The organism is Nocardioides sp. Leaf307 (genome assembly GCF_001423135.1).
Taxonomy (GTDB): Bacteria; Actinomycetota; Actinomycetes; order Propionibacteriales; family Nocardioidaceae; genus Nocardioides; species Nocardioides kribbensis.
Genome location: NZ_LMNY01000001.1, coordinates 342678 through 453886, shown reverse-complemented (window position 1 = coordinate 453886; position 111209 = coordinate 342678). Strand labels below are relative to the sequence as shown.

Below are 111209 nucleotides of genomic sequence, written 5' to 3'. Positions count from 1 at the left end.
AGCCCGCCGAGGTGTCCGTGCACGACGTGGGCCCACTCCGAGCCCGAGAGCTCCTCGCGGGTCTCGCCGAGGAGCACGATCCGCTCACCCGCGCCGGCGAAGCCGCTGGGGGTGCGGGCGGTGACGTCCTCGACCACGCCGAGCACGGCGACGACGGGCGTGGGGAGGATCGCGGTCTCGCCGGTCTGGTTGTAGAGGCTGACGTTGCCGCCGGTGACGGGGATGCCCAGCTCGAGGCAGCCGTCCTTGAGCCCGCGACAGGCCTCCGCGAACTGCCACATCACGTCGGGGTCCTCGGGCGAGCCGAAGTTGAGGCAGTCGGAGATGGCCAGCGGCACGGCGCCACCCGTGGCGACGTTGCGGTAGGACTCCGCCAGCGCGAGGCGGGCGCCGGTGTAGGGGTCGAGCTTGGCGAAGCGGCCGTTGCAGTCGGTGGAGACCGCGACACCGAGGTTGGTCGACTCGTCGACGCGGATCATCCCGGAGTCCGACGGCTGGGCGAGCACGGTGTTGCCGCGCACGTACCGGTCGTACTGGTCGGTGACCCAGGACTTGTCGCAGAGGTTGGGGCTGGCCACGAGCCGCAGCAGCGTGTCGTGCAGCTCCGCACCGCCCGAGGGGCGCGGGAGGGACTCGGCGCCGTCGGCCTGGAGGGCGTCCTGCCACGCCGGGCGGGCGTAGGGACGCTGGTAGGTCGGACCGTCGTGGGCCACCGAGCGCGGCGGCACGTCGACGACGCGCTGGCCGTGCCAGTCGATCTGGAGCCGGCCGGTGTCGGTGACCTCGCCCACGACGACGGCCTCGACGTCCCACTTGGCGCACACGGCCAGGAAGGCGGCGACGTCGTCAGGCTCGACGACGGCCATCATGCGCTCCTGGCTCTCGCTCATGAGGATCTCCTCGGGAGCCAGGGTCGAGTCGCGCAGCGGCACCCGGTCGAGCTCGACGTGCATGCCGCCGTCGCCGGCCGAGGCCAGCTCGGAGGTCGCGCAGGAGAGCCCGGCGCCGCCGAGGTCCTGGATGCCGGCGACCAGGCCCGCGGCGAAGATCTCCAGGGTGCACTCGATGAGCAGCTTCTCCATGAAGGGGTCGCCGACCTGCACGCTGGGCCGCTTGGCGGGCCCGTCGGCGTCGAAGGTCTCGCTGGCGAGCACCGAGACGCCGCCGATCCCGTCGCCGCCGGTGCGCGCGCCGTAGAGGATCACCTGGTTGCCGACGCCGCTGGCCTTGGCCAGGTGGAGGTCCTCGTGGCGCAGCACGCCGACGGAGAGGGCGTTGACGAGCGGGTTGCCGAGGTAGCTCTCGTCGAAGACGACCTCGCCGCCGATGTTGGGCAGCCCCAGGCAGTTGCCGTAGCCGCCGACGCCGGCCACGATCCCGGGCAGCACGCGCTGGGTGTCGGGGGCGTCGAGGGGGCCGAAGCGCAGCGGGTCCATCACCGCGACCGGGCGGGCGCCCATGGCGAGGATGTCGCGCACGATGCCGCCGACGCCGGTGGCCGCGCCCTGGTAGGGCTCGACGTAGGACGGGTGGTTGTGCGACTCGACCTTGAAGGTCACGGCGTAGCCCTGGCCGATGTCGATGACGCCGGCGTTCTCGCCGATCCCGGCGAGCATCGCGCCGACCGGGGTCTCCTGCGGGATCTCGGAGAACTGCTTGAGGTGCACCTTGGAGGACTTGTAGGAGCAGTGCTCGCTCCACATCACGCTGTACATCGCCAGCTCGCTGGAGGTCGGCCGGCGCCCGAGGATCTCGCGGATCCGGGCGTACTCGTCGGCCTTGAGGCCGAGGTCGGACCACGGTTGCTCGCGGGAGGGGTCCCCGCTGGCGACGGCGACGGTGTCGAGGCTGCTGTGGGTCTCTGGCACGGGCGTCAATCTACCGGCGCCCGGACGGGCCCGGGTCGCCGAGGGCGGGGCCGAGACCCGGAGTCCCGCGCGGGGCCGCGGCGGGGCCGGGACCGGCGGGCGGAGCGCACCCCGCGGAGGGTGCGCGCGGGGCGGCGTACAGGCCTGTGACCTGCGGAAACGTCGACCCGAACTACAGCGCTGTAGTTCACGCGAACCGCTGTTACGGGTGTGACTCGTGTGGTTAAGGTGACCCGGATCCAGCCCGCTGGGTCGTACGACGAGCTGTCCTTCCCCCAGCCCTGGAGCACCGCCATGACCCGCCCCGCCCCGCTGTCACCCGCCTCGACCACCGCTGCCGGCCGACCCGCGCGCCGGCGCCGCACCCTGGTCTCGAGCGCCCTCACCGGCGTGCTCGCCCTGGGTGCCCTGGCCGCCGTCACCGGGGTCGCCGGGAGCACCGGCCCGGGCGCCGAGCGCGCTGACGCGGCGGGCCTGACCTCCTCGACCACGGCCGCCGCGGCCCGCCGCGAGGGCGAGGTCGTCGTGCCCGGCGACTTCACCGGCTACGGCTTCGACCAGTGCCTGGCGCCGACGCAGGAGACCATGAACACCTGGTGGCGCACCTCGCCGTTCTCGGCGGTCGGCATCTACATCTCCGGTGACTCCCGCGCCTGCCGCAGCCAGCCGAACCTGACGCCGGCCTGGATCTCCACCCAGGTGCGCAAGGGCTGGCGGCTGCTGCCCATCACGCTCGGGCCGCAGGCCTCGTGCCAGCCGCGCTTCCCGCGCTACTCCGACGACCGGACGATCAACCCCTCCCCCGGCACCCAGGGCACCTACGTGCCCGCGCTCAAGATGGGCCGGCAGGAGGCCACCTCCAGCGTCGCCGACGCCGCCGCGCTCGGCATCGGCGCCGGCTCCACGCTCTGGTACGACCTCGAGGGCTACAACTCCGCCGACACCCACTGCCGCGAGTCGGCGCTGTCCTTCCTCTCGGGGTGGACCCAGCGCCTGCACGCCCTGGGCTACGTCTCGGGCGTCTACTCCTCGGCCGGCTCCGGCATCGCCGACCTCGACAAGGCCCGGATCAACCGCCCCGACCGCTTCACGCTGCCCGACCGGATCTGGATCGCCCGCTGGGACGGGGTGGCCGACACCTCCACCAGCTACATCCGCGAGGACGGCTGGCGCCCCGGCGGGCGGGTCAAGCAGTACCGCGGCGGTCACGACGAGGTCTGGGGCGGCGCCCGGATCAACATCGACAGCAACTGGCTCGACCTCGGCAAGGGCTCGACCGCCGCGCCCGAGGAGCACTGCGACGGCGTGCGGGTGAACTGGCCCGACTACGTGCCGCTCCAGGCGCCGGTCACCAAGAACGGTCGGACCACCACCTCCCCCGCCACCCAGGTCACCGCCCTGCAGTGCCTGCTCAAGGAGGCCGGCGTCTACCCCGGCAGGCTCAACGGCGTCTACAACGACAAGCTCACCGCCGCGGTGCGCACCTGGCAGGGCCGCACCGGCGCCAAGGTCACCGGCAACTGGTACCGCGACAGCTGGATGACGCTCCACGCCGCCGGCTCGCGCCCGGTGCTCAAGACCGGCTCCGCCGGCCCCGCCGTACGCCGGGTGCAGCGCGCCCTCAACGCCGCCAGCCCCGACACCCGCGTCGTCGTCACCGGCGTCTTCGCCGCCCCCACCGAGCGGGCCGTCAAGGCCTGGCAGCAGCGCACCGGCCAGCAGGCCTCCGGCGTCGTCAACGTCGCCACCTGGCGCAAGCTGGCCGCGGGGGCGCGCGGCTGAGGCTGCGGGTTTCACCAGCCGGCTGGTGACACCCGCACCTGTCGGCCCACGCGTCGGCCGACAGGTGCGGGTCCGGGCCGACCGGTGTGACTGCTGGGGCGGGTGGGGCCGACAGGTCCCGGGCTCCGGGCGGGGTACGCCGCTGGCGGGTTTCGCCAGCCGACCGGCGAAACCCGCGCGGTCAGCCGACCGGCGGGCCGGCGACGAGGGCGACGCCGGTGAGGACGACGACGGCCGCGAGGCCGGCGACGAGCCCGCGCAGCGGGTTGCGCAGCAGCCACGCGACGGGGCGCTCGTGGCCGGCCGGGGTCGCGGAGACCAGGCGCCAGGAGGCGCCGAGCTCGCCGCGGCGCTCGGCGGAGCGGTCGAACCACACCGTGAAGAACGGCGGGATCGAGGCCAGCAGGCCCAGCAGCAGCCGCTTGGTCGTCCAGCGTTGGTCGACACCGACGACCACCGCGGTCAGGCAGTAGGCGATGAACACGATGCCGTGGAGCATGCCACCGATGCGCACGCCGAGCTCAGTGGTCTCGGTGACGTACTTGAGGAACATGCCGCTGAGCAGCAGCGCCCAGGTGATCGCCTCGGCGACGGCGACGGTGCGGAAGAGGCGCAGCGGGCTCACGCGAAGGTCGCCCCCGCGAGCGCGGCCAGCGAGGTGAAGAAGCCCAGGCCGTCGGTGCCGGTGCCGGTGAGGGCCTCCACCGAGTGCTCGGGGTGGGGCATGAGGCCGACGACGTTGCCGCGCTCGTTGGTGACCCCGGCGATGTCGCGCATCGAGCCGTTGGGGTTGTGCTCGAGGTAGCGCGCGACCACGAGGCCCTCGCCCTCGAGGCGGTCGAGCGTGGCGGCGTCGGCGACGTAGCCGCCCTCGCCGTTCTTCAGCGCGATGGTGATCTCGGCGCCCTCGTCGTAGGCCGACGTCCAGGCGGTGGAGGCGTTCTCGACGCGCAGCCGCTGGTCGCGGCACACGAACGTGCGGTGGTCGTTGCGGATGAGCGCGCCGGGCAGCAGGTGCGACTCGCAGAGGATCTGGAAGCCGTTGCAGATGCCGAGCACCGGCATGCCGCGCTCGGCGGCCGCGATCACCTCGGTCATCACCGGCGAGAAGCGCGAGATCGCACCGCAGCGCAGGTAGTCGCCGTAGGAGAAGCCGCCGGGGAGCACGACGGCGTCCACGCCGCGCAGGTCGTGGTCGCCGTGCCACAGCGCGACGGCCTCGTGGCCGCCGATGCGCACCGCGCGCTGCGCGTCGACGTCGTCGAGGGAGCCCGGGAAGGTGACGACGCCGACCCTCATGCGGGCTGGCCGTCCTCGACACGCACGGTGAAGCTCTCGATCACCGGGTTGGACAGCAGCGTCTCGGCCATGCGGTGCACGTCGGCGAGCACGGCGTCGCTCACCTCGGCCACCTCCAGCTCGAAGCGCTTGCCCTGGCGGACGTCGAGGACGCCGCTGAAGCCGAGCCGGGGCAGCGCGCCCTGGACGGCCTTGCCCTGCGGGTCGAGGATCTCGGGCTTGGGCATGACGTCGACGACGACTCGAGGCATGGGTCGATCCTACGGGCGCGGGTCGGCGTCCGGCTCGTCGGTGGGCGTGACGTCCACGACCCGGGCATCGCCCCAGGGGCTGCCGACCACCTGCGCCCCGTCGGCGGAGGCCGGGCCCGCGAGCGCCAGGTTGACCGCGATGACGGTGGCCGAGGCGGTCAGCGACGCCGTCGCGAGCACCGTACGCCGCCGCCGCGGCCGCACCGGGGGCCGCGGCCCGGTGGCCCCGGAGTCGAGGGGCCGGTCGTGGGTCGGGTCGTCGGCGGGGTGAGGTGGCTCCATGACCTCCGAGGATCCCGGCCGGTCCCGGCCGGGGCCTGACACCGGGCTGTGGATCGGCTGAGAACTGGACCCAGGAGGCAGCTCTCACCCCTCCGGCCCTGTGCTCGGCGGCCCCGGGGGCACATGATCGACCCATGAGCATGAACTCCCCCGCCGGCCGCCGCGTCGACCCCACGTCCCCGCTCCGCCTGGAGTTCCCGCAGTCGCTGGCCGTCTACGACGACTACGCCGCCGCGCAGCGCACCGTCGACTACCTGTCGGACCAGAAGTTCCCGGTCGAGCAGGTGCTGATCGTCGGCACCGACCTCAAGCGCATCGAGCGCGTCACCGGGCGTCTCACCACCGGCCGGGTCGCGGCGGGCGGCGTGCTGTCGGGGCTGTGGCTCGGCGTCTTCGTCGGGCTGCTCTTCAGCATCTTCTCCGAGGAGCCGCTGCTGACCACCCTGCTCTCCACCGCGCTGGTCGGGGCGCTCTTCGGCGTGATCTGGGCCCTGGTCGGCTACGCCGCCACCCGGGGTCGCCGCGACTTCTCCTCGGTCACCCAGGTGGTCGCCACCCGCTACGAGGTGCTGGTGGAGCACCGGGTGGCCGCCCAGGCCCGCGAGCTGCTGGCCGGGCTGCCCGGGAGCCTGCCCGACCCGTTCGCCTGAGGCCCGCCCCTCCCGGGGTCGGTCGCCCGGGGTCAGTGGCGCTTCTGGAGCACCACGATGGCCAGGGCGACCCCGAAGCCGGCGAGGATCGGGCCCACGATCGCCCAGGTGTCCTCCCCCGACATGGCGCTGCCGCCGAGGTGGCCCAGACCCTGGAGGGTCCAGACCGCCCCGGCGGCGACCATGAGCACCGCGAGCGCGAGCCCGAGGGCCTGGCGAGCGGTCAGGACAGCTCCCGCTTGAGGATCTTGCCGGTCGCGGTCATCGGCAGGTCGCCGACGATCTCGACTTGGCGGGGATACTTGTAGCCCGCCATCTGCTCCTTGCCCCAGGCCACCAGCTCCTCGGAGGTGGTGGTGGCGCCGTCGTTGAGGATGACGTAGGCCTTGATCTCCTCGCCGTGGCTCTCGTGGGGCACACCGATGACCGCGGCCAGCGAGACGTCCTCGTGGGTCATCAGCACCTCCTCGATCTCGCGGGGGTACACGTTGAAGCCACCGCGGATGATCATGTCCTTGGAGCGGTCGACGATGTAGTACCAGCCGTCCTCGTCGCGCCGGCCCAGGTCGCCGGAGCGGAACCAGTCGTCCTGGAGCACCTCGTCGGTGGCGTCGGGGCGGTTGTAGTAGCCCTTCATGATGTTGTGGCCCTTGATGGCGATCTCGCCGACGGCCTCGGGGTCGTCGTCGATCTCCTCCCAGCTCTCGGGCTTGAGCAGCTTCATCTCCACACCGGGGATGGGCAGTCCGATGGAGCCGACGCGCACCGGCTCGCCGTACTTGCTGAAGGACGCGACCGGCGAGGTCTCGGAGAGGCCGTAGCCCTCGAGGATCGTGACGCCGAACTTCTTCTCGAACTTCTTGTGCACCTCCACCGGCAGCGCGGAGCCGCCGGCCGCGGCGACGCGGAGGTTCTGGGCGATCGAGGAGATGTCGACGCCCTCCTCGACGGCGCCCAGCAGGCCCCAGTACATCGTCGGCACGCCGGCGAAGAAGGTGACCTCCTCCTTGAGCATCAGGTCGAGCGCGGCCTTGGCCTCGAAGCGCGGGAGCATCACGACCGTGCCACCGAAGGCGAAGGCGCCGTTCTGGATCACGGTCTGGCCGAAGGAGTGGAAGAGCGGCAGCACGCACAGGTAGGTGTCGGGCTTGTCGGCGTCGGCACCGAAGAGGTCGACGCCGGCGAGGGCGTTGTCGCGCATGTTGCGGTGGCGCAGCTCCGCACCCTTGGGCTGACCGGTGGTGCCCGAGGTGTAGAGGATGACCGCGGTGTCGTCCTCGTCGGTGGCCACCGACTCGAAGGTCGGCGGCTGCTGCGACATCGCGCGGCCCATGGTCTCGGTGCCCTCGATCGGCGACTCGGCCGCCGGGTCGGCGGTGATCATGAAGAACTGCTCACAGCCCTCGGCCTGCTCGAAGCCCGCGTGGCCCTCCTTGCCGATGGCCAGCTCGGGGGTGCCCTGGAAGCAGAAGTAGGCCTTGGCCTCGGAGTCGCCGAGGTGATAGGCCACCTCGCGCGCCTTGAGCAGCACGTTGAGCGGCACGACGGTGCCGCCGGCCTTGAGGATGCCGTAGTAGACGATCGTGAAGTAGGGCAGGTTCGGGCAGCTCAGGGCGACCTTGTCGCCGGGCTGGATGCCGCGGGAGACCAGCAGGTTCGCCACCTGGTTGGCCGCGCCGTCGACCTGGGCGTAGGTGAGCCGGGTGTCGCCGAAGATGATCGCGTCGCGATCGCCGTACTTCTCGGCGCTGGTCTCGAGCAGGCTGGACAGGTTGAACACGTATGGCCTCCGTCACGTCGTGTGGTGGGGGCCAACCTACTGGTGGGTCACGAACGCCGCGACAGGATGTCCGCGGCTCGGCGCAGGTCGGCCCCGACGGCGGGCACGGAGGCCAGCGTGGCGGCCAGCCCGAGGGGGCCGAGGGCGTGGATGCGGAAGCGGTACGCCACCACGCAGGTCTGCGGCGTCGGGGCGGTGAGCTCGAGGGTGAGGTCGGCGCGCACGAAGCGCCAGGTGCCCGACTCGCTCCACCGCTCGGGCCGCGCCAGCTCGGTGGTGCGCATCGCGGGCCGCAGGCCCGGCACCGTGACGTCGGTCCAGGTCTGGCCCACGCGGGGCTCGCCGTCGACGTCGTCGACGCGGCGCAGGCTCGACTGCCACTCCGCGCGGTGGTGGGGGTCGACGAGGTAGTCGAAGACGACCTCGCGGGGGGCGGCGACGTCGACGGTGCCGCCGAAGGTCCTCGCGGTCATCTCAGAACCTCTCGCCCGTGAGCAGCTCGTAGGCCTCGACGTAGCGCGCCCGCGTGCGCTCGACGACTTCGGCGGGCAGCGGGGGCGGCGCCTCGCCGGAGGCGCGGTCCCAGCCCGACTCCGGCGACAGGGCCCAGTTGCGCACGATCTGCTTGTCGTACGACGGCTGGGTGCGGCCGGGCCGCCAGGCGTCGGCGGGCCAGAAGCGGGAGGAGTCGGGGGTGAGCACCTCGTCGCCCAGCACGGTCGTGCCGTCGGCGCGGGCGCCGAACTCCAGCTTGGTGTCGGCCAGCACGATGCCCCGCTCGCGGGCCAGCGCCTCGGCGCGGGCGTAGACGGCCAGGGTGAGGTCGCGCAGCTCCTCCGCGGCCGTGTCGCCGATGGTGGCCGCGACGGCGGCATAGGAGACGTTCTCGTCGTGCTCGCCCAGCTCGGCCTTGGTGGCCGGGGTGAAGATCGGCTCCGGGAGCCGGCTGCCGTCGACCAGGCCGGCCGGGAGCGCGACCCCGCAGACCTCGCCGCTGGCGGCGTAGTCGACCAGGCCGGAGCCGGTGAGGTAGCCCCGCGCGACGCACTCGACCGGCCACATCGCCAGCCGTTCGCAGACCACAGCGCGCCCCGCGACGGCCGCCGGCACGTCGGTGGACAGCACGTGGTGGGGCACGAGGTCGGCGAGCTGGTCGAACCACCACAGCGACATCCGGGTGAGGATCTCGCCCTTGTCGGGGATGGTCGAGTCGAGCACGAAGTCGAAGATCGAGATCCGGTCGCTGGCCACCATGAGCAGCTGACCGGCGTGCTCGCCCTCCTCGATCTCGTAGAGGTCGCGCACCTTGCCCGAGTGCAGCGGGCGCGCACCCGCGATCGGGGGTGCGGTGGGGATGTTGAGGTCGGCGGCGCTCACGGGCTCAGCCTAGAGGGCGGCGCCCCGCCCGGCGGTGGGCGCTCAGCAGCCGCAGGTGTAGTAGGTGACGTCCCAGTGGTTGCCCTCGTCGGCGTACTCGTTGCCCGAGGCGGCGCGGTAGAGCGCGGCGCCGTCGCTGCGCTGGCCGACGTAGGTGTAGGTGCGCTGCACCCACGAGGTGAGGCAGGAGGTGCGGGAGAAGTCGAGCTTGTAGCCCGCGCTGTGGCTGTAGGTGCCGCCGGCGTGACCGGTCTCGGTGCCACCGGTGATGGTCAGCGCGCAGCCGCTGGCCCGCTTCAGGGTGATCGCACCGTCGACGCTGGTCTGGCGCAGGCCGTCGAAGGAGGTGCAGGTCGACACGGTGCGGTCGGTGCAGCCGCCCGAGGAGGTCCAGGTGATGCCGGCGGCGCGGAACTGCGTCTCCGCGCTCGCCTGGGTCACCGCCGAGGCGGGCGCGGCCAGGGCGAGCGACCCGACGAGGCCGGCCAGCGCGGCCGCCGCGGCGGTCGCGGCGCGGCGCGGCGTACGACGGGGGCGTGCGGGGAGGGCGGTGGTCGAGGAGGTCATGCCCCGAGCCTGCGCGAGGTCGTGCCGCGGGGACAACGCCCCAGGCGCAGGTCAAGGGTTATCCCCGACCGGCTCCCCCGTCGGCCGCACGCTCGGCCACCCGGCCGGCCACCCGCTGGGCGAGGTGGTCGGCGGGGCCGGCCACGAGGTCCTCGACGGCCAGGGGCAGCGGGAGGCACCAGTTGGGTCGCTCGGTGGTGCCCGGCACGTTGGGCCGGCGCTCCTCGCCCAGGGCGTCCTCCAGCGAGAGCGACAGCATGTGGCAGGGCGCCTGGGCGAGCCTCTCGTAGGCCGCGGCGACGGCCCGGTCGGGCCCGTCGTCGGGCGCGAGCGCGTCGTGGCGCAGCAGCCGCTCGCGCAGCTCCTCGCGGCCCGCGCGCACGGCGGCGGGGTCCATGTCGCTGCTGGCCAGCTGGTCCTCGACGTCGCTGCCGGTCCACAGCCCGGCCACGGTGGGCAGGTCGTGGGTGGTGACGGTGGCGAGGGCGCTGGCGGGCCAGGTCGCCGGCTCCTCGTCCTCGAACCACAGCACGCGGTAGGTGAGCACGTCGCGCTCGGCCAGCGCCTCGCGGACCCCCGGCTCGACGGTGCCGAGGTCCTCGCCGACCACGACGGCGCGGGCGCGGTGGGACTCCAGCGCCACGATGTCGAGCAGGTCGTCGCTGGGGTAGCGCACGTAGGCGCCCTGCGTGGGCTCGGCGCCCTCGGGGATCCACCACAGCCGGAAGAGGCCCATCACGTGGTCGACGCGCAGCCCGCCGGCGCCGGCGAGCGTGGCGCGCACGGCCTGGACGAAGGGCTCGTAGTCGGCCTCCTGCAGGCGCCAGGGCACCAGCGGCGGGGAGCCCCAGTCCTGGCCGCTGGAGTTGAGCGCGTCGGGCGGAGCGCCGACGGTGACGCCGTCGGCGAGCACGCCCTGCCACGACCAGGCGTCGGACCCCCCGCCGGAGACGCCGATCGGCAGGTCCTGCACGACGGTGAGGTCGCCGGAGGCGGCGCGCAGCTGGGCGTCGAGCAGCCACTGCAGCCAGGCGTGGAAGGTGACGTCGTCGGCGCGCTCGCGGGCCAGGTCGGCGACGGCCGGGCCGTCGGGGTCGCGCAGGGCCTCGGGCCAGGCGTGCCAGTCGGCGCCGTGGTCACCGGCGACCACGCTCCACAGCGCGAAGCGCTCGAGCCCCTCGCCCTCCGCCCGGCGCCACGCGGCGAAGTCGTCCCCGGCCCCCTCGGGTCGCTCGCCCGGGCCGCTGCGGTCGAGCACGGCGCGCAGGGCGCGGGCCTTGAGCGGCCACACGCGGTCCCGGTCGACCAGGTCGGTGGCGCGGGCCGCGGCGAGGTCCTCGGCCAGGTCGAGCTCGGCCAGCAGCGCGTCGTCCCAGCCCGGCACGTCCTCGACGCGCAGGTAGAGCGGGTTGCGGAAGCGGCGGGTGGCCGGCAGGTAGGGGCTGGCCTCCTGCGGCAGCGACGGGCCCACGGCGTGCAGCGGGTTGACCACGAGCAGCCCGCCGCCCAGGCGCTCGGTCCAGCGGCGCAGTGCGGCGAGGTCACCCAGGTCGCCGATGCCCCAGCCGGCGCGCGAGCGCGTGGCGTAGAGCTGCACCGCCCAGCCCCAGGTGGGCTGCTCGGGGGTCCAGCAGCGACCGGGCGAGACCACCAGCCGGCGCTCGACGCCCTCGGCGGTGGTGAGGCGGTGGTAGCCGAGCGGGAAGTCGGCGGGCAGCGGGCCGTCGACGTCGTGCCGGCTCCCGTCCTCGCAGACGACCCGCACGGCCCCCAGGCCGAGGTCGCGCCCGGGCCGGGAGACCAGCGGCCCGCGGGCGGCCAGGTCGTCGGGCGGGGTGCCGATGACCTCGCGCAGCGCGGCGACCGTGGCCTCCGGTGCCTCCCGGGGCTCGTCGTCGGCGTCGAGCCAGGTCAGCTGGAGGCCGCGGTCGTCGACGCGCGGCTCGAAGGGGGTCGCGTCGGGCACGCCCCCGACCCTAGGAGCCGCGCGGTCGCCGCGGACCACCCCTCGTGGGGTGCCGTCCTGGCCCGCGGTCAGCACCTGCCGGGCGTGACGGCGGGCGCGCTGCCGCTCACCGGCGCTGGAGCGTCGTGCTGCGCCAGGGCGCGGGGCGGCCGTGGAGCCACCACTCCATCCGCCGGGTCATCCAGGGCAGGGCGAGGTAGGTCATGATCGGCGTCATCACCAGCACGGTGGCCAGCACGCGCAGCGGGAGCACGAGGTCGGCCACCACGTGGCCCGCGACCCAGTTGGCCAGCACGCTGAGCGGGTAGAACACCATGAAGATCACCGAGGCCTGCTTCCACCGCGGCGGCGCCGGCGGGGTCACCCGCAGGTCGCGCACGTCGCGGCTGGTGGGGTCGTCGAACCACCCCTCGATGCCCGTACGCCGCTCGACGCGGGACTCGGTCACCCCGAGCCCGGCCGAGGAGTCGCGCCACCACTGCCGCTCGTGGGAGGTCTCCCAGTGGGCCAGCGCCTCGGCGTCGGCGAAGCGGTAGAGCATGTGCCAGGTCTCCGAGTCGCGCTCGGGGCGCACCCACCCGGCGCCCAGGAAGCCGGGGAAGCGCTGGGCCAGCGCCGTGCCGGCCTGGAGCCAGCTGGCCATCTCGGCCTCGCGCCCGGGGTCGACGTGACGGGTGATGGAGACGGTCACCGGTGAGCCCATGCGACAAGCGTCGAGCCGCCCGGGCCCCACCGCAAATCTGCTGGCGCCGCCGCCCGCCGCCGCACGCCGCCGCACACTGCCGGGGCGGCCCACCCCTCCGGGTCTTGGGCGGTCGGGGAGGCTGGCCGGTGTGAGCGAGCGCGTGGTCCCGAGGTCGTCGACCGGCGAGGACCACCCCTCCCACCACGACGACGAGGAGCAGTGGGAGCCCGACCCGCGCCGCTGGCGCATCCTCGGGGTGTCGCTGGTGGTCGGCTTCATGTCGCTGCTCGACGTCTCCATCGTCAACGTCGCCGTGCCCTCGATGCAGGCCGGCCTCGACACCTCGGCCGGCACCATCCAGTGGGTCGTGTCCGGCTACGCGCTCACCTTCGGCCTCGTGCTCGTGGCCGGCGGCCGCCTCGGCGACGCCTACGGCCGTCGCCGGCTGATGCTGATCGGGCTCACCGGCTTCGTGCTCTCCAGCGCCGCGGTGGGGCTCGCGCCGACGGCGGAGACCGTGGTCGCGGCGCGGCTCCTCCAGGGCGCCACCGCCGGCCTGCTCACCCCGCAGAACTCCGGGCTGATCCAGCAGCTCTTCCGCGGTCCCGAGCGCGGCCGTGCCTTCGGGCTGTTCGGGTTCACCGTCTCCTCGGCCTCCGCGGCCGGCCCGGTCATCGGCGGGGCGATCATCGCGCTCGCCGGTGAGGAGGACGGCTGGCGCTGGCTCTTCCTCATCAACGTGCCGATCGGCGTCGTCGCGGCGATCGCGGTGGTGCGGATGGTGCCCAAGCGCGTCCGCCGCGAGGACGACGACGACCCACGCATCGACGTGCCCGGCGCGCTGCTGCTCGGCGCCACGGTGCTGTGCCTGCTCTACCCCGTCGTGAGCGTCGAGAGCGGCGCGCGCCTGCCGCTGCTGCTCCTGCTCGGCGTGCCCCTCTTCGCGTGGGGCTTCGTGCGCTGGGAGCGCCGCACCGTGGGCCGCGGGCACCCGCCGCTGCTCGACGTCGCGCTGCTGCGCCGCCTGCCGGGCTACGCCAGCGGCCTCAGCGTCGGCACGCTGTACTTCACCGGCTTCACCGGGCTCCTGCTCGTGCTCTCGGTCCACCTCCAGGAGGGCCTGGGCTGGACCCCCCTGATGGCCGGTCTGCTGCTGGTGCCCTTCGCGCTCGGCTCGGCCACCAGCGCCCCGCTGGTGGGCCGCTGGATCTCGACGGTCGGCCGACGGATCACCGTGGCCGCCCTGGTCACCACCATGGTCGGCGTCGTCGCCGTGGCCCTCGTGGCGCCGGGCCGCGAGGGCACCACGCTGGTCCTGCTCGCGGCGCCCGCCCTGCTGCTGGCCGGCCTCGGCGGCGGCGCGGTCGTCTCCCCCAACATCACCCTCACCCTCGCCGACGTGCCGCCCCGCATGGGTGGCGCGGCCGGTGGGGCACTGCAGACCGGCCAGCGCATCGGCGCCTCGATCGGCGCGGCGCTGCTGATGACCGTCTACCAGGTGGTCGCGGGGTCCTTCTCCCCCGGCGCGGGCCTGCGCGCGGCGCTGCTCACCGGCGTGCTGCTGCTGGGCGTCGCGCTGCTGCTCGCCGTACGCGCGCTGCGCCTGGAGCGGGCCCGCGCCTGAGGCTGGCACCGGCACGGCAGGGGCCCTGCCGTGCCCTGCCCACGGTCGGGCCCGGGGCGAGGCGGGCCTCGGTCAGAGGATGGCGCCGGGCGCGTACGCCGCCGCCGCCGGGTGCCGCTCGACCAGCGCGGCCACCTGCCGGCAGACCTGCTCGACCTGCTCGACCGCGGCGCCGGTGAAGGTGATCGGGTCGGCCACGAGCGCGTCGAGCTGCTCGGTGGTCAGGCCGAGCCGCTCGTCGGCGGCGAGGCGGGCGAAGACGTCGTTGTCGGCCTGGCCGCGGCGCATGTCGAGGGCCACCCCGACCGCGGCCTCCTTGATCGCCTCGTGGGCGCTCTCGCGGCCCACGCCGTTGCGCACGGCGCTCATCAGGACCTTCGTGGTGGCCAGGAAGGGCAGGTAGCGGTCGAGCTCGCGCTGGATCACCGCGGGGAACGCACCGAACTCGTCGAGCACGGTGAGGAAGGTCTGGAAGAGCCCGTCGGCAGCGAAGAAGGCATCGGGCAGGGCCACCCGGCGCACCACCGAGCAGGAGACGTCGCCCTCGTTCCACTGGTCGCCGGCGAGCTCGCCGACCATCGAGAGGTAGCCGCGGGTGACCACCGCGAGGCCGTTGACCCGCTCGCAGGAGCGGGTGTTCATCTTGTGGGGCATGGCCGAGGAGCCGACCTGGCCCTCCTTGAAGCCCTCGGTGACGATCTCGTTGCCGGCCATCAGCCGGATCGTCGTGGCGAGGTTGGACGGTCCGGCGACCAGCTGCACCACGGCGGAGAGCACGTCGAAGTCGAGCGAGCGGGGGTAGACCTGGCCGACGCTGGTCAGCACCCGGTCGAAGCCGAGGTGGGCGGCCACGCGCTGCTCCAGGGCGGCCAGCTTGGTGGCGTCGCCGTCGAGCAGGTCGAGCATGTCCTGCGCGGTGCCCATCGGGCCCTTGATGCCGCGCAGGGGGTAGCGCGCGAGCAGCTCCTCGACGCGCTCGACGCCGATGAGCATCTCGTCGGCGACGGTCGCGAAGCGCTTGCCCAGCGTGGTGGCCTGGGCGGCGACGTTGTGCGAGCGGCCGGCCATCACGGTGCTCTGGTGCTCGGCGGCCAGGCGGGCCAGACGGGCGACGGTGGCCACGGCCCGGTCGCGCAGCAGCTCCAGCGACTGCTTGAGCTGCAGCTGCTCGACGTTCTCGGTCAGGTCGCGCGAGGTCATGCCCTTGTGCACCTGCTCGTGGCCGGCCAGCGCGCAGAACTCCTCGATGCGCGCCTTCACGTCGTGGCGGGTGACCCGCTCGCGGGCGGCGATCGAGGCCAGGTCGACCTGCTCCACGACCGCCTCGTAGTCCTCGACCACGCCGTCGGGCACCGCGATCCCGAGGTCGCGCTGGGCGCGGAGGACAGCGATCCACAGCCGCCGCTCGAGGACGATCTTGTGCTCGGGCGACCAGATCTCGGCGAGGTCGGCGGCGGCGTAGCGGGTGGCGAGGACGTTGGGCACGGTCACGTACCTCATCCTCCCACGGTCGCGCCGCCCGTCCGCTCCCCGACGGCGGGGCCGGACCTCCTCGCGGCCCCTCACCCGGCGCGGGGCGGCCGGACCAGCCGGTTGGCCGACCACCCGGTGCCGAGGAAGACCCAGGAGGGGCCGGGGCCCGCGGGGAGGCGGGTCTCGAGCAGGTCGTTCGCCCACCGCCCGGGCGGCTCGAGCCGGAAGTCGCTGGTGCGGCTCCCGATCCGCACGACGGCGCGGATCTCGGCCGCGACGGCCACGAAGCCGCCGGTGGTGCCGACCAGGGGGAGGAAGCCCTGGCGCCCCACGCGCTCCTTGAGCATCACCGCGCTGAAGGGCGACATGGCCCACTCCCGGCTCAGCCCCGCGACCTGGTCGTCCCAGGACGCGTCGGCCGGCACGACGCGGCGGGCCAGGAAGAGCCCGAGCGGGTACGCCGCTGCCAGCTCCTCGTCGGTGGGCACGCGCCGCCGCGCGAGGGCGAGCACTCGGTGGGCGTCGAAGAGGTGCGCCGAGCCGGCGCGGTCGGGGCGCCCCGCGAGCCCCGAGGCGAGCACCACCCGGGCCTGGCGCTCGGGCAGCCCGGCCCGGCGCAGGGCCGCCGTGGCCTCCCGCCCGGTCATGAGCGGGCAGGCCCGCCGCTGGGACGCACCCGGTGAGTCGCCCTCGGTGCCTCCCGCGGGGCCGCCGGGGGCGTCCCCGGGGGAGCCGCCGTCGGAGTGGGACACGGCAGGACGCTACGACGGCGGCGACCCCCGCCGCACGCCGCGCTGCGCGGCCTGTGGACGACGGGGCGAGGGCGCGGTAGGTCACAGGGTCACGGGGACGACCGGAGGGACCCGAGCAGGAAGAAGTCCCTGAGAGGTGGTGCCGGCGTGCTAGGGGGAGGGGCACGGTCGTGCCCCTCCCCCTAGCACGCGGACGAGGCCTCTCGGGGCGCTTGCGACCCGGCGCCCTCCGCCCGCCTGCCGCAGACCCGCGCACCCCGGGACCTGCAGGTGGCTCGGGGACCCGGGGGCAGCCGGACCCGAGGCAGCCGGGACCCGCGTCAGGGGCCAGACGCCCGGCACGCAGCAGGCGTGCGGCGCCGCGGCGGCCTCGGCGGTCTCGGCGGCGAGGCGGCGAGGGCTCTCACGCCCCGATCGCCGCGAGCCGCCTCGGTCGCGGGCCGGGCGCCACCCCAGGCGCTACCTCAGGCGCTACCTCAGGCGCCGCCTCCCGCCGCGGCACCCGCGGCGATGTCGGTGCGGTGCTGCGCGCCGGGGAAGTCGACGGAGGCGACCCCGTCGTAGGCCGCCCGGCGGGCGGCGGCCAGGTCGGCCCCGGTGGCGACGACCGCGAGCACCCGACCGCCGGCGGTCACCAGGTCGCCGTCGCGCAGGGCCGTGCCGGCCTGGACGACGTGCACGTCGGGCAGGGCCTCGGCCGCGTCGATCCCGACGATCACGTCGCCCGACGACGAGGTCTCCGGGTAGCCGCGACTGGCCATCACGACCCCGACGGCCGCGCCCGGGCGCCACGCCGGCGGGGCGACGTCGGCCAAGGTGCCGGTGGCCGCGCCGACCAGCAGCGGCGAGAGCGGCGAGTCGAGCAGCGCCATCAGCGGCTGGGTCTCCGGGTCGCCGAAGCGGGCGTTGAACTCGACCACGCGGGTGCCGCGCGAGGTGAGGGCGAGCCCGGCGTAGAGCAGCCCGGCGAAGGGGGTGCCGCGGCGGGCCATCTCGTCGACGGTGGGCTGGAGCACCGTGGCCAGCACCTCCTCGACGAGGTCGTCGGGGGCCCACGGCAGCGGGGTGTAGGCCCCCATGCCGCCGGTGTTGGGCCCGACGTCGCCGTCGCCGATGCGCTTGAAGTCCTGGGCCGGCTGGAGCGGGTAGACCGTCGCGCCGTCGGTGAGCGCGAAGAGCGAGACCTCCGGGCCGTCGAGGAACTCCTCGATCACCACGCGTCCGCAGCGTGCGGCGTGCTCGACGGCCTCGTCGCGGTCGAGGGTCACCACGACCCCCTTGCCGGCGGCCAGGCCGTCGTCCTTGACGACGTAGGGCGGGCCGTAGGCGTCGAGGGCGGCCTGCACCTCGACCGCGGAGGTGCACACCCGGGCGGCCGCGGTGGGCACCCCGGCCGCGGCCATGACGTCCTTGGCGAAGGCCTTCGACCCCTCGAGCTCGGCGGCGGCCCGGGTCGGGCCGAAGACCGCGATGCCACGGGCGCGGACGGCGTCGGCGACCCCGGCCACCAGCGGCGCCTCGGGCCCGACGACGACCAGGTCGGCGCCCAGCGACACCGCGAGGTCGGCGACGGCCTCGCCGTCGAGCGCGTCCACGTCGTGCAGCGTGGCGACGGCGGCGATGCCGGGGTTGCCCGGGGCGGCGTGCACCGCGGCGACGCCCGCGTCGTGGGCCAGGGCCCGGGCCAGCGCGTGCTCGCGACCACCGGGGCCCACGACCAGGCAGGTCAGCGGACCGGTCGGCACGGTGCCGGTCACGTGGGGTGCGGGACCGGTCCCGCCGTCGGCGCCGTCGCGAGACGCGGCCTGGGGCGGGGCGTGGGTCGGGTCCTGGGGCGAGGGGTCGGTCACGGTGCACCAGGGTAGTGGCCGCCGCCGGCGCCCCGCGCCGCAGCGACCCCGGTGAGCCGGGTGCTCCCGGCGGGGTTCAGGTCGCCTGCGAGGGGGAAGGACGCCCACCATGGCCTCACTCCCCCGCGTCGGTGATCAGTTCGACCGCTACCGCATCGACCACGAGATCGGCCGGGGCGGCATGGGCGTCGTCCTCGGCGCCACCGACCTGTCGCTGCACCGCCAGGTGGCCCTCAAGGTCGTCTCGGCCGAGCTGGGCGACTCCGAGGAGTTCCTGCGCCGCTTCGACCGCGAGGCCACCCTCCTGGCCCGGCTCGACTCCCCCCACGTCATCGAGATCTACGACCACGGCGAGCACGAGGGCTGCCCCTACATCGCGACGCAGTACATCGCCGGCGGCGACCTCGGCGGCCAGCTGCGCGCCCGCGGCCCCATGCCCCCGCAGCTGGCCGCGACCCTGTGCGCCCAGGTCGCCGACGCCCTCGCCGACGCCCACCGGGCCGGCGTGGTCCACCGCGACATCAAGCCCAGCAACGTGCTGCTGCGCGACGCCACCGCCGCCGACCTCCACGTCTACCTGTGCGACTTCGGCATCGCCCGCGCCGGCGACGAGGCCGACCACCTGACGGCCCCCGGCGCGGTGGCCGGCACCTGGAGCTACCTCTCGCCCGAGTGCGGCGAGGGCCGCGAGGCCACCCCGGCCTCCGACCTCTACTCCCTGGGCTGCCTCTTCTGGGCGGCACTCACCGGCACGGCCCCCTACGTCGGCTCCGACGTCGAGATCGCCATCGCCCACCAGACCTCCCCGGTGCGCCAGCTCACCGGCAGCGACGACTTCACCCGGTGGGCCAACGCCATCCTGGCGCGCAGCATGGCCAAGGACCCCGCCGACCGCTACCCCGACGCCGAGGCCATGCGCCAGGACCTCCTGGCCGCCGCGGCGACCCCGCTCGCTCCCGGCAGCGGCATCACCCCCGTGCCCGTGCCCGCTCCCGCCACGCCCACGGGGGCGTCGGGCCCCTCCGGCTCCGCCGGCTCGGGCTCCAGCGCCGCCGCTGCCGCCGCGGCCGCCGCCGCCGCCACCCCGGGCCGGCGCCGCGCGACGGGGCGGGGCGCCTCGTCGGGCGGGGCCGGCCGGGGCCGGCGTCCGGTCGTGCTGGCCGGCGTCGCCGCCCTCGCCGTGCTCGTCGCCGGCGGCACCGCCCTCGTGGTCACCACGCCGTGGTCCGACGACGGGTCGACCTCCTCCGCCACCGGCGCCGACGGGGACAGCGGCGACAGCGGCGACGGGGCGAGCGGGGCCGAGGCGACCGACCAGGCCAGCGCCGCCCCGGAGCCCCCGGAGGGTCCGATCGCCGGCGACATCGACGCCGACGGCCTGGGCGACGCCGTGTCGATCTACCCCGTCCAGCAGGGCGACATCTACAGCTTCTTCTCCACCAGCCTGCTCTCCGACGGTGAGCAGCTCGAGGCCCAGCCGGAGCGCGACTACGCCGTGGGCGCCCGCACCCTGCGCACCATCACGCTGGCCGACGTCGACGGCAACGGCCTCAGCGAGGTCGTCTCGGTCTACGTGCCGGCCGGGCGGGACCGGCGCATCTACGTCGCCGCCGGGCTCACCGACGGCGGCGAGTTCGGCTTCAACATCGACCGCCCCAGCGACGCCCGCAACGTCACCCCCTGGGCCGGCGACGTGGACGGCGACGGCCTCGACGACCTGCTCCTGCTGGCCTGGGAGCCCGACCGGCCCTACGAGTTCTTCGTCGCCCACGGCCAGGGCGAGGACGGCTTCGGCGAGGCCGAGCCGCTCATGGAGGTCGACGGACCGGGCGAGGACCTCACCCCCACCGTGGAGGCCGGCGACTACGACGGCGACGGCCTGCTCGACGTGGTGGTCTCGACCAGCCCCGACCCGCTGGCCGACGACCCCGAGCAGGTCACCACCCTCTACCTCGGCACCGGCGACGGCTTCGACGAGGGCACGAGCAGCACCGGCGAGGACGGCTTCGACATCGCCACGCTCGCGGGTGACGTCGACGCCGACGGCGACGACGAGCTGGTGAGCGTGTCCGGCACCGGCGAGGACTACTTCGAGGTCTCCGTGCGCGGCCTCGGCGAGGAGGGTCTCGGCGAGCCGGTCGGCGCCGGGGTCATCGACTCCGTCACCGGCGACGGCGGCGACCTCCAGGCCCGCTTCACCCTCAGCGACGTCGACGGCGACGGCCGCGTCGACCTGCTCGCCGTGGGCCCGCAGGACGACCGCACCGCCAAGGTGCTGGTCGTGCGCTCCGACGGCGAGCGCTTCGGCGACACCGAGGAGTGGGCCAGCTGGAGCGCCGACCTCACCTACCGCCTCGAGCAGAGCGTGATGGGACAGACCGTCCCGTGACCGGGCCCGCGGGCGGCGCCGGACCCCTGCGCGTCGGCAGCACCCTGGGCAGCTACCACATCGACGCCGTCGTCGGCGTGGGCGGCATGGGCCAGGTCTTCGCCGCCACCGACACCTCCCTGGGGCGACGCGTCGCGATCAAGGTCGTGCGCGGCGCCCTCGCCGACTCCCCCGCCTTCGCCGCCCGCTTCCAGCGCGAGGCGGCGGTGCTGGCGCGGCTCGACTCCCCGCACGTCATCGCCATCTACGAGCACGGCGAGCACGCCGGGTCGCCGTACCTCGTGACGCGGCTGGCCACCGGCGGCGACCTGGGCCGGCTGCTGGCCGTGCACGGCCCGCTGCGCCCCGAGCTGGCCGCCACCGTCGTCGCGCAGGTCTGCGACGCCCTCGTCGCGGCCCACGCGGTGGGCGTGGTGCACCGCGACGTGAAACCCGCCAACGTGCTCCTGCGCGACGACCGGCTCGACCGGCCCCACGTCTACCTGTGCGACTTCGGTGTCGCGCTCACCGAGTCGAGCGGCCTCACCTCCCCCGGGGCGGTCGCCGGCACCTGGAGCTACCTCGCCCCCGAGCTGACCCGGGGCGCCCCCGCCACCCCCGCCAGCGACGTCTACGCCGTGGGCTGCCTGCTCGTGGAGGCGCTGACCGGACGTCCGCCCTACGCCGGCAGCGACGTGCAGGTCGCGATGGCGCACGTCTCGGCCCCCGTGCCCCAGCTGCCGGAGGGCCACCCGGCCAAGGCCGCCTTCGACCCCGTGCTCGCCCGGGCCCTGGCCAAGGACCCCGCCGACCGCCACCCCGGGGCCGCCGCGCTGCGCGAGGACCTGCGCCGCCTCGGCGGGCACGAGCGCTCGACCGGGTCGGGCGCCGCCCTGCGGCCCCCGCCGCCCGCGGGGCGGTCGCGGCGGGGTCGCCTGGCCGCCGCCGGGCTCGGCCTCGCCGTCGCGGCGGGTGCGGTCGCCGCCGGCCTGCTGCTGTGGCCCGACGACGCGCCGCGCGACACGGCGTCCGGCCCGGCGACCGGTCCCGCCGCAGCCGCGGGCCTGCCGCTCCCCGCGGACCCCGCCCCGGCCCGCGAGGACCCCGCCGCGCGCGGTGACGTCGACGGCGACGGCCTCGGCGACCTGCTGCTGCTCGACCTCGACGGCGGGCAGCTGCAGCGCTCCGACGGCGCGGCCGTCGACGACGCGGAGCGGGTCGCGGAGGTCAACCCCCGCACGGTGCTGGGCGACGTCGACGGCGACGGCGTCCTCGACCGGGTCACCGTCGACGGCGACGGCTCGAGCCTGCGCGTCGCGGTGGCGCCCGGCCCGCTCGACGCGGGTGATCCCGCGCCGCGCCGCAGCTCACTGATGGTCGTGCCTCCCGCCGAGGAGGTCGGCACGTTCGACTACGGCACCGGCACCGCCGCGCTCGGGGACTTCGACGGCGACGGGCGCGACGATCTCGCCGTCGGCACCGCCCTCGACGACACCGCCACCGTCACGGTGATGCTCAGCACCGCCGAGGAGGACTGGCAGCGCGAGGCGACCTGGGCCGAGGTCGAGCGGTCACCGGGCGCGAGCACGACCTGGACCGTCGGCGACCTCGACGGCGACGGTCGCGACGACCTCGTGGAGGTCGACACCCTCGGCCGCACCACCGTGCTGCGCGGCCTCGTGTCGCGCGGCGACTCCTTCGAGCAGGTCGGCGAGACGCTGGTGCTCGACGAGCCCGGCTACGGCACCGGCGTCTTCCGGCAGGCCGACCTCGACGGCGACGGCACCGCCACCCTCGTGCACGTCGGCACCGACCTCGCGGTGAGCGCCTGGTCGTGGGAGGACGGGCTCGGCGGGGCGAGCGCGCTCGCACCGACCGACGACGACGCCGGCTACTCCCCGCACGCCGTGGTCTCCGACGTCGACGGCGACGGCGACGACGAGCTGGTGGCCCTCGTCGGCGTCGAGCGCCCGCGCGCCGTCGTGCTCGACGGCTCCCCCAGCGAGTCCTCCAGCGAGTCCTCCGACGAGTCGTCCCTCACCGCCACGCGGTGGCCCCTGGTCGATCCCGGCGTCGTCCTGGCCGTGGCCGACCGCGTCACCGAGACCGAGCGGCAGTACTAGGCCGCACCGGGCACCGGCACGGGACGGTCGCACCGGGCTCGTCCGGGACCGGTCAGACCAGCGGGTGCACCACGACGGTCGCCTCGCGCGAGGGGCCGACGCCGACGACCGAGATGCGCGCGCCCGACATCTTCTCCACCGCGCGCACGTAGGCCTGGGCGTTGGCGGGCAGGTCCTCGAAGGTGCGGCAGGCGCTGAGGTCCTCCCACCAGCCGGGGAGGTACTCGTAGATCGGCACGGCGTGGTGGAAGTCGGTCTGGTTGACCGGCATCTCGTCGTGGCGGACCCCGCCGACGTCGTAGGCCACGCAGACCGGCACCTGCTCCAGACCGGTCAGCACGTCGAGCTTGGTGAGCACGAAGTCGGTGACGCCGTTGACGCGGGCGGCGTAGCGGGCGATGACGGCGTCGTACCAGCCGCAGCGCCGCGGGCGACCGGTCGTGGTGCCGTACTCGGCGCCGACCTTGCGCAGGTGCTCGCCGGCGTCGTCGAAGAGCTCGGTCGGGAAGGGGCCCTCGCCGACGCGCGTGGTGTAGGCCTTCACGATGCCGATCACCTGGTCCATCCGCATCGGCGGGATGCCCGAGCCGGTGCAGGCGCCCCCGGCGGTCGCCGACGACGACGTAACGAAGGGGTAGGTGCCGTGGTCGACGTCGAGCAGGGTGGCCTGGCCGGCCTCGAGCAGCACGGTCTCGCCGCGGTCGAGGGCCTGGTTGAGCAACAGGCCGGTGTCGCGGACCATCGGGCGCAGCCGGTCGGCGTACTGCAGCAGCTCCTCGAGGGTCTCGTCGACCGAGGGGGCGCGACGGTTGTAGATCTTCGTCAGCACCTGGCCCTTGAGCTCCAGGGCGCCCTCGATCTTCTGGCGCAGGATCTTCTCGTCGAAGATGTCCTGCACCCGGATGCCGATGCGGTTCATCTTGTCGGCGTAGGTCGGGCCGATGCCGCGCCCCGTCGTGCCGAGGCGACGCGAGCCGAGGAAGCGCTCGGTGACCTTGTCGACGGTGCGGTTGTAGTCGGCGATGACGTGCGCGCTGGCGCTGACCACCAGGCCGCTGGTGTCGACGCCGCGGGCCTCGAGGCCCTCGATCTCCTCGAAGAGCACCTTGAGGTCGACGACGACGCCGTTGCCGATCACCGGCGTGCAGCCGGGGGTCAGGATGCCGCTGGGCAGCAGGTGGAGGGCGTACTTCTCCTCGCTGCCGTCGGGCTGGCCGATGACGACGGTGTGGCCGGCGTTGTTGCCGCCGTTGAACTTCACGACGTAGTCGACGCTGGAGCCGAGCAGGTCGGTGGCCTTGCCCTTCCCCTCGTCACCCCACTGGGCACCGATGATGGCGATCGCGGGCATCTGCTCGCTCACTTCCGCTTCTAGGCGTGCTGGACTCCTCCGACCCGGCGCACCTGACGCGCTCGGAGCGGAAACGCGAGAGCCCCGGGCACAAGTGCACCGGAGCTCTTGCGGCCACACGCTACCGCAGGTCGGCGCCCGACCGCCCGCTCCACTACTGTCGCGGTGTGGAGCCCCTTCTCGTCATCACCAACAGCGGCGCCGGCACGTCGGACGAGGAGACCCTCGAGCGGGCCCTCGACATCCTGCGCGCCGAGACCTCCGTCGAGGTGGCCGCCACCGCCGACCCCGGTGAGCTCAACGGTGTCCTGCACCGCGCCGGGTCGCGTCGCATCGTCGTGGCCGGCGGCGACGGCAGCATGCACGCCGTCGTGGCCGCGCTCCACCGCCGCCACGAGCTGGCCGACGCCGTGCTCGGCCTGCTGCCGCTGGGCACCGGCAACGACTTCGCCCGCGGCAACGACATCCCCCTCGACATCGAGGAGGCCGCCCGCGTCCTGCTCACCGGCGAGGTGCGCCGCGTCGACCTCATCGTCGACGAGGTCGGCGAGATCGTCGTCAACAACGTCCACGCCGGCGCCGGCGCGCAGGCCAGCCGCCGCGCCACGCGGTGGAAGGACCGGCTCGGCTCGATCGGCGTCGGCAAGGTCAACCTGGGCAAGCTCGGCTACCCGATCGGTGCGGCGCTCGCGGCGTACAAGCCGCCCTTCGTGCGGCTGCGCGTCGAGGTCGACGGCGAGTGCGTGGTCGACCTCGACCAGCCCGTGCTCATGGTGGCCATCGGCAACGGCTCCGACGTCGGCGGCGGCACCTCGCTCAACCCCGAGGCCGAGACCACCGACGGGCGCCTCGACGTGATGGTCTCGCGCTCGATCGGCCCCCTGGCGCGCTTCGGGTACGCCGCGGGCCTGCTGCTCGGGCGCCACGAGGAGCGCGACGACGTGATCTCCCTGACCGGTCGCACCGTCTCCATCGCCGGGGAGCCCTTCTACTGCTCCGCCGACGGCGAGATCTACGGTCCCGAGCGCCAGCGCACCTGGCACCTCGAGCCCGGCGCCTACTCGATGGTGCTGCCGCACCGCTGAGGCACCGTCAGAGCCACCCGCGCCGGGCCGCCTCGACCCCGGCCTGGAAGCGCGACTCGGCGCCGAGCTCGATCATGAGGTCGGCGACCCGGCGACGCACGGTGCGCAGGCTGACCCCGAGCCGGCGGGCGATCTGCTCGTCCTGGGAGCCGCTGGCCAGCTGCTGCACCAGGAAGCGCTGCATGTCGCTGCGCGGCTCGGCCTCCCCGGTCAGCGCGCTCACCGGCGCCGCGCGGTCCCACAGCGCCTCGAACCAGTAGGTCAGCGCCTTCACCAGGCCCGGCTGGCGGATCAGGGAGCGCGGCTCGTCGACCTGGCCCAGCGGCTCGGGGAGCACGGCGTGGGTCGTGCCGATGATGAACATGCGGGTCGGGACCGTCGGCAGCACCCGGATCACCTCGCCCTTCTCGACGCGGTGATTGAGCGTGGCGCGGGCCTCGGTCAGCGCGCGCACGGGATAGATCGCCCGCGAGCTGCGACCCCCGCTCACCAGGCCTCCGATGAAGTCGCCCATCGCGTCCTCCGAGGGGTGGCGCCACTGGTCGGGGCGCAGCCAGAGCAGGTCGCCGCGGCTCTGCACCATGAGCGCGGTGAGCAGCGGGATCGGGTTGCCGCCGCTGCTGATCTCGCCGTCGAGCGGCTGCACGTCGTGCACCTCGCCCTCGGCGGGCCGGGCCCCGCTGCCGGTGAGGAACGGCAGGGCCGCCGCGACGCTCTCCAGCTCGGCCTGCACGACCGCCGCGCTCGCCGCCTGCGCGGCGAGGATGCGGGCGACCACCTCGGGGGCGCTGGCCACGAAGACCCGCGACTCCTCCACCCGCACCACGCCGGCGTCGCACAGCGGCTCGAGGGCGCTCATCAGCTCCTCGGGCGTCTGGAGCAGCGCGGCCGCGACCGAGACGAGCTCGCGCCCGGAGTGGCCCAGCAGCTGCTGGTGGAGGCGGTCCACGTGCTTGGGGAAGCCGAGGGCGGCCATCAGCGTGGCGGGGGTCCGGGTGGGCATCCGTGGCATGTTAGTGCCGCTCGTCCCCCACCGCCATGGTTCCTCGTGGCCGGGGCGGGCCAGTGGCGCGGCTCCGGTAGCGTTGGGGCGTCCCACCGCGGGCCCGCGAGACGTCCCGACCGGTCCCACCACGCCGTCCGATGCGCCCCTGCGGGCCGTCACGGACGAGAGCAGGAGCAGCACCCCGATGGCACGAGGCACAGCACGAGACGGGGCCCCCCAGGCTCCCGTCGACTGGGTCACCCGCGCGGCCGACGACGCCGTGCGCCACGCCGAGCAGGGCGGCTGGACCCCGGAGTCGGGGCGGCCGATCACCTGCGCCTCGGGGGCGAGCCCGTCGGGGCCGGTGCACCTGGGCAACCTGCGCGAGTTCCTCACCGTGCACTTCGTTGCCGACGAGCTCGCACGCCGCGGGCTGCCCGTGCGCCACCTGCACAGCTGGGACGACTACGACCGCTTCCGCAAGGTCCCCGCCGGGGTGGACCCGTCGTGGGCCGACCACATCGGGCGCCCGCTCTCGGGCGTGCCCGACCCGTGGGAGTGCCACGACTCGTGGGCCGACCACTTCAAGGAGCCGCTCGTGGCCTCGCTGCGCGCCCTCGGCGTGGAGATGGAGGAGGTCTCCCAGACCGAGCGCTACCGCGCGGGGGCCTACCGCGAGCAGATCCTGCACGCCGTGGCCCAGCGCGACCGCATCGAGACCGTGATGGCGCGCTACCGCACCAAGGCCGCCCCGCTCAGCGAGGCCGCCGAGTCGGCCGAGGAGGCCGCGGCGCTGGCCGACTCGGTCGCCAACGACGGCGACGACGGCAACCCGTCGGGCCTCGGCGCCACCAACGACCTCGCGCGCTTCCCCTACAAGCCCTACTGCCGCGACTGCGGGCGCGACACCACGATCATCACGTCCTACGACGACGACTCCGCCGACCTGGCCTACACCTGCACCTCGTGTCCCTTCGAGGGCGTCACCAACCTGCGTACCCAGGACGAGGGCAAGCTGGTCTGGAAGGTCGACTGGCCGATGCGCTGGGCCGTCGAGGGCGTCGACTTCGAGCCCGGCGGCGTCGACCACGCCAGCCCGGGGTCGTCCTACACCGTGGGCAAGGAGCTGGTGAAGCTCTACGACGGCCGCGCCCCGTCGTTCGTCGGCTACTCCTTCGTCGGCGCCGGCGGGCAGGTCAAGATGTCCTCCTCGCGCGGTGGCGTGCCGACCGCGGCCGACGCCCTGCAGATCCTCGAGGCGCCGGTGCTGCGCTGGCTCTACGTGCGCCGCCAGCCCAAGCAGGCCTTCAACGTCGACTTCGGCCCGGAGGTCGTGCGCCTCTACGACGAGTGGGACGCGCTGGGCCGCAAGGCCGCCGACCCCGCCAAGCGCGACGCGCAGGTGCTGGCCTTCGAGCGCGCCAGCGTGACCGCGACGGCCGGCCGCCTGCCGGTGCCCGCGGTCGTGGTGCCCTTCCGCCTGCTCTCGTCGGTGGCCGACGTGACCGCGGGCAGCGCCGACCTCATCAGCCGCATCGTGCGCGAGGTCGGCCACGACCACGACTCCGTCGAGGACCTCGAGCCGCGGCTGGGCCGCGCCATGACCTGGACCGGCGAGTACGTCCCCGAGTCGGAGCGCACCACCGTGCGCACCGAGCCCGACGCCGCCCGGCTGGCCCGGCTCGGCGACGACGAGGAGCTGTGGCTGCGCCACCTCCTCGACCGGCTGCCCGACCGTCTCGACCTCGACGAGACCACCACGCTGGTCTACGGCGTGCCGAAGCTGGGTCGGGGCCTGGGTCTCGACGACGCCCCGACCGACCAGGTCAAGGCCGACCAGAAGGCGTTCTTCAAGCTGCTCTACAACCTGCTCGTCGACGCCGACCGCGGCCCGCGCCTGCCCACGCTCTTCCTGGCCCTGGGCTCCGACACCGTCCGGCGGCTGCTCACCCCGCCGACGTAGGGCGGCCGGCGCCGCGTCTTACTGACCGTTGCGACCACTGGCTGACAGTCATGACTGTCAGCCAGTGGTAGCAACGGTCAGTAAGACCGGGACGCCCCGTCGGCGCGGCCGCCCCGTCGAGGCGGCGTCTCAGGCGGAACGCGTCTGACGCAGGGCGGCCGCGTTTGCTGCGAGACGCGGCGACAGGGTGCGGCCGAACCGGTCGCAGGTGACCGCGAACTCCTGACGCAGACGGGCGTGCGCCTCGGCGCGCGCCGAGCCCCAGAAGTCGGACCAGAAGATGCGGGAGACGCCCAGGCCCTCGGCGGCGATCAGCCGCTCCCGCTGCTTCTCCTCCCAGACGACGTCATGGGCACTTCGGTCGGCGAGGCCGCCGAGGTCGGTGGGCACGTACTTGACCCGTCCGTCGACCTCGAACACGTGGTTGCCGATCCTCAGGTCGCACCAGAAGGTCGCCCGCGGCGTTCGGACGGGGAACTGCGTCTCCACCGTGCCCAGGCCGAGCTCGGCGAGGAGCTCCCGTGCCAGCGTCTCGGCGGGGCTCTGGGCACCGGGGTCACTGCGGTCCACCGCCTCCCGAGCGGCACGCACCCCGGGCCAGTGGTCCATCGGCGACAGTGCCGAGTACAGCTCGTCGAGCGATGTCCCGAGGCGGCGTGCGGAGTCGCAGGCGACGAGCCCGTGCCGGAAGCCGTGCTCCCTGCCGATGTCGACCGCCACCCGAGCCCGGTCGAGCACCCGCACGTCCTCCACCTGGCAGACCTGCCGCGGGGCGAAGCGTGCGTAGTGGTGCTTGACCCCGTACCGCGTCCACGCGCTCGAGTAGCCCGGTCGGGTGACGTGCACGAGCGGCTCGTCCCACCGGAGGAGGGCCATGCCCCACTCGTGAGCCGCGGAGTCGTGGCTGAGCACCCACCCACGGCGCATGGTGCTGACGGCCGCGCGGGTGCGCAGACGCGGACGGCCACGGTCCTCGTCGGCGGCCTCCCACACCGTGGCGTCGACGTACACCCCGCGACGCACGGGCAGCCAGACCCCGGAGCGCAGGAGACCTGTGATCGCGGAGGGGGTCAGGCCGCCGTCGAGCGCGTCCTGACGCGTCACGAGACCGCCCTCGGCACTGAGGAGTGCTCGCAGCTCGGGAGTCATGCGCCCAGCATGGTCGAGCCTGCCGCTGCGCAGCGGTCGCTCTCCACAGCGACCGCCGACGGCCGGTACTTACCGACCGTTGCTCGCACTACATGACCGTCACAACAGTCAGGCAGTGGTCTCAACGGTCAGTAAGTGGCGCCCGCGTCAGTCGCCGAGGAGCGCGGCGTAGCCGGTGGGGCTGGAGTCGCGCAGGAAGTCGCGGCAGCGCTCCCACTCGTCGGTCTCGCCGATGGCGCGGGCCGACTTGGCCAGCAGCGACAGGCAGACCAGGAAGCCGCGGTTGGGCTCGTGCTCCCACGGCACGGGCCCGTGGCCCTTCCAGCCGTTGCGACGCAGCAGGTCGAGGCTGCGGTGGTAGCCGACCCGGGAGTAGGCGTAGACGACCACGGCGTCGGCGTCGGCCGCGGCGGCCTCGGTGGCGAGCGCCGCCCACGCCGACGGCGACGCCGGGTGGTGGCGTACGACGTCGGTCGGCGACTCGCCCGCGGCGAGCGCGGTCGTGGCGGGGTCGGCGGGCAGGTGGGTGGGCGGCGGACCGGCCATCAGGTCCATGCCGGGGGTCACGGGGCTCATGGCTGCATTGTGTCCCCCGGGCGCGACGTGCGTCCCCGGCGGGGGTCCCGACGCGACGACGCCCCGGCCGGTCGGCCGGGGCGTCGTCGGGCGCTGAGTGCGCCAGCGGAGGTCAGCGCGCGGTCAGGAGACGGCCTTGCCGGAGGAACGCAGGTGCTCGCAGGCCTCGACGATGCGGGCGGCCATGCCGGCCTCGGCGGCCTTGCCCCAGGCACGGGGGTCGTAGGCCTTCTTGTTGCCGACCTCGCCGTCGACCTTGAGCACGCCGTCGTAGTTGCTGAACATGTGGGCGGCGACGGGGCGGGTGAAGGCGTACTGGGTGTCGGTGTCGACGTTCATCTTCACCACGCCGTAGTCGACGGCCGCGCCGATCTCCTCGGCCGAGGAGCCGGAGCCGCCGTGGAAGACCAGGTCGAAGGGCTTGGCGTCGGCGGCGAGGCCCAGCTTCTGCGCGACGGCCTCCTGCGCGGCCTTGAGGATCTCGGGGCGCAGCTTGACGTTGCCCGGCTTGTAGACGCCGTGGACGTTGCCGAAGGTCAGGGCGGTCATGTAGCGACCCTTCTCGCCGGCGCCGAGGGCCTCGATCGTGGCGAGGGCGTCCTCGGGCGTGGTGTAGAGCTGCTCGTTGATCTCGTTGGCGACGCCGTCCTCCTCGCCGCCGACGACACCGATCTCGACCTCGAGGATGATGTGGGCCGCGGCGGCCTTGGCGAGCAGCTCCTCGGCGATGACGAGGTTCTCCTCCAGCGGCACGGCGCTGCCGTCCCACATGTGCGACTGGAACAGCGGCAGCTGGCCGCCCTTGACCCGCTCGGCGGAGAGGTCGAGCAGCGGGCGCACGAAGCCGTCGAGCTTGTCCTTCGGGCAGTGGTCGGTGTGCAGCGCGATGTTGACGGGGTAGGCCTTGGCGACCTCGGCGGCGTAGGCCGCGAAGGCGACCGAGCCGGTCACCATGTTCTTCACCGAGGGGCCCGAGAGGTACTCCGCACCGCCGGTCGAGACCTGGATGATGCCGTCGGACCCGGCGTCGGCGAAGCCCTTGAGCGCGGCGTTGAGCGTCTGCGACGACGACACGTTGATCGCCGGGAAGGCGAAGCCCCGCTCCTTGGCGGTGTCGAGCATCTGGGCGTAGATCTCGGGGGTGGCGATGGGCACGGCGGGTCTCCTCGGGCGGGGTCTGGCTGCGACGCCGCCCACCCTAGACCGTGCGGGTCACCCGTAGCCTCGGTCCCATGCACCGACGGAGCACCCTGCGCACCACCACCCGGGCCAGCGACCTGCCGGTCAGCGCCGAGCACGCCTGGCGCGCGGTCACCGCGGCCGGCGCCGCCGAGCGGTGGTACGTCGACGCCGCCCCCTTCGCCGTCCGCGGGGCGATCGACCGGCTCACCCTGGGCCGGGGCCGCCGCTGGCCGGTGCCGGAGCACCCGCAGCTGCGCGCGGGCGACACGGCCGGCTTCTGGCGCGTGGTCGCCGCCGGCCCGCACGGCTCGGGCGGGACCACCGGCCACCGGCTGGTGCTCGACGCCGCGGTGCGCGCACCGGGCCTGGTCACCTGGCGCACCACCGTCACCCCGCTGACGGGCCCCGACGGGTCGGTGTGCCGGGTGGAGAACTCCGTGACCTTCACCCCCGGCTCGTTCCTCGGCGGGCTGCCCGGCCGCGCCTACCTGCTGACCGACCTCCCGGCCCGCGAGCTGCTCACCGAGCTGGTGCACCACCGCGTGGTCCGCGAGGTCACCGCCTGAGCGCTCCTCCTCGACCACGGGCCGCCTAGGCTGGAGCGGTGACCACCACCACCCGCGCGCCCGAAGACGACCCGGTGCGCGAGCTCTTCGCCAGCGGCTCGGTGGCCGAGCACGTCGTGCGCGGTGTGGTGGGGCTGGTGCTGGCCGTCGCCGGGCTGGGCCTTGCGGGCCAGAGCGCGTGGTGGCTGCTGCTCCTGCCGCTGGCCGTGGTGTCGTGGCGCGGGTGCCCGACCTGCTGGACGCTGGGCCTGGCCCAGACGCTGTCGCGCGGACGCGCCGAGCGCGTGTGCGACGACGCGGGCTGTCGGCCCGTGCGGTCCTCGACGCGCTAGCCGCGCCAGGCGTCCTCGGCGGCGAGGTCGGCGTGGGTGCGCACCCACGCGTGCATGGCGATCGCGGCGGCGGCCGAGGCGTTGATGGAGCGGGTGGAGCCGAACTGCGCGATCGAGAACGTGCCGTCGCAGGCCGCCCGCGCACCCTCGGAGAGGCCCGGCCCCTCCTGGCCGAACAGGAAGCAGACCCGACGCGGCACGGCCGTCGTCTCGAGGTGCTGCGAGCCGGGCAGGTTGTCGATGCCCAGCAGTGGCACCGGACCGCCGGGCAGGCCGGCCAGGTGGGCCGCGAGGTCCTTGGCGGTCGGGTGGTGGCGCAGGTGCTGGTAGCGGTCGGTCACCATCGCGCCGCGGCGGTTCCACCGCCGCTGGCCCACGATGTGCACCTCGGCGGCCAGGAACGCGTTGGCGGTGCGCACGACCGCGCCGATGTTGACGTCGTGCTGCCAGTTCTCGATGGCGACGTGGAAGTCGTGGCGGCGGGTGTCGAGGTCGGCGACGATCGCGGCCACCGACCAGTACCGGTAGCGGTCGACGACGTTGCGCCGGTCGCCGGCGGCCAGCAGCTCGGCGTCGTAGACCTCCGACCCGGGGCCCTCGGGCCAGGGCCCCTCCCAGGGGCCGACCCCGACCTCGGCCGGTCCGTGGGGCATGGGGTCGTACGGCGCCCGCCGGTCGGCCTCGTCGGCCCGGTCGGCCCGCTCCCCCGGCTGCTGCTCCACGCGGCGCAGCCTAGGCCCCGCCGTCACCGACCCCGACGCCGCGCCTGAGAGCCCTCCTCACCCGCCGGTCCCACCGGCAGTCCGGCGAGTACGCTCGTCGGGTGACCACCGCCGTGTCGCCGCTGCTCTCGTCGATGCTCTCGTCGGCGCCGTCACCGCTGCTGTCGGCGCAGTTCCTGGGCATCGACCTCATGGACCCCCAGTGGCTGCTCGCGGAGTTCGGGAGCGCGCTGTTCTGGCTGAGCCTGCTGATCGTCTTCGTCGAGTGCGGGCTGTTCTTCCCGTTCCTGCCCGGCGACAGCCTGCTCTTCGCCACCGGCATCTTCATCGCCACCGGGCAGCTCGACCTCTTCCCCTTCTCCCCGCCCGTGGAGCTGGCGATCGCGCTGGCCCTGCTCACCGCGGCGGCCTGGCTGGGCAACGTCGTGGGCTACGAGATCGGGCGCCGCCTCGGGCCGCCCCTGCGCGAGCACGACGGACGGATCCTCAAGAAGAAGCACCTCGACCACACCGAGATGTTCTTCCACCGTCACGGCAAGAAGGCGCTGGTCGCGGGGCGCTTCGTCGCCTTCGTGCGCACCTACGTCACGGTCGTCGCCGGCATCACGCTGATGTCTCGGGCGACGTTCTACCTGTGGAGCCTCGTCGGCGGTGTCGCGTGGGTGCTCTCGATCACCGTGCTCGGCTACGTCCTCGGCGAGCGGGTGCCGTGGCTGGAGGACAACATCGACCTGGCGATCTTCGCCATCCTGCTCTTCACCGCCGTGCCGATCGCCCTGGAGTGGTGGCGCTCGCGCCGCCACTCGCGCGCCGCGGCCGCCCACGACGCCGGGACGGGGGCCGGGCGCGGGCTCAGCCCGCGCTGACCCGGCGCCCGCGCACCTTGCGGATGACGAACCACGCCACGAGGAGCGCGACCGCCGCGATCACGGCGTACTGCAGGTAGGCCACGACCGGCTCGACCTCCTGCCACTGCTCGCCGAGCTGGAAGCCGGCGACCACGAAGACGGAGTTCCAGATCAGCGACCCGAGCGTGGTCAGCGCCAGGAACTGCCACAGCGGCATCCGCTCGACGCCGGCGGGGATGGAGATGAGGCTGCGGAAGATCGGCACCATGCGCCCGAAGAAGACGGCCTTGCGGCCGTGGCGGCCGAACCACGCCTCGGTGCGCAGGAAGTCGTTCTCGTCGACCAGCGGCAGCATCTTCCACAGCCGGAAGACGCGGTCGCGGCCGAAGACGGCACCCAGGCCGTAGAGCACCAGCGCCCCGAGTACCGAGCCGACGGTGGTCCACACGATCGCCTCGACCAGCCCGAAGTCGCCCCGGCTGGCGGTGAAGCCGGCCAGCGGCAGCACGATCTCGCTCGGCAGCGGCGGGAAGAGGTTCTCCAGCGCGATCAGCGCGCCCGCGCCGACCACCCCCAGCCTCTCCATCACGTCGACGGCCCAGCCGGCGAACCCGGTCAGGTCGGCGCCGGTGGCGTCGGAGGCCGAGAGCACGGCGGTCAGCGGGGTGAGCGGCATGCTCGCAGGGTAGAGGGCGCCCCTGAGGGTCGCCTGTGGGAGGGCCGCGGTCAGCCCGGTGTCAGCCCGGGTCAGCCCCGGGCGGCGTCGAGCTGCGCCTTGGTGAGCACGGGGCGCACCTCGAGGCCGACGTCGGCGAGCGGGTTCTCCCCCGCCGGGCTGCGGTCGATGGCGCACACGACGACCTCGACGACCGCGCCGGCCTCGCGCAGCGCCCGTGTGGCGTCGCGCACGGCGCCCCCGGTGGTGATGACGTCCTCGACCAGCGTCACCCGGCGCCCGGCGACGTCGGGGCCCTCGGCGAGCTTGCAGGTGCCGTACTCCTTGGCCTGCTTGCGCACGAAGAGCGCGCGGTGGCCGGTGAGGCCGGAGAGGGTCGTCGCGATCGGCACGCCGCCGAGCTCGAGTCCGCCGAGCAGCTCGGTGTCGTCGGGCAGCAGGCCGACCATCTGCCGGGCCACGCGGGCCAGCAGCGCGGGGTCGGACTCGAAGAGGTACTTGTCGAAGTACTCCGAGGCCGTCTGGCCCGAGCGCAGCGTGAAGGTGCCGCTGAGGCGGCAGCAGGCGTCGATGTCGGCGGCGAGGGTCGCGTCGGTCTCGTGCGGGGTCTGGCTCACGGGGCCCATTCAACCGTGCCGGGGCCGCGGCTAGCGTGGCGGCCATGGCCCGCACCCGTCTCGCCCGCCGCCTCCACGGGATCGCCCCGACGATCTTCTCCGAGATGTCGGCCCTCGCCGCCCGCACGGGATCGGTCAACCTCGGCCAGGGCTTCCCCGACGTCGACGGCCCGCCCGAGGTGATCGCGCGGGCGGTGGAGGCGCTGGGCGCGGGCGCCAACCAGTACGCCCCGGGCCCCGGCGTGCCCGCGCTGCGGCAGGCGGTGGCCCGCCACCAGGCGCGCCACTACGGCATCGAGCTCGACCCCGACACCGAGGTCGTCGTCACCACGGGCGCCACCGAGGGCGTCGCGGCCGCGCTGCTGGGCCTGCTCGACCCGGGCGACGAGGTGGTGCTCCTCGAGCCGTCCTACGACTCCTACGACGCCATGGTGCAGATGGCCGGCGGGGTGCGCCGGGGCGTCACCCTGCGCGCCCCCGACTACCGCCTCGACGCCGACGCGCTGCGGGCCGCGGTCACGCCGCGCACGCGCCTGCTGCTGCTGAACTCCCCGCACAACCCCACCGGCACCGTGCTGACCCGCGCCGAGCTCCAGGTCGTCGCCGACGTGGCGCTCGCGCACGACCTCGTCGTGGTCACCGACGAGGTCTACGAGCACCTCGTCTTCGACGACCACGAGCACGTGCCGCTCGCGACGCTGCCCGGCATGGCCGAACGGACCCTCACGCTCTCCAGCGCGGGCAAGTCGTGGTCGTTCACCGGGTGGAAGGTCGGCTGGGCCACCGGGCCGGCCGACCTGGTCGGCGCCGTGCTGGCCGCCAAGCAGTGGCTGACCTTCACCTCGGGAGCGCCGCTGCAGCCCGCCGTGGCCCACGCCCTCGACCACGAGCCCGACTTCCCGCGTCGCCTGGCCGCCGATCTCCAGCAGCGCCGCGACCTGCTGTGCGCGGGTCTGCGCGGCCTCGGGCTCGACCCGCGGGTGCCGGAGGGCACCTACTTCGCCCTCACCGACACCGCCCACCTCGGCTGGCGCGACGGCCTCGAGCTCTGCCTGGCCCTGCCCGAGCGGGCCGGGGTCGTCGCGGTGCCCCTCCAGGGCTTCTACGACGACCCCGAGGCCGGGCGGCACCTCGTGCGGTGGGCCTTCTGCAAGACCACCGACGTGGTCACCGAGGGCCTCGCCCGGCTCGGCACCGCCGACCTGACCCGCTGACCCGGGCCGCCGCCGGCGCGGGACTCAGTACTGCGCGGGAGTGGCGCCGCGGCGGGCGAACCAGTCGTTGGCTCCGCCGGTGAAGACCATGACCACGACCGCGATCGAGGCCGCCAGCGTCACCACCGAGACCAGGGAGCCGATCGCGAGCAGGCTGACGACCGCGGTGAGGACCGAGGAGATCACCAGCAGGATCCGGCCGGCCTTGGAGCGGCGCAGCGTCATCACCGCGAACACGATGCCGAGCACCGCCCACACGGCCACGACCAGCGACACGACGAGCACCGCCGTGGCCAGCGCGTCGGGCGAGAGGTCGGCCGCGCCGGGCTGGTTGCGCAGCTCGCGCTCGAGCTCGTCGACGATCTGGTCGCGGGCGGCGGCCACGGCGACGGTCACGAAGCCGAAGACCAGCGCGACGAGCGCCGAGAGCACGAGGGCGATCACCGCGGCGATGGTGACACGGCCGGGCCGCTTGTCGGGGTCGGTGGCCGAGCCGTAGGGGCCGGCGCCGTAGGCCTGGGTGCCGTAGGGCGTGCTGCCGTAGGCGTCGGGCTGCTGGCCGTAGCCGGGCTGGCCGTAGGGGTTCTGACCCTGCTGGGGCTGTCCGTAAGGGCTCTGGCCCTGCTGGGGCTGCCCGTACGGGTTCTCCGGCGGCTGCGGCTGGCCGTAGGGGCTCTGACCCTGCTGCGGCTGGCCGTAGGGGTTCGGCTGCTGCTGGCCGTAGGGGTCCTGACCGGAGGGGGTGGGTCCGGAGGGCGGGTACTGGTCGCTCATGGCGGCATGCTCCCACGCCGCGCGCCCCGCCGGGCTCACCCGCGAGCGCACCCCGCCGGACCCGCCCGCAGGCTCAGGGCCGGGCGCGGCCGGCGGTGCGCCGCTCGGCGTACCACCGGCGCACCTCGGGGCGCGACAGCAGCACCACGGTGGCCACGCAGGCCGCCAGCGGCAGCGCCATCACCAGGCTGGTGACCGCGGTGACCAGGAAGAGGCCGGCGGCCAGGGCCGAGGAGACGACCAGCCCGAGGCGTCCGCCGTTGCTGCCGCGGAAGGCGAGCACGGCCACGACGGTCGCGACCACCGCCCACACCACGACGACCCCGGCCATGGCGTAGACCGCCGTGGTGAGGTCGGAGCGGCTGAGGTCGGCGTCGGCGAGGGCGGGGTTCTGCCGGTAGACCTCGTCGAAGAGCATGTCGGGCGCGGCCGCGATGACCGCGGCGGTCAGCACCATGCCGAGCGCGACCAGGCCGCTGAAGGCCCAGGTCAGCGAGCACGCCCACACCACCGCCGAGGGCCGCCGCAACGGGCGTGCCGACGCGGGGTGGCCGACGAAGGGCGCGACCCGCTGGTCGGGCCGGGCCTGCTGGTCGGGGCGCGAGGCCGCCGCCGACCCGAAGCCGGTCCACGGCGCCGGCTGGCCTTGCTCCCCGTCGACCCGCGGTCCGCTCCGTGGGGCGGGCGCCTCCGCCCCCGGACCCGGCGTCTGGCCCGAGGACCGGTCCTGCGGCGAGCCGACGGGCGGGTACGCCGGCGGCCACCCACCGGGCGCGGGCCCGTCGGATCCACCCGGCGGCGTGGTGCGACCCGCGGCCCGGTCGGCCGCCGCGCGCTCGTCGTCGCGCTGGCGCGGGGTGACCCCGTCGAACCAGTCGCGCGCCGGCTGGAGCCACAGCAGCAGCGCGGCCACCGCGACCAGGGAGGAGGTGAAGCCCCCGCTGACCAGCCCGCCGAGGAAGAGCGGCACCGCGAGCACGGCCAGCGCGAGGCGCGCCGGCTTGGAGCGCTGGAGCACCGACCAGCCGAGCACCGCGGCGGCCGCCGCGCAGGCTCCGGTGACCATGCCGGTGACGCGCAGCAGCGTGACGACGTCGGTGGTCTCCAGACCCAGCCCGTCGGCGGGAGGCTCGCCGAGGAAGGTCTCGATCGTCTCCCGGGTCTCCAGCGACGTCAGGCGGGTGATCTGGTCGTAGACCGCCAGCACGACGACGACGGAGCCGACGATGATGAGCCAGCCGGCGATCGTCACCTGCCGGGGGCGGGTGGGGGTGGCCTCGCTCATGGCTCCATCCTCCCAGACCGCGCCCAGCGGCCCCGGGCCGGACGGGCCCGGGGCCGGGGACGACCGGGCCGACCGGCCTAGCCGGTGACCAGCGCCAGCCCGTCGCCGCCGACCTCGACCCTCACCCGGCCGCCGTCGGAGACCTCGCCGCCGATGAGCAGCCGGGCCAGCGGGTCGCCGATCGCGGTCTGGATCAGCCGCCGCAGCGGCCGGGCGCCGTAGGCCGGGTCGTAGCCGGTCTCGGCCAGCCACGTGCGGGCCTCGTCGCTGACCTCGATCGCGATCCGGCGCACGGCCAGCCGCTTCTCCAGCAGCGCCAGCTGCAGGTCGACGATGTGGGTCAGCTCGTCCTTGGTGAGGGCGTCGAAGAGCACGATCTCGTCGAGCCGGTTGAGGAACTCGGGCTTGAAGGAGGCCCGCACCACCGCGAGCACCGACTCGCGTCGCTTCTCGGGGTCGAGCAGCGGGTCGACCAGGTGCTGCGAGCCCAGGTTGCTGGTGAGGATCAGCAGCGTGTTGCGGAAGTCGACGGTGCGGCCCTGGCCGTCGGTGAGCCGGCCGTCGTCGAGCACCTGGAGCAGGATGTCGAAGACCTCGGGATGGGCCTTCTCGACCTCGTCGAGCAGCACGACGGAGTAGGGCCGGCGGCGCACCGCCTCGGTGAGCTGGCCGCCCTCGTCGTAGCCGACGTAGCCCGGAGGCGCACCGACCAGCCGCGAGACGGCGTGCTTCTCGGAGTACTCGCTCATGTCGATGCGCACGATCGCGCGCTCGTCGTCGAAGAGGAAGTCGGCCAGCGCCTTGGCGAGCTCGGTCTTGCCGGTGCCGGTGGGGCCGAGGAAGAGGAAGCTGCCGGTGGGCCGGTGGGGGTCGGCGATGCCGGCGCGGGAGCGGCGTACGGCGTCGCTGACCGCGCCGACCGCCTCGCGCTGGCCGATGAGGCGCTCGCCGATGACCGCCTCCATCTCCAGCAGCTTGGCCGTCTCGCCCTGGAGCATGCGGCCGGTGGGGATGCCGGTCCAGGCCTCCACGACGTCGGCGATCTGCTCGGCGCCCACCTCCTCGCCGACCAGGGGCTCCAGCTGCGGGCCCTCGCTGCCGTCGGCGCTGCGCTGGGCGGTGGCGGCCGCCTGGGCCAGCGACTTCTCCAGCGCGGGGATCTGGCCGTAGAGGATCTCGCTGGCCTCGTCGAGACGGCCCTCGCGCATCAGCTTGTCGGCGTGCACCCGCACCGCGTCGAGGCGCCGGCGCAGCTCGCCCTCGTCCTCCAGCGTCGCCTTCTCCTGCTCCCAGCGCGCCTCGAGCCCGCGCAGCTCCTCCTCGTGGTCGGCGAGGTCGGCGCGCAGCCGGGCCAGCCGCTCGACCGAGGCCTCGTCGCTCTCCTTGGCCAGCGCGAACTCCTCCATCTTCAGCCGCTCCACGCGCCGGCGCAGCCGGTCGATCTCCTCCGGGCTGGACTCGATCTCCATGCGCAGCCGCGAGGCGGCCTCGTCGATGAGGTCGATGGCCTTGTCGGGCAGCTGGCGCCCGGTGATGTAGCGGTCGGACAGGGTGGCCGCGGCGACCAGCGCGGCGTCGGTGATGCGCACGCCGTGGTGGGCCTCGTACTTCTCCTGGATGCCGCGCAGGATCTGGATGGTGTCCTCGACGCTGGGCTCGCCCACCAGCACCTGCTGGAAGCGGCGCTCGAGGGCGGGGTCCTTCTCGATCCGCTCGCGGTACTCGTCGAGGGTGGTGGCGCCGATCATGTGCAGCTCGCCGCGCGCCAGCATCGGCTTGAGCATGTTGCCGGCGTCCATGGCCGAGTCGCCGCCGGCGCCCGCGCCGACCACCGTGTGCAGCTCGTCGATGAACGTGATGACCTGCCCGCCGGCGTCCTTGATCTCCTCGAGCACGGCCTTGAGCCGCTCCTCGAACTCGCCGCGGTACTTCGCACCGGCCACCATCGCGGCCAGGTCGAGGCTGAGCACCCGGCGGCCCTTGAGCGAGTCGGGCACGTCGCCCGCGACCACGCGCTGGGCCAGGCCCTCGACCACGGCGGTCTTGCCCACGCCGGGCTCGCCGATGAGCACGGGGTTGTTCTTGGTGCGCCGGCTCAGCACCTGCACGACGCGGCGGATCTCCGCGTCGCGCCCGATGACGGGGTCGAGCCCGCCCTCCTCGGCCAGCGCGGTGAGGTCGACGGAGTACTTCTCCAGCGCCTCGTACGTCGACTCCGCGTCCTGGCTGGTGACCCGGCGGCTGCCGCGCACCGCGCCGAGGCCCTCGCGCAGCCCGGCCTCGCTGAGGCCGGCGTCGAGGAGCACCTTCTGCGCCGGGCTCTCGGTGCCGGCCAGCGCCACGAGCAGGTGCTCGGTGGCGACGTAGTCGTCCTTCATGCCCGCGGCCAGGTCGAGCGCACCGGCCAGCACCCGGGTCAGCGCGGCGGAGGCGGCCGGCTGCTGGACCGTGGCCCCGCTCGCCTTCGGCAGCGCTGCCATCACGGCCTCGGCGGTCGAGGTCAGCGCCGCGGCGTCGACCCCGGCCTTGGTGACCAGGCTGCGGGTCACGCCGTCGCCCTGGCGCAGCAGCGCCACGAGGAGGTGGACCGGCTCGGTGACGCTGTTGCCGGCCGTGGTGGCGGAGAGCTGCGCGGCCTCGATAGCCTCGCGGCTGCGAGTGGTGAACTTGTCGGCGCCGAACTGGCTCATGTCTGTCTCCTGCGGGTCCCGGTGTCCAGGTGCGGTGTCCACCACCGGTGGACGTCACCTGCTCAACGTACAAGAAGTTGAGTCTGTTCCACTCAACTTCGGAGTCGTCGTGCCCCGGCCCGCCGGGGCGGGGTGACCGGACGGCCTACGCGGCGTCGGGGCGCCGCTCCTAGTCTCGCCGGGAGGGGCCGATGCCCGGAGGACCCAGGCCAGGAGGACACCGTGGCGCCGGTGAGGACCGTGATCGACGAGGACACCGACGACGTGCGCGACATGCTGCGGCTGCACCGACGACTCGCCCGGGGGCGGCTCCTGGCAAGACTCGAACCAACCGCAACACGAGCCCCGACGCCGCCGAAACCAAGGACACCCCGCGCGACACCCCGGCCCGCCGCGCGGGCGAGGGTGCTGCCGGAGTGGGGGAGTCGGACCTACCGCGCTACCTCAGCCTCACCCGCAAGGAGGCCCGGATCCGTGATGACCAGGCCGAGGCGCTTGCCACCCTCAGTCGCCGCCTCATGCGCTCCCGGCGCGGCGCCGGCGCAGAACGCATCACCGACAACACCTTGATCCGGATCGGCATCGACCTCCTCCTCCAGCACGCCGACCAAATCGAGGGAGCTACCGAGGACGAACTCCGAAAGTCTGTGAGTCTGTAACTCCCAGACCACCGAAGCCCGCCGGCCCGACTCTGGTGTCACGCCGGCGAACCGAAGGGCCCGGCACTCACCATCTGGGAAAAGGTGGGGCGCCGGGCCCTTCGCGCTGCCACCCACGCCACGAGCAACGAGGCCCAAGACCACGGCGCCGGCCCCGCCGCGCGATCGCCGCGACCTGACGGCCGCGACCCCACCCTTTAGTGGTTCTCCTCCCCGGGGCCTCGATTCTGGGCCGCCGCCACCGCCGCGCAAGGGAAGCGGTGCCCTCCGCAAGCTCCGGCCCTTGCCCGGCGCCGGCTCCACGGCGGCCCGTCATCTCTCTTGCCCGGGGAGGGCGAACAACGGTCGGCACCCAGAGCCACCACCCGCCACGGTCTCGCAGGAGGCCACCAGTCATGACCACCACCACCACCACCACCAACAAGAGCACGAGCACGACGAGCACCGCGAGGACCGGCGCGCGGGCGCCGAAGCGGGCGCGGGCGAAGAAGGGGAGGACCCCCGAGCAGCGCGCCGCCGAGGCCCAAACCCTGCACGACACCCTCACCGCCCAGGTCGGGCGCCGTGCATGGGGTCACCAATCCACCCGAGCGATGATCCTCAGTCGCGGGCACTCAATCGGAGCGCCACTTGTGGGTTCGCAGCGGTAGGACCGAAGGTTCTGACTCGGATCTAATCAGTGGTCCCTTAACCTCTCGGAGAACAAGTGAAGAGTCAACGATTCACCGCGCTATTGGCCGCAGGCGCAGTATGTGCCGCGGCTTCTCCGGCGGTTGCCGACGGGGATACGGAACCCTCCGGGTCGGCTCTCAATCTGACGGTGAACGAATCCGATGCGGCGGGAGACGACGGCATCGCGCCGGATGCGACACTGACGGTTGAGATGCCCACCGATGGACTGACCCTCCCCGCCGCCGGGTCTCTTGTGTGCAACGTTACGGCCAACAACCCGCACTATTCGGCGGGTGCCCCAGGGGTCATCGCCAAGATCCGCTACACATGCACCGGCAACATCTCTGGAACCCTCGGCGTCAACGCGAACTTGTACCGCTTTGCGCCCGGCACCACGGGACCCTACGTGCCGCGAGCTTCCAATAACCAGAGCCGACCGGTCGGCCCCCTCGCAGCTGGCATTGTTTATGTTCCCGCCGATTCACTGCCCGGCATCGTATGCAAGTTGTCGGATCGCTACTACGCAGCGGCGTTTCTCACGCTCAATGCGGGGCCCTCGAGCAGTACAGGCAGCGTTCGATCCAACACGGTGTCCCCCCAAAAATGCAGTTGAGCTGCACGTAACCTGAACCCCGGCCCGCGGCCTCGCGCGGGCCGGGGTTCTGTTATCGAGAGTTGCGATCGTGGCCCTGTAGCCAGACGAGACCGCGACCCGTTCTCGGTTGGACGCTTTCCAGCGTGTCATCATCCACAACTAGAGCGATTGCAAACACCTCATCGATAGCCGCGCGCCCGCGCGCCCAATCGAGCACCTCCACGAAGTCATACCCCGTGAGATCGTAGGTTGTTGTGCTGGCTGACTCCTGTCCATCGACAGCCGTCTGGACGTAGACGCGAAAGCGTGGACTGTCGTCCTCCCAAGCGCTATCCCGCTCGTCCACGGGGATTATGGATCTCGGCCTTTGCTCCATTGCTCCAGCGTGCCACAGGCGGTGACAATCGTCGGGCCGACTCTGCCCGGATGAAGCCGCACGCAGCGCCCGTCATGATCGGCGCCTTTCCGCCCGAGCGTCGCGTCGTGACCCTGGGACCGGGACCGCGGCCGCCGAGATGTTGCACGGGTTCCGACAGGCGCGAGTCCGCAGCAACCAGAACATCAAGAGGGCCGCCTGGCCTGAGCCGGTCGACAGTTTGGAACTGCTGCGCCAGGTTCTCGAGGAGTGCGACCGGGAGTACGGGCCGACCGCGACGACGACTGACCGCGCGTCGGTGCCCGGGCGTACCGTCCCGCCCATGCAGCTGCACGCCGCCCACCGACCAGCCGACGACGACACCGTCGAGGCCCACCACTGGACCCTCGTTCAGCGGCCGGCACCACGAGCGCCGTAGGCCACGTGGCCCTCCCAGCCGCGTCCGGGTTGGTTGCGCCACTCCCCCAGCAGCCCGAGCATCCACTCCCCATCGCTCATCACCATGACGTGCTTGGAGGGGTTGTCGCTGGGTTGGGGGAAGTCCCCGCCGCGTGGTCGACGAGCCAGGTCCGGCTCGGTGCGGTGCCCCAGGTCGCGGGCCACCCTCAGCGCTCCACGCGCACGTGCAGCAGCACATGACCCTCCGGCACGCCGGCCTGGGCCTGCTCGAGCAGCTGGGCGTAGTCGTCGCCCTCCAGGGTCCCACCGGTGCGGCTCGGCTCCGGTGTCACCGGCAGGACGCGAGGCGAGGTGAAGAACCATGGCCCAGACCGTAGGACCTGTGCCTGAGCGGCCACGGCCACGACGTGGTGGGCGAGGCCGGCGACGGCCGAGCCGGCATCGAGGTCGTCGGGCGGCACCAGCCCGACCTCGTGGTCCTCGACCTGTCCATGCCCGTCATGGACGGCCTCGAGGCCCTCCCCCACCTGCGCCGTACCAGCCCGGACAGCACCATCGTGGTGCTGTCGGCCCACGGTGCCGACCAGATGGCGCAGCGCGCGCTCGACCTCGGCGCCGACGGCTACATCGAGAAGGGCACGTCGCTGCGCGTGGTGCTCGCGCGCATCGACGTCCTGCTCAGCCCTCCGGGGTGACTGCGCGGGGCGTGTCGCCGGCCTCCGACTCCGGCGGCGTGGCGTGGGCGGGGAACTCCACCGCCGCCGACTCCTCGTCGACCAGGCAGGTGCGGCAGAAGTCCTCGCCGAAGGGCGTGAGGTGGATGCTGCGCCGCACGACCTTGGCGAAGCGCACCGAGTGCACCGCCTCGAGCACGTCGGGCTGGGCCTCCAGCACCTGGTAGTCCATCGGGTCGCGCAGGGCCTCCCGGCTGAACCACACCAGCCCGAGGCGGAAGAGGTTGTTGAGGTAGGCCGGCACCTGGTCGAGGTAGCGGCACCCCGCCCGCCCGCCGATCATGGTCAGCCCCGGCGCGATGAGCTGGCTGTTGACCATGCCGATCGGCCCGCCGGTGCGCACGTCGACGCTGGGCTGCGGCCCCCCGCGCAGGAGCAGCAGCAGGATGCGCGCCTCGTCGGGGGCCACCTCGCCGAGGATCCGCCCGTAGGCCGGGTGCGAGGACTCGGTCTCCCACACGTCGCGGGAGCGCTCGAGCAGCCGGGCGCCCTGCTCGCGCAGGCTCAGGGGCGCCGGCGCCTCGTCGCGGCGCGTGGCGTGGCCGCCGTAGGAGACGACCTGGCCGGTGACCACCGGCTCGCTCTCGACGATCTCGCCGAAGGCCTCGGCCGCGTGCGCCAGCGCCTTGCCGATCGGGGTGCCCGACGACACCGAGCGGGTCAGGTCGCTGACCACGGTGGCGGCCTGCGTGGCGTCCTTGGCCAGCGCCGCGGCCTCGTCGGGGTCGCGCACCGCGCGCAGGAAGCGTCGACTCGTGCGCGCCGAGGTGCGCACCCCCCAGCCGGTCGTGTGCCAGGCGGCCGAGGCGGCCACCCGGCCCAGCCCGGGCAGCGCCTCGACGGCCGGCGCCAGGCGACCGGTGAGGCCCTGACCGTCGCGGGCGGCCGGGCCCGGGGCGACGTACGGCGGCAGCGCGGGCGGCTCGCCCGCTGCCCCGCGCCTGTCGCCTGCTCGCCTGTCGGCGGTGTCGCTCACGCCCTCACCCCACTCCGAAGATCCACAGGTGCAGGAAGCCGCCTGCCAGCCCCATGATGGCGCCGTGGGCGTACAGCATCCACTCGTCCTCCTTGATGGCCGCCCGCATCATCTCGACGAAGTCGCGCGGCGGCAGCTCCTTGGTGCGGCGCGCCACCAGCACCCGGATCTTCTCGGCCTGGCGCGCGCTGAAGTCCTTGTCGCGGAAGGGCGTGAGCGTGCGGCCCACGAGGTCCTGGGCCACCGAGTCGCGGATCGTGTCGAAGCGGTCGCTTCCCACCGCGACCCGCACCGCGCCGCGGGCCGGCCCGACCGCGAGGTCGATGGCCGGGCGCAGGGCGGTGGCCAGCATCGCCCGCGTGCGGTCGCCGCGGGGGCCGTCGAGCAGGAAGTCGCCGATGCGCTCGAGGGTGATCACGTCGTCGGCGATGATGCGGGCGTAGACCTCCGCGGCCTCCGGCTGGCGGCGCGGGAAGAGGCCGTGCACCTTGACGCCCAGGATACGACGCGGCTCCGGGGGCTCGAAGATCAGCCACATGCCCAGCGCGTTGGTGATCCATCCGACCACGACGCCCAGCACCGGCAGCAGCCACCACAGGCCGAAGATCGAGTCGACCACCGCCACGGGGATGCCGAGCAGGAAGCCGAAGACGAAGCCGAAGGTGACCATGAGGTTGAGCTCGCGCTGGCCGAAGTCGCGGAAGATGCGCACCACCAGCGAGGGGTTCTCCCGGAAGTGGTCGATCACCATGATCTTGGGGTCGAGCAGCTGGTCGATGTGGGTGCCGATCTCGGTGGTCACCCGCCCCACCACGGTCGGCAGCTGGGCGTCGACCCGCTCCACCACCGCGCGCCGCACCGGCCCGGGCAGGTCGCGCCACAGGCGCGGGTGCTCGCGGCGCATCACGCCGTCGACGAGCTCGGGCAGCTCGGGGCGGAAGACGCTCACGATGTGCTCGGCGATCTGGTCGGGCTCCAGCTGCTGGTAGAACTCCGCCGGGGTGCCGAGCTTGGCGATGGCCTTGTCGACGGCGATGCTGCCCATCTTGGCCGCGCGCGCCGGGATGATCCCCTGCCAGCCCAGGCCGCCCTGGAGCAGCCCCGGCACCTCCTGCACCTTGCGCGGCAGCACCGAGACCAGCTCGCGCATGCCCGGCACGCGCACGCCGTGGAAGCGCACGGGGCTGAAGAGCATCCACAGCCCCGACCAGTTGATGAGCCAGCCGATGACGCCGGTGAACACCGGGATCGTCAGGAAGTGGACCCACTTGACGTCGTCGGCCCACGCGGCCAGCACGTCGAGCAACCACTGCACCCTGAGCACCCCTTCGTGCCCGGCCGTCCGGCCGGGTGGTGGCCGAAGACTAGCGCCCCGCCCACGTCGGTGGACGGGTGTTCCGCGTCACGCTCCCCGCCCGCGAGCGGCTCAGCCGCGGCCGCGGCGCCACACCACGAGCGACTGGCCCGGGTCGGGTCGTCGCAGCACCGGCAGCTTGTTGGGCAGCGCGGGGGCCGAGGCGTCGGCCCGCCGCGCGGTGAGCGCCTGCTGGAGCGCGGCCCGGGTGCGGTCGAGCTCATCGGCCAGCTCGGCGTTGCGCGCGGTCAGCGCGGCCACGTGGTTCTCCAGGTCGAGGATCCGGCGCACGCCCTCGATCCCGATGCCGGCCGAGGTGAGCTCGGAGATCACCCGCAGCAGCTCGATGTCGCGGTGGGAGTAACGACGTCCCCCGCCGCCGGTGCGACCCGGCGTGATCAGGCCCAGGCGCTCGTAGGTGCGCAGGGTCTGCGGGTGCAGGCCCGTCAGCTCCGCGGCGACGGAGATGACGTAGACGGCCGCGTCGTAGGACGGCTCGAAGGGGTCGCGCTGGGCCATGGGGTCACCCGGCCTGCTCGAAGAGGTTGGCGCGCAGCGGCCTGCCGGCCGTGGCGGCGCGGTAGGCCTCCACCGCCTCGCGCGCGGTGGCGTCGAGCACGGCCGGCACCTGCACCTCGACGGTGGCCAGCAGGTCGCCCGACGTGCCGTCGCTCTTGCGCGCGCCCTTGCCGCGCACGCGGAAGGTGCGCCCGTTGGGGGTGCCGGCCGGCACCTTGAGGGTGACCGGCGTGCCCGCCAGCGTCGGGATCCGCACGTCGGCGCCGAGGGCGAGCTCGTCGAAGGAGACCGGCACGTCGAGGGTGAGGTTGTCGCCCTTGCGGCCGAAGAGGCGGTGCCCGGAGACCTTGACGGTGACGTAGAGGTCCCCGGCCGGGCCGCCGTGCTCCCCCGCGCCGCCCTTGCCGCGCAGGCGGATGCGCTGGCCGTCCTTGACCCCCGCGGGGATCCGGGCCTGGATGGTGCGCGAGGACTGGCCGCGACCACTGCCGTGGCAGGTCGGGCACGGGTCGTCGTAGAGCAGCTGGCGGCCGTGGCAGGCCGGGCAGGTCTCGTTCATCGAGAAGGCCCCGCCCACCGAGGCCACCACGAAGCCGGCGCCCTCGCACTCGGGGCACACGTGGGGCTTGGTGCCGGGCTTGCCGCCCGTGCCGGAGCAGGTCGCGCAGGGCGCGTCGGAGCTGAGCCGCAGCGAGATCGTCACGCCGTCGAGGGCGTCGGTGAAGCTGATGGTGGCGGTGGTCTCGACGTCGCCGCCCTTGGTGGCGCGCACCCGCTGCCGGGTGCGGCCGCCACCGGCGCCGCCGCCGCGGAAGAGGTCGCCGAACATGTCGCCGAGCCCGCCCTGGCCCGGGGCGCCGGCGCGGTCGCGCAGCAGGTCGTCGAGGTTGAAGCCGCCGGCACCGCCGGAGGTGCCTCCCCCACCGAAGCCGCCGCCGAAGCCGCCGCTGCCGTAGAGGGAGCGCATCTCGTCGTACTTCGCCCGCTTCTCGGGGTCGCCGACGACGTCGTAGGCTTCGGCCACCTGCTTGAAGCGGTCGTGCTTGGCGGTGTCACCGGGGTTGGAGTCGGGGTGGTTCTCCCGCGCCAGGCGCCGGTAGGCCTTCTTGATCTGGTCGGCCCCGGCGTCCTTGGTCACGCCGAGCGTGGCGTAGAAGTCCTTCTGCGCCCAGTCGGTGCGGAAGCCGTTGTCACTCACGGGAGAACCTCCCCTCTCTGGTCTCGGTGGTGCTGGTCGTGCCGGTGCTGGTCGTGCTGGTCGGGTCTCAGCCGGCCGGGTCGGCCACGAGCACCTGGGCAGCCCGCACGACCCGGTCGCCGATGCGGTAGCCGGCCTTGGCGATCACCTTGCAGGTGGTCACCTCGACCTCGGGGTCCTCGCCGATGTGGGAGAGGGCCTCGTGCAGGCTCGGGTCGAAGGCGTCGCCGGGCTGGCCGAAGCGGATCAGGCCGAGGTTGGCCACGGTCCGCTCGAGCTGCTCGGCCACCGACTTGAAGCCGCCCTCGAGCGGCTCGTGCTCGCGGGCCCGGTCGATGGTGTCGAGCACCTCGGTGATCGGGGCGAGCGCGGCGTAGGTCGCGTTCTCCTTGATCAGCTCGCGGTCGCGCTCGACACGGCGCTTGTAGTTGAGGAACTCCGCCTGCAGCCGCTGCAGGTCGGAGAGCCGCTCGGCCGACTCCATGCGGGCCAGGGCCAGCTCGTCGTCGGCCGGGTCACCGCCCACCGCGCCGGTCGGCTCGGTGGGGTCCTGCGAGCTGTCGCCGCTCACGGGCTCCTCCTCGACCTCGGTCTCGTTGGCCATCTCGGCCGCCTCCGCCGGGAACGCCCCCTCGGGGGAGGGAGCCGCAGCCTGCTGCGGCTCCCCCGCCCCGGAGGTGCCCTCGGGGTGCTCGCCGGACGGCTGCTCACCGGGGGCTGAGGTCACTTGGACTCACCCTCGGTGGAGCCGGTGGTGTCCTCGTCCACGACCTCGGCGTCGACGATGTCGTCGTCGGCCTCGCCCGTGGCGCCGGTCGCCCCGCCGGCGGCGGCGGAGTCGGCCTCGGCCGCGGCGTACATGGCCGCACCCATCTTCTGGCTCGACTCGTTGAGCTTCGTGACGCCGGCGGTGATCTCCTCGCCCGAGGCCTCGGAGTTCTCCAGCGTGGCCTTCAGCGCGTCGACGTCGGCCTGCACCTCGGTCTTGACGTCGTCGGGGATCTTGTCGCCGTTGTCGCCGAGGAACTTCTCGGTGGTGTAGACGAGCTGGTCGGCCTGGTTGCGGACCTCGATGGCCTCGCGACGCTTGGCGTCCTCCTCGGCGTACTGCTCGGCCTCGCGGACCATGCGGTCGATGTCGTCCTTGCCGAGCGCGGAGCCGCCGGAGATCGTCATCGACTGCTCGCGGCCCGAGGCCTGGTCCTTGGCCGAGACGTGCACGATGCCGTTGGCGTCGATGTCGAAGGTGACCTCGATCTTCGGGATGCCGCGCGGCGCCGGCGGGAGACCGGTCAGCTCGAAGTTGCCGAGGGGCTGGTTCTGCGCCCACATCTGGCGCTCGCCCTGGGCGACCTTGATCTCCACCGACGGCTGGTTGTCGTCGGCGGTGGTGAAGATCTCCGAGCGCTTGGTCGGGATGGTGGTGTTGCGCTCGATGAGGTTGGTCATCACGCCGCCCTTGGTCTCGATGCCCAGCGACAGCGGGGTCACGTCGAGGAGCAGGACGTCCTTGACCTCGCCCTTGAGCACGCCGGCCTGCAGCGCGGCGCCGATGGCGACGACCTCGTCGGGGTTGACGCCCTTGTTGGGCTCCTTGCCGCCGAGCAGCTCCTTGACGACGTCGGAAACCGCCGGCATGCGGGTCGAGCCGCCGACGAGCACCACGTGGTCGATCTTGTCGACGGCGACGCCACCGTCCTTGAGCACGTTCTGGAACGGCGTCTTGGTGCGCTCGAGCAGGTCGGCGGTGAGCTTCTGGAACTCCGAGCGCGTCAGGCGCTCCTCGAAGTGCAGCGGGCCCGACTCGCCGTGGGTGATGTAGGGCAGGTGGATCGTGGTCTCGCTGGAGGAGGAGAGCTCGATCTTCGCCTTCTCCGCGGCCTCCTGCAGGCGCTGCTTGGCGATCTTGTCGGCGGCGAGGTCGACGCCGTTGCCGTCCTTGAACTTCTTGACCATCCAGTCGACGACGCGGGCGTCCCAGTCGTCACCACCGAGGTGGTTGTCACCGGAGGTCGCCTTGACCTCGACCACGCCCTCGCCGATCTCGAGCAGCGACACGTCGAAGGTGCCGCCACCGAGGTCGAAGACGAGGATCGTCTGGTCGTCGCCCTTGTCGAGGCCGTAGGCCAGCGCGGCCGCGGTGGGCTCGTTGACGATGCGGCTGACGTTGAGGCCCGCGATCTCGCCGGCCTCCTTGGTGGCCTGGCGCTGGGCGTCGGAGAAGTACGCCGGGACCGTGATCACCGCGTCGGTGACGGTCTCACCGAGGTAGGCCTCGGCGTCGCGCTTGAGCTTCTGCAGCACGAAGGCGCTGATCTGCTGCGGCGTGAAGTCCTTGTCGTCGATCTTCTGCTTCCAGTCGGTGCCCATGTGGCGCTTGACCGAGCGGATGGTGCGGTCGACGTTCGTGACGGCCTGGCGCTTGGCGACCTCGCCGACGAGCACCTCGCCGCTCTTGGCGAACGCGACGACCGACGGGGTCGTGCGGGCGCCCTCGGCGTTCGCGATGACGGTGGGCTCGCCGCCCTCCAGGACCGACACGACGCTGTTGGTCGTGCCGAGGTCGATGCCAACGGCTCGTGCCATGGGTGGTACCTCCATCTAGGGATGCTGCGGGTGAGTGGGGCCGTCCGCGCCCCGAGGGGCTGCGTCCGGCGATGACTCCATGATGCGTCGCCCGCGCCGCCCAGACAAGTTAGTTGAGTCTCATCGACTCAACTTGGCTCAGCCGTCTCAGCGCAGACCAGCCATCCGCAGCCCGATGTCCACGACCGAGACCCGGTCGAGTCCGCCCACCTCGTGCACCGAGATCCAGCGCGCCTCGTCGGTGCTGCCGTCGCGCTCGTGGGTCAGCTCGCCGCCCACGACGCGGGCGGCGAAGAGAGCGCGCACGGCCTTCATCGGGCGTCCCGAGCCGTTGAGGCGGCGCTCGGGGCCGATGACGTAGGTGTCGACGCCCAGCAGGTCGCCGAGCTCGACGTCGTAGCCGCTCTCCTCCTTGACCTCGCGCACCACGCCCTGCTCGACGCTCTCGTGCAGCTCGACCCCGCCGCCGGGCAGCGTCCACTGGCGACGGCTGCCCTCGTTCCAGAGCGCGAGCAGCACGTGCCCGGCGTCGTCGGTGATCACGGCGTAGGCGGCCAGACGGGTGTCGTAGTCGGTGTAGTGCACGGCTCCCATCCTTCCGGCCGGGTCAACCGCGCACGGTCGGGACGCCCGATCGGGTGAGACCAGGAATGATCCGCGGCGCTCGCTCGCTAGGACCCCCATGACCGTTTCCACGATCACCCTGAACAACCAGACGACGATCCCGCAGCTCGGCTTCGGCACCTACCAGGTGCCGCCGGAGCAGACGGCCGACACCGTCTCCACCGCGCTCGAGGTGGGCTACCGCCACATCGACACCGCGCAGATGTACCAGAACGAGCAGGAGGTCGGCGAGGCGCTCAAGGCCTCCAGCATCCCGCGCAGCGAGCTCTACATCACCTCCAAGCTCAACAACGGCTACCACCGGCCCGCCGACGCCGAGCGCGCCTTCGAGGAGACCCTCGACAAGCTCGGCCTGGAGCAGATCGACCTCTTCCTCATCCACTGGCCGCTGCCGACGCTCTACGACGGCGACTACGTCTCGACCTGGAAGACCCTCGCCTCCTTCGTGGCCGACGGCCGGGCCCGCTCCGTCGGCGTCTCGAACTTCCAGCCGGCCCACCTCGACCGCATCGTGGCCGAGACCGGCGTGGTGCCCGCGGTGAACCAGATCGAGGTCCACCCCTACTTCACCAACGAGGACGCCCGCGCCGCCTCGATCCGTCACGGCATCGAGGTCGAGGCGTGGTCGCCGATCGCGCAGGGCGCGGTGCTCGACGACCCGACCATCGGCGAGATCGCGGCGAAGTACGGCAAGACCGCCTCGCAGGTCACCCTGCGCTGGCACGTCGAGCGCGGCGACATCGTCTTCCCCAAGTCGATGAAGCGCGAGCGCATGGAGGAGAACTTCGCGATCTTCGACTTCGCCCTCACCCCCGACGAGGTCAGCACCATCGCCGGGCTCGACAAGGGCGAGGACGGGCGCACCGGCCCGAACCCGGACACGTTCGACTACGTGCCCGCCTGAGGCACCACCCGCACACACCAGCACCCCGGACGCCGAGCGTCCGGGGTGCTGCTGCGTCCGGGGGTGCTGCGCGTCGGGAAGCGTCGGGAAGACGTCAGCCGACGGTGACGCGGACCTCGTTGGAGGCCTTGCCGCTGTCGGGGTCGAGCACCCGGAAGCGGTTGACCCCGGGCGTGCTCGTCTGCACGTAGGTGGCGAAGGTCTGGTTGCTGACCACCGCGGTGACGGGGAAGTCCTCCCACCCGCCGCCGGCGAAGCGCTGCACCTGCAGCACCGCCCCCTCCCCGGTGGGGAAGACGCCGGTGAGGTCGATCTGGCCCATCGGGGCGACGGAGGTCTGCCCGGCGTTGAGGGTGAGGTCGCCGTCGGGCTTCTCGCTCCTCGTCGGCGACGGGCTCTGCGAGGGGGTGGCCGACGCGGTGGCCGAGCCGCCGAGGGTGATCTCGGGGCCGCCGGGGGCGCCGGTGTCCTCGAAGCGCGGGATGTAGAGGGAGCCGGTGTCGCTGGCGCTGCTGGTGGCGCCGGAGTCGCCGACGCCGGCGACGCGGGTCACGGCGAGCGCGACGCCGCCCAGCACGAGGCCGACCGCCAGCCCGACGCCCAGCAGCGCGGCCAGGCCGGTGGCCACCGCGCGACGCACCTCGTGCGACTCCTCCTGGGCCGGCGTCCGGGCGCTGCTGCCGTCGGTGCCGTCGTGGTCGTCGTGCTCGGCCACCGAATCACTCCCCGTCGTCGGCGGGGCCCGTGCCGGCGCCCGCGGGGCCATTCTCGCCGCCGCCGGTCGGCGAGCCAAGCCGGGCGGCGTAGGAGACCACCCCGGCGGGGTCGGGGGTGGCGTCGACCTGCTCGCGCGCGACGAGGAGGTCGAGGTGGGCCTTGGTCTCCATCGCGGCCATGCCCTGGTTGAAGACGTCGAGGCTCGCCCAGGCGTGGTCGTGCCGGGTCCAGGGCAGCACGGCGGCGACGTCGGCGGCGCTGACGGACCCGCCGCGCAGCGCCTCGAGGCACAGCGCGAGCCGGTGCTCGTGGTGGGCCAGCAGGGCGTCGACCCGGGCGTGGGAGGAGGGGGCGACGGGGCCGTGGGCGGGCAGGACCCGCAGGTCGGGCAGCTCGCGCACCCGTGCCAGGGAGGCCATGAAGTCGCCCAGCGGCGAGGCCACGACCGGCACGGTGAAGCCGATCGACGGGGTGATCGTGGGCAGCACGTGGTCGCCCGAGAGCAGCAGGCCGGCGGCCCGGTCGGCGAAGACGTAGTGGCCCGGCGTGTGGCCGGGGGTGTGCACGGCCTCGAGCGTGCGGGGGCCGACCTCGAGACGGTGGTCGCCCTCGAGCCAGGCGTCGGGGTAGGACCAGTGGCCCAGGTCGAACTCCTCCTGGCTGCGGGCGTGCTCCTCCCACCGCTCGGCGACCCCGTGGGCGCCGGCCGTGCGCAGCACGTCGGGGAACGGGCTGCGCCCGGGCCAGGCGTCGCTGTGGAAGAGGTCGAGCGCCGGCTTGTCGCCGATCCCGAGGGACACGTGGGCGCCGGTCTCGCCGGCCAGCTGCGAGGCGAGCGTGTAGTGGTCGCGGTGCACGTGGGTCACCAGGAAGCGGCGCACGTCGCCGACGCCCGCGCCGATCCGGGCCAGCGAGCGCTCGAGCACCGCACGGGCCGCCGGGAGGGCCCAGCCGCCGTCGACGAGGGTCAACCCGTCGTCGGTCTCGAGGGCGTAGACGTTGACCGCCCGCAGCCCGTCGTTCGGCAGCGGGAGCGGGATCCGGTGGAGCCCGTCGGCCACCGGCCAGGCGCCCTCGGCCGACCAGTGCTCGCCGGAGTCGGGTGAGACCGCGTGGGCCGTCGACGTGCCCGGCCCCGCCGTCTGGCCTGCGGTCCGGCCTGTGGTCCGGCCTGGGGTCTCACCTGGGGTCGGGGCGGGTGTGGGGGGCACGAGGCGGACCCTACGCCGGGACCGCTCGGGCAGGATGGGAGTGTGGACGACCCGCTGGTGCCGCGGCTGCGTGCCGCCGGCTGCGTCTACGCCGAGGAGGAGGCGAGCCTCCTGCGCGCCGCGGCCGAGGGATCCCCCGACCCGGGAACGCTGGAGCGGATGGTCGCCGAGCGGGTGGCGGGCCGGCCGCTGGAGGTCGTGGTCGGCTGGGCCGAGCTCGCCGGCACCCGTGTGGTGGTGACCCCCGGGGTCTTCGTGCCGCGGCGGCGCTCGGCCGCGCTGGTGCGCGCCGCGGAGGCCCGCCTGCGACCGGGGGCCACGGTGGTCGACCTGTGCTGCGGCACCGGCGCCGTCGGCGCCGCGCTCCTCGCGCGCCGCCCCGACCTGGTGGTGCACGCCGCCGACCTCGACCCGGTCGCCGTCGCCTGCGCCCGGCTCAACCTGCCCGCCGGCCCCGAGGGCCCGCGGGTCCACCAGGGCGACCTCTGGGCCGCGGTGCCCGAGCGGCTGCGCGGCGCGGTGGACGTGGCGGTCGCCAACGCGCCCTACGTGCCCACCGCCGCCCTGGCCACCCTCCCGCCCGAGGCCCGGCTCCACGAGCCGCGCGCCGCCCTCGACGGTGGCGACGACGGCCTGGTGCTGCACCGGCGCCTGCTCGCCGAGGCCCACCGGTGGCTGCGCCCGGGCGGCGCCCTCGTGGTCGAGGTGGGCGCGGGCCAGGTCGGGACGGCGCTGGCCCTCGCACGGGGGGCCGGGCTGCGGGCCACTGTGGAGCGCGACGACGACGTCGACGGGATCGCCGTGGTGGCGACCCTCCCGCGCCCCGCCACCGGTCTGGACCAGTCCGGGCCGCAGGTGTAGGTGACGCGTCACCGGGCATGGCCCTGACATCGGCGGCCCTCGATCCGGGGGGCGCGCGCAGGCCCGGTGGGAGGCGCCTGCGAGCGGAGGGCCGTCGATGCCGCACCCCGCGGCACCCCCGTGCCGGACGAGCCCGGTGCCCGACGGGCCCCGGGTCCGGCGCCGCGTGACCGGACGCTCGCCGGGCTGGCTACGGTGACGCGGTGACGACCTCCCCGCCGGCGCCGGCCCTCCGGTCGCGCCAGTGGCTGCTGGTGCGACGCCAGCTGGCGGCGTTCCGCCCCTCGTGGCGCTGGCTGCGCGGGTCGCTGCGATCCTTCGCCACCTCCTTCCTGGCCCTCACCGCGAGCCTGTGGCTGCTGCCCGGCACCCAGGTGACCCGCGGCGCGGAGTCGGTGGCGGCGCTGGCCGTCGGCGTGCTCGCCGTCGGGGCGCTCGTGCGTCCGCTGATCACCCGCCTCACCGTGCTGACCGGCGTGGTGGGCCTGCTGCTCGCCGGCTTCCTGGCCCAGGCCGTGGTGCTCGGCATCGCCCTGGCCCTGGTGCCGACCGTGGAGCCCTTCAGCGCCGGCCAGGTCGTGCTCGCCGCCTGGGCGGCGGCGGTCGCGGCCGCGGCGGTCAACTGGCTCTTCGACGCCAGCTCCGACGAGGCGTTCCTGGGCCAGCTCCTGGGCCGCGCCGTGCGTCGTACGCGCCGCGCCGGGAGCGAGGGACCGGGCCTGCTCGTGGTGCAGCTCGACGGGGTCAGCGAGCCGCTGCTGCGCCAGGCGATCACCGCGGGGGCGCTGCCCACGGTGTCGCGCTGGCTGCGCTCGGGCAGCCACCGCATGCGCGGCTGGCACACCGGCGTGCCGGCGACCACCCCCGCCGGCCAGGCCGTGCTGCTGCACGGCGACGTGACCGCGGTGCCGGGCTTCCGCTGGTGGGACAAGGGCCGCGGGCGGCTGCTCACGGCCAGCCGCCCCGTCGACGCCGCCGAGGTGGAGGCGGCGATGTCCGACGGCCGCGGCCTGCTCGCCGACGACGGCGCGAGCGTGTCCAACCTCTTCTCCGGCGACGCGCCCACCTCGGTGCTGACCATCAGCGACGGCCGCCTGCCCGGCTCCGACCGCGGCGCCGCCTCCTACATGGCGCTGCGCAGCGGCTTCCTGCGCTCGCTGACCCTGCTCGGCGGGCAGGTGGTGACCGAGTGGCACCAGGCCCGCCGCCAGCGCACGCGCGACGTGCGGCCCCGGGTCGGGCGCGGCGGCGCCTTCCTGCTGCTGCGCGGGCTGACCACCGTGGTGCTGCGCGACCTCAACCTCGCCGTCGTCACCGAGCAGCTCACCCGCGGGACCCCGGTGGTGTTCGTCGACTTCGTCGACTACGACGAGGTCGCCCACCACGCCGGGCCCACCCGGCCGGAGTCGATGCGCACCCTGGAGAACCTCGACCGCGTGCTGCAGTTCCTCGACCAGGTCTGCGGCGAGGTCGGCCGGCGCTACGAGCTGGCCGTCGTCTCCGACCACGGGCAGGCCCAGGGCACGACCTTCCTCCAGCTCACCGGCCGGACCCTGGAGGACGTCGTGCTCGAGCTCGCCGACGCGCACGCCGGACAGGGCGCGGCCGCCCCCGACCCCCGCAGCCCCGCCGACCGGGCCAGGTGGTCGGAGGAGACGTGGGTGCCGGCGAGCATGCTGCTGGCCGGCGCGACGGGCTCCGGGCGCGCCCTGACCCGGGCGACCCGGTCGGTGGCCGAGCGGCCCCGACGCCGCGCCGGCGGCACCCCCGACGGTGGCGCGGGCGGTGGCGCGGGCGGTGACGCACCTGCCGCCCGCCTGCTGGTCGCCGTCTCCGGTGGCCTCGCCCACGTCTACCGCACCGACCGCCCCGGGCGGCTGACCCACGACGACCTCGCCGCCCTCCACCCGCACCTGGTGACGGGCCTGGCCGCCCACCCGGGCGTCGGTGGCGTCGTGACCCGGCTCTCCGCCCCCGGGCGCCGCGACGGCGACCTGCGCGTCGACGGGCCCGGCGGCTGGTGCGTCCTGCGGCCGGGCCACGGAGTGGTCGACGGCGGAGGCACCGACCCGCTCGCCACCTACGGGCCGCGGGCCGCGGCCGACCTGCTCGGCCTCGAGCGCCGCGACCACGTCGGCGACCTCGTCGTGCTCGGCGCCCACGACCCCGCCCTCGGCGAGGTCGTGGCCTTCGAGGAGCTCGTCGGCTCCCACGGCGGGCTCGGCGGCTGGCAGACCGAGGCGCTGCTCCTGCACCCCGCCGACTGGGAGGTGCCCACCACCCCGCTCACCGGTCTCGACGTGCACCGCACGCTGGTCGCGCGCCTCGAGCGGCTCGGGCTGCGTGCCGACTCCCCCACCCGCTCGGCGGGGTCGGCCGGGCCCGTCGGGGGGACCGCATGAGCGCCCCCGCCCCGGGTCCGGTGCGCCTGGGCGTCACCTGGTGGGGCCACGCGTCGACCACGGTCGAGCTGGGCGGGGTCCGCATGGCGCTCGACCCGCTGCTGGCCGGGCGGCTGGTGCACCTGCGCCGTCGTACGCCGCTCCCGCCCGCCGACGCCGCGCTCGCCGACGTCGTGTTCGTCTCCCACCTGCACCTCGACCACTGCCACCTGCCCTCGCTGCGACGCTTCGCCGCCGACGTGCCGGTCGTCGTGCCGCGCGGCGGGGAGCGGCTGCTGGCCGACCTCGGCGACCGGCTGCTGGGCGTCGCCCCCGGCGAGACCCACCGGGTGGGCGGGGTCGACGTCGAGGTGCTGGCGGCCAGCCACGACGGCCGGCGCCACCCGTGGGCGCGGGAGCGGCCGCCGGCGCTGGGCTTCCGCGTGACCGGGCCCGCCACCGGGGCCACCTCCGGGTCCACCTCCGGGGCCACCGCCCCCGCACCGGCGTCGTTCTGGTTCCCCGGCGACACCGGGCTGCGCGAGGACATGCGCGAGGTGGCGCCGGTCGACCTGGCGCTGCCGCCGGTCGGCGGGTGGGGGCCGAGCCTCGGCGAGGAGCACATGGACCCCGACGAGGCCGCCGAGGCCGTGCGCCGCGTCGGCGCCCGCTGGGCGGTGCCGGTGCACTGGGGCACCTTCTGGCCGGTCGGGCTCGAGCGCGTCGACCGCGCCACCCACCACCGCCTCTTCGTCACCCCGGGCCGGCGCTTCGCCGACGCCCTGGCCCGCGCCGGCAGCGCCCGGCCCGTCCTCGCCTCCCCCGCCGAGCGGATCGTCCTGTGAGGGCGGTCCGGTGAGCGCCGACCACTTCGGCCTGGTGGCGCTGCTGGTGCTCTTCGGCGTGGTCGCCGTCGGCGCGGTCGTGCCCGTGCTCCCCACCGGGGCCGCCGTCAGCGCCACCGCGGTGCTGGCGGCCGACTCGCACCTGTGGGAGGTGCCGCTGGTCGTCGCCGTGGGCGGCGCGGCCGCCTGGGTGGGCGACGTGACGACCTACGCCGTGCTGCGCCGTGCCGGTGAGCCCCTCGCGCGGCGGGTCGGGTGGCTGCGCCCCGACGACCCCGAGACCCGGCTCCACCGGCTGCGCGAGTCGATCGAGGAGCACGAGCTGCGCACGCTGCTGGTCTCGCGGCTGGTGCCCGGCGGGCGGGTGCCCGTGCTGCTGGTGGCCTCGCTGACCGGCTACCCCGCGCGGCGCTTCGCCAGCGCCGCGGTCGGTGCGGCCACCCTGTGGGCGGTCGTCTACGCCGCCATCGGCCTGGCCGGCGGCTCGCTGCTCGCCGACACCACCACGGCCGTCGTCGTCGCCGTGCTCGCCGCGCTGCTGCTCTCGCTCGGCTCGTCGCTGGCCCCGGCGCTGAGGAGGCGGCTGGGATCGTCCGGGGTGCCGTCGCCGGGCTCCGGGCCGGGATCAGCGATGGGATCGGCGCGGCGGCGCCGGCCGCGTGCGGGAGACTGAGCCGCGTGACGACCGACCCGATCCGCGAGGCGCACCGCCAGTGGGTCGCCCACGGGTGGGACGACGCCGCCGACGGCATGGCCCTGGTGACCTCGCTGGTGCGGGTGCAGCAGCTGCTCATGGAGCGCATCGACGCCGTGCTGCGTCCGCTCGACCTCACCTTCGCGCGCTACGAGGTGCTCCAGCTGCTGTCGTTCACCTCCGCGGGACGGCTGCCGATGACCAAGCTGGGCTCGCTGCTCCAGGTGCACCCCACGTCGGTCACCAGCGCGGTCGACCGCCTCGAGCGGCAGGGCTACGTCGAGCGCTCGCGCGGCGAGGGCGACCGCCGCATCGTGCTCGCCACCCTCACCGACGCCGGCCGCGTGATCGCCGCCACCGCCACCGCGGGGCTCAACCGCGACGTCTTCGAGTCCCTCGGGCTGCCGCCCTCCCAGGTCGGTGCGCTCTCGCGCCTGCTGGCCGCCCTGCGCGCCCGCAGCGGCGACCGCGTCGACTGAGCGCACGACCCGGCGCACGACCCGGCGCACGCCCTGGTCCGACCGGGGCCGACGCACCCTCGACCGACGGGGTCCGGGCGGCTATCGTGGGCAATTAGTAGGACGTCCAACTATCTTCGGGCGCCGGCCCCGGCCCACGCCGCCCGGTCGCCCCGTGACACCCCGAGGTGACCTCCGTGCCCGAGCTCCACGTCCCGTCCCACCCGGTCCGGCTGGTCACGGCGTCCAGCCTCTTCGACGGCCACGACGCCTCGATCAACATCATGCGGCGCATCTTCCAGAGCCAGGGCTGCGAGGTGATCCACCTCGGCCACAACCGCTCGGTGCAGGAGGTGGTCGACGCCGCGCTGGAGGAGGACGTGCAGGGCGTCGCGGTGTCTTCCTACCAGGGCGGCCACGTGGAGTACTTCGAGTACCTCGTGGAGTCGCTGCGCGCCCAGGGCGCCGGTCACGTCAAGGTCGTGGGCGGCGGCGGGGGCGTCATCGTCCACGACGAGATCCAGCGCCTGCGCGACAGCGGCGTCACGATCTTCTCCCCCGAGGACGGCCAGCGCATGGGCCTGGTCGGCATGATCAACTCCGTCGTCGCCGACTGCGACACCGACCTGTGGGCCGCAGGGCAGGTCACCGCCGACCAGGTCGTCGGCGGCGAGCGCGCCGCGATCGCCCGCGCGATCACCGCCGCCGAGAGCGGCCGGCTGCCCGCCGAGACCCTGGCGGCGCTCCAGCAGGCCGCGAGCGCCCACCGCTCCCCCGTGCTCGGCATCACCGGCACCGGCGGCTCGGGCAAGTCCTCGCTCACCGACGAGCTCGTGCGCCGCTTCCGCGTGGACCAGCAGGACAAGCTGCGCGTGGCCGTCATCGCCGTCGACCCGACCCGCCGCAAGGGCGGCGGCGCCCTGCTGGGCGACCGGATCCGGATGAACTCCCTCGACGGTGACCGCGTCTTCTTCCGCTCCGTCGCGACGCGCGGCGCCCACGAGCTGCCCGACCACCTCGGCGACGTCATCGACGTGGTCAAGGCCGCCGGCTTCGACCTGGTGATCGTGGAGACCCCGGGCATCGGCCAGGGCGACGCCGCGATCGTGCCCTTCGTCGACACCTCGCTCTACGTGATGACGCCGGAGTTCGGCGCCGCCTCGCAGTTGGAGAAGATCGACATGCTCGACTTCGCCGACGTGGTGGCGATCAACAAGTTCGAGCGACGCGGCGCCAAGGACGCGCTGCGCGACGTGGGCCGCCAGCTGGTCCGCAACCGCGAGGCCTTCGGCTCCCAGCCCGACGACATGCCGGTCTTCGGCACCTCGGCGGCCACGTTCAACGACGACGGCGTCACCGCGCTCTACCAGCACCTGCGCGACCTGCTCGGCGGGGCGGGGCTCCCGGTCGGCGAGGGCGTGCTGCCCGCCGTCGACGTGCGCCACTCCTCGGGCATCCGCCAGGTCGTGCCCGGCGAGCGGGTCCGCTACCTCGCCGAGATCACCGAGACCGTGCGCGGCTACCACGCCCGCACCGAGGAGCTGGTGGCCGCGGCCCGCCGGGTGCAGCGGCTCGAGGCGGTCTCCGCCGAGCTCGACTCCCTCGACGGTGGCGACCACGGCGACGTGCCCGGTCTGCTCGAGCGCGCCCGCAAGGCGCTGCCGGCCGAGGTCGCCGACCAGGTGGAGGCCTGGCCCGGTGTGGTCGCGGCGTACGCCGGCGACGAGCAGGTCACCCGCGTGCGCGACAAGGAGATCACCACCCGGCTCACGCGCGAGTCGCTCAGCGGCACGAAGGTGCGACGGGTCTCGCTGCCGACCTTCGAGGACCACGGCGAGCTGGTCCGCTTCTGGCGCCGCGAGAACCTCCCGGGCCACTTCCCCTTCACCGCGGGCGTCTTCCCCTTCAAGCGCGACGGGGAGGACCCGGCGCGGATGTTCGCCGGCGAGGGCGACCCCGCGCGCACCAACCGCCGCTTCAAGATCCTCTCCGCCGAGGGCGAGGCCAAGCGGCTGTCCACGGCCTTCGACTCCGTCACCCTCTACGGTCGCGACCCCGACGAGCGCCCCGACATCTACGGCAAGGTCGGCACGTCGGGGGTCAGCGTGGCGACGCTGGACGACATGAAGGTGCTCTACGACGGCTTCGACCTGGTCTCGCCCACGACCAGCGTCTCGATGACGATCAACGGCCCCGCGCCCACCGTGCTCGCCTTCTTCCTCAACACCGTCATCGACCAGCAGGTCGACGCCTTCCGCGAGCGCGAGGGTCGCGAGCCCGGCGAGGAGGAGCGCGCGGCCCTCGCCGCCCACGCGGTGGCCAGCGTGCGCGGCACCGTGCAGGCCGACATCCTCAAGGAGGACCAGGGGCAGAACACCTGCCTGTTCTCCACCGAGTTCAGCCTCCGGATGATGGCCGACATCCAGGAGTGGTTCATCGAGCACCAGGTGCGCAACTTCTACTCGGTCTCGATCTCGGGCTACCACATCGCCGAGGCGGGGGCCAACCCCATCAGCCAGCTCGCCTTCACCCTGGCCAACGGCTTCACCTACGTCGAGGCCTACCTGGCGCGCGGCATGGACATCGACGACTTCGCGCCCAACCTGTCGTTCTTCTTCTCCAACGGCATGGACCCCGAGTACACCGTGATCGGCCGCGTCGCGCGCCGGATCTGGGCGGTGGCGATGAAGGAGAGGTACGGCGCCGGCGAGCGCTCGCAGAAGCTGAAGTACCACGTGCAGACCTCGGGTCGCTCCCTGCACGCGCAGGAGATGGACTTCAACGACATCCGCACGACGCTCCAGGCGCTGATCGCCATCTACGACAACGCCAACAGCCTCCACACCAACGCCTACGACGAGGCCGTCACCACCCCGGGCGAGGAGTCGGTGCGGCGGGCGCTGGCGATCCAGATGATCATCAACCGCGAGTGGGGCCTGGCGATGAACGAGAACCCGCTCCAGGGGGCCTTCGTCGTCGACGAGCTGACCGACCTGGTGGAGGCGGCGGTGCTCGAGGAGTTCGACCGGATCAACGAGCGCGGTGGTGTGCTGGGCGCGATGGAGACCGGCTACCAGCGCGGCCGGATCCAGGACGAGTCGATGCTCTACGAGCACCGCAAGCACGACGGCTCGCTGCCGATCATCGGCGTCAACACCTTCCGCAAGCCCGAGCGCGGCGACGGCACCGACGGCACGCCGGTCCACGTGGAGCTCGCCCGCGCCACCGAGGCCGAGAAGGAGTCGCAGCTCAGCGGCGTGCGTCGCTTCTCCCAGGAGCACTCCCAGGAGGCCGCGGAGGCCATCGCGCGTCTCAAGGCGGCGGCCGTCACCGACGACAACGTCTTCGCCGTGCTGATGGACGCCGCGCGGGTCTGCACGCTCGGACAGGTGACGGAGGCCTTCTTCGAGGTCGGCGGGCAGTATCGTCGCAACGTGTGAGCACCTCTCTGCCTACCTACGACCAGCTCGTCGCCCTCCCGGCCTACACCGAGCAGCCCGTGCCGATCGCGTTCGAGGACGTCAACGGACACCTCAACGTGCGGCACTACCTCGGCATCGCCAGCGAGGGGCTCGACGAGTCCCTGGTGAGCCTCGGCATCCCGCAGAACTGGCCGGCCCACGGCCACGCCTGCTTCTCCGCCGAGCACCACCTCACCTACCTCACCGAGCTGCGCACCGGTGACCGGCTCTCCGCGCGGGTCCGGCTGGTGGGTCGCTCCGAGCGCGCCGCCCACGTCGTGGTCTACCTGCTCGACGACACCGAGCAGCGCGTCAGCTACGTGATGGAGGAGATCTTCCTCCACATCGACATGAGCACCCGCAAGACCAGCCCGTGGCCCGAGGACGTCGCCAAGGCGATGGACGAGCGCATCGCCGAGGACCAGGCCCTCGACTTCGAGCCGGGCCTCTCCGGCTCCCTCGCCCTGCGCTGAGCGCACCCCTCCCCGGGCGCCGCGCCGTCGCGGCCAGCGCCCGGGGCTAGGGTCGGTCGCATGCCCTCCGACCGGCCCGACGACCGGCCCGACGGGCCGACCCGCCCCGCCCCGGGCGTCCAGGGCTCGCGCACCCTCGGCTACGTCGTGCCCGGCGCGCTCGCCGTGCCGGTGCTGCTCGTGGCGGCCGTGCTCGTGCTGCCACTGCTGGCCGACGTCGGCGCCGTCGGCCTCGTCGTCTGCGTGGCCCTCTCGGCGTTCCTCGCCCGCCGGTCCTGACCCGTCACCTCCGGCCGCCCTCACCCCTCGGCGCCTGGGGCGGGCGGCGGCTCCGTGCCAGGGTGGAGGGCATGACCCCGACCCCTGATGCCCCGCAGTCCTCCGGTTCGACGCAGGCCCCCGACTCCCCCGTGGTCGTCGTGACCGGCGCCAACGGCCTCGTCGGCGCCCGCGTGTGCGAGGCGCTGGTCGAGCGGGGCGCGCAGGTGCGTGCCGTCGTACGCCGCGCGGGCACGGCCCCCGACCTGGCCGGCGTCGAGGAGCGGGTCGGCGACTTCCCCGCCCCCGCCTTCGCCGCGTCGGCGGTCGAGGGCGCCTTCGCCGTGGTGACCACCGTGCACCCGATGGGCAGCGACCGCGCGACCCAGCACGAGATCGGCGTGGAGGGCACCCCCGTGGTGGCCCGCGCGGCCGCCTCGGCCGGGGTCGACCGTCTCGTGCACGTCTCGACCGCCGCCGTCTACGACCGCTCGCCGGGGCGCGGAGACGTCGACGAGGCCTCCGAGCTGGTCGACGACGACGCCGGCGACTACCCCGTCACCAAGCGCGACACCGACGCCGCGCTGGCCGCCACCGACGGGCTGACCCGCGTGCTGGTGCGCCCGCCGGCCATCCTTGGCGAGGGCGACTCCTCGGTATGGAACGCGCTGCGCCCCGCCGCCGTCCGCGACGACGAGCAAGCGCGCCACGCCGTGGCCGACCAGAGCTTCGCGTGGGTGCACGTCGACGACCTCGCCGCGTTCATCGCCGACGTCGCGACCGGCCGGTTCGCTGCCTCCGACGACCCCGCCACCGGCCCGGTGGCCGGTGGCTGCACCCCGGTCAACGTCGCCGCCGGGCCGGCCACGGTGCGTGACTACCACCAGGCCGTCACCGGGGCCCTCGGCGTCGAGCCGGTCTGGGACGACGAGCCCGCCTGGACCGGCCGGATCCTCGCCGACCGCGCCCACGCCTGGGGCTGGACCCCCGAGGTCGACCTCCACGCCGCCCTCGCCGAGATCGAGGTCGGCCTGCGCGGCTGAGGCTGCACGACTGAGGCCGCACGGCCGAGGCCGCGCAGCCGCGGGTCAGGGCACCCACACCGCCGCGTCGTGGGCGAAGACCACCCGTCGGGGGTCGAAGGCGAGCAGCCGAGCCAGCCACGGACTCGCGGCGGGCAGGGGGTCGGTGTGCCCGCGCGACCGGGCCCGCTCGGCGAGCACGTCGGCCGACCAGGCCGACGCGGTGTCGTGGGCCTGCCCCGCGAGCACGACCGAGCCGTCCTCGCACTCCAGCACGACCGACTGGTGGCCGGCGACGTGGCCGGGCGTCGGCACGACGTGCACCCCGGGCGCGATCTCGGCCTCGCCGTCGAGCAGCTCGTAGCGGGCGCCGGTGAAGTCGACCAGGTCGGCCGCGGTGTAGCCGACCGCGCGGGCCGCGTCGAGCTCGACGCGCTGGCAGTGGATCGGGCGGCCGGCGAAGGCCGGGTTCGCGCCGATGTGGTCGAAGTGCAGGTGGCAGTTGACGACCAGGTCGATCTCGCCGACCGCCAGCCCGACGCGGGCCAGCGCCTCCTCGACCGGCACCCGCCGCGGGCGGTACCACCCCTCGGCCTCGGCCCCGGCGTCGCCGATGCCGGTGTCGAGCAGCAGCACGCCGGCGGGGGTCCGCGCGACGTAGCCGAGCACGTGCTCGACGCGAGGGGCGCCCGTGCCGGTCTCCTCGACCGGGCGCACGAACGAGCCGAGGTCGAGCCGCACCACGTCGTCCACGCGCATCCCGGCTCCTCCGTGCTCCGTCACCGTCCGTGGTGGCCACTGTCGCACGCGACGGTGCGACCTCCCCGTCGGCGCGGTGTCGTCGTGCTCAGGGGAGGGGCACGGTCGTGCCCCTCCCCTGAGCACGCGGGCGCACGCCCCGAGCGTCCGGCCCCTCGGCGGCCGGGCGCGGGATACTGCCGCCCATGTTCCACGTGATGTTCCTCGAGCCCCGGATCCCGCCCAACACGGGCAACGCGATCCGGATGGTCGCCGGCACGGGGGCGACGCTGCACCTGGTGGAGCCGCTGGGCTTCGAGCTCGACGAGCCGAGGCTCAAGCGGGCCGGTCTCGACTACCACGACCTGGCCTCCGTGGTGGTCCACCCCGACCTCGACACCGCGCTCGGCACCGAGGCCCTGGCCTCCTCGCGGGTCTTCGCCCTCACCGCCCACGCGACCCGCTGGCACACCGACGTCGCCTACCAGCCCGGCGACGTGCTGCTCTTCGGCCCGGAGCCGACCGGGCTGCCCGACGCGGTGCTGGCGCACCCCCGCACGACCGACAGGCTGCGGATCCCGATGGTGCCCGGTCGCCGCTCCCTCAACCTGTCGAACTCCGCCGCCGTGGTCGCCTACGAGGCGTGGCGCCAGCACGGCTTCCCGGGCGCCTCCTGAGCGCGGCGCGGTCGTCGTGGGACCGGCCGACGGTGTCGTGAGACCGGGTGGGGGTGCCGAGGCGTCTCCTCTCACGTAGGCCGATCCACCACCCGAGAGGAGGCACCGTGCGCGGTGCGAGACGAGACGACGCGGAGTTCACGGAGTTCGTGACGCTGCACTCCGACCGGCTCTACCGCTCCGCCTACCTGCTCACCGCCTCCCCGCACGCCGCCGAGGACCTGCTGCAGACCACCCTGGCCAAGGCCTTCGCCGGCTGGCGCCGCCTGCGCACGACCGACGACCCGGTGGCCTACACCCACCGCATCCTGCTCAACGCGTTCCTCTCCGAGCGGCGGCTGCGCCGCAGCGGCGAGCTCCCGGTGGAGGACGTGGCCGGCCGGGCCGCCGACACCGGCGCCGCCGCCCTGGCGTCGCCCGACCCCTCCGGCCCGGCCGGCGTCGCCGACCGGGTCACCCTGACGGCGGCCCTGGCCCGGCTGCCCGCCCTCGACCGCGCGGTCGTGGTGCTGCGCTTCTGGCACGACCTCAGCGTCGCCACCACCGCGGCCGACCTCCACCTCACCGAGTCGGCGGTCAAGAACCGCACCGGACGCGCCCTGCGCGCCCTGCGCGAGCTGCTCGCCGACGACCCCGACGACCCCGACGCGCCCGCGGCACAGCCCGCCGGCCTCACCCACGACCTCCCCAGGAGCACCCCGTGACCGACCCCAGCCACCAGACCCCGCACCGGCCCGACCACGACGCCCGCCTGCGCGAGCGCCTGGCGCAGGAGGTCGGCGGGCTGCGCGCCCCCGACGTCCTGCCCGCGGCCCTGGCCCGCGGCCGGCGCCAGCGCACCCACCGCCGCCTCGTCCACGGCGCCGGCGGCCTCGCCGTCGCCGCCGCCCTCGCGCTCGCCGCCCCGGCCCTCGCCGACGGCTGGCCGGGAGGGCCCGACCCGTCCGGTCCCCCGGTGGCCGTCGACCCCGCCACCGGCCCGGGCACCGGCACGGGCACCGGCACGGGCGAGGGCCGCGGCTCCGCCCCGCGGACCCCGCCCGTCGAGACCGACCCTGCCGCGTGCGACCCCGACGCAGCGGCCACCGGCTGGTGGAGCAGGTCGTCGGAGCAGGTGCGCGACGACCTCGCCGGCCTCCTGCCCGCGGGCACCCGCATCGGCGGCACCGACGACGCCTCGCCCGGCGCCTGGGGCGGCGACCTGGTCAGCAGCGAGGGCTCCGGCAAGAGGTCCGGCGAGGGGTCGGGCGAGGGGTCGGGCGAGGACGCCGACTTCGCCAGCGTGACCCTGCTGCCGCCGCCGGGGGTGCCGGGCGGACGCACGAGCCTGGCCGAGCTGAGTGCCGGCGGTCCGTGCTCGGGGGGCGACAACGCGCCGCTGCAGGCCGTGGTGCCGTGCGCGGAACTCACCGGCCACGAGACCTGCGAGGAGATCCGCACCGCGGACGACGTGCTCGTCGGCGTGGTCACCGAGAAGGTCGAGCGGAGCGTCGTCGACGGCCGGGAACAGCCGACCGACCGCTCCTACGTCCTGGCCACCCTGGCCGACCCCTCCGGCGGCCACGTCGAGCTCTACGTCGCCGAGGGCACCCGCGCCGACCGCCCCGACACCGTGCACGACCCCGCCGACGTGCCCGCGCTCAGCGTCGAGCAGGCCCGCGAGATCCTCACCGACCCCGTCTGGACCCGCTGACCCTCGGCGGCATCGAGAGCCGCACCACCTTGTGCCAGGCGCTCGCGACCTGACGGTGCAGCGGCGCGGCGTGGTAGGTCAGGCCGTGGCGCTCCATGACCTCCCGCAGCCGGGGCGCGATCTCGGCGTAGCGGTTGCTGGGCAGGTCGGGGAAGACGTGGTGCTCGATCTGGTGCGACAGGTTGCCCGCGAGCACGTGCAGCAGCGGCGGGCCGGTGATGTCGGCGGAGCCGAGCATCTGGCGCAGGTACCACTCCCCCCGCGTCTCGCGCGTCGGCGTCTCGTCGAGCTCGAAGGTCTCCACGCCCTCGGGGAAGTGGCCGCACATGATCACCGAGTGGCTCCACAGGTTGCGGACCAGGTTGGCGGCGAGGGTGGCGCTCAGCGTCGAGCGCCACCCCGGGCCCGAGAGCGCCGGGTGGATGACGAGGTCCTTGAGCAGCTGGCGGCGCGCGCGGCGCAGCACGTCGCCGATGCGCCCCCGCATCTCGGCGTCGGGGCGCCGCCCGGCGCGCAGCGTCTCCCCGACCTCGAGGTCGTAGAGCGCGATGCCGTACTCGAAGAAGACGGCGTTGACGAGGTTCCACAGCGGCTGCACCGCGTGGCGGGGACGCCACGGCTGGGCCTCGTCGACGCGCAGGATGCCGTAGCCGAGGTCGTTGTCGCGGCCGAGCACGTTGGTGTGCACGTGGTGCAGCTCGTTGTGCGAGCGCTTCCACTGCTCCGGCGGGGTGACGTGGTCCCAGTCCCAGGTCGCGGAGTGGATCTTCGGGTCGCGCATCCAGTCCCACTGGCCGTGGAGCACGTTGTGGCCGATCTCCATGTTGTCGAGCACCTTGGCGGTGGCCAGGCAGGCCGCGCCCAGCACCCACACCGGCCGGCGGCGCGAGCCCACGACGAGCAGCGCGCGACCGCCGAGCTCGAGGCCCCGCTGCACCGCGATCACCCGACGGATGTACGCCGCGTCGCGCGCCCCGCGCCCGGCCAGCACCTCGTCGCGCAGGGCGTCGAGCTCGGCCGCGAGCGCCGCGACGTCGGCGGCGCCCAGGTGCGCCGTCACCGGGGAGACGGGCCGCTCGGCCGGGTCTGCCGCGGCCGTGACGGCGCCGGTCGCGGAAGGGCTGGTCACGGTGGAGGTGGTCACCCTTACTGGTACCCCATCGAGGGGTGCGCAGACACCACCGGGGGCCCGTGAGCCGTCGCGGGACAACCTTTGCTTGGCGCCGCCCGTCACAGTGGAGGCACTCGCACACCGGCGAGGCCGGGCGGACGGGGACCAGATGCGACACCACGGGCGGCGTGGCGAGCGGTGCGGGCGCCGACGCGGCGCGGGTGCGCTCGCCGGTGCCCTGGTCGGCTCGCTCGTGCTCGGGGGGTGCAGCCCCGGCTCCGAGGCGGAGTCAGCGCGCACGTCCGAGGCCCCCGCCTCCGAGGCCGGTCGCGCGGCGTCCGCCGCCCCCGCCGGCCCGACCGCCACCCTCGCCTTCGCCGGCGACGTCCACCTCGAGGGCGCCCTGCGCGGGCTCTCGGAGCGCCCCCGCTCCACCCTCGGGCCGATGTCGCGGGTGCTGCGCGGCGCCGACCTCGCGATGGTCAACCTCGAGAGCGCGCTGACCCGCGCCGGCACCGGCGCCCCGGCCGCCAAGGAGCTGGAGGACCCGTCACTGCGCTACTGGTTCCGCAGCCCGCCCTCCGCCCTCGACCTGCTCGACCGCTCCGGCGTCGACGTCGTCTCGGTCGCCAACAACCACGGCGCCGACTACGGCGCGGCCGGCCTGCGCGACACCCTGGCGATCGCCGCCGACAGCCCCGTGGGCGTGGTCGGCGTCGGCGCCGACCCCACCGCGGCCTTCACCCCCCACCGCGTCGAGGTCGAGGGGCTCAGCGTGGGCGTGCTGGCCGCGGACTCCTCACCCCTCGAGAGCGCCGACCCGACCTGGAGCGTGCGGCAGGGCGCCGGTCCCGGCCTCGCCGCCGCCCGCACCCCCGACGCCCCCCGGCTGGTCGCGGCCGTGCGCGACTCCGCCGCCACCGACGACGTCACGGTCGTCTACCTGCACTGGGGCGAGGAGGGCGCCGCCTGCCCCACCCCGCTCCAGCAGGACCTCGCCGCCTCGCTCGCCGAGGCCGGCGCCGACGTCGTCGTCGGCTCCCACTCCCACCAGCTCCAGGGCGGGGGGCTGCTCGACGACGCCTACGTGGGCTACGGCCTGGGCAACTTCCTCTGGTACCACGGCCGGCAGGCCGAGACCGGCGTGCTCGAGGTCGAGGTCTCCGCCGACGCCGTCGAGGGCGTCGCCTGGCGGCCGGCGCTCATCCCCGAGCTCGGCGGCCAGCCCCAGCCGGTCACCGGCGCGGCCCGTGGCGAGGCCGTCGCCGACTGGCGCCGCCTGCGCGGCTGCACCGGCCTCGAGCCCGGCCCCGGCCCCGCCGCAGCACCCGTCACCGCACCAGAGGTCAACCCCGAGGCCACGCCCGAGCCCACCCAGCAGCCCGGGACGCCGGCGACCGAGGCGCTGCCGGCGTACCGCTCCGAGGTGCGCCGGATCGGGCCGGCCGTGCGCCGCAGCATGCTCGGCTCCAGCCACCGCCCCACCTGTCCGGTGCCGCTGACCGACCTGCGCCAGCTGCGGATGTCCTACGTCGGCTTCGACGGAGCGGCCCGCACCGGGGCGATGGTCGTGCACGAGGACGTCGCCGAGGAGGTCACGCAGATCTTCCGCACCCTCTACCGCGAGCGCTTCCCGATCCGCCGGATGCGGCTCGTCGACGCCTACGGCGGCGACGACGACCGCTCGATGGCGGCCAACAACACCTCGGGCTACAACTGCCGCACCGTGGCCGGCACCGACCGCTTCTCCGACCACGCCTTCGGCCGCGCCCTCGACATCAACCCCGTGCAGAACCCCTACGTCCTGGGGGGCGACGTGCTGCCGCCGGCCGGTCGCGCGTTCGCCGACGTCGACCGCTCCCCCGGCGCCCGCGCCGTGCCGGGCGTCATCGCTCGCGGCGACGTCGTCTTCCGCGCCTTCGCCTCCCGCGGCTGGGAGTGGGGCGGCGATTACTCCGAGCCCGACTGGCAGCACTGGAGCGCCCCCTGACCCGGCGCGGGCCTGCTCACTCGTCGGGCACCCACCGCAGCAGGTCCCCCGGCTGACAGTCCAGCGCCTCGCAGAGGGCCTCCAGCGTCGCGAAACGCACCGCCTTGGCGCGGCCGTTCTTGAGGACCGCCAGGTTGGCGGGGGTGATGCCGACCCGCTCGGCCAGCACGCCCACCGCCATCTTGCGCCGCGCCAGCATGACGTCGACGTCCACGACGATGGCCACCTCAGAGCACCATCAGATGACCGCGTCGAGCTCGGTCTGCAGGGCCGTCGCCTCCGCGTCGCGGTCGACCGCCCGGACCAGCAGCGCGCGCATCACGAGCACGACGAGCGCCACCCCCGCCGCGAGGACCCCGAGGCCGCCCACGAGCAGCACCACCCCGGGAGCTACCGCCTCCCCCGGGGCGAGCAGCGCCCCGAGCACGAAGCAGAGCAGCGAGGCCGTGGCGATCGCGCCCACGACGACGTCGATCCAGCGGAAGGCCGCCCGGGAGAAGACCGTGCCCCGGCGGGCCATCGTCGCCAGGCGCCAGGTGCAGACCATCGTGACCTGCACGGTCAGCACGCCCAGCACGGCGAGCACGAGCAGCGCCGGGCGCAGCCGCAGCACCTCCGCGCCGGCCCCCGACAGGTCGCGCGCCGCCAGCGGCACCAGCACGACCTGGACGACGAGCGACCCGGCGATCCCCACGGCCAGCACCGCCCGCAGCGCGAGCGTCACCACACGACCCATCTCATCGCTCCTCTCGACCAACGATCACAATCTATCGTGATTCGATAGGTCACGCCAGGCGGCCACTGCCCGACCGGGCCTCGCGCACCGCGAGGGCGGCCAGCGCCGTGGTGATCGGCACCGCGGCCATCAGCCCGAAGGTCGCCACGACGCTGCGCACGACCTCCTGGGCGATCACCTGGTCGGTGACGACGTCGCCCAGCGGGTCGTCGGTGGCGACGACGAGGATGAGCAGCGGCAGCGCGGAGCCGGCGTAGGCCAGCACGATGGTGTTGATGACCGAGGCGATGTGGGAGCGCCCGACGCGGGTGGCGGCGCGGTAGAGCTCGCGCGCGCCGTAGCCCGGGTTGGCCCGCGCGATCTCCTCCACCGTGGCGGCCTGGGTGACGGTGACGTCGTCGAGCACGCCGAGCGAGCCGATGACGATCCCCGCGAGCAGCACGCCCTGCACGTTGACGCCGTAGGTCGTGCCGAGCGAGGACGACAGGTCGTCGGAGACCCCGGTCAGCCCCAGCACCGCCACCGAGAGCGCGGAGAGCAGCCCGGTGAGGGTCAGGGCCGCGATCGTGCCGACCACCGCCACGGTGGTCGACAGGCTCGGCCCGTGGGTCAGGTAGAGCACCGTCAGCACGATCGCCGCCGACCCCACGATGGCCACGAGCAGCGGCGACTCCCCCGCCAGGATCGCCGGCACCACGAACCACACCAGCAGCCCGAAGGTCACCCCGAGCCCCAGCAGCGCCGTGAGCCCTCGCAGCCGACCGAAGGCCACGACCGCCAGCGCGAAGGCCCCCACCAGCACCGCCAGCCCCGTGCCGCGCTGCCGGTCCACGATCGAGTACGACGGGGGCGCCGACTCGTCGACGGAGCCGTCGGGGTCGCGCGCGGCCCCGAGCTCGACCAGCAGCACGTCGTCGCCCTCCCCGACCTCGACGGCACCCGCGCCGGTCGGCAGCGGCGTCTCCACCTCGAGCCCGTCGTCGGCGCCGCTGGTCAGCCGCACCGTCGCGGTGCCGCAGGTGCTCGCCGCCGCGGCACCGCCGGCGCCGGATGCCGGGTCGGCAGAGGGGTCGGCAGCGGGGTCGGCGGCGGGGTCGGGCGTGGTGCCGCCCGTGGCCGCGCTCTCGGGACACTGCTCCACGCTGACCGCGGTGACCACGCCCTCGACCTGCTCCAGCGAGCCGGGCGTGTCGGGCCCGGGCAGCGAGCCCGGCCACAGCCAGACCAGGCAGCCCAGCGTCACGAGCGCCAGCGGCACGACCACCGCGAGGGCCAGTCGTCGCACGCGGGGCGAGGAGGCCTCAGCCGTCCCCGGTGCTGCGTGTCGCGGGTGGTGCGCACCCATCGCGGGGCCCCCTCTTACTGATCGTTGGACCCACTACCTGACCGTCACAACGGTGTGGAGGTGGTACCAACGGTCAGTAAGTGGCGCCGGCGCCCGGCCCGCCCGAGCCTAGCGGCGGGCCGGCGTCGCCTCAGGGCACCTGGGTGAAGCCGCTGATCGTGCTGGCGTTGTCGCCGTAGTCGTGGACGGTGAGGTCGAGCTGCAGGCGGGTGCCCGACGCCAGCGGCACGAGGTCGTAGGTGAGGGCCTCGAGGTCGGCGTAGAGGCCGACGTCGGAGGTGGGGGTCCAGCGCTCCGAGCCGTCGTTGAGCAGCGTGTAGACCTCCGGCACGATGAGACCGTCGGGCTCGGCGTTGAGCTCGCCGTAGCCCTCGGTCGCGGGGTCGTAGGCGTAGTAGGTCTCGGCCACGATGTCGCCGGAGTCGACGTCGATCTCGATCGAGAGCAGCACGTCCTGGTAGGTCTCGCCGTCGACGTCGCCGGGGGCGTAGTAGGCCATCGGCACGTCGAGGGAGACCACGTCGGCGTCCTCCTCCACCAGCAGCGAGACGTAGGCCCGGGCGGTGTCGATGCCGTCGCTGATCTCCAGCGCCGTGAGGTCGTAGAAGCCGCTGGCCACCGGCGCCCCGTCGGGGTCGATGGCCGCGCTCTCCTCGCCGAGGTAGGTCAGCGAGCCGTCGGGCTCGACGACGGCGTAGGAGATGGTGGCGTCGGTGAGGTTGGCCTGGCCCAGCTCGTCGTACTCCGCGGTGACGTAGACGCCGCCGTCCTCCAGCTCCACCAGCGGGCCGTCGGCCAGGTCGGTGAACTGGGCGGTCTCCTCGGCGGGGATCTGTGCGCCGGCGTCGTAGTAGGCGGTGAGGAAGTCGGCCCAGGGCTCGGCGGAGGCGACGTCGAGATAGGCCCCGTCGGCCAGCTCGGCGGTGGGGGGGAAGTAGATCGACAGGCCGGTGGCGCCCCGGGTGGCGGCCCCGTCGACCTCGGAGACGACGGCGTCGCCGATCGCGCGCACCAGGGCGTCGGCCTCGTCGGAGACGTCGAGGGCCTCGACGCCGATGGTCGTGGCGAGCAGCCCGAGGTCCTTCATGTGGCTGTCCTCGGCCTCGTCGGGGCTGCGGGCGAAGCCCAGCGTCTCCGCCCCCGCGCGGCCCACGACGGGTGCCACCGCGACCGCCCGCTCCGCGAGCGCACCGCTGAAGGCGGCCATCGCGGCGTCGACCTCGTCCATGCGCGTCAGGTCGACCAGCCCGAGGGTGATGCCGTCGGCGGTGCCCTCGGCCTCGGCCTGCGCGACGAAGCCGTCGAGCAGCGCCGCGCCGAGCTGGTCGGCGGTGGCGTCGGGGTCCTCGGCGAGCAGCCGGAGCGCGCCGTAGTCCCAGCCGTGGCCGGGCTCGAGCTCCTGGGAGGCGACCAGCCGGTCGGCCAGCGGAGCGACCGCGCTGGCCACCTCGTAACTGGCCATCAGGCAGGCGTCGAAGCCGAGCAGGTCGAGCTTGTCGACGCCCGCGCGCTCCAGCCCCTCGGAGATGCCGCGCGTCAGGTCGGCCAGGTCGAGCACCTCGCCGGTGCCGTCGTCGGGCCCGACGCCGGGCCACGAGGCGCCGTGGTCGGAGATGATCAGCGCGTAGTGACCGGCCCGGTGGGCCTCGATGCCCTCGGCCACGAAGTCGGCGAGGGTCGCGGGGTCGGCGGAGTCGACGTCGCCGAGGTCCTCCACCAGCTCGCTCGTGCCCGCGGGGCCCAGGTCGAGCACGCGCGCACCGACCCAGTCGCCCTGGTCGAGCGCCGGGTCGGCGCCGTAGTCGGGCGAGCGGTCCATCAGCTCGCGCACCTGGAGGTTGTCGTTGGAGCCCACCGCACCGAGCTCGTTGAGGTCGCCGACCATGAAGGGCTCGAGGTCGGTGTCGGCCATCGAGTAGTGCAGCACCGTCCAGCCGTCGCCCTCGCGCCCGGTGTGGGCGGTCGGCACCGACCCACCCGTGTCCGCCTCCCCCGGCGACGGCGCGCCCCCGCAGCCGGCGGCGAGCACCAGCAGCGCTGCGGCCACGGCGGCTCGGACCGGTCGGCGGTGGGCGGCTCGGGGGCGGCTCGGCGTGCGCACGGCCCGACGCTAGGACGCCGCGGCCCGCGCCGGGGCCCGAACGACCCCGGGCTTTGCCCGGTGGCTAGACCAGCGGGCGGGTAGCGTCGGGCGGGTGGACGACCTCGGCACGGCGTACGACGGACCGCGACCGGCGCGCCGGGTGGTGTCGCTGGTGCCGTCGCTGACCGAGGCGCTGGCCTCGGTCGACCGCGACGCCGTGGTCGGCGCGACCGACTGGTGCACCCACCCCGCCGACCTCGGCGCCGCCCGGGTGCGCGGCACCAAGAACCCCGACCTCGCCGCGGTGCGCGCGCTGGAGCCCGACGTGGTCGTGGCCAACCAGGAGGAGAACCGCGAGCTCGACGTGAGGCGGCTGCGCGAGAGCGGCGTGCGGGTCTGGGTGACCCGCATCGAGACCGTGCCGGAGGCGGTCGGCTCGATGGAGCGGCTGCTCGACGGTCTCGGGTGGGAGCGCCCGACCTGGCTGGGCGAGGCCCGCAGGCTGTGGTGCGGCCCGGTGCCACCGGTGTCGCGACGGGTGGCCATCCCGGTGTGGCGCGACCCGTGGATGGTCGTCGGCGCGCGCACCTTCACCGGCGACCTGGCCCGTCGCCTCGGTCTCGACAACGTCTTCGCCGACCACCCCGACCGCTATCCGGCCGCCTCCCCGGAGCAGGTCGTCGCGGCCGCCCCCGACGTGGTGCTGCTGCCCGACGAGCCCTACCTCTTCACCGCCGCCGACGGCCCGGAGGTGTTCGCGGGCGGCCCGGGCGGCCCGGGCGGCCCGGACGGCGCGGGCGGCGTGGCGACCGAGCTGGTCAGCGGTCGGCTGCTGACCTGGTACGGGCCCTCGCTCCTCGAGGCCCACCGCTCCCTGGCCCGCTGAGCCCCGCCGGGGCGCGCGCGGCCACCGGGCGCGGCAGCGCGAAGAGCCAGTCGAGGCCGACCGCGAGCAGCAGCCGGTGCAGCGCCAGGCACACCGCCACGGCGGCGGCGGCCACCACCACCGGCCACGCCAGCGCGAGCACCGGGCTCCCGGGCGGGGGCAGCAGTGCCGGCGCGTGGGCGAGCAGCGCGAGCAGCGGCGAGTGCAGGACGTAGACCGGCAGCGTCAGCGCCCCGAGGCGCGCCAGCGCGGTCCCGACCCGCGGCCGCTCGGCCAGCGCGACCGCGCCGGCCAGCCCGAGCGGCACCCCGACGACGGCGAGCACCAGCAGGTCGGCGCTGCCCGGCAGACCGGCGGCCCGCTGCGCCGCGAGCAGCGCCACGAAGCCGGCCACGAGCAGCAGCACGCGCCCCGGCCGGCCGGCGGCGGGACCGGCGAGCCGGCGTACGTCCTGGGGCCGGTAGGCGGCCCAGGCGAAGAACACGAAGTGGGTCAGCACCGCGGCGCGGTTGAGGTCGTCGACCGGCAGCCACGAGGTCGCCGCGGTGAGCAGGGCCGCGCCCGCGAGGGTCGCCCGCGGCCAGCGCACCAGCAGCCGCGCGAGCACGACGTAGACCACCAGCGCGTAGAGGAACCACAGCCCCGTCGAGGCCCAGACCAGGTCGGCCAGCAGTTCCGCGCCGTCCTGGGTGCGGTTGAGCGGCATCGCCCGCTCCACCGAGAAGTACGCCGCCAGCAGCAGCAGCCACACCGCGTAGACCCACGCGGTCGTGCCCACCCGACGGCGCAGCGCGGGCCACGGCCGGCGCACGACGCCGGCGGCGAAGAAGCCGCTCACGACGAAGAACAGCGGCATCCGCACCGGCTTGAGGGCCGCCGACAGCTCGTACCAGACCAGCGCCAGGCCGGAGGGATCGAGCCAGCCGTCGCCGGCGGCGCGGTCGGTGCCCGGCAGCGGCGGCGGGCCGGGCTCGCCCATGAGCGCCGGCACGTAGAGCTTGCCGACGGCGTGGTGGAGCACGACCAGCAGGATGCACGCGCCCTTGGCGACGTCGGCCCAGACCTGACGGTCGGGCTGCCGGTCGGGCTGCCGGTCGGGCTGCCGGGGGGCCGGGGGCGCCGCGGTCACGCGAGGTCGGCCGGCACGGCCAGCGTGGTCTCGACGGTCCGGCCCCGCAGGACGGCCCGGCCGTGGCGCCGCCACCGCGCGCCCTCGTCGCCGCCCGCGGCCTCGACGGTCTCCCACGAGGTCAGCAGCCCGCCGTCGACCTCCTTGGCCAGCTCGGTGAGGCGGGCGGCGGCGTTGACCGCGTCACCGATCACCGTGTACTCCAGCCGGTCGGTCGTGCCGACGTTGCCGGCCACCGTCTCGCCGGTGTAGACGCCGATGCCGGCCGCGACGTCGGTCTGCTCCTCGGCCAGCCGCTGCGCCATCGCGCGCCCGGCAGCCAGGGCACGCGCGGCGTGGTCGGGCAGCTCGACCGGGGCGCCGAAGACGGCCAGCACCGCGTCGCCCATGAACTTGTTGACGAAGCCGCCGTGGGCGCCGACCTCGTCGACGACCACGGAGAAGAAGCGATTGAGCACGTCGACCACCTCGGCCGGCTCGCGGTCGGCGGCCATGGAGGTCGAGCCGACGAGGTCGACGAAGAGCACGGTGACCACGCGCGAGGCCCCGCCCAGCTCGAGGTCGCCCGCCGCCGCGGCCTCGGCGACGTCGCGCCCGACGTGGCGGCCGAAGACGTCGCGCAGGTGCTCGCGCTCGCGCAGCCCGTCGGCCATCTCGTTGAAGCCGGCCTGGAGCAGGCCCAGCTCGCTGCCGTCGTAGACCGGCACCCGCTGCGACAGGTCGCCGGTGCGGACCTGGGCGATGGCGCGGCGCACCGACTCGATGGGGGCCACCACCGAGCGGGCGTTGAGCACGGTGACCAGCAGGCCGAAGACGAGGACCACCCCGCCCAGCACCAGCACCTCGACGGCCAGCCGGGTGGTGGAGACCCCGTCGGTGAGGGCCAGCACGGCCGCGACCATCAGGCCGACGACCGGGGCGCCGGTGCCGAGCAGCCAGAAGGTGAGCAGCCGGCCGCCGACCCCCAGGCCGCGCGGGCGCCGCGCGGAGGTGTCGCCGGTGAGGGCGCGCGCCGCGATCGGGCGCAGCGTGAACTCGGTGAGCAGGTAGGCCACCGCGCACACCACCAGCCCGGCGATGGCCACGGTCAGGCCCGTGCTCACCGCCCGCGAGGGCTGCAGCAGCGCCGACAGGAGGGTGAAGAGCGCCGCCGCGGCCAGCCAGAGCCCCGCCTGGAGCAGGGTCAGGCGCAGCGGCACCCGCAGCGTGCGGAGCCGGTCGCGCGGGGTGGGCTCCTCGCCGCGGGTGGCCCAGCGCAGGGCCTTGAGGGTGCCGCGGGTGCCCCGGACCGCCCCGAGCACGAGCGCGAGGCCGACGTAGACCGGGATGGCGATGAAGAGCGCGAGGGCCATGTCGGCCTCCGGCGTCTCCTGGGCGAAGACGAAGGTCGACAGGACGACCACCACGCCCGCGCCGATGCTGTGGGTGGTGAGCAGGATGACGGTGAGCAGCAGCTGCATCCGCACCCGCAGCGCCCGCAGGCTCTGGTCGGCCGGGCCCAGCAGCCACGACCCGAACGGGTTGCGGGCGGCCTGGACGGTGCCGGCGGTCCCAGGGCTCACTCCAGCCACCTCCGTCCGGCCTCCGTGGGGGCCGTCGTCGACGGCCGTGCTCGGGCCCAGTGTGCCGCACCCGCGGGGCGCGGCTCAGCCGAACCCGCAGGTCACAGCACCCAGCCCACGCCCGTCAGCTCCTCGGAGACGTCCCACAGCCGTCGGGCCGCGCCGTGGTCGGCCGCCTCCAGCGAGCGCGAGGCCGGTGCGGGGGCGCCGCGGAGCCCGCCGAGCCGCGACGGACCGACGTAGGTGCCGCCGACGAGGTCGTAGGTCGCCGCCATCACCGAGGGGCGGGCCCCCTCCTCGGCACTGGTCGCGACGACGCGGTTGCCCACCGCCATCAGGGTGTTCATCAGCGGCACGGCGTGGTGCGACTGGAGGTTGGTCGCGGCGTAGCCCGGGTGCGCGGCGGTCGCGCGCACCGCGGAGCCGGACGCACCGAGGCGTCGCTGGAGCTCGGCGGTGAAGAGCAGGTTGGCCAGCTTGCTCTGCTGGTAGGCCCGCCCCGGCGAGTAGGAGCGCTCCAGGAAGAGGTCGTCGAAGTCCAGCGGCGGGCCCTTGTGCAGCGCCGAGGACACCGACACCACCCGGTCGGCCACGTGGGGCAGCAGCAGGTTGACCAGCGCGAAGTGGCCCAGGTGGTTGGTGCCGAGCTGGAGCTCGAAGCCGTCGACCGTGCGGCCCTGCGGCACCATCATGATCCCGGCGTTGGCGACCACGCCGTGCAGCGGACGCTCCCAGCCCTCGGCCAGGGCCCGCACCGAGGCCAGGTCGGCCAGGTCGAGCGCGGCGACCTCCACCGACCCCCGGCCGCCGAGGCCGCCGCGGACCTCCTCGGCCGCGGCCCGCCCCTTCGCGGCGTCGCGGGCGGTCATGACCACGTGGGCGCCGGCGGCCGCCAGCATCCGGGAGGTCTCCAGGCCGAGCCCGGAGTTGGCGCCGGTCACCAGCCAGGTGCGGTCGGTCTGGTCGGGCACGAGGAAGTCGCTCATGGGTCCCAGCCTAGGAAGCCGACCTGGCGGCCCGCTCGCGCCGCGTCGCGGCGTGGGCCAGCGCGTCGTCCCACGAGCCGCCCCGCGTCACCTGGGCGCGGTACTTCATGATCTCCGCCGGGGCGTCGACCGCCAGCGCGCCGATCAGCCGGTCGCCGCGGCGGTAGAGCGCCACCCAGCGTCCGGCCGCGGTCGGGTCGCCGTCGACGACGAGCACCTCGTCGGCCACCGGCGAGCCGATCATCTGGATCCGCACGTCGTACCAGTCGGACCAGAAGAAGGGCACCGTCGCGTACGCCGCCGCGGCGGCCGGGTCGAGCGCGTTGCGCGCGGCCGCGGCCCCCTGGTCGGCGGCCCCGGTCCAGTTCTCCAGCCGCTGGGTCTCCCCCATCGTGGCGTTGGGCCAGCGCACGACGTCGCCCGCGGCCCAGACCCCGGGGGCGCCGGCCCACAGCGTCTCGTCGCAGACGACGCCGTCGTCGAGGCGCAGCCCGGAGCCCTCCAGCCAGCCGGTGGCGGGCACGACACCGATGCCGACGACCACCAGGTCGGCCGGCAGCACCGTGCCGTCGTCGAGCACGACCCGCTCCACCCGGCCCGAGCCGTCGCCCTCGACCGAGGCGACGCCGACGCCGGTGAGCAGGCGGGTGCCGTGGCGCTCGTGGATGGCGGCGACGTGGGCGCCCAGGTCCGCGCCCACGGCCCGCACCAGCGGCGTGGGCCGGGCCTCCACCACGGTGACGTCGAGGCCCCGCCCCCGGGCCGCGGAGGCGACCTCGGAGCCGATGAACCCCGCGCCCACCACGACCGTGCGTGCCCGCGCCTCGAGGGCGCGCCGCACCACGCGCGCGTCGTCGAGGGTGCGCAGCGGGTGCACGCCGTCGAGGTGGTCGGTGCCGGGCAGGCGCCGCGCCGTCGACCCGGTGGCGAGCACGACGGCGTCGTAGGCCACCTCGCGCCCGCCGACGTGGACGACGCGCGCGGCGGTGTCGAGCGCGGTGGCCGGCCGGCCGAGCAGCAGCTCGACCCCGAGCTCCTCGCGCAGGTGGGCCTCCTCGCGCAGGAAGGGTGCTGCGGGCTCCGCCCCGGGGCCGGCCCCGAGGTGCGCCTTGGACAGCGGCGGGCGGTCGTAGGGCAGGTGCTCCTCGGCGCCGACCAGCGTGATCGACCCGGCGAACCCCGCCTTGCGGGCCGCCTCGACCGCGCGCAGCCCGGCGAGCGAGGCGCCGACCACGACCAGTCGGCCGGTGGCGGGGTCCGGCGGCGCGCCGCGGTCGGGCGTCGGCCCCGGAGCGGTCACTGGAGTCGCAGCGCCCCGGTGGGGCAGCTGGCCACGGCCTCCTCGACGTCGGAGACGTCCTCGGGAGCGACCTCGGCCTGGAGCACGGTGAGGTCGCCGTTGTCCTCGAGCTGGAAGTGGTGGGGGGCCAGCGACTCGCACATGCCGATGCCCTCGCAACGGTCGTAGTCGACGGTGATCTTCATGGGCGCACCTCGGGGCTCGGGGTCGTGGGGGGACGGCCGGTCGGGGCGACCGGCCCGCTCGCACGATGGCAGACCGCGCCCGGCCACCGCGGCACCTGTGGCGAAGGTCACGGCACGTGTCGCGGGCGACGTCGGAGTCACCCTTCTGTGGGAGATACCGGCCCGCGCCCCGTGGCACGGTGGAGGAGAGGCCGGACCTTCCGCCTCGCGATCGGAGGACCGATGACCGACCAGGCCAAGACCCCCGCAGGCAACCGGGCACGGTGGCTGGTGCCCGCCGCCGTGCTCGTGCTGCTCGTGGTCGTGGGCGGCGTCATCCTGCTCATCGGGCTGCTGCAGGGCGACGACACCGACCTCGACCCGCCCACGCCCGTCGAGGAGCAGAGCAGCTCGGCGCTCGCCGTCCCGGTGGGCCCCGTCATGGTCGGCTGAGGCCCCGCGGCACGGTCAGCGGTCGCCGCGGGCCAGCCTGGTCGGGAGTTCGGCGCCCCCCGGCGGGCTGCGTGAGCCCCGCCTGACCGACTCGGCCGCCGCGGCGACCGCTGCTCCGAGCATCCCTCGCGCCGCACCCGCACCGTCCCACCCGCGCGGGTGGGAGCGGACCGCGCCGCTGCACGTCGAGCAGCCTCGCGGACCGGTGTCCGCGGGCCCGTTCACCCCCGCGGGTGGACGCTGCGGCGCGCCCGGGAGGGAGAGTCGAGGAGGCCACCCTGGCATCCCACGGAAGGCGGCCCATGGACACCTCCATCACGCTCACCGTCGACGGCAGCGAGCACACGCTCGACGTCGACACCCGCACGACGCTGCTCGACGCCCTGCGCGAGCGGGTCGGCGCGACCGCCCCCAAGAAGGGGTGCGACCACGGCCAGTGCGGCTCGTGCACCGTGCTCCTCGAGGGGCGTCGCCACCTCACCTGCCTGGCCCTCGCGGTGGCCCACGACGGCGACGAGATCGTCACCGCCGCCGGGCTCACCGGCTCCGCGGCTGATCCGGGCTCCCGCGGGGAGGGCGCGCTGCACCCCGTGCAGCAGGCCTTCCTCGACCACGACGGCTACCAGTGCGGCTACTGCACCCCCGGCCAGATCTGCTCCGCCGTCGGCGTGCTCGACGAGGCCGAGCAGGGCCACCCCAGCCACGTGACCGACGACCTCGAGGTCGGCGGCGACGTCGAGCTGACCGACGAGGAGATCCGCGAGCGCATGAGCGGCAACCTGTGCCGCTGCGGCGCCTACGTCGGCATCCTCGACGCCGTGCGCCAGGCCGCGGGCCGGACCGCCGGCCAGGGCGTCGACCCCGCCCGCCACACCCACGACCACGAGACGGAGGGCGTCCGGTGAAGGAGCTCACCTACGTCCGCGCCGACGACGCCGCCTCCGCGGTCGCCACCGTCAGCGCCGACCCCCACGCCCGCTTCCTCGGCGGCGGCACCAACCTGGTCGACCACCTCAAGCTGGGGGTGGCGACCCCCTCGACCCTGGTCGACGTCAGCCGGCTGCCCCTCGACACCGTCGAGGTCCTCGAGGGCGACCGCGGCGGGCTGCGCATCGGCGCCAACGTGCGCAACAGCGACCTCGCCGCCCACCCGGTGGTCCGCAGCACCTTCCCGGCGCTCTCGCGCTCGCTGCTCGCGGGCGCCTCGGGCCAGATCCGCAACCAGGCCACCACGGGCGGCAACCTGCTGCAGCGCACCCGCTGCGTCTACTTCCAGGACGTCACCACGCCGTGCAACAAGCGCGAGCCCGGCTCGGGCTGCTCGGCGCTGGAGGGCTACGGGCGCTACAACGCCATCCTCGGCACGAGCGCCGACTGCGTCGCCACCCACCCCTCCGACATGGCCGTGGGCCTGGCCGCCCTCGACGCCGACGTCGTCGTGCTCGGCCCCGACGGGGAGCGGCGCGTGCCGCTCGCCGACCTGCACCGACTGCCCGGTCACCACCCCGAGGACGACACCACCCTGGCCCACGGGGAGCTGGTCACGGCCGTCGAGCTGCGCGGCAGCGAGCTGACGCGGCACTCGACGTACTACAAGGCGCGCGACCGCGCGTCCTACGCCTTCGCCCTGGTCTCGGTGGCCGGCGCGCTGGAGCTCGACGGCGACGTCGTGCGCGACGTGCGCATCGCCTGGGGCGGCGTGGCCCACAAGCCGTGGCGCGCCACGGTGGCCGAGCAGGCCCTGCGCGGCGAGGTCTACAGCGAGGACGCCGTGCGCGCCGCCGCGGCCGAGGAGCTGCGCGCGGCCGAGACCGGCGACGACAACGCGTTCAAGGTCGCCATGGTCCGCAACGCCACCGCGCTGGTGATGCACCAGCTCGCGTCGAAGCAGCAGGGAGGCACCCGATGACCCAGCAGGCCACCCCCATCGAGGCACGCTCGATGGGCACCCACCTCGACCGCGCCGACGGCCGGGAGAAGGTCACCGGCCACGCCCGCTACGCGATGGAGCACGGCGCCGACGACGGCGTCGAGGCCCCGCTCACCGCCTGGCTCGTGCAGTCGACGATCGCGCGCGGCCGCGTCGTGCGCGTCGACCCCGCCGCCGCGCTCGCCCACCCCGGCGTCGTGAGCGTGCTCGACCACGAGTCGGCGCCGCGCCTGGCCGACACCGAGGACCGCGAGCTGGCGGTCCTCCAGGACGACCGGGTCGGGCTGCGCGGCCAGATCGTCGCGGTCGTGCTCGCCGAGACCCCCGAGGCCGCCCGCGAGGGTGCCCGCCTGGTGCACGTCGCCTACGACGAGGAGCCCCACCGGGCCTCCCTCGAGGGCGCCGAGACCTACGCCCCGGAGTCGGTCAACGCCGGCCACGAGACCGACTGGGCCGACGGCGACGTCGCGGCCGCCTTCGCCGGGGCCGCTGTGGTCGTCGACCAGCGCTACTCCACCCCCCACGAGCACAACAGCCCGATGGAGCCCCACGCCGCCACGGCGCTGTGGGACGGCGAGCGGTTGACGCTGTGGGACTCCACCCAGGCCGTCCACGCGGTCGCCACGACCTTCGCGCCGATGCTCGGCCTCGAGGCCTCGCAGATCACCGTGCGGGCGCCCTACGTCGGCGGCGGCTTCGGGAGCAAGGGCCTGCCCCACGCCCCCGAGATGGCGGCCGTCCTGGCCGCGCTGTCGGTGCCGGGCCGGCCGGTCAAGCTGGCGGTGACCCGCCAGCAGATGTTCGCACTCACCGGCTACCGCACCGAGACGGTCTCCCACGTGCGCCTGGCCGCCGAGCCCGACGGGCGGCTGCTGGGCATCGAGCAGCACGCGGTGAGCCAGACCTCGGCGATCAAGGAGTTCACCGAGCAGACCGCCACCGCGGCCCGCATGATGTACGCCGCGCCCGCGCGCGCGACGACCCACCGCGTCGCCGCGCTCGACGTGGCGGTGCCGTCCTGGATGCGCGCGCCCGGCGAGATGCCCGGCATGTTCGCCCAGGAGGTCGCCATGGACGAGCTGGCCTTCGCCTGCGAGGTCGACCCGATCGAGCTGCGCGTGCGCAACGAGCCCGACGTCGACCCCGAGACGGGCAACCCGTGGAACAACCGCCGCCTGGTGGAGTGCCTCGAGCGCGGCGCCGAGCGCTTCGGCTGGGCCGGTCGCCCGTCGGCTCCCGGCACCGTGCAGGAGGGCGACTGGTGGGTCGGCACCGGCGTGGCCGCGGCGACGTACCCGACGCTGTGGATGCCGGGCAACACCGCACGCGTGGAGTCGCTCGGGGGCGGCCGCTACGCCGTGTCGATCGGCGCCGTCGACATCGGCACCGGCGCCCGCACGGTGCTGGTGCAGATCGCCGCCGACGCCCTGGGCGTCGACCCCGCCGCGGTCGACCTCCACATCGGCGACACCGACCAGCCCGCGGCCACGGTGGCCGGCGGGTCGGCCGGCACCGGGTCGTGGGGCACCGCGATCGTGCAGACCGTGCAGCAGCTGCGCGCCGACCACGGCGAGCACCCCGACGCCGGGGTGGCCTCGACCGCGACGGCCGAGGCCTACCCCGACATGGACCGCTACGCGCTGCACTCCTTCGGTGCGGTCTTCGCGGAGGTCCGCGTCCACCGCTGGACCGGCGAGCTGCGCGCGCCGCGGCTGCTGGGGGTCTACTCCTCGGGTCGGGTGATCAACCCGATGACCGCCCGCTCGCAGTTCTACGGCGGCCTAGTCATGGGCCTCTCGGGCGCGCTCTTCGAGGAGTCGGTGCGCGACCCGCGCTTCGGTCACGTCGTCACCCAGGACCTCGCGACCTACCACGTGGCCTCGCACGCCGACGTGCACGGCATCGAGGTCGAGTGGCTCGCCGACGACACCGACACCCTCGCCACGCCCTTCGGGGGGCGGGGCATCGGCGAGATCGGCATCGTCGGCACCGCGGCGGCCGTCGCCAACGCCGCCTGGCACGCCACCGGCATCCGCGTGCGCGACCTGCCGGTCACCGCCGACCGCTTCGTGCGCTGAGACGGGCGCCGGGGGTCACCAGCTGGACGTGGTGATCCCCGGCAGCTCGCCGCGGAGGGCCAGCGCCCGGAAGGTGATCCGCGAGACCCCCGCCCTGCGCAGGTAGCCACGCGGGCGACCGTCGACCTGGTCGCGGTTGCGCACGCGCACCGGGCAGGAGTCGCGCGGCAGGCGCGAGAGGGCGCGCACGGCGTCGGCCAGCTCCGCGGAGCCCGGCTCGGCCCGGCGCACCCGCTCCTTGAGGGCGGCGCGCCTCCCGGCGTACCGCTCGACGGTGCGCCGGCGGCGGGCGTCGGCGGCGATCTTCGCGGTCGTGGCCACCTCAGCGCTCCTCGCGGAAGGCCACGTGACGGCGCACGCGGGGGTCGTACTTGCTCAGCTCGAGCCGGTCGGGGTCGTTGCGCCGGTTCTTGCGGGTGACGTAGGTGTAGCCGGTGCCCGCGGTGGAGCGGAGCTTGACGACCGGGCGGATGTCGCTGCCGCGCGCCATCAGAGCCTCCCGCCCCGGCGCTGGATGTCGGCGACGACCGACTCGATGCCGCGCGCGTCGACGACCTTGATTCCGCGCGCGCTGAGCCGCAGCGTGACGGTGCGGCCCAGGCTCGGCACCCGGTAGCGCTTCTTCTGGACGTTGACGTCGAAGCGCCGGTTGGTGCGTCGGTGCGAGTGCGACACGTGGTGGCCGAAGCCGGGCTGTCGCCCGGTGACCTGGCAGGTGCGGGACACGGGTCCTCCTGGTGATGGGATAAGGTGAGAACGATTCTCATTCTAACCACCTCAGGAGGTCCCGTTGAGACCCGGCATCCACCCGACCTACGACCTGGTCGCCTTCCGTGACCGCTCCACCGGCGACGTCGTGCTCACGCGCTCGACGCTGGTCGAGCGCGCGGCGGGCGAGAGCGGCACCATCGAGGTCGACGGCGCGACCTACCCCGTGGTCGACGTCGACGTGAGCAGCGCCAGCCACCCCTTCTGGACCGGCAAGGGGCGCGTGCTCGACAGCGAGGGCCGTGTCGAGGCCTTCCAGCGCCGCTACGGCGCTCGCGCCGGAGGGGGGCGGTCGTCGTGAGGACACCCGTCGTCCTGGTCACGGGCGTCTCCCCCGACGCGATGGACGCGACCCTGGTGAGCCTGCAGTGGGACCTGCCGCAGGCCGTCGCCGTGCGCCACCACATCGACGTCGAGCGGCAGCTGCTCACCCGGGTGGTCAGCGACGTCACCGGCGTGCTCGACCGCGCCGAGGTCGACCTCGAGCACGCCTGCGTGAGCTGCGCGCTGCGCGAGGACGTCGTGCCGACCATCGAGCGGCTGGCCCGCGACGGGCGCTGGGGCACCGTCGTCGCGCACCTGCCGGTCGGTGCCGACGCCGCGCAGGTGTGCCACGTGCTGACCTGGGACGCGCGCCTGGCCCGTCACCTGCGCGTCGCCGGGGTCGTGACCGCCGTCGCCGGCCCCACCGTGGTCGACGACCTGCTCGGCGACGCGCTGATGGCCGAGCGCGGCGTCGCGACGTCACACGAGGACGAGCGCGGTGTCGGCGAGGTCGCCTCGGGCATGGTCGAGCACGCCGACGTCGTCGTGGTCACCGGCGAGCGCGAGCCCGCGGGCCTGGCCCTGCTGCGCACGCTGGCCCGGCCGGGCGCCCGCGTCGTCGCAGGCCCCGAGCTGCTCGACGGCGCGCTGGTCGCCGACGGGCTGCACGACCACGCCGCGACCACCGCCTGAGCCTCGCCCTACCGCACCCAGGACGTGCCCTCCCCCGACGTTCCCGACGTGTGGCAGGCCGACCTGCGCTCCGACCGTGCCTTCCACCCCGACCGACTGCTGGAGGGCCTCGAGGACCTCGGCAGCGGACGCCACCGCTCGCGCGGCTGCTTCTGGCTGCCCACCCGCCCCGGGCGAGCGCTGGAGTGGGACGGCGCCGGCGGCCAGCTCAGCATCGGCGCCGGCGAGTCGTGGGGCCGTCGCCCCGCGCAGACCCGCCTGGTGCTCACCGGCGTCGGCGCGCGGCCCGACCACCTCGAGGAGGCCTTCGAGGCCCTGCTGATGACCACCGCCGAGGAGGCCTCCGGGCAGTCGTGGCAGCGCCCGGTCGACGGCTTCGAGCCGTGGCTGGGCCCCGTGAGGGAGATCGCCTGATGGCCGTGCCGAAGCGCCGCACCTCGCGCAGCAACACCCGTCACCGCCGCTCGCAGTGGAAGGCGACCCCTCCCGCCCTCGTGCCGGTCACGGTCGCCGGCGAGGAGCACCTCGTGCCCCGGCGCCTGCTCCGCGCCGTCGAGCGCGGCCTGGTCGACCCCGCCACCGGCGCCCCCACCCGCGCCCGCGCCCGCACCCCGGGAGGAGGTGACCGATGAAGGTCCGCAACTCGCTGCGCTCGCTGAAGCAGCAGCCCGGGTCGCAGGTCGTCCGCCGCCGCGGCCGCACCTACGTGATCAACAAGCAGAACCCCCGCCTCAAGGCGCGCCAGGGCTGAGCCGCTCCGGCGCCTAGCGACCCTCGAAGGTCGGGCGCTGCTTGGCCAGGAACGACGCCACCGCGCCGGCGTGGTCGGCCGTGGCGCCGAGGCGCACCTGCGCGGCCGCCTCGGCCGCGAGGGTCTCGGCCAGCGGTCGGCCCGCGGCGGCGTCGGCGAGCAGCCGCTTGGACTCGGCGTACGCCGCCGTGGGGCCGGCCGCCAGCCGCCGCGCCAGGGCGGTCGCCTCCTCGAGCAGCGCGTCGGGCTCGACGACGCGGCCGCCCAGGCCCCAGGCCACGGCCTCGTCGGGCCCGAAGGGCTGGGCCAGCAGCACGAGCTCGCGGGCGCGCTGCTCGCCGACCGCGCGCACGAGCGTGGTCGACAGGCCCGAGTCGCAGGTCAGGCCGATCCCGGAGAAGGCCGTGCCGAGGCGGGCCGTGGTGCTCCACAGCCGCAGGTCGCAGGCCAGGGCCAGCCCCAGGCCCGCCCCGACGCAGGGGCCGGCCACGGCCGCCACGACCGGCTTGGGCATGGTGGCCAGCGCGGTCACGACCGGGTTGTAGTGCTCGGTGACGGTGTCGAAGGCCGGACCCTCGGCCAGCGCGGCGGCGTGCTCGGCGAGGTCCTGGCCGACGCAGAAGGCCTCCGGGCCACCGGTGAGCACCACGGCCCTGACCCCCTCGTCGGCGGCGACCTCGCCCAGCGCCTCGCGCAGCGCGACCTTGAGCGCGAGGTCGAGGGCGTTGCGCTGGGCGGGCCGGTCGAGCACGACGGTCGCGACGGCGCCGTCGCGCTCCAGGCGCAGGGGGTGCATGGCGGGCTCCTCGGTGGTGGGTCCACGACCGTCCGGTCGGTGGCCGGCGGCCGGCCGACGACGCTGCCACGCCGTACGGCTCGGCGCAACGCGGACCGGCCGCCGACCGGTCGCCGGCCGGTCGCCGGCCGGGCCGTCAATCCGCTGGCGACTGTCGGTGCCGCGCGCGATGATTCTCGGCGTCGACCCGGGTCCACCTCGCGTCGGCACCTGAGGAGAGGACCCCATGGACGAGATGATCCGCGCCACCGGCCTGGTGAAGCGCTACAAGGAGGTCGAGGCCCTGCGCGGGCTCGACCTCTCCGTGCCGGAGGGCACCGTGCTGGCGCTGCTCGGGCCCAACGGCGCCGGCAAGACCACCGCGGTGCGCGTCCTGGCCACGCTGCTCAAGCCCGACGGCGGCAGCGCGCAGATCGCCGGCGTCGACGTGCTGGCCGACCCCGAGGGCGTGCGCTCGCGCATCGGCCTCTCGGGGCAGTACGCCGCGGTCGACGAGCACCTCACGGGCTACGAGAACCTCGAGATGGTCGGCCGGCTCTACGGCCTGGGCCGCGCCCGCTCGCGCACCCGAGCGCGCGAGCTGCTCGAGCGCTTCGACCTCGCCGACGCCGGCGACCGGCCCTCGAAGACCTACTCCGGCGGCATGCGGCGCCGCCTCGACCTGGCCGGCGCCCTCGTCGCCGAGCCGCCCGTGCTCATCCTCGACGAGCCGACCACCGGGCTCGACCCGCGCAGCCGGCAGCAGATGTGGGACGTCATCCGCGAGCTGGTCGCCTCCGGCGCCACCCTGCTGCTGACGACGCAGTACCTCGAGGAGGCCGACCGCCTCGCCGACGACATCGTCGTCATCGACCACGGCAACGCCATCGCCCGCGGCACGGCCGACGAGCTCAAGGCCCAGACCGGCGGGGAGCGGATCGAGATCGTGCTGCGCGACGCCGCCGACCGCGAGACGGCCCAGCGGGTGCTCGAGCGGGTCGCCGTCGGCGGCGTCTCGGTCGGCGACAACGGTCGGGCCCTCACCGCAGCCGTCGACCGCGGCGCGTCCGCGCTGCTGGAGGTGCTGCGCGACTTCGAGGAGCACCGCGTGGAGGTTCTCGACGTCGGGCTGCGCCGGCCCACCCTCGACGACGTCTTCCTGACCCTCACCGGTCACGCCACCTCGGCCACGCCCGGCTCGCCGGCCGCGACCGACGACTCCCCGACCCCCACGGAGGCCCTCCGATGAGCACCATGACCCGCGCCGCCACCGACGGCTGGGTGGTCGCCAAGCGCAACCTGATCAAGATCAAGCGGGTGCCCGAGGTGCTCGTCTTCGTGCTGATCTCGCCGATCATGTTCGTGCTGCTCTTCGCCTACGTCTTCGGCGGCGCCATCTCCCCCGAGGGCGTGGACTACAAGGAGTTCCTGGTGCCGGGCATCTTCGCCCAGACCGTGGTCTTCGGCGCCACGTTCACCGGCGCCGGCCTGGCCGAGGACATGCAGAAGGGCATCATCGACCGCTTCCGCTCGCTGCCGATGTCGTCGTCGGCGGTGCTCGTGGGCCGCACGACCTCCGACGTCGTCTACAACGTGCTGTCGGTGGTCATCATGTCGCTGACCGGTCTGCTCGTGGGCTGGCGCATCCGCGACGGGGTCGTCGACGCGCTGCTCGCCTTCGGCCTGCTGCTGCTCTTCGCCTACGCGATCAGCTGGGTGATGGCCTGGGTCGGCCTGCTCGTGCCGAGCGTCGAGGTCATCAACAACGCCTCGTTCATCGTCATCATGCCGCTGACCTTCGTCTCCAACGCCTTCGTGCCCACCGAGAGCTTCGGCTCGGTGCTGCGCACGGTGGTCGAGTGGAACCCCGTGTCGACGCTGACCCAGGCCGTGCGCGAGCTCTTCGGCAACGTGCCGGCCACCGCCCCGCCCCAGGAGGCCTGGTCGATGCAGCACCCGGCGCTCTACACGCTGCTGTGGGTCCTGCTGATCCTGGTCGTCTTCGTGCCGCTCTCGGTGCGGCAGTACCGCCTCTCGACCAGCAAGTAGCGCCGTCGGGCCGGCCCTCGCGCGGCAGCGCCGCCGCGCGGTCCGCCGGCCCCCGCCCCGCCGGCACCACCCGTCACACCTGTCGGCCCACACCCGCACCTGTCGGCCGACGCGTGGGCCGACAGGTGCGGGTTTCGCCAGCCAGCCGGTGAAACCCGCACCGCGGTCAGCCCTTGCTGGCCGCCACCGCGAGCCGGTCGACGAAGTCGTTCATCGGGTGGCCCGAGTGGCCCTTGACCCAGTGGAAGACGACGTCGCCGCGGGCCTCCACCGCGTCGACCAGCGGCTCCCACAGGTCGCGGTTGGCGACGGGCTTGCGGGCGGTGTTGGTCCAGCCGCGCTGGCGCCACCCCTTCCACCAGGCGTCGCGGAAGCAGTGGACGACGTAGGTCGAGTCGCTGACCACGACCAGCGGGCCCTCCAGGGCCAGCACGGCCTCGAGGGCGGCGCGGATCTCCATGCGCTGGTTGGTGCTGGGCCGTTCGGCGCCCGAGGCGTGCACCGCGGTGTCGAGGGCCCAGGCCCACCCGCCGGGTCCGGGGTTGCCCGAGCAGGCCCCGTCGGTGAACACCTGGCGGGCGCCGGGCGGCGCGACCATCGCGGGCTTGGCGGGACGCCGGGTGCGGGCGGAGGACGGGCGGGAGGACGAGCGGGAGGTGGTCGGCACGCCGGACACCCTGACACACCCCCCGGAAATGGTTTCGGGCGGCGGATCCGATGGATCCGCCGCCCGAAGCGCGTCTGTGGGTAGGCACCCCCTGAGCGCTACTCGTCTTGCGTGTCACCCGGTGCTGGTGAGAAGTCACCCGCGGTGGTGAAGATGAAGACAAGAGAAATATAACCCGACATCGGCCTCCGCACGAGCCCTCCCGGCACTTTCACCCCTGGGGGTGAGAGTAAAGGCGCGCCGCCCCTGGGGGCGCGGGCCGCGAGGGGCCCGCGGTGGTCTGGTCCGCCCCGCGGAGGCCGGTCAGGCCACGTGGTCGGGCGAGGTCGACACCCCGCCCAGACCGTTCTGCATGCCCCAGGCCACCGCCTGGGGCCGCCGGGTGACGTCGATCTTGCGGTAGGCGCCACGCACGTAGGTCTTCACCGAGTTGATCGAGAGGTAGAGCTTCTTGCCGATCTCGACGTTGGTGTAGCCCTGCACGATCAGGGCGAGGATCTCGGCCTCCCGCGGGGTCAGCGAGAGCGCGGCGGTGGCGCTGTTGCCGCTGAGCGCGCCGTGGGGGGTGCGGTCGACCGGCCGGTGCTGGCCGGCGGCGCCGGGCTGGCCGGGGCGCCCGGGCTGCTGGCGGTGGATGCGCTCGAGACCCGTGACCAGGTCGGCCGCGGGGAGGGCCTTGGAGAGCCGGCCGGGCGAGGCGGCGCCGGCGAGGTGCTGGGCCTGGTCGCGCCAGGTGAAGACCACGGCGCGGGCGCCGCCGACGTGCACGAGGCGCTGCAGGCTCTCGTGGTCGCTCTCGCGCAGGCCGACGGGCTCGTAGAGCACGACGTCGACCGAGCGCGGGTCGGCGAGGGCGTCGGCGAGGTCGACCAGCACGATGCGGTCGGAGTAGGGCTGGAGCAGGTGACGGACGCCCGGGGCGACGACGGCGTAGTCGTCGACGAGGGTGGCGCGGATGGGCGTGGAGACAATCACGGGCTCGAACCTACTGCCTGGAGTTTGCGCAGGTCAGCACCGCCCACGCGGTCCTCACCCATCTGAATGAGGTCCACGATGACATATGGATGACACATCACGCACATCGTACGTACGCCGTAAGCCTGCGCGACCTCTCCGAACGGACGGGCCCGCCGGTCCATACTGGGCCCGATGAGCGCGGCGGAGCACGAGCAGGCGGTGGCGCGCCGACGGGCGCGCACCCGGGGCCAGCTCGTCACGGCCGGGCGCTCGCTGGTGGCCGAGCGAGGGGTCTCCGGGCTGCGCGTGCAGGAGATCACCGAGCGCGCCGGCGTGGCCCTGGGGTCCTTCTACAACCACTTCGGCTCCAAGGACGACCTCGTCGCCACCATCGCTGCCGAGACGATGGCCGAGCTGGTGGCCTCCGCCGTGCACGGGCCCGACGACCCCGACACCGCCGATCCCGGCACCGCGGGCGAGGACCCTGCGGTCACCGCCGCGCGGGTCGTGCGCCGGGTGGTGCGGCTGCCCCTGGTCGACCCGGGGTTCGCGCGCCTGCTGGTCCACCTCAACCACGCCGACACCCCCGTCAACGGCTCGATGGCGCCCTACGCCCGTCGGCTGCTCGTCCACGGCATCGCGGCCGGCCGCTTCCGCTCACCCGACCCCGAGTCCACCGTCACCCACGTCGTGGGGGGTGCGGTCGCGATGATGCGACGCACCCTGGCCGGCGAGCGCGGCGAGGCCGACGCCGTGACCGGGCTCGACCCGGAGGCGCTGCACGTGGCCGTGATGCTCCAGACGGTCGGCCTCGACCTCGACGACGCCCTCGCCGTCGCCGCCGGGGCTCAGCGCGAGGACTGATCCGGCAGGCGCAGCAGCGCCTCGGCCAGGGCGGTGCCGGAGAGCCACGCGCCCTCCACCTTCGACTGCGGCCCCCACCCGTCGCCGCAGACGCCGACCAGACCGCCCGGCACCTCCGCGAGCAGGCACGGCTCGGCCCGCTCCCCGGTCGGCTTGGCCAGAGACCAGCGGTGCACCAGCATCGAGGCCGGCTCCGGGAGGTCGAGCAGTCGGCGCAGCGCAGCGACCAGCACCGGCCCGGCCGCAGCCGGGTCGTCGAGGTGCCGGGCGGCGAGCGCGGGCGTCGAGTGGGCGACCAGCACCGGGGCGTCGTCGCCGCGCCGGCGCCCGTCGTCGGCGATCCAGGCCACGTCGTCGTCGCCGTTGACGAAGGCGCCGTGGAAGGCGCCGCCCGGGGCCGCGGAGTCCCAGGCGCGCTCGGGCCAACGGGCCACCAGCGCGATCACCGGCTCGGAGGGCCGGGTCAGCCGCACTGCCACCGCGCCGTGGTCGCCCCCGAGCAGACGAGCCGCCTGCTCGTCGGGCATGGCCAGCACGACCGCGCCGGCCGGCGCGAGGTCGACCCCGTCGGCCACCACCCGCAGACCGTCGTCGCCCGACTCCACGCGCTCCACGGCGCCGCGGCGTACGTCGAGACCCTCGGCCAGGGCCTCGACCAGGCTGCGCATGCCGCCGGGGGTGCCCCAGCGCACCGGACCCTCCTTGGCGCTCGGGTCGGCGCCGGGCTCGAGCACCGAGAAGGTGTCGGTCCAGCGGTGGGCCAGGCCCGCCACGCGCCAGGCCTCCACGACCTCGGCGAAGCGGCGGTCGGAGACGGTGAGGTAGGACGCCCCGGTGTCGACCGGCCGCCCCTCCAGGCGCTTGCTGGCCATGCGCCCGCCGATGCGGTGACCGCGGTCGACGACCACGACCTCGCGCCCCGCGTCGTGGAGCGCGCGGGCGCAGGCGATGCCGGACAGCCCGCCCCCCACCACGACGACGGGGCCCGCGACCGGGGTCGACGGGGTGGTCGGGTGCGTCGCAGCGGTGCTCATCACCCCACCCTGCTCTGCCACCTCGACGCGCCCCTCACCCGCGAGGACCCGATCGGGAGGGCAGGCGTGCCATGGTGGGCCCCCGTCGTGCACCGCCGCACGGCGCCCGACCCCAGGAGCCCTCGTGAAGATCCTCGTCGTCCTCGTCGTCATCGCTGCCATCGCCTTCGCCGTGCTCTACCTGCTGCCCCGCATGCGCCGCTGACCCGCGCCGGGCCTCCTCGCGCCGAAATCCTTGTAAGTCGAGTAATCGAGTAGGGTTGAAGGTGAACGACCTACGAGGAGGCCCCCCATGCCCACCACGATCTCCGTCGTCGGCGGCGGCGCCAGCGGCGCCCTGACCGCCGCCCACCTGCTGCGCCGCGCCACCGACCCCGACCTGCGGGTCGTGCTCCACGAGCCCGCGCCCGTGCCGGCGCGCGGCGTGGCCTACCGCACCACCGACCGGCGCCACCTCCTCAACGTGCGCAGCCGCGACATGAGCGCGCTGCCCGACGAGCCGGGCCACCTCGTGGCCTGGGCCGAGCGCACCGGCCGGCCGAGCGACCCCGTGGGCTTCCTGCCGCGCGCGACCTGGGCCCACTACCTCACCGACGTGCTCGAGGAGAGCCGCCGCTCCTCGGTGGCCACCTTCGAGGTGCGCCGCGAGAGCGTCGTCGACGTCGCCCCCGCCAGCGGCGGGCGTTTCCTCGTGCGAGGCCGCGACGCCACCACCGAGGCCGACCGGGCGGTGCTGGCCTACGGCAACCTCGAGCCGCGCCCGCTGCGCACCGAGCAGGGCGCCGTGCCCGACGCGCCCTGGCACGTCGGCTCGGCGTGGGACGCCGCCGCCCTCGCCGCACTGCCCCAGGACGCCACCGTCGTGCTGGTGGGCAGCGGGCTCACCGCGGTCGACGCCGCCCTCAGCCTGCTCGGCGACCACCCGGCGCGCCGGGTGGTGATGCTGAGCCGCACGGGCCTGCTGCCCCACTCCCACCTGCCGTCGCCGTGCTCGACGAGCTGGGCCACCCCGATGCCGAGCGGCCCGCTCACCGCCGACGGCCTGGCCGCCCACGTGGTCGGCCAGATCGCGCGCGCCCGCCACCACGGCGTCTGTTGGCGCTCGGTCGTCGACGGCCTGCGCGGGGCGACCCAGCGCACCTGGGCCCGCCTCGAGGGCTCCGAGCGGCGCTGCTTCCTCAGCCGCCACGCCCGGCACTGGGAGGTGCTGCGCCACCGCATGGCGCCCGGCGTGGCCGCGCGCATCAGGAGCTACGTCGACGCCGGGCGGCTGCAGGTCGTCGGCGGCGGGCTGGCCGGTGTCGAGGACCTCGGCACGCGGTGCCGGGTCACGCCCGGGGGTGGCGGCGAGGCCGTGGTCGCCGACGCGGTCGTCAACTGCACCGGCCCCACCACCGACCTCGACGCCACCACCTCGCCGCTGCTGGCGTCGCTGCGGCGGCGGGGTCTGGTCGTGGGCGACCCGCTCGGCCTCGGCGTGCGCTGCACGCCCGAGGGCGCCGTGCTGCGCGCCGACGGCGACCTCGTGCCGGGGCTCCACGTCGTCGGCCCGCCCCGCAAGGGTGCGCTGTGGGAGACCACCGCGGTGCCCGAGATCCGCTCGCAGGCCGCGGAGCTGGCCGACCTGCTCCTGGCCGGCTGAGCGGGGGTCAGGCCCCGGGCACGATCCGCAGGTCGCGCACGGCGCCGTCGCCGAGCGCGGCGAGGGCCTCCTGGTAGGCCGGGGTGTCGTGGGCGGCGACGGCCGCCTCCACCGACTCGAACTCCACGAGCACCGAGCGCTGCTCGCGCCCGGCCTCGTAGACCTTCGCGGGCAGGCCGCGGGCCAGGAAGCGGCCGCCGGCGCCGACGATGGCGGGGCCGGCGAGCTCGGCGTAGGCCGCGAGCTTCTCGGGGTCGGTGATCTCGAGGTAGGTGCTGATCCAGTAGGCAGGCATGACCCCATGGTGGCGCACCGCCCCCGGCGGGCGTGGCCGCCCCTGGCAGGCTGGACGCGTGCGCACCGACTTCGACCCCCGCAGCGACGACACCAACACCTACGCCCTGCTGTCGTCCCTGGTCGTGCCCCGGCCCATCGCCTGGGTCGCCTCCCGCTCCGCCGACGGCGTCGGCAACCTGGCGCCCCACTCCTTCTTCACCGTCGTCTGCGCCGACCCGCCGGTCGTGGCCTTCGCCTCGATCGGCGACAAGGACACCCTGCGCAACGTCGTAGCGACCGGCGAGTTCACCGTCAGCGTGGCCACGCTGCCGCTGATGGACCAGGTCAACGACAGCAGCGCCCGCTTCGCCCCCGACCAGGACGAGGCCGCCGAGCTCGGCGTCGAGATGCGCCCGAGCACCGTCGTCGGCCCGCCCGCGGTCGCGGCCTCGCCCGCGTCGATCGAGTGCCGCCTGCACTCCACCGTCGACCTCGGGTCCTCGACCCTCGTGCTGGGCGAGGTCGTGTGGATCAGCGTCGAGGACGACGTCGTGGTCGACGGCCTGCCGTCCTACGACCGGATGCAGCCGGTCTCGCGTCTCGGCGGCCCCGACTGGGGCCTGCCCGGCCCCACGCGCGCCGTGCGCCGCCCGGGCGACCCCTCCGAGATCGCCCGCTGACCCCCCGGGCCGCGCTTCCCGCGCCGGCTCAGTCCGAGAGGCGGGAGCAGCCGTGCTCCACGCCCCACAGCACGGCCTGCGAACGACTGGTCACGCCCATCTTGAGGTAGGCCGAGCGGATGTAGGTCTTCACCGAGTTGATGCTGAGGTAGAGCCGCTGGCTGATCTCGGCGTTGGACAGGCCGTCGCAGATCAGGCAGACGATCTCGTGCTCGCGCCCCGACAGGGCGCCGGGGAGCGGGGCCGGGTCGGACCCGCCGGCAGCCGGCTCGTCGCGGCGCCGGGCCAGCCGCTCGACGGCGGCGACCAGCTCGGCCGGGTCGACCGAGACGGGCAGCACCTCGTCGGCCCCGAGCGAGTGCGCCCGGCGCAGGCCCCAGGGACTGGTGTCGAAGCTCAGGGCGATCGACGGGCAGCTCAGGACCGCGTCGGCCGCGCGGTCGTCCAGCGAGGACGGCTCGAAGATGGCCACGTCGGGCGGGCGGGGCGAGACCGCGGGGGCCAGTGCGACCCGGCAGGCGTGGCGGCGCACGACGCTGTCGAGGCCGATCCGCAGCAGCGGGGGCAGCGCGACGGGCACGAGGAGGACGGGCTTGACCTGTGTTTCGGGGGCCAGGGAAGCCATGGGGGAACTCCGAGAGGGCGGGACTGGCCGTAGGGGTCGTTGTTGGGCCCCGACCGTCCACCGCCCACGATAGACCCAGTCCGGCCGGAGTCACATCCCCGAACTCGGCGACGCACCACCGCCGTCGCCCCAGGAGTGCACGACCTGGTCGACGTCGCGGCGTCGCTGCCGGTACTGCGCGACCAGCTCCTTGAGGGCTCGCTCGTGGCGCTCGGGATCGACCGAGGCCATCGCGTCCTCCACCAGGACGACCCGCAGGTCGTGGGCGTAGGCGTCGGAAGCCGTGGCCGACAGGCAGGCCTCGGTGCTGACGCCGACCAGCACCACGGTGTCGACCCCGAGCCCGGTGAGGAGCTCGGCGAGGTCGGTGCGGTGGAAGGCGCTGTCACGGATCTTGACCACCCGGTCGGCGCCGGCGACGTCCAGCTCGGGGAGCCGACGGGCGCCCTCGGTGCCCTCGAGCGTCATCCCGCAGCCGTCCTCGAGCATGTTGAGCGCCCAGGTCGACCGGTCGTGGCGGTGCTCGGTGACGACCTCGACCACCGGCACGCCGTGCGTGCGCGCCGCGACGACGAGACGGTTGCACGCCGCGACCACACGGTCCTGGTGCCGGGCCAGCCCGTCATCGCTGAAGTAGTCGACCTGGAGGTCGACGACGAGGACGGCCGGGGTCATCGCTGCCGGGCCAGGACGAGGCCGCCGGCCGGGAGGGTCGGCACACGCGACGCGGCAACCGCGCGACTCGAGACGACCTCGAGGGGGCGCTGCGACGCCGCTCGGAGGGTCGAGGACATCAGGCGGAGAGCGACGTCCTCGCCCGGGCACCGGTGCCCGCGCAGCGGTCCTCCGCCCTGCGGCACCAGGTCGTAGGCGGAGGGTGTGCGCCCCAGGAATCGGGCCGGCCGGAAGAGGTGCGGGTGGGGGTACACCATCGGGTCGCGGTCGATGCCCAACACGTCGAGTACCACCCGGTCCCCCGGCTCGACGGGTACGCCGTCGTGGGAGGCCGCGCGCCGGGCACGGCCTGCCAACAACGGCACGAAGGGGGTGGTGCGGCGCACCTCTTGGGCGAAGGCCAGACGCTCCTCCTCGCCCGCCGGGTCCGCGAGGCGCTCGCGCCACTCGGGTGCGGCGTCGAGGGCGAGCAGCGCGAAGGCGCCGAGCCAGGCGACTGCCACGGTGGGTCGCAGCACGTTGAGCAGCTCAATCCCGGCGGTGCGGTGGTCGAGGTCGGACCCGGCGAGGACGTCGAAGACACCCCCGCGCGGCGTTCGCGTCCTGCCCGCGCGGGCGTCGCAGACCAGGGCGGCCGCCCACCGGTCGAGCCGCGCCCGCTCCCGGCAACCCCGGGCGTAGGCGGCCGGTGAGAACCCGAAACCGTCGACCACGGCCGCCATCCGTCGGCTCCAGCGACGCGACTCGTCGGCCGGCAGGTCGATGCCCGCGCTGTGCAGCACAGCTGCGCCGTACGCGGTGGCCAGGGTGTCGAAGACCTCGATCCTCCCCCCGGGCAGCCCGCTGAGACGGGCGGTCACCCGCAGCCGCACGTCCTCGGCCAGCTCGTCGAGGTCGAGCGAGCGCACCGCCGCGACGAGGAGCTCCTTGCGACGAGCGTGGTCCTCGTCGTCGAGCCCGTGCACGGCTCCGCGCCCGAAGAGCAGCCAGGCGAGCGGGGGCGGCACGACCCCCGCTCGCTCGACCGCGCCCTCGTCGTAGAACAGACAGGCCCCGCGGCGTCCCCGAGCACCACCGCGCGTCGCCCGAGCAGCCTGGACTCGTAGGTGGTGCCACCGCCCCTGCTCGACCGGTCGCGGTCGACCGCGTCGTAGCCGTGACGAAGCAGCTGCAGCGTGAGGTCGCTCATGACCTGCCGGTTCCCCGTCGCCGCCGGCCCATGCCACCGGGATACTCCCCGTGGCCCACGTCCCCGTCGATTGAGTCGGCGGCCGGTGGGGAACCGGGCCCGGTCACCGCCCCCTACCCCGACCCCAGGACGGAACGACCATGGACCCCAAGGAAGCAGTCAAGAAGGCCGCCGACGCGGTCAAGGACAAGGCGGCCGAGCTCCTCGAGCCTCCGCTGCCCGGCGCGCCCGGCAGCGAGCCCCCCTCGCTCGAGGAGCCGACCGAGCCCCGGGGGCCGTTGCCGCCCAAGGCCGACCAGGCCGCCCCGGCGACGCGCAGCGCCACGGGTCGCGAGACCGGTGCCGCCCCGGACGCGCGGTCCCAGGCCGGGGCCTTCCTCACCACCGCGACCGGCGTGCCGCTGCGCGACACCGACCACTCCCTCAAGGCAGGGCCACGGGGGCCGACGCTGCTCCAGGACCACCACCTGCGCGAGAAGATCATGCACTTCGACCACGAGCGCATCCCCGAGCGCGTGGTCCACGCCCGGGGCGCGGCGGCGCACGGCACCTTCACCGCCTACGGCACGGCGTCGGCGGTCACCCACGCGGCCTTCCTGGCCGAGGGCGTCGCGACGCCGGTCTTCGTGCGGTTCTCCACGGTCCTCGGCTCCCGTGGCTCCGCCGACACCGTGCGCGACACCCGGGGGTTCGCCACGAAGTTCTACACCGAGCAGGGCACCTTCGACCTGGTCGGCAACAACATCCCAGTGTTCTTCATCCAGGACGGCATCAAGTTCCCCGACGTGGTGCACGCCGCCAAGCCGCACCCCGACCGGGAGATCCCGCAGGCCCAGAGCGCCCACGACACGTTCTGGGACTTCGTCTCCCTGCACACCGAGGCGCAGCACCACACCCTGTGGAACATGTCGGACCGGGGCATCCCCCGCTCCTACCGCACCATGGAGGGCTTCGGCGTCCACACGTTCCGCTGCGTCGACGCCGACGGCGTCACCTCGCTGGTGAAGTTCCACTGGAAGCCGCGCCTGGGCGTCCACTCCCTGGTGTGGGAGGAGGCCCAGCTGCTGGCCGGCGTCGATCCCGACTTCCACCGCCGCGACCTGGCCGACGCCATCGAGGCCGGCGCCCACCCCTCCTGGGAGCTCGGTCTCCAGGTGTTCCCCGACACCCCCGAGCAGACGTTCTCGGGGATCGACCTGCTCGACCCCACCAAGCTGGTGCCCGAGGAGCTCGCCCCGGTGCAGCCGGTCGGGCTGCTCACCCTCGACCGCAACCCGACCAACTACTTCGCCGAGACCGAGCAGGTGGCCTTCCACACCGGTCACCTCGTGCCCGGCATCGACGGGACCGACGACCCGCTCCTCCAGGCACGGAACTTCTCCTACCTCGACACCCAGCTCAGCCGTCTCGGCGGCCCCAACTTCGACCAGATCCCGATCAACCGACCCCACGCCCCCGTCAACGACATGCTGCGCGACGGTCTCCACCAGCACGGCGTGCACCAGGGGGTCGCGCCCTACCGGCCGCAGTCACTCGACGGCGGGTGCCCCTTCCACGCCGGCGGCGGCACCGAGTCCTTCGCCGACCTGGCCGTCAGCCTCCCCGCCAGCACCAAGGTGCGGGAAAGCCCGGCGTCCTACGACGACCACTTCAGCCAGGCCCGGTCGTTCTGGGCCAGCATGACGCCGGTGGAGCAGGAGCACATCGTGGCCGCCTACACCTTCGAGCTCGGCAAGGTCTACGAGCAGGCGGTCAAGGAGCGGCAGCTGCGGGCGCTGGCCCGGATCGACCCGGTGCTGTGCCAGGAGGTGGCCACGGGGCTGGGCCTGCCCGCCCCCGAGCCCGAGGCCCCGCTCGCCACGCCCACCCCCAGCCCGGCCTTGTCCCAGCTGGGCGGCACCTGGCCCGTCGACGGGCGCATGGTCGGGATCGTGGTGGACGCCGGGGACGGCCCGGCCGACCAGGCCGTGCTCGACGGGCTCACCGCGGCCCGCCGGGCGGTCCTCGCGGCCGACATGGTGCCGCTGGTCGTCGCCGCCCGCGGCGGCACGCTGCCCGACGGCACCCCGGTGCAGCGCACGTTCGCCACGGTGCGCTCGGTCGAGCTCGACGCCGTGCTACTGGCCGGCGGCGGCGCCCCGGGCACCGACGCGCTCCCGGCGCGCGACGCGAAGGCCGGGGCCGACTCGGTGGCCGCCGTGGACCCGCGGGTCGCGATGCTGGTGCAGGAGGCCTTCCGGCACGGCAAGGCGATCGGAGGGTGGGGGCGGGGCGCGCAGACCCTCGCCGCGCTGGGCCTGGTCGGCGTGTCCGGCGTCGTCACCGGCGACGAGGGGGGCGGGGACGACGAGGCCGCCTCGGCGGTCGACGGGGTCGTCGAGCTGCTCGCCTCCCACCGGGTCTGGGACCGCTTCCCGGCCCGCCTCGGCGGCTGACGCACAGCCGGCGGCGCTGCACCCCGCGGGGTGCGGTGCCGCCGGCCACCCCGTCCCTAGCGTGGGCCCGCACCCGCGACCATCCGACCGCGCGACGGAGGACCCATGACGCTCGTCTCCCCCTGGCAGGACCGCCACCCCCGTCCGGGACCGGACCTGCCCGTCGTACCGCCCGCCGAGACCGACGTCGTCGTCGTGGGTGCGGGCCTCGCCGGCCTGACCACCGCGCTGCTGCTCGGCCGCGCCGGACTCGGCGTCGTGGTCCTCGAGGCCGCCCACGTGGGGGCCGGCACGACCGGACGCAGCACCGCCAAGGTCAGCCTGCTCCAGGGCACGCAGCTGTCCCGGGTCTTCCGGCGCCAGGGACCGCGCGTCCTGGACCAGTACGTCACCGCCAACCGGGAGGCCCAGGCCTGGGTCCACCGCTTCTGCGCCGACCACGACCTCGAGGTGCAGGTGCGCGACGCCGTCACCTACGCCCACGGCGAGGCCGGGCGCGCCGCCGTCGAGCAGGAGCTGGAGGTCGCCCGCCGTGCTGGTCTCGAGGTGGTCCTCGACGAGGAGCTGCCTCTGCCCTACGCCACCGCGGGCGGTGTGCGTCTGCCCGACCAGCTCCAGCTCGACCCGATGGCGCTGCTGCTCGCGCTGCGTCGGCAGGCCGAGGCGCACGGCGTGGTCGTCCTGGAGGGCACCCGGGTGCGCGGGGTGTCCGGGCGGGCCCCGCTGCGGGTCGCGACCGAGGGCGGTGAGGTCACCGGGACCCACGTCGTGGTCGCCACCGGCATGCCGGTCCTCGACCGCGGCGCCTTCTTCGCCCGGGCGACCGCAGCACGCTCCTACGGCCTGGCGTACGCCACGCCGCGCCCGGTGGTCGACGCGATGTACCTGTCCGCCGACCAGCCCTCGCGCTCACTGCGCGACGCCCTGCCTGTCACCGGCCCCGGCGGCTCGCCGGGCTCCGGCGCTGTCCTGCTGGTCGGCGGCGAGGGTCACCCGACCGGACGGGACCGGTCCCCGCGGGCCCGGCTCGACCGGCTGCGGGCCTGGACCGCCGAGCACTTCCCCGAGGCCGAGGAGACCCACGCCTGGTCAGCCCAGGACTACGTCACGACGAGGGGCCTGCCGTACGCCGGTCCCGTGCTGCCCGGCACCGACCACCTCCTGGTCGCGGGCGGGTTCTCCAAGTGGGGCATGACCAACGCGGTGGCAGCGGCGCTGGCCCTCGCCAAGGGGGTGCTGGGCGAGCGACCGGCGTGGGCCGCGGCCTTCGACACCTGGGACCGCCGCGAGCTGGGCGGGCTGCCCGGTGCTGCGCTGGCCAACGCCGAGGTGGGCCTCGAGCTCACCCGGGGCTGGCTGCGCCCCCTGCGCCACCCCGGCCCGGGGGTGGCTCCCGGCGACGACGGCGGCCAGGTGCGCCTCGACCGCGTGGGCCCGCCGACGGCCACCTCCCTCGTCGGCGGCGTGCCACGACGGGTCTCGGCCGTGTGCACCCACCTCGGCGGGGTGGTGGGCTGGAACGACGCGGAGCGCAGCTGGGACTGCCCGCTGCACGGCTCGCGCTTCGACGCGGACGGCTCGGTGCTCGAGGGGCCCGCCACCTGCGGCCTCACCCCGCGCTGACCGAGGACCGCCCGCACACGACCATCGACCGACTCGGCACCGGGTCCCAGGGAGACCCGGGAGGATGCGAAGGAGCACGACACGTGGAACCGTTGGCTGAGACCGCGCAGGCCATCGAGGAGTACGGGCCGTTCCTGCAGGACGGTGACCTGCTGGAGGTCCTCCAGGACCTGGCCGACCAGGTGGTGGCGCTGGTGCCCGACTGCGTCGGGCTGAGCCTGGCCTCCTACGCCGAGGGCGTCACCTTCACCATGGTCGCCACCACAGCCGAGATCGCCGCCCTCGACGCCGTGCAGTACCTCGACACCGGTCCCTGCGTCACGTCGGCCGAGGAGGGTCGGGTCGTCGAGTCGCGCGCCGGCGACCCGCTCGACGAGGAGCGCTGGGGCTCCTTCGTGCGGGCCTCGGCGGTGCTCGGCATCGGGAGCACCCTCACGCTGCCCGTCAGCGTGGCAGACCGCCTCACGGGGACCGTCAACCTCTACGCCCGCTCGGCGCGCGCCTTCGACGGACGCCACGAGCAGATCGCACGGGTCTTCTCCGCGTGGGCGCCGGGCGCGACCACCAACGCTGACCTCGCCTTCACCACCCGCGAAGCGGCCCAGCGCGCCCCGGCCGAGCTGAAGGACTCGCTCCAGGTGCAGATCGCCGCCGGTCTGCTCGCCGCCGAGGGCCACGTCACGCCGGAGCAGGCACGCGAGCGGATCCGTGACGCCGCCCTGCGCAGCGGGCTCACCGAGGGCCAGCTCGCGGCCGCCCTGGTCAAGCTGTTCTCCGCCGACGCCGGCTGAGCACCCCCGGCACGGGGCGCCCCGTGTCCGCGGCCACGCGACGCAGCAGCGCGACCAGGTCGCGGCGGGTCCGTCGTCCCTCCGGCACCGCACGGGTCATCCACACGTGGAACATGGCGCTGACCTCGCGCACGTGCAGCGCCGCACCCTCGACGCGGGCGCGGCGGGCCAGCTCGTCGACGGCGGGTCGCAGCAGGTCGCGGTCGCCGATCCAGAGGTGCACCGGGGGCAGGTCGGTCAGGCCGCCGCGCAGCGGGTCGACCCGGGGGTCCTCGACGGCGCGGGACCCGGCCCACCACCGCGCGGCTGCGCGCAGTCCCGACTCCTCCAGCACCGGATCGGAGGGGTCGAGGGCGTCGACCTCGGGGTCGGCGAGCCGGGGGTCGAGCCACGGGCTCAGGGCCACGACGCAGGCCGGTCGCCGGTCGGCGAGCTCGCGGGCCACGAACAGCGCGAGGGCGCCACCCGCCGAGTCACCCGACAGCACCAGCGGCAGAGCGCCCACGGAGGTCCGGGCGGGGGCGTCGGCGGCGAGGCCCGCCAGCCACGGCACGACCTCGTCGGCGTGGTGGTCGGGGGCCAGGGGGTAGGCCGGCACCACCACCTCCGCGGGCACCGAGGCCAGGGCACGCACCAGCCGCCAGTAGTCCACCGTGAGCGGGTGGACGTAGCCGCCGCCGTGCAGGTGCACCACCCGCACGACGGGGCGCCGCCACCGGGGCCTGACCGTCCACACCACGGGGCCCGGCGTCCCGCCGTCACCGAGCGGGAGCCGGCTGGCCGTCACGTCGCGCACCAGGCGGGTCCACCGCGTCGGGGGGTGGTCGCCCGTGCGCTGGCGACGCCGGGCGGCGCGCAGGGTGCGACCCGCCCCGGAGAAGGCGCGGTCGTCGCGACGCCACCACATCGCTCGCACGTAGCTGCGGGTCCACCACGTGGGCGGGCGGTCGTCGACCTCCCACCGCACCGTGTCGATCGGCTGCCGTCGGGCCACGCCGGGCAGCCTCGCACGAGCCGCGGCCGTCGCGGCAGGACCCCTGCGGGTGTGGTCGGCCACCGAGGGCCGGGCGCAGGCTCGGTGGATGAGCACCTCCACCCCCGGGCCCAGACCCGAGCCGGTCGGCTCGCGTCCGAGCCCCCAGCGACCCACCGCCCCCGGGCTCCCCGCCGAGGAGGGCGTCGACCTCGTCGACGCCGAGCGCCGACTCGACGAGGAGCCCGGTGACGCCGTCAACCGCACCGACCGCGACGAGGCCCGTGACGAGGGCTCCGCGTCGCCGTCCTGACCGCCCCGCGAGGAGCCCGATGAGCGACCAGTACACCTTCGACGACCCCCGCACCCGCCACCCGCGCATCTCCCCTCCGGTCCAGCAGCAGGAGGAGCCCGGGTCGCAGCGCGCCATGGAGCCGGTGCCCGACATCGGCGAGTCCTCCTACCGCGGCACCGGCCGTCTGGCCGGACGCCGGGCGCTGGTGACCGGGGCCGACTCCGGCATCGGCGCCGCGGTGGCCGTGGCCTTCGCCCGCGAGGGCGCCGACGTCACCATGGCCTACCTGCCCTCCGAGGAGGAGGACGCCGACCACGTCGCGGCGCTCGTCGAGGCGGCCGGACGCACGGTCACCCGGGTGCCCGGCGACCTGCGCGACGCGGCGTACTGCCGTGACCTGGTGGCGCGGGCGGTGGAGGCCATGGGTGGTCTCGACGCGGTCGTCAACGTCGCGGGCAAGCAGGTCTGGCACGAGCGGGTCGAGGACATCGACGACGAGGAGTTCGAGGAGACCTTCGCGGTCAACGTCACCGCGGCCTTCCGCATCGTCAAGGCCGCACTGCCCCACCTGCCGCCGGGCTCCACCATCGTCAACACCGCCTCGGCGGAGGCCTTCCAGCCCGCCCCCGACCGGCTGCACTACGCCAGCACCAAGGCAGCGGTGGAGAACCTCTCGAAGGGACTGGCCCAGCAGCTGGTCGAGCGCGGCATCCGGGTCAACGTCGTGGCGCCCGGCCCGACGTGGACCGCGCTCCAGGTGACCGGCGGCGTCGACCCGGAGACGCTGCCGGACTTCGGGGCCGCCGAGGCGCCCCTCGGGCGCGCCGGTCAGCCGGTCGAGCAGGCGCCGGCCTACGTGTTCCTGACCTCCGCGGAGTCGAGCTTCGTCGTCGGCGCCACGCTGCACGTCAACGGCGGGATGCCCAGCCCGTGACCGGCCCCTGACCGGCCCCTGACCGGGCCCTGACCGGCCCACCGCGGCGGCCGGAGGACCCGACTGGGACCCTGGTGGGGTGAGCACCGCTGTCGCCGACCCGACCTCCCCGCTGCCCGAGGGCGCCGACGTGCGCCTCGTCGTCGTCGACATGGACGGCACCCTGCTCGACGGCGAGGGCCGGATCCCCGAGGACCTCTGGCCGCTGCTGGACTCGATGCGCGAGCGCGGTGTCGTCTTCTCCCCCGCGAGCGGACGGCAGTACGCCACGCTGGCGCGCCAGTTCGACCGGGCGCGCGAGGGCATGGTCTTCATCGCCGAGAACGGCAGCTACGTCGTGCGCGACGAGGCCGAGATCAGCTCCACCACCCTGGCGCCCGACGTCGTCGCGCGTCTCGTGCGCCGGGGGCGCGACCTCACCGCGCAGGGCCACGACCTGGGCATGGTGGTCTGCGGCAAGCGCGCGGCCTACGTCGAGCGCACCGACCGCGCCTTCCTCGACCACGTCGACCCCTACTACGCCTCCCTCGTCGAGCTCGACGACCTCGACGCCGTCGACGACGACGTGGTGAAGGTGGCCGTCTTCAGCTTCGCCGACCCCCAGGAGGGCACCGCGCCCGCCCTGGCCGACTTCCGCGAGACCCACCAGGTCGTCGTCTCCGGCGCCCACTGGGTCGACGTGATGCACCCCCGGGTCGACAAGGGCGTGGCCGTGCGCCGGCTCCAGGAGGAGCTCGGGGTCTCCGCCGAGCAGACGGTCGCCTTCGGCGACTACCTCAACGACCTGGAGATGCTCGACGCCGCCGGGCTGTCCTTCGCCATGGACAACGCCCACCCCGAGGTGCTGGCCCGGGCGCGCTACCGCGCCCCCTCCCACCTCGACCACGGCGTGATCACCACGCTGCGACGCCTCCTGGGCCTCTGAGCGGTCCTGGCCGGAGGAGCCCGGGGCGCTAGCTCAGCACGTCCTTGCGCTGGAAGAGCACGAAGGCCGCGGTGAGCAGCACCACCGAGTAGCCGATCGACCACAGCGCGCCGCTGGCCATCCCCGACCACTCCACGTCGCGCTGCAGGGCCTCGGCCCACGCGAACTGCTCGTGGGTCGGCAGCGCCTCGCGCAGCCGCCCGAGCGGGCTGATGGTGTCGAGGATGTTGGAGACGATCGTGATCAGCACGGCGCCGCCGACGGCGCCGAGCGGGGCGTCGGTGAGCACCCCGATGAGCACCGCCAGCGAGGAGACGAAGAGCAGGCTGACGAAGAGGTAGCCCACCGCGACCGCCAGGCGCAGCGCCGTCTCGGCCCAGGTCAGCTGCTCGCCGGTGGGGCCCTGGTAGGCCTCGGTGCCGTAGGCGACCAGCCCCACCAGCATCGACCACGCCGGCAGCAGCACGAGTGCGGCCAGCGTGGTGGCCAGCGCGACGGTGAGCTTGACCCGCAGCAGCCGCCCCCGCGGCACCGGCGCGGCCAGCAGGTAGCGCAGCGTCGACCAGCTCGCCTCCGACGGCACGGCGTCACCGGCGAAGAGCGCCACCAGCACGACGAGCAGGAAGCTGGCCGAGGCGAACATCGCGAAGACCGCCAGGTTGGCCGGCCCCACCTGGGCCAGGTCGACGAACGAGGTGCCGCCCTCGCTGTCGTCGGAGCCCAGCGCGAAGGCACCGACCAGCAGCAGCGGCAGCACGACCAGGAACCCGAACGACAACCGCGTACGCCGCCGCCGCAGCTGGCGCCCGACCTCCGCGCGCAGCGGCAGCGGGCGGCGCGGGGCGCGGGGGTCGACGGCGGGGCTCGGCTGCCGGCCCGGCTGCTGGCCCGGTTGCGGGGTGGTCTGGTGGCTCATCGGCGTGCCTCCCGGGCGTCGGCGGCATCAGCGGCATCGGCGTCGGCGACCTGGGCGGGCTGGCCCTCGCCGACCAGGCTCATGAAGACCTCCTCGAGGTGGCGGCGCCCGTCGACGGCGGCGACGGGCACCCCGGCCTCCACCAGCCGCGCGACGAGCGCGGGGCGCGGGGCGGTGCCGACGACGCGCACGCGTCCGTCGGGCTCGGCGACGGCCTGCTCGACGCCGCCGGGGCCACCGAGGCCGCCGGGACCCGTGAGCGCCTCGACGGCGCGGGCCGGGTCGCCCTCGACGGTGACGAGGGTGGAGCCCGAGCGGTCGACGAGGTCGGCGACGGCGCCCTCGAGCACGACCCGGCCGCGGTGCATGACCACGACGTGGCTGCAGGTCTGCTCGACCTCGGAGAGCAGGTGGCTGGAGACCACGACGGTGCGGCCCCCGGTGGCGTAGCGGGCCAGCACGCCACGCAGGTTGCGGATCTGCGGCGGGTCGAGGCCGTTGGTGGGCTCGTCGAGCAGCAGCAGCTCGGGCAGGCCGAGCATGGCCTGGGCGATGCCCAGCCGCTGGCGCATGCCCTGGCTGTAGGAGCGCACGGGCCGCTCGGCGGCGACCCCGAGGTCGGCGATGGCCAGCGCCTCCTCGAGGTGCGCGGTGGCGGGGTCGTTGCCGGTGGCGGCCCAGTAGGCCAGCAGGTTGTCGCGGCCCGAGAGGTGCGGCAGGAAGCCGGGGCCCTCGATGAGGGCGCCCACCCGCGTCAGCACCGGGGCGCCCGCGGTGACGGGGTGGCCGAGCACGTGCACGGTGCCGCCGTCGGCGCGGATCAGGCCCACGAGCATGCGCATGGTGGTGGTCTTGCCGGCGCCGTTGGGCCCCAGCAGGCCGACGACCTGGCCGCGCTCGGCGCGCCAGGAGGTGCCGTCGACGGCACGGAAGCCGTTGCTGTACTGCTTCACCAGCCCGTCGACGACCAACGGCACGTCGGCGAGCTCCGCGACCACGGGCGCCTCGCGGCGCCGCCGGCCGGCCAGCAGCGCCAGCGCGGCCGCGCCGAGCAGCAGCAGGCCGACCGCCACGACGAGCGGCGTGGGCGCCAGCCCGCCGGTGCCGGCCGTGCGCTCCGCGTCGACACCGGGCACGACGACCCCGTCGCCGGCCAGCGACACGACGTAGGTGCGGCGGTCCTCGGGCACGGCGTAGGCCGCGTCGGTGCTGGAGACCACCACGCGCAGCGACTGGCCGGCCTCGACGCGGTAGGCCGACGTCGGCAGGGCCACCTCGACCTCGCGCGGGCGCCCCGGCGTGAGGCCCTCGAGGCGCACGGGCGAGACCAGCTGGCGCGGCAGCGTCGCGGCGCCGTCGGCCGAGACCACCCAGGCCGAGGCGAAGAGGGTGGCGTCGGTGGTCGAGGAGACCACCGAGAGGCGCACCCGCGGGCTGCCGACCACGGTGAGCGGCTCGTCGAGGGCGGGGGTGTCGAAGACCGCCGACTCCCCCGGCAGGGCCCCGAGCGCGTAGCCGGCGCCGGTCGACCCGGCGGCGCCCAGCAGCGGGCCGGTGCCGGGCAGCGAGGTCAGCGCCGCGGGCTCCCCGCCGGGCGGCGACAGCAGCGGCTGCGGGCCGTCGCCACGGGCGCCGGCCAGCGGGAGGGTGGTCGTGGTCTCCTCGCCGTACGTCGGGGCCGTCAGCTGCTCGGCCTCCTCCTCACCGAAGGGCGAGGCCGGCAGCGACAGGTCGAAGGCCCCGCCGGGGTCGGGCCCGCCGCGCAGGTGGTGGTCGAACCACGCCAGCGCGGGGTCGACCAGGTCGTCGGCCGACAGCGCCGCGCCCGAGGCGTCGTGGCCGCCGTCGATCCAGCGCACCGCGACCGGCGTGCCCTCGGCGGCGAGGCCGCGGGCGGTGGCGTCGGCCTGGTCGAGGCCGAAGAGGGAGTCCTGGAGGCCCTGCACGAGCAGCGTCGGCGCGGCGATCCGGTCGAGCACCGGCGCCGGGGAGGAGCGGCGCAGCAGCCGCAGGACCGCCTCGTCGGGTCGGCCCGTGGTGGCGGCCTCGTCGTAGAGCCGGCAGACCCGGGGGGCGAAGCGCCCGCACTGCGGGTCGACGCCCGGGGCCGCGGCGGCGGCCGAGGGGTCGAGGCCCGCGGCCAGCCCGGAGGCGAAGAAGAGCGAGGCCCAGCGCTGCTTGAGCACGCCGGGCGCGGGCGCCTCGCCCGCGGCGCTGCCGGAGAGCGCGCGCTGCGGGAAGAGCCCCTGCGAGAGGTCGTGCCAGGTGATCGCGGGCACGATCGCGTCGACGCGGCCGTCGTAGGCCGCGGCCATCAGCGCCAGCGCCCCGCCGTAGGAGCCGCCGGCGATGCCGGCGCGGGGGTCGCCGGCATCGTCGAGCAGCACGTCGTCGCGCTCGGCGAGCAGGTCGAGCAGCCGCGAGGCGTCGGCGACCTCGTAGTCCGGGGAGTCGAGGTGGATCAGGCCGCCGGAGTCGCCGAAGCCGCGCGCGGTCCAGGTCAGCACGACGTAGCCCTCGGCGGCCACGGAGCGGGCCTGGGCGGCCAGGTCGTCCTTGCTCCCGCCGAAGCCGTGGGCCAGCAGCACCGCGGCGCGGCGGCCCTCGTCGTCGGCGCCCGGGGCGCCCTCCTCGGGCGCGAAGACCGACACGTCGAGGGAGACCCGCTCCCCCGAGGGCTCCGGCCCCACCGGCACCTCGAACTCCTGCTCGTCGACCGCCACGGCGTCCTCGCCGCCCAGCCCGGTCACCGCGGCCGTGCCCGCGCCGGCCACGACGAGCGCGGCAGCGAGGGCCGCGGCGAGGACGGCCCGGCGGGGTCGAGCGGGCCGACGCATGCTGCATTCTTACCGCCACCG

109 protein-coding genes (1 of these 109 only partly in view) are annotated in these 111209 nt (G+C 74.7%); 48 read left to right on the top strand and 61 right to left on the bottom strand.

The genetic code is table 11. The features are described 5' to 3' along the window. Positions 1-1868, bottom strand: partial view of a phosphoribosylformylglycinamidine synthase subunit PurL gene (gene purL, locus ASF50_RS02055; RefSeq protein ID WP_156718035.1) — the 5' portion only. The gene continues 442 nt to the left of window position 1, outside the view; only the first 1868 of its 2310 coding nucleotides appear in the window; the start codon lies at positions 1866-1868; its stop codon lies off the left edge, out of view. A gap of 228 nt (positions 1869-2096) precedes the next feature. Between purL and ASF50_RS02050 the strand changes: the two genes are divergently transcribed. After that, a complete protein-coding gene (locus ASF50_RS02050; RefSeq protein ID WP_056903334.1) occupies positions 2097-3650 on the top strand; it encodes a glycoside hydrolase domain-containing protein in 1554 nt (517 codons plus the stop codon). A 181-nt stretch (positions 3651-3831) separates the two neighbouring features. On the opposite strand, the gene ASF50_RS02045 is transcribed toward ASF50_RS02050, so the two are convergent. From ASF50_RS02045 to ASF50_RS02030, 4 genes are read right to left on the bottom strand one after another with little or no spacing between them, the layout of a single operon-like run. After that, positions 3832-4275, bottom strand: coding sequence for a DUF3817 domain-containing protein (locus ASF50_RS02045; protein ID WP_056863338.1), 444 nt, complete (start codon positions 4273-4275; stop codon positions 3832-3834). Next, positions 4272-4949 (bottom strand): phosphoribosylformylglycinamidine synthase subunit PurQ, encoded by a 678-nt coding sequence (purQ, locus tag ASF50_RS02040; protein WP_056903333.1) that lies wholly within the window; start codon positions 4947-4949, stop codon positions 4272-4274. Before purQ ends, ASF50_RS02045 begins: the two co-directional genes overlap by 4 nt. Next, the gene (purS, locus tag ASF50_RS02035) at positions 4946-5200 is read right to left on the bottom strand and encodes a phosphoribosylformylglycinamidine synthase subunit PurS (protein WP_056863336.1); all 255 of its coding nucleotides are present in this window, start codon (positions 5198-5200) and stop codon (positions 4946-4948) included. Before purS ends, purQ begins: the two co-directional genes overlap by 4 nt. Before the next feature lie 9 nt (positions 5201-5209). After that, entirely contained in the window at positions 5210-5482 is a 273-nt protein-coding gene (locus ASF50_RS02030) for a hypothetical protein (protein ID WP_056863335.1), read from the bottom strand. A gap of 134 nt (positions 5483-5616) precedes the next feature. On the opposite strand from ASF50_RS02030, the gene ASF50_RS02025 reads away from it, so the two are divergent. Continuing rightward, the gene (locus ASF50_RS02025; RefSeq protein WP_200918983.1) at positions 5617-6132 is read left to right on the top strand and encodes a general stress protein; all 516 of its coding nucleotides are present in this window, start codon (positions 5617-5619) and stop codon (positions 6130-6132) included. 32 nt (positions 6133-6164) lie between these two features. On the opposite strand, the gene ASF50_RS19385 is transcribed toward ASF50_RS02025, so the two are convergent. From ASF50_RS19385 to ASF50_RS01995, 7 genes are all read right to left on the bottom strand, one after another. Continuing rightward, on the bottom strand, positions 6165-6317 hold the full coding sequence (locus tag ASF50_RS19385) for a hypothetical protein (RefSeq protein WP_165699030.1): 153 nt from the start codon (positions 6315-6317) through the stop codon (positions 6165-6167). Positions 6318-6355: 38 nt separating this feature from the next. Then, positions 6356-7912 carry a long-chain-fatty-acid--CoA ligase gene (locus tag ASF50_RS02020; protein ID WP_056903332.1) on the bottom strand — a complete coding sequence of 519 codons (1557 nt, stop codon included), beginning with the start codon at positions 7910-7912 and terminating at the stop codon, positions 6356-6358. 47 nt (positions 7913-7959) lie between these two features. Then, complete coding sequence (locus ASF50_RS02015; RefSeq protein ID WP_056903331.1) at positions 7960-8385, bottom strand: SRPBCC family protein; 426 nt, start codon at positions 8383-8385, stop codon at positions 7960-7962. Between the two features lies 1 nt (position 8386). Then, on the bottom strand, positions 8387-9289 hold the full coding sequence (locus ASF50_RS02010) for a phosphoribosylaminoimidazolesuccinocarboxamide synthase (protein ID WP_056903330.1): 903 nt from the start codon (positions 9287-9289) through the stop codon (positions 8387-8389). A gap of 42 nt (positions 9290-9331) precedes the next feature. Further along, positions 9332-9856 (bottom strand): hypothetical protein, encoded by a 525-nt coding sequence (locus ASF50_RS02005; RefSeq protein ID WP_056863331.1) that lies wholly within the window; start codon positions 9854-9856, stop codon positions 9332-9334. A 58-nt stretch (positions 9857-9914) separates the two neighbouring features. Continuing rightward, positions 9915-11822 carry a 4-alpha-glucanotransferase gene (malQ, locus tag ASF50_RS02000; RefSeq protein WP_056903329.1) on the bottom strand — a complete coding sequence of 636 codons (1908 nt, stop codon included), beginning with the start codon at positions 11820-11822 and terminating at the stop codon, positions 9915-9917. Positions 11823-11928: 106 nt separating this feature from the next. Beyond that, the gene (locus ASF50_RS01995) at positions 11929-12525 is read right to left on the bottom strand and encodes an antibiotic biosynthesis monooxygenase (RefSeq protein ID WP_056863329.1); all 597 of its coding nucleotides are present in this window, start codon (positions 12523-12525) and stop codon (positions 11929-11931) included. A 130-nt stretch (positions 12526-12655) separates the two neighbouring features. Between ASF50_RS01995 and ASF50_RS01990 the strand changes: the two genes are divergently transcribed. After that, entirely contained in the window at positions 12656-14131 is a 1476-nt protein-coding gene (locus ASF50_RS01990) for an MFS transporter (RefSeq protein ID WP_235557526.1), read from the top strand. 72 nt (positions 14132-14203) lie between these two features. On the opposite strand, the gene purB is transcribed toward ASF50_RS01990, so the two are convergent. The 3 genes from purB to purD all read right to left on the bottom strand — a co-directional run bounded on the left by purB (position 14204) and on the right by purD (position 18086). Next, positions 14204-15631: an adenylosuccinate lyase gene (purB, locus tag ASF50_RS01985; protein ID WP_156718034.1), complete on the bottom strand. Its 1428-nt coding sequence runs from the start codon at positions 15629-15631 to the stop codon at positions 14204-14206. Between the two features lie 62 nt (positions 15632-15693). Then, entirely contained in the window at positions 15694-16356 is a 663-nt protein-coding gene (locus tag ASF50_RS01980) for a hypothetical protein (protein WP_056903327.1), read from the bottom strand. 476 nt (positions 16357-16832) lie between these two features. Continuing rightward, entirely contained in the window at positions 16833-18086 is a 1254-nt protein-coding gene (gene purD, locus ASF50_RS01975) for a phosphoribosylamine--glycine ligase (RefSeq protein WP_056904184.1), read from the bottom strand. A gap of 229 nt (positions 18087-18315) precedes the next feature. Here purD and ASF50_RS01970 point away from each other — a divergent pair, with 229 nt between their 5' ends. Beyond that, on the top strand, positions 18316-20595 hold the full coding sequence (locus tag ASF50_RS01970) for a serine/threonine-protein kinase (RefSeq protein WP_056903326.1): 2280 nt from the start codon (positions 18316-18318) through the stop codon (positions 20593-20595). Further along, positions 20592-22697, top strand: coding sequence for a serine/threonine-protein kinase (locus tag ASF50_RS01965; protein WP_056903325.1), 2106 nt, complete (start codon positions 20592-20594; stop codon positions 22695-22697). The genes ASF50_RS01970 and ASF50_RS01965 overlap by 4 nt, the downstream gene beginning before the upstream one ends. 52 nt (positions 22698-22749) lie before the next feature. Here ASF50_RS01965 and ASF50_RS01960 read toward each other — a convergent pair whose 3' ends face one another. Continuing rightward, complete coding sequence (locus ASF50_RS01960) at positions 22750-24048, bottom strand: adenylosuccinate synthase (RefSeq protein ID WP_056863570.1); 1299 nt, start codon at positions 24046-24048, stop codon at positions 22750-22752. Positions 24049-24215: 167 nt separating this feature from the next. Between ASF50_RS01960 and ASF50_RS01955 the strand changes: the two genes are divergently transcribed. Next, positions 24216-25133: a diacylglycerol/lipid kinase family protein gene (locus ASF50_RS01955; protein ID WP_056903324.1), complete on the top strand. Its 918-nt coding sequence runs from the start codon at positions 24216-24218 to the stop codon at positions 25131-25133. Positions 25134-25140: 7 nt separating this feature from the next. On the opposite strand, the gene ASF50_RS01950 is transcribed toward ASF50_RS01955, so the two are convergent. Continuing rightward, complete coding sequence (locus ASF50_RS01950; protein WP_056903323.1) at positions 25141-26136, bottom strand: helix-turn-helix transcriptional regulator; 996 nt, start codon at positions 26134-26136, stop codon at positions 25141-25143. A 187-nt stretch (positions 26137-26323) separates the two neighbouring features. On the opposite strand from ASF50_RS01950, the gene lysS reads away from it, so the two are divergent. After that, a complete protein-coding gene (gene lysS / locus ASF50_RS01945; protein ID WP_056903322.1) occupies positions 26324-28081 on the top strand; it encodes a lysine--tRNA ligase in 1758 nt (585 codons plus the stop codon). 129 nt (positions 28082-28210) lie between these two features. Here the strand turns inward: lysS and ASF50_RS01940 are convergent, their stop codons facing one another. The 3 genes from ASF50_RS01940 to fbaA form a co-directional block, all read right to left on the bottom strand. Then, the gene (locus ASF50_RS01940; protein WP_156718033.1) at positions 28211-29230 is read right to left on the bottom strand and encodes a type IV toxin-antitoxin system AbiEi family antitoxin domain-containing protein; all 1020 of its coding nucleotides are present in this window, start codon (positions 29228-29230) and stop codon (positions 28211-28213) included. Between the two features lie 147 nt (positions 29231-29377). Further along, positions 29378-29806, bottom strand: a complete 429-nt coding sequence (locus tag ASF50_RS01935) for a DUF3151 domain-containing protein (protein WP_082500095.1) — start codon at positions 29804-29806, stop codon at positions 29378-29380. Between the two features lie 123 nt (positions 29807-29929). Beyond that, a complete protein-coding gene (gene fbaA / locus ASF50_RS01930; protein ID WP_056863316.1) occupies positions 29930-30961 on the bottom strand; it encodes a class II fructose-bisphosphate aldolase in 1032 nt (343 codons plus the stop codon). Between the two features lie 77 nt (positions 30962-31038). On the opposite strand from fbaA, the gene ASF50_RS01925 reads away from it, so the two are divergent. Continuing rightward, positions 31039-31554, top strand: coding sequence for a DUF2867 domain-containing protein (locus ASF50_RS01925; protein ID WP_056903320.1), 516 nt, complete (start codon positions 31039-31041; stop codon positions 31552-31554). Between the two features lie 38 nt (positions 31555-31592). Then, the gene (locus tag ASF50_RS01920) at positions 31593-31886 is read left to right on the top strand and encodes a hypothetical protein (RefSeq protein WP_200920022.1); all 294 of its coding nucleotides are present in this window, start codon (positions 31593-31595) and stop codon (positions 31884-31886) included. Here ASF50_RS01920 and ASF50_RS01915 read toward each other — a convergent pair. Next, on the bottom strand, positions 31883-32539 hold the full coding sequence (locus ASF50_RS01915) for a TrmH family RNA methyltransferase (RefSeq protein WP_056904182.1): 657 nt from the start codon (positions 32537-32539) through the stop codon (positions 31883-31885). The two genes, ASF50_RS01920 and ASF50_RS01915, sit on opposite strands and share 4 nt — an antisense overlap. Before the next feature lie 170 nt (positions 32540-32709). Between ASF50_RS01915 and ASF50_RS01910 the strand changes: the two genes are divergently transcribed. Continuing rightward, complete coding sequence (locus ASF50_RS01910) at positions 32710-33474, top strand: DedA family protein (protein WP_235557525.1); 765 nt, start codon at positions 32710-32712, stop codon at positions 33472-33474. On the opposite strand, the gene ASF50_RS01905 is transcribed toward ASF50_RS01910, so the two are convergent. Together ASF50_RS01905 and pyrE are read right to left on the bottom strand one after the other, a co-directional pair. Then, positions 33461-34132: a DedA family protein gene (locus ASF50_RS01905; protein ID WP_082500094.1), complete on the bottom strand. Its 672-nt coding sequence runs from the start codon at positions 34130-34132 to the stop codon at positions 33461-33463. The genes ASF50_RS01910 and ASF50_RS01905 overlap by 14 nt on opposite strands. A 71-nt stretch (positions 34133-34203) precedes the next feature. After that, on the bottom strand, positions 34204-34749 hold the full coding sequence (pyrE, locus tag ASF50_RS01900; protein ID WP_235557524.1) for an orotate phosphoribosyltransferase: 546 nt from the start codon (positions 34747-34749) through the stop codon (positions 34204-34206). 44 nt (positions 34750-34793) lie between these two features. On the opposite strand from pyrE, the gene ASF50_RS01895 reads away from it, so the two are divergent. Further along, on the top strand, positions 34794-35963 hold the full coding sequence (locus ASF50_RS01895) for a pyridoxal phosphate-dependent aminotransferase (protein WP_056903319.1): 1170 nt from the start codon (positions 34794-34796) through the stop codon (positions 35961-35963). A gap of 24 nt (positions 35964-35987) precedes the next feature. Here the strand turns inward: ASF50_RS01895 and ASF50_RS18725 are convergent, their stop codons facing one another. The 3 genes from ASF50_RS18725 to clpB all read right to left on the bottom strand — a co-directional run bounded on the left by ASF50_RS18725 (position 35988) and on the right by clpB (position 40712). Next, positions 35988-36737 (bottom strand): hypothetical protein, encoded by a 750-nt coding sequence (locus ASF50_RS18725; RefSeq protein ID WP_056903318.1) that lies wholly within the window; start codon positions 36735-36737, stop codon positions 35988-35990. Positions 36738-36810: 73 nt separating this feature from the next. Next, positions 36811-38022 (bottom strand): hypothetical protein, encoded by a 1212-nt coding sequence (locus ASF50_RS01885; protein WP_056903317.1) that lies wholly within the window; start codon positions 38020-38022, stop codon positions 36811-36813. Between the two features lie 77 nt (positions 38023-38099). Next, on the bottom strand, positions 38100-40712 hold the full coding sequence (gene clpB / locus ASF50_RS01880) for an ATP-dependent chaperone ClpB (RefSeq protein WP_056903316.1): 2613 nt from the start codon (positions 40710-40712) through the stop codon (positions 38100-38102). 1479 nt (positions 40713-42191) lie between these two features. On the opposite strand from clpB, the gene ASF50_RS18720 reads away from it, so the two are divergent. Next, positions 42192-42656 (top strand): hypothetical protein, encoded by a 465-nt coding sequence (locus tag ASF50_RS18720; protein WP_156718032.1) that lies wholly within the window; start codon positions 42192-42194, stop codon positions 42654-42656. A 963-nt stretch (positions 42657-43619) separates the two neighbouring features. Here ASF50_RS18720 and ASF50_RS19865 read toward each other — a convergent pair. Further along, the gene (locus tag ASF50_RS19865) at positions 43620-43745 is read right to left on the bottom strand and encodes a hypothetical protein (protein ID WP_267477225.1); all 126 of its coding nucleotides are present in this window, start codon (positions 43743-43745) and stop codon (positions 43620-43622) included. Between the two features lie 48 nt (positions 43746-43793). Here ASF50_RS19865 and ASF50_RS01850 point away from each other — a divergent pair, with 48 nt between their 5' ends. Further along, positions 43794-44108: a response regulator transcription factor gene (locus ASF50_RS01850; RefSeq protein ID WP_082502656.1), complete on the top strand. Its 315-nt coding sequence runs from the start codon at positions 43794-43796 to the stop codon at positions 44106-44108. On the opposite strand, the gene ASF50_RS19380 is transcribed toward ASF50_RS01850, so the two are convergent. The 7 genes from ASF50_RS19380 to ASF50_RS01815 all read right to left on the bottom strand — a co-directional run bounded on the left by ASF50_RS19380 (position 44092) and on the right by ASF50_RS01815 (position 51365). After that, on the bottom strand, positions 44092-45123 hold the full coding sequence (locus tag ASF50_RS19380; protein WP_235557523.1) for an Abi-alpha family protein: 1032 nt from the start codon (positions 45121-45123) through the stop codon (positions 44092-44094). The genes ASF50_RS01850 and ASF50_RS19380 overlap by 17 nt on opposite strands. A 4-nt stretch (positions 45124-45127) precedes the next feature. Next, entirely contained in the window at positions 45128-46420 is a 1293-nt protein-coding gene (locus ASF50_RS01840; protein ID WP_235557605.1) for a hypothetical protein, read from the bottom strand. Between the two features lie 129 nt (positions 46421-46549). Continuing rightward, positions 46550-46996: a heat shock protein transcriptional repressor HspR gene (locus ASF50_RS01835; RefSeq protein ID WP_056903309.1), complete on the bottom strand. Its 447-nt coding sequence runs from the start codon at positions 46994-46996 to the stop codon at positions 46550-46552. Positions 46997-47000: 4 nt separating this feature from the next. Continuing rightward, positions 47001-48194 (bottom strand): molecular chaperone DnaJ, encoded by a 1194-nt coding sequence (gene dnaJ, locus ASF50_RS01830; RefSeq protein WP_056903308.1) that lies wholly within the window; start codon positions 48192-48194, stop codon positions 47001-47003. Positions 48195-48261: 67 nt separating this feature from the next. Beyond that, positions 48262-48921, bottom strand: a complete 660-nt coding sequence (grpE, locus tag ASF50_RS01825; protein ID WP_235557522.1) for a nucleotide exchange factor GrpE — start codon at positions 48919-48921, stop codon at positions 48262-48264. After that, positions 48918-50780: a molecular chaperone DnaK gene (dnaK, locus tag ASF50_RS01820; protein WP_056863302.1), complete on the bottom strand. Its 1863-nt coding sequence runs from the start codon at positions 50778-50780 to the stop codon at positions 48918-48920. The genes grpE and dnaK overlap by 4 nt, the downstream gene beginning before the upstream one ends. Positions 50781-50927: 147 nt before the next feature. Next, complete coding sequence (locus ASF50_RS01815) at positions 50928-51365, bottom strand: NUDIX hydrolase (protein WP_200918980.1); 438 nt, start codon at positions 51363-51365, stop codon at positions 50928-50930. Between the two features lie 97 nt (positions 51366-51462). Here ASF50_RS01815 and ASF50_RS01810 point away from each other — a divergent pair, with 97 nt between their 5' ends. Continuing rightward, complete coding sequence (locus ASF50_RS01810; RefSeq protein WP_056903307.1) at positions 51463-52308, top strand: aldo/keto reductase; 846 nt, start codon at positions 51463-51465, stop codon at positions 52306-52308. A 94-nt stretch (positions 52309-52402) separates the two neighbouring features. Here ASF50_RS01810 and ASF50_RS01805 read toward each other — a convergent pair whose 3' ends face one another. Beyond that, complete coding sequence (locus tag ASF50_RS01805; RefSeq protein WP_056903306.1) at positions 52403-53023, bottom strand: hypothetical protein; 621 nt, start codon at positions 53021-53023, stop codon at positions 52403-52405. A 4-nt stretch (positions 53024-53027) separates the two neighbouring features. Continuing rightward, positions 53028-54086, bottom strand: a complete 1059-nt coding sequence (locus ASF50_RS01800) for an MBL fold metallo-hydrolase (RefSeq protein ID WP_056903305.1) — start codon at positions 54084-54086, stop codon at positions 53028-53030. A gap of 192 nt (positions 54087-54278) precedes the next feature. On the opposite strand from ASF50_RS01800, the gene ASF50_RS01795 reads away from it, so the two are divergent. From ASF50_RS01795 to ASF50_RS01755, 9 genes are all read left to right on the top strand, one after another. Beyond that, positions 54279-55097, top strand: coding sequence for a putative protein N(5)-glutamine methyltransferase (locus tag ASF50_RS01795; protein WP_056903304.1), 819 nt, complete (start codon positions 54279-54281; stop codon positions 55095-55097). 203 nt (positions 55098-55300) lie between these two features. Further along, positions 55301-57499 carry a phage holin family protein gene (locus ASF50_RS01790; RefSeq protein WP_056903303.1) on the top strand — a complete coding sequence of 733 codons (2199 nt, stop codon included), beginning with the start codon at positions 55301-55303 and terminating at the stop codon, positions 57497-57499. Further along, positions 57496-58323, top strand: coding sequence for an MBL fold metallo-hydrolase (locus ASF50_RS01785; protein WP_235557521.1), 828 nt, complete (start codon positions 57496-57498; stop codon positions 58321-58323). Before ASF50_RS01790 ends, ASF50_RS01785 begins: the two co-directional genes overlap by 4 nt. A gap of 10 nt (positions 58324-58333) precedes the next feature. Beyond that, the gene (locus ASF50_RS01780; RefSeq protein WP_056903302.1) at positions 58334-58996 is read left to right on the top strand and encodes a DedA family protein; all 663 of its coding nucleotides are present in this window, start codon (positions 58334-58336) and stop codon (positions 58994-58996) included. A 5-nt stretch (positions 58997-59001) separates the two neighbouring features. Then, complete coding sequence (locus tag ASF50_RS01775; RefSeq protein WP_235557520.1) at positions 59002-59496, top strand: MarR family winged helix-turn-helix transcriptional regulator; 495 nt, start codon at positions 59002-59004, stop codon at positions 59494-59496. A gap of 176 nt (positions 59497-59672) precedes the next feature. Then, positions 59673-62915 (top strand): fused isobutyryl-CoA mutase/GTPase IcmF, encoded by a 3243-nt coding sequence (gene icmF, locus ASF50_RS01770; RefSeq protein WP_056903301.1) that lies wholly within the window; start codon positions 59673-59675, stop codon positions 62913-62915. Continuing rightward, the gene (locus ASF50_RS19210) at positions 62912-63409 is read left to right on the top strand and encodes a thioesterase family protein (protein WP_056903300.1); all 498 of its coding nucleotides are present in this window, start codon (positions 62912-62914) and stop codon (positions 63407-63409) included. Before icmF ends, ASF50_RS19210 begins: the two co-directional genes overlap by 4 nt. 60 nt (positions 63410-63469) lie before the next feature. Continuing rightward, positions 63470-63688 carry a hypothetical protein gene (locus ASF50_RS01760; protein ID WP_056903299.1) on the top strand — a complete coding sequence of 73 codons (219 nt, stop codon included), beginning with the start codon at positions 63470-63472 and terminating at the stop codon, positions 63686-63688. A gap of 71 nt (positions 63689-63759) precedes the next feature. Next, positions 63760-64710 carry an NAD-dependent epimerase/dehydratase family protein gene (locus ASF50_RS01755; RefSeq protein ID WP_056903298.1) on the top strand — a complete coding sequence of 317 codons (951 nt, stop codon included), beginning with the start codon at positions 63760-63762 and terminating at the stop codon, positions 64708-64710. 45 nt (positions 64711-64755) lie between these two features. Here ASF50_RS01755 and ASF50_RS01750 read toward each other — a convergent pair whose 3' ends face one another. Next, entirely contained in the window at positions 64756-65448 is a 693-nt protein-coding gene (locus tag ASF50_RS01750; protein WP_056903297.1) for an N-acyl homoserine lactonase family protein, read from the bottom strand. Positions 65449-65633: 185 nt separating this feature from the next. Here ASF50_RS01750 and ASF50_RS01745 point away from each other — a divergent pair, with 185 nt between their 5' ends. From ASF50_RS01745 to ASF50_RS01735, 3 genes are all read left to right on the top strand, one after another. Then, positions 65634-66104, top strand: a complete 471-nt coding sequence (locus ASF50_RS01745) for a tRNA (cytidine(34)-2'-O)-methyltransferase (RefSeq protein WP_200920020.1) — start codon at positions 65634-65636, stop codon at positions 66102-66104. A gap of 107 nt (positions 66105-66211) precedes the next feature. Then, positions 66212-66808: a SigE family RNA polymerase sigma factor gene (locus ASF50_RS01740; RefSeq protein ID WP_056903296.1), complete on the top strand. Its 597-nt coding sequence runs from the start codon at positions 66212-66214 to the stop codon at positions 66806-66808. Then, positions 66805-67797, top strand: coding sequence for a hypothetical protein (locus ASF50_RS01735; protein ID WP_056903295.1), 993 nt, complete (start codon positions 66805-66807; stop codon positions 67795-67797). Before ASF50_RS01740 ends, ASF50_RS01735 begins: the two co-directional genes overlap by 4 nt. Here ASF50_RS01735 and ASF50_RS01730 read toward each other — a convergent pair. Then, positions 67772-68941, bottom strand: coding sequence for an acyl-CoA desaturase (locus ASF50_RS01730; RefSeq protein WP_321163132.1), 1170 nt, complete (start codon positions 68939-68941; stop codon positions 67772-67774). The two genes, ASF50_RS01735 and ASF50_RS01730, sit on opposite strands and share 26 nt — an antisense overlap. Before the next feature lie 136 nt (positions 68942-69077). Here ASF50_RS01730 and ASF50_RS01725 point away from each other — a divergent pair, with 136 nt between their 5' ends. After that, positions 69078-70898, top strand: coding sequence for a CapA family protein (locus ASF50_RS01725; protein ID WP_056903294.1), 1821 nt, complete (start codon positions 69078-69080; stop codon positions 70896-70898). 16 nt (positions 70899-70914) lie between these two features. Here the strand turns inward: ASF50_RS01725 and ASF50_RS01720 are convergent, their stop codons facing one another. From ASF50_RS01720 to ASF50_RS19860, 4 genes are all read right to left on the bottom strand, one after another. Further along, positions 70915-71124, bottom strand: coding sequence for a helix-turn-helix domain-containing protein (locus ASF50_RS01720; RefSeq protein WP_056863287.1), 210 nt, complete (start codon positions 71122-71124; stop codon positions 70915-70917). Positions 71125-71136: 12 nt separating this feature from the next. Continuing rightward, the gene (locus ASF50_RS01715; RefSeq protein WP_056903293.1) at positions 71137-71634 is read right to left on the bottom strand and encodes a DUF2975 domain-containing protein; all 498 of its coding nucleotides are present in this window, start codon (positions 71632-71634) and stop codon (positions 71137-71139) included. A 49-nt stretch (positions 71635-71683) separates the two neighbouring features. Next, entirely contained in the window at positions 71684-72919 is a 1236-nt protein-coding gene (locus tag ASF50_RS01710) for a YibE/F family protein (protein WP_056903292.1), read from the bottom strand. Between the two features lie 190 nt (positions 72920-73109). Beyond that, complete coding sequence (locus ASF50_RS19860) at positions 73110-75080, bottom strand: clostripain-related cysteine peptidase (RefSeq protein WP_156718029.1); 1971 nt, start codon at positions 75078-75080, stop codon at positions 73110-73112. Positions 75081-75174: 94 nt separating this feature from the next. Here ASF50_RS19860 and ASF50_RS01700 point away from each other — a divergent pair, with 94 nt between their 5' ends. Next, positions 75175-75948, top strand: coding sequence for a helical backbone metal receptor (locus ASF50_RS01700; RefSeq protein WP_056903290.1), 774 nt, complete (start codon positions 75175-75177; stop codon positions 75946-75948). Here ASF50_RS01700 and ASF50_RS01695 read toward each other — a convergent pair. The 5 genes from ASF50_RS01695 to ASF50_RS01675 all read right to left on the bottom strand — a co-directional run bounded on the left by ASF50_RS01695 (position 75881) and on the right by ASF50_RS01675 (position 81110). After that, a complete protein-coding gene (locus tag ASF50_RS01695; RefSeq protein WP_056903289.1) occupies positions 75881-77077 on the bottom strand; it encodes an acyltransferase family protein in 1197 nt (398 codons plus the stop codon). The two genes, ASF50_RS01700 and ASF50_RS01695, sit on opposite strands and share 68 nt — an antisense overlap. After that, positions 77074-78639 carry an adenylate/guanylate cyclase domain-containing protein gene (locus tag ASF50_RS01690; RefSeq protein WP_056863281.1) on the bottom strand — a complete coding sequence of 522 codons (1566 nt, stop codon included), beginning with the start codon at positions 78637-78639 and terminating at the stop codon, positions 77074-77076. The genes ASF50_RS01695 and ASF50_RS01690 overlap by 4 nt, the downstream gene beginning before the upstream one ends. A 101-nt stretch (positions 78640-78740) precedes the next feature. Further along, positions 78741-79625: an oxidoreductase gene (locus tag ASF50_RS01685; protein WP_056903288.1), complete on the bottom strand. Its 885-nt coding sequence runs from the start codon at positions 79623-79625 to the stop codon at positions 78741-78743. 10 nt (positions 79626-79635) lie between these two features. After that, positions 79636-80925 carry an NAD(P)/FAD-dependent oxidoreductase gene (locus tag ASF50_RS01680; RefSeq protein WP_235557519.1) on the bottom strand — a complete coding sequence of 430 codons (1290 nt, stop codon included), beginning with the start codon at positions 80923-80925 and terminating at the stop codon, positions 79636-79638. After that, positions 80922-81110: a ferredoxin gene (locus ASF50_RS01675; RefSeq protein ID WP_056863279.1), complete on the bottom strand. Its 189-nt coding sequence runs from the start codon at positions 81108-81110 to the stop codon at positions 80922-80924. The genes ASF50_RS01680 and ASF50_RS01675 overlap by 4 nt, the downstream gene beginning before the upstream one ends. A 222-nt stretch (positions 81111-81332) precedes the next feature. Here ASF50_RS01675 and ASF50_RS01670 point away from each other — a divergent pair, with 222 nt between their 5' ends. From ASF50_RS01670 to ASF50_RS01655, 4 genes are all read left to right on the top strand, one after another. Continuing rightward, the gene (locus ASF50_RS01670; RefSeq protein WP_056863278.1) at positions 81333-81542 is read left to right on the top strand and encodes a hypothetical protein; all 210 of its coding nucleotides are present in this window, start codon (positions 81333-81335) and stop codon (positions 81540-81542) included. Between the two features lie 302 nt (positions 81543-81844). Further along, positions 81845-82447, top strand: coding sequence for a 2Fe-2S iron-sulfur cluster-binding protein (locus ASF50_RS01665; RefSeq protein ID WP_056863277.1), 603 nt, complete (start codon positions 81845-81847; stop codon positions 82445-82447). Next, entirely contained in the window at positions 82444-83451 is a 1008-nt protein-coding gene (locus ASF50_RS01660) for an FAD binding domain-containing protein (RefSeq protein WP_056863276.1), read from the top strand. The genes ASF50_RS01665 and ASF50_RS01660 overlap by 4 nt, the downstream gene beginning before the upstream one ends. After that, a complete protein-coding gene (locus ASF50_RS01655) occupies positions 83448-85550 on the top strand; it encodes a xanthine dehydrogenase family protein molybdopterin-binding subunit (protein ID WP_056903287.1) in 2103 nt (700 codons plus the stop codon). The genes ASF50_RS01660 and ASF50_RS01655 overlap by 4 nt, the downstream gene beginning before the upstream one ends. 15 nt (positions 85551-85565) lie before the next feature. On the opposite strand, the gene rpsN is transcribed toward ASF50_RS01655, so the two are convergent. From rpsN to rpmB, 3 genes are read right to left on the bottom strand one after another with little or no spacing between them, the layout of a single operon-like run. Continuing rightward, positions 85566-85871 carry a 30S ribosomal protein S14 gene (gene rpsN, locus ASF50_RS01650; RefSeq protein ID WP_056903286.1) on the bottom strand — a complete coding sequence of 102 codons (306 nt, stop codon included), beginning with the start codon at positions 85869-85871 and terminating at the stop codon, positions 85566-85568. Between the two features lies 1 nt (position 85872). Beyond that, positions 85873-86040: a 50S ribosomal protein L33 gene (rpmG, locus tag ASF50_RS01645; RefSeq protein ID WP_056863273.1), complete on the bottom strand. Its 168-nt coding sequence runs from the start codon at positions 86038-86040 to the stop codon at positions 85873-85875. Further along, on the bottom strand, positions 86040-86276 hold the full coding sequence (gene rpmB, locus ASF50_RS01640) for a 50S ribosomal protein L28 (protein ID WP_056903285.1): 237 nt from the start codon (positions 86274-86276) through the stop codon (positions 86040-86042). Before rpmB ends, rpmG begins: the two co-directional genes overlap by 1 nt. A 64-nt stretch (positions 86277-86340) precedes the next feature. Here rpmB and ASF50_RS01635 point away from each other — a divergent pair, with 64 nt between their 5' ends. From ASF50_RS01635 to ykgO, 5 genes are read left to right on the top strand one after another with little or no spacing between them, the layout of a single operon-like run. Next, positions 86341-86619: a type B 50S ribosomal protein L31 gene (locus ASF50_RS01635; protein WP_056903284.1), complete on the top strand. Its 279-nt coding sequence runs from the start codon at positions 86341-86343 to the stop codon at positions 86617-86619. Next, on the top strand, positions 86616-87275 hold the full coding sequence (locus ASF50_RS19375; protein ID WP_200920019.1) for a GTP-binding protein: 660 nt from the start codon (positions 86616-86618) through the stop codon (positions 87273-87275). The genes ASF50_RS01635 and ASF50_RS19375 overlap by 4 nt, the downstream gene beginning before the upstream one ends. Before the next feature lie 48 nt (positions 87276-87323). After that, on the top strand, positions 87324-87689 hold the full coding sequence (locus tag ASF50_RS19370) for a GTP-binding protein (protein ID WP_200920018.1): 366 nt from the start codon (positions 87324-87326) through the stop codon (positions 87687-87689). Continuing rightward, positions 87689-87907, top strand: a complete 219-nt coding sequence (rpmF, locus tag ASF50_RS01625) for a 50S ribosomal protein L32 (protein WP_056863269.1) — start codon at positions 87689-87691, stop codon at positions 87905-87907. The genes ASF50_RS19370 and rpmF overlap by 1 nt, the downstream gene beginning before the upstream one ends. Next, on the top strand, positions 87904-88026 hold the full coding sequence (ykgO, locus tag ASF50_RS01620) for a type B 50S ribosomal protein L36 (RefSeq protein ID WP_056863268.1): 123 nt from the start codon (positions 87904-87906) through the stop codon (positions 88024-88026). Before rpmF ends, ykgO begins: the two co-directional genes overlap by 4 nt. 13 nt (positions 88027-88039) lie before the next feature. Here ykgO and ASF50_RS01615 read toward each other — a convergent pair whose 3' ends face one another. Then, on the bottom strand, positions 88040-88822 hold the full coding sequence (locus tag ASF50_RS01615; protein ID WP_056863267.1) for an enoyl-CoA hydratase/isomerase family protein: 783 nt from the start codon (positions 88820-88822) through the stop codon (positions 88040-88042). A gap of 226 nt (positions 88823-89048) precedes the next feature. Here ASF50_RS01615 and ASF50_RS01610 point away from each other — a divergent pair, with 226 nt between their 5' ends. Together ASF50_RS01610 and ASF50_RS01605 are read left to right on the top strand one after the other, a co-directional pair. Beyond that, positions 89049-90050, top strand: a complete 1002-nt coding sequence (locus tag ASF50_RS01610) for an ATP-binding cassette domain-containing protein (protein WP_056903283.1) — start codon at positions 89049-89051, stop codon at positions 90048-90050. Continuing rightward, positions 90047-90850, top strand: a complete 804-nt coding sequence (locus ASF50_RS01605) for an ABC transporter permease (RefSeq protein WP_056863265.1) — start codon at positions 90047-90049, stop codon at positions 90848-90850. Before ASF50_RS01610 ends, ASF50_RS01605 begins: the two co-directional genes overlap by 4 nt. A gap of 166 nt (positions 90851-91016) precedes the next feature. Here ASF50_RS01605 and ASF50_RS01600 read toward each other — a convergent pair whose 3' ends face one another. Together ASF50_RS01600 and ASF50_RS01595 are read right to left on the bottom strand one after the other, a co-directional pair. Next, positions 91017-91517, bottom strand: a complete 501-nt coding sequence (locus ASF50_RS01600) for a ribonuclease H family protein (protein ID WP_235557518.1) — start codon at positions 91515-91517, stop codon at positions 91017-91019. Between the two features lie 303 nt (positions 91518-91820). Beyond that, positions 91821-92492 (bottom strand): helix-turn-helix transcriptional regulator, encoded by a 672-nt coding sequence (locus ASF50_RS01595; RefSeq protein WP_056863264.1) that lies wholly within the window; start codon positions 92490-92492, stop codon positions 91821-91823. A 174-nt stretch (positions 92493-92666) separates the two neighbouring features. Between ASF50_RS01595 and ASF50_RS01585 the strand changes: the two genes are divergently transcribed. Next, positions 92667-93338: a TetR/AcrR family transcriptional regulator gene (locus tag ASF50_RS01585; RefSeq protein WP_082502650.1), complete on the top strand. Its 672-nt coding sequence runs from the start codon at positions 92667-92669 to the stop codon at positions 93336-93338. Here the strand turns inward: ASF50_RS01585 and ASF50_RS01580 are convergent. Then, complete coding sequence (locus ASF50_RS01580; protein ID WP_056903280.1) at positions 93323-94372, bottom strand: NAD(P)/FAD-dependent oxidoreductase; 1050 nt, start codon at positions 94370-94372, stop codon at positions 93323-93325. The two genes, ASF50_RS01585 and ASF50_RS01580, sit on opposite strands and share 16 nt — an antisense overlap. A 292-nt stretch (positions 94373-94664) precedes the next feature. On the opposite strand from ASF50_RS01580, the gene ASF50_RS01575 reads away from it, so the two are divergent. Further along, entirely contained in the window at positions 94665-96014 is a 1350-nt protein-coding gene (locus ASF50_RS01575) for an FAD/NAD(P)-binding protein (protein ID WP_056903279.1), read from the top strand. A gap of 7 nt (positions 96015-96021) precedes the next feature. Here the strand turns inward: ASF50_RS01575 and ASF50_RS01570 are convergent, their stop codons facing one another. Beyond that, positions 96022-96309, bottom strand: a complete 288-nt coding sequence (locus ASF50_RS01570; protein WP_056863260.1) for a DUF1330 domain-containing protein — start codon at positions 96307-96309, stop codon at positions 96022-96024. A 58-nt stretch (positions 96310-96367) separates the two neighbouring features. Here ASF50_RS01570 and ASF50_RS01565 point away from each other — a divergent pair, with 58 nt between their 5' ends. After that, positions 96368-96970, top strand: coding sequence for a flavin reductase family protein (locus ASF50_RS01565; RefSeq protein ID WP_056903278.1), 603 nt, complete (start codon positions 96368-96370; stop codon positions 96968-96970). A 28-nt stretch (positions 96971-96998) separates the two neighbouring features. Here ASF50_RS01565 and ASF50_RS01560 read toward each other — a convergent pair whose 3' ends face one another. The 3 genes from ASF50_RS01560 to ASF50_RS01550 form a co-directional block, all read right to left on the bottom strand. Then, positions 96999-97595: a helix-turn-helix transcriptional regulator gene (locus ASF50_RS01560; protein ID WP_082502648.1), complete on the bottom strand. Its 597-nt coding sequence runs from the start codon at positions 97593-97595 to the stop codon at positions 96999-97001. A gap of 90 nt (positions 97596-97685) precedes the next feature. Then, the gene (locus ASF50_RS01555; protein WP_056903276.1) at positions 97686-98270 is read right to left on the bottom strand and encodes a cysteine hydrolase family protein; all 585 of its coding nucleotides are present in this window, start codon (positions 98268-98270) and stop codon (positions 97686-97688) included. Then, complete coding sequence (locus ASF50_RS01550) at positions 98267-99277, bottom strand: cytochrome P450 (protein ID WP_056903275.1); 1011 nt, start codon at positions 99275-99277, stop codon at positions 98267-98269. The genes ASF50_RS01555 and ASF50_RS01550 overlap by 4 nt, the downstream gene beginning before the upstream one ends. A gap of 322 nt (positions 99278-99599) precedes the next feature. Between ASF50_RS01550 and ASF50_RS01545 the strand changes: the two genes are divergently transcribed. The 3 genes from ASF50_RS01545 to ASF50_RS01535 all read left to right on the top strand — a co-directional run bounded on the left by ASF50_RS01545 (position 99600) and on the right by ASF50_RS01535 (position 104308). Next, positions 99600-101894 (top strand): catalase, encoded by a 2295-nt coding sequence (locus ASF50_RS01545; protein WP_056903274.1) that lies wholly within the window; start codon positions 99600-99602, stop codon positions 101892-101894. A 105-nt stretch (positions 101895-101999) separates the two neighbouring features. Next, the gene (locus tag ASF50_RS01540) at positions 102000-103517 is read left to right on the top strand and encodes an FAD-dependent oxidoreductase (protein ID WP_056903273.1); all 1518 of its coding nucleotides are present in this window, start codon (positions 102000-102002) and stop codon (positions 103515-103517) included. A gap of 83 nt (positions 103518-103600) precedes the next feature. Next, positions 103601-104308 carry a GAF domain-containing protein gene (locus ASF50_RS01535; protein WP_156697780.1) on the top strand — a complete coding sequence of 236 codons (708 nt, stop codon included), beginning with the start codon at positions 103601-103603 and terminating at the stop codon, positions 104306-104308. Here the strand turns inward: ASF50_RS01535 and ASF50_RS01530 are convergent. Then, complete coding sequence (locus ASF50_RS01530; protein WP_056903272.1) at positions 104280-105302, bottom strand: alpha/beta hydrolase fold domain-containing protein; 1023 nt, start codon at positions 105300-105302, stop codon at positions 104280-104282. The genes ASF50_RS01535 and ASF50_RS01530 overlap by 29 nt on opposite strands. Before the next feature lie 88 nt (positions 105303-105390). On the opposite strand from ASF50_RS01530, the gene ASF50_RS01525 reads away from it, so the two are divergent. The 3 genes from ASF50_RS01525 to ASF50_RS01515 all read left to right on the top strand — a co-directional run bounded on the left by ASF50_RS01525 (position 105391) and on the right by ASF50_RS01515 (position 107435). After that, on the top strand, positions 105391-105594 hold the full coding sequence (locus ASF50_RS01525; RefSeq protein ID WP_156718026.1) for a hypothetical protein: 204 nt from the start codon (positions 105391-105393) through the stop codon (positions 105592-105594). Positions 105595-105613: 19 nt separating this feature from the next. Further along, complete coding sequence (locus ASF50_RS01520; protein ID WP_056863252.1) at positions 105614-106510, top strand: SDR family oxidoreductase; 897 nt, start codon at positions 105614-105616, stop codon at positions 106508-106510. Positions 106511-106589: 79 nt separating this feature from the next. Further along, entirely contained in the window at positions 106590-107435 is an 846-nt protein-coding gene (locus tag ASF50_RS01515; protein WP_056863251.1) for a Cof-type HAD-IIB family hydrolase, read from the top strand. A 28-nt stretch (positions 107436-107463) separates the two neighbouring features. Here the strand turns inward: ASF50_RS01515 and ASF50_RS01510 are convergent, their stop codons facing one another. Together ASF50_RS01510 and ASF50_RS01505 are read right to left on the bottom strand one after the other, a co-directional pair. Continuing rightward, a complete protein-coding gene (locus ASF50_RS01510; RefSeq protein ID WP_082502647.1) occupies positions 107464-108351 on the bottom strand; it encodes an ABC transporter permease in 888 nt (295 codons plus the stop codon). Then, complete coding sequence (locus ASF50_RS01505) at positions 108348-111188, bottom strand: alpha/beta fold hydrolase (protein ID WP_056903270.1); 2841 nt, start codon at positions 111186-111188, stop codon at positions 108348-108350. Before ASF50_RS01505 ends, ASF50_RS01510 begins: the two co-directional genes overlap by 4 nt. Between the last annotated feature and the right edge of the window lie 21 nt (positions 111189-111209).

What these genes read in the sequence shown, in the direction of transcription:
- purQ (WP_056903333.1), bottom strand. Translation starts at nt 4,949, where the DNA reads ATGAGGGTCGGCGTCGTCACCTTCCCGGGCTCCCTCGACGACGTCGAC.
- purS (WP_056863336.1), bottom strand. Translation starts at nt 5,200, where the DNA reads ATGCCTCGAGTCGTCGTCGACGTCATGCCCAAGCCCGAGATCCTCGAC.
- ASF50_RS02030 (WP_056863335.1), bottom strand. Translation starts at nt 5,482, where the DNA reads ATGGAGCCACCTCACCCCGCCGACGACCCGACCCACGACCGGCCCCTC.
- ASF50_RS02025 (WP_200918983.1), top strand. Translation starts at nt 5,617, where the DNA reads ATGAGCATGAACTCCCCCGCCGGCCGCCGCGTCGACCCCACGTCCCCG.
- ASF50_RS19385 (WP_165699030.1), bottom strand. Translation starts at nt 6,317, where the DNA reads ATGGTCGCCGCCGGGGCGGTCTGGACCCTCCAGGGTCTGGGCCACCTC.
- ASF50_RS02015 (WP_056903331.1), bottom strand. Translation starts at nt 8,385, where the DNA reads ATGACCGCGAGGACCTTCGGCGGCACCGTCGACGTCGCCGCCCCCCGC.
- ASF50_RS02005 (WP_056863331.1), bottom strand. Translation starts at nt 9,856, where the DNA reads ATGACCTCCTCGACCACCGCCCTCCCCGCACGCCCCCGTCGTACGCCG.
- ASF50_RS01995 (WP_056863329.1), bottom strand. Translation starts at nt 12,525, where the DNA reads ATGGGCTCACCGGTGACCGTCTCCATCACCCGTCACGTCGACCCCGGG.
- purB (WP_156718034.1), bottom strand. Translation starts at nt 15,631, where the DNA reads ATGAGGTACGTGACCGTGCCCAACGTCCTCGCCACCCGCTACGCCGCC.
- ASF50_RS01970 (WP_056903326.1), top strand. Translation starts at nt 18,316, where the DNA reads ATGGCCTCACTCCCCCGCGTCGGTGATCAGTTCGACCGCTACCGCATC.
- ASF50_RS01960 (WP_056863570.1), bottom strand. Translation starts at nt 24,048, where the DNA reads ATGCCCGCGATCGCCATCATCGGTGCCCAGTGGGGTGACGAGGGGAAG.
- ASF50_RS01950 (WP_056903323.1), bottom strand. Translation starts at nt 26,136, where the DNA reads ATGCCCACCCGGACCCCCGCCACGCTGATGGCCGCCCTCGGCTTCCCC.
- lysS (WP_056903322.1), top strand. Translation starts at nt 26,324, where the DNA reads ATGGCACGAGGCACAGCACGAGACGGGGCCCCCCAGGCTCCCGTCGAC.
- ASF50_RS01940 (WP_156718033.1), bottom strand. Translation starts at nt 29,230, where the DNA reads ATGACTCCCGAGCTGCGAGCACTCCTCAGTGCCGAGGGCGGTCTCGTG.
- ASF50_RS01935 (WP_082500095.1), bottom strand. Translation starts at nt 29,806, where the DNA reads ATGAGCCCCGTGACCCCCGGCATGGACCTGATGGCCGGTCCGCCGCCC.
- ASF50_RS01925 (WP_056903320.1), top strand. Translation starts at nt 31,039, where the DNA reads ATGCACCGACGGAGCACCCTGCGCACCACCACCCGGGCCAGCGACCTG.
- ASF50_RS01915 (WP_056904182.1), bottom strand. Translation starts at nt 32,539, where the DNA reads ATGCCCCACGGACCGGCCGAGGTCGGGGTCGGCCCCTGGGAGGGGCCC.
- ASF50_RS01905 (WP_082500094.1), bottom strand. Translation starts at nt 34,132, where the DNA reads ATGCCGCTCACCCCGCTGACCGCCGTGCTCTCGGCCTCCGACGCCACC.
- ASF50_RS01895 (WP_056903319.1), top strand. Translation starts at nt 34,794, where the DNA reads ATGGCCCGCACCCGTCTCGCCCGCCGCCTCCACGGGATCGCCCCGACG.
- ASF50_RS18725 (WP_056903318.1), bottom strand. Translation starts at nt 36,737, where the DNA reads ATGAGCGACCAGTACCCGCCCTCCGGACCCACCCCCTCCGGTCAGGAC.
- ASF50_RS01885 (WP_056903317.1), bottom strand. Translation starts at nt 38,022, where the DNA reads ATGAGCGAGGCCACCCCCACCCGCCCCCGGCAGGTGACGATCGCCGGC.
- clpB (WP_056903316.1), bottom strand. Translation starts at nt 40,712, where the DNA reads ATGAGCCAGTTCGGCGCCGACAAGTTCACCACTCGCAGCCGCGAGGCT.
- ASF50_RS01835 (WP_056903309.1), bottom strand. Translation starts at nt 46,996, where the DNA reads ATGGCCCAGCGCGACCCCTTCGAGCCGTCCTACGACGCGGCCGTCTAC.
- dnaK (WP_056863302.1), bottom strand. Translation starts at nt 50,780, where the DNA reads ATGGCACGAGCCGTTGGCATCGACCTCGGCACGACCAACAGCGTCGTG.
- ASF50_RS01810 (WP_056903307.1), top strand. Translation starts at nt 51,463, where the DNA reads ATGACCGTTTCCACGATCACCCTGAACAACCAGACGACGATCCCGCAG.
- ASF50_RS01785 (WP_235557521.1), top strand. Translation starts at nt 57,496, where the DNA reads ATGAGCGCCCCCGCCCCGGGTCCGGTGCGCCTGGGCGTCACCTGGTGG.
- ASF50_RS01760 (WP_056903299.1), top strand. Translation starts at nt 63,470, where the DNA reads ATGCCCTCCGACCGGCCCGACGACCGGCCCGACGGGCCGACCCGCCCC.
- ASF50_RS01755 (WP_056903298.1), top strand. Translation starts at nt 63,760, where the DNA reads ATGACCCCGACCCCTGATGCCCCGCAGTCCTCCGGTTCGACGCAGGCC.
- ASF50_RS01750 (WP_056903297.1), bottom strand. Translation starts at nt 65,448, where the DNA reads ATGCGCGTGGACGACGTGGTGCGGCTCGACCTCGGCTCGTTCGTGCGC.
- ASF50_RS01745 (WP_200920020.1), top strand. Translation starts at nt 65,634, where the DNA reads ATGTTCCACGTGATGTTCCTCGAGCCCCGGATCCCGCCCAACACGGGC.
- ASF50_RS01725 (WP_056903294.1), top strand. Translation starts at nt 69,078, where the DNA reads ATGCGACACCACGGGCGGCGTGGCGAGCGGTGCGGGCGCCGACGCGGC.
- ASF50_RS01715 (WP_056903293.1), bottom strand. Translation starts at nt 71,634, where the DNA reads ATGGGTCGTGTGGTGACGCTCGCGCTGCGGGCGGTGCTGGCCGTGGGG.
- ASF50_RS01685 (WP_056903288.1), bottom strand. Translation starts at nt 79,625, where the DNA reads ATGAGCGACTTCCTCGTGCCCGACCAGACCGACCGCACCTGGCTGGTG.
- ASF50_RS01675 (WP_056863279.1), bottom strand. Translation starts at nt 81,110, where the DNA reads ATGAAGATCACCGTCGACTACGACCGTTGCGAGGGCATCGGCATGTGC.
- ASF50_RS01670 (WP_056863278.1), top strand. Translation starts at nt 81,333, where the DNA reads ATGACCGACCAGGCCAAGACCCCCGCAGGCAACCGGGCACGGTGGCTG.
- ASF50_RS01665 (WP_056863277.1), top strand. Translation starts at nt 81,845, where the DNA reads ATGGACACCTCCATCACGCTCACCGTCGACGGCAGCGAGCACACGCTC.
- ASF50_RS01655 (WP_056903287.1), top strand. Translation starts at nt 83,448, where the DNA reads ATGACCCAGCAGGCCACCCCCATCGAGGCACGCTCGATGGGCACCCAC.
- rpmG (WP_056863273.1), bottom strand. Translation starts at nt 86,040, where the DNA reads ATGGCGCGCGGCAGCGACATCCGCCCGGTCGTCAAGCTCCGCTCCACC.
- rpmF (WP_056863269.1), top strand. Translation starts at nt 87,689, where the DNA reads ATGGCCGTGCCGAAGCGCCGCACCTCGCGCAGCAACACCCGTCACCGC.
- ykgO (WP_056863268.1), top strand. Translation starts at nt 87,904, where the DNA reads ATGAAGGTCCGCAACTCGCTGCGCTCGCTGAAGCAGCAGCCCGGGTCG.
- ASF50_RS01615 (WP_056863267.1), bottom strand. Translation starts at nt 88,822, where the DNA reads ATGCACCCCCTGCGCCTGGAGCGCGACGGCGCCGTCGCGACCGTCGTG.
- ASF50_RS01610 (WP_056903283.1), top strand. Translation starts at nt 89,049, where the DNA reads ATGGACGAGATGATCCGCGCCACCGGCCTGGTGAAGCGCTACAAGGAG.
- ASF50_RS01605 (WP_056863265.1), top strand. Translation starts at nt 90,047, where the DNA reads ATGAGCACCATGACCCGCGCCGCCACCGACGGCTGGGTGGTCGCCAAG.
- ASF50_RS01585 (WP_082502650.1), top strand. Translation starts at nt 92,667, where the DNA reads ATGAGCGCGGCGGAGCACGAGCAGGCGGTGGCGCGCCGACGGGCGCGC.
- ASF50_RS01580 (WP_056903280.1), bottom strand. Translation starts at nt 94,372, where the DNA reads ATGAGCACCGCTGCGACGCACCCGACCACCCCGTCGACCCCGGTCGCG.
- ASF50_RS01575 (WP_056903279.1), top strand. Translation starts at nt 94,665, where the DNA reads ATGCCCACCACGATCTCCGTCGTCGGCGGCGGCGCCAGCGGCGCCCTG.
- ASF50_RS01570 (WP_056863260.1), bottom strand. Translation starts at nt 96,309, where the DNA reads ATGCCTGCCTACTGGATCAGCACCTACCTCGAGATCACCGACCCCGAG.
- ASF50_RS01560 (WP_082502648.1), bottom strand. Translation starts at nt 97,595, where the DNA reads ATGGCTTCCCTGGCCCCCGAAACACAGGTCAAGCCCGTCCTCCTCGTG.
- ASF50_RS01555 (WP_056903276.1), bottom strand. Translation starts at nt 98,270, where the DNA reads ATGACCCCGGCCGTCCTCGTCGTCGACCTCCAGGTCGACTACTTCAGC.
- ASF50_RS01545 (WP_056903274.1), top strand. Translation starts at nt 99,600, where the DNA reads ATGGACCCCAAGGAAGCAGTCAAGAAGGCCGCCGACGCGGTCAAGGAC.
- ASF50_RS01540 (WP_056903273.1), top strand. Translation starts at nt 102,000, where the DNA reads ATGACGCTCGTCTCCCCCTGGCAGGACCGCCACCCCCGTCCGGGACCG.
- ASF50_RS01525 (WP_156718026.1), top strand. Translation starts at nt 105,391, where the DNA reads ATGAGCACCTCCACCCCCGGGCCCAGACCCGAGCCGGTCGGCTCGCGT.
- ASF50_RS01520 (WP_056863252.1), top strand. Translation starts at nt 105,614, where the DNA reads ATGAGCGACCAGTACACCTTCGACGACCCCCGCACCCGCCACCCGCGC.
- ASF50_RS01510 (WP_082502647.1), bottom strand. Translation starts at nt 108,351, where the DNA reads ATGAGCCACCAGACCACCCCGCAACCGGGCCAGCAGCCGGGCCGGCAG.
- ASF50_RS01505 (WP_056903270.1), bottom strand. Translation starts at nt 111,188, where the DNA reads ATGCGTCGGCCCGCTCGACCCCGCCGGGCCGTCCTCGCCGCGGCCCTC.